Annotated in this window: 80 protein-coding genes; 47 read left to right on the top strand and 33 right to left on the bottom strand. The window is 38.8% G+C overall.

All coding sequences use genetic code 11. The features are described from left to right. Window positions 1-420: 420 nt before the first annotated feature. The gene (locus BLP81_RS11580) at window positions 421-612 is read right to left on the bottom strand and encodes a hypothetical protein (protein WP_093369010.1); all 192 of its coding nucleotides are present in this window, start codon (window positions 610-612) and stop codon (window positions 421-423) included. 336 nt (window positions 613-948) lie between these two features. Here BLP81_RS11580 and BLP81_RS11575 point away from each other — a divergent pair, with 336 nt between their 5' ends. Further along, complete coding sequence (locus BLP81_RS11575) at window positions 949-1,485, top strand: EF-hand domain-containing protein (protein ID WP_093369005.1); 537 nt, start codon at window positions 949-951, stop codon at window positions 1,483-1,485. Between the two features lie 87 nt (window positions 1,486-1,572). On the opposite strand, the gene BLP81_RS11570 is transcribed toward BLP81_RS11575, so the two are convergent. Both BLP81_RS11570 and BLP81_RS11565 read right to left on the bottom strand, forming a co-directional pair. Then, window positions 1,573-3,702 carry a prolyl oligopeptidase family serine peptidase gene (locus BLP81_RS11570; RefSeq protein WP_093369000.1) on the bottom strand — a complete coding sequence of 710 codons (2,130 nt, stop codon included), beginning with the start codon at window positions 3,700-3,702 and terminating at the stop codon, window positions 1,573-1,575. A 212-nt stretch (window positions 3,703-3,914) separates the two neighbouring features. Then, on the bottom strand, window positions 3,915-4,907 hold the full coding sequence (locus BLP81_RS11565; protein ID WP_093368996.1) for an aspartate-semialdehyde dehydrogenase: 993 nt from the start codon (window positions 4,905-4,907) through the stop codon (window positions 3,915-3,917). A gap of 161 nt (window positions 4,908-5,068) precedes the next feature. On the opposite strand from BLP81_RS11565, the gene BLP81_RS11560 reads away from it, so the two are divergent. Continuing rightward, complete coding sequence (locus BLP81_RS11560) at window positions 5,069-6,940, top strand: ABC-F family ATP-binding cassette domain-containing protein (protein ID WP_093368991.1); 1,872 nt, start codon at window positions 5,069-5,071, stop codon at window positions 6,938-6,940. Here BLP81_RS11560 and BLP81_RS13680 read toward each other — a convergent pair. Further along, the gene (locus BLP81_RS13680) at window positions 6,937-7,098 is read right to left on the bottom strand and encodes a FeoB-associated Cys-rich membrane protein (protein WP_176752716.1); all 162 of its coding nucleotides are present in this window, start codon (window positions 7,096-7,098) and stop codon (window positions 6,937-6,939) included. The two genes, BLP81_RS11560 and BLP81_RS13680, sit on opposite strands and share 4 nt — an antisense overlap. 73 nt (window positions 7,099-7,171) lie before the next feature. Here BLP81_RS13680 and BLP81_RS11555 point away from each other — a divergent pair, with 73 nt between their 5' ends. The 3 genes from BLP81_RS11555 (at window position 7,172) to mfd (ending at window position 11,626) form a co-directional block, all read left to right on the top strand. Continuing rightward, complete coding sequence (locus BLP81_RS11555; RefSeq protein WP_093368986.1) at window positions 7,172-7,972, top strand: O-methyltransferase; 801 nt, start codon at window positions 7,172-7,174, stop codon at window positions 7,970-7,972. Window positions 7,973-8,018: 46 nt separating this feature from the next. Continuing rightward, window positions 8,019-8,195: a hypothetical protein gene (locus BLP81_RS13675; RefSeq protein ID WP_176752715.1), complete on the top strand. Its 177-nt coding sequence runs from the start codon at window positions 8,019-8,021 to the stop codon at window positions 8,193-8,195. Between the two features lie 62 nt (window positions 8,196-8,257). Then, on the top strand, window positions 8,258-11,626 hold the full coding sequence (gene mfd / locus BLP81_RS11550; RefSeq protein WP_093368980.1) for a transcription-repair coupling factor: 3,369 nt from the start codon (window positions 8,258-8,260) through the stop codon (window positions 11,624-11,626). Between the two features lie 779 nt (window positions 11,627-12,405). Here the strand turns inward: mfd and rfbD are convergent. Genes rfbD through BLP81_RS11515 form a run of 7 tightly spaced genes read right to left on the bottom strand, consistent with a single transcriptional unit; the run spans window position 12,406 to window position 19,781 of the window. Continuing rightward, the gene (gene rfbD, locus BLP81_RS11545; protein WP_093368976.1) at window positions 12,406-13,257 is read right to left on the bottom strand and encodes a dTDP-4-dehydrorhamnose reductase; all 852 of its coding nucleotides are present in this window, start codon (window positions 13,255-13,257) and stop codon (window positions 12,406-12,408) included. Then, window positions 13,254-13,802, bottom strand: a complete 549-nt coding sequence (rfbC, locus tag BLP81_RS11540; RefSeq protein ID WP_093368972.1) for a dTDP-4-dehydrorhamnose 3,5-epimerase — start codon at window positions 13,800-13,802, stop codon at window positions 13,254-13,256. The genes rfbD and rfbC overlap by 4 nt, the downstream gene beginning before the upstream one ends. Beyond that, complete coding sequence (gene rfbA, locus BLP81_RS11535) at window positions 13,803-14,657, bottom strand: glucose-1-phosphate thymidylyltransferase RfbA (RefSeq protein WP_093368968.1); 855 nt, start codon at window positions 14,655-14,657, stop codon at window positions 13,803-13,805. After that, on the bottom strand, window positions 14,654-15,679 hold the full coding sequence (rfbB, locus tag BLP81_RS11530) for a dTDP-glucose 4,6-dehydratase (protein WP_093368965.1): 1,026 nt from the start codon (window positions 15,677-15,679) through the stop codon (window positions 14,654-14,656). Before rfbB ends, rfbA begins: the two co-directional genes overlap by 4 nt. Before the next feature lie 3 nt (window positions 15,680-15,682). After that, entirely contained in the window at window positions 15,683-17,386 is a 1,704-nt protein-coding gene (locus BLP81_RS11525; protein WP_093368959.1) for a DUF6909 family protein, read from the bottom strand. A gap of 22 nt (window positions 17,387-17,408) precedes the next feature. Then, on the bottom strand, window positions 17,409-18,899 hold the full coding sequence (locus BLP81_RS11520; protein WP_093368955.1) for a GH3 auxin-responsive promoter family protein: 1,491 nt from the start codon (window positions 18,897-18,899) through the stop codon (window positions 17,409-17,411). A 9-nt stretch (window positions 18,900-18,908) separates the two neighbouring features. Beyond that, entirely contained in the window at window positions 18,909-19,781 is an 873-nt protein-coding gene (locus BLP81_RS11515; protein ID WP_093368951.1) for a M23 family metallopeptidase, read from the bottom strand. A gap of 108 nt (window positions 19,782-19,889) precedes the next feature. Between BLP81_RS11515 and BLP81_RS11510 the strand changes: the two genes are divergently transcribed. Next, window positions 19,890-20,090, top strand: coding sequence for a Sec-independent protein translocase subunit TatA/TatB (locus BLP81_RS11510; RefSeq protein WP_093368945.1), 201 nt, complete (start codon window positions 19,890-19,892; stop codon window positions 20,088-20,090). Between the two features lie 42 nt (window positions 20,091-20,132). Here BLP81_RS11510 and BLP81_RS11505 read toward each other — a convergent pair whose 3' ends face one another. Beyond that, entirely contained in the window at window positions 20,133-20,897 is a 765-nt protein-coding gene (locus BLP81_RS11505) for a UDP-2,3-diacylglucosamine diphosphatase (protein WP_093368940.1), read from the bottom strand. A 125-nt stretch (window positions 20,898-21,022) separates the two neighbouring features. Here BLP81_RS11505 and BLP81_RS11500 point away from each other — a divergent pair, with 125 nt between their 5' ends. The 4 genes from BLP81_RS11500 to BLP81_RS11485 all read left to right on the top strand — a co-directional run bounded on the left by BLP81_RS11500 (window position 21,023) and on the right by BLP81_RS11485 (window position 27,392). After that, the gene (locus BLP81_RS11500; protein ID WP_093368936.1) at window positions 21,023-21,709 is read left to right on the top strand and encodes a head GIN domain-containing protein; all 687 of its coding nucleotides are present in this window, start codon (window positions 21,023-21,025) and stop codon (window positions 21,707-21,709) included. Window positions 21,710-21,727: 18 nt separating this feature from the next. Continuing rightward, complete coding sequence (locus BLP81_RS11495) at window positions 21,728-22,729, top strand: ligase-associated DNA damage response exonuclease (protein WP_093368931.1); 1,002 nt, start codon at window positions 21,728-21,730, stop codon at window positions 22,727-22,729. 83 nt (window positions 22,730-22,812) lie between these two features. Continuing rightward, complete coding sequence (locus tag BLP81_RS11490) at window positions 22,813-23,715, top strand: ABC transporter ATP-binding protein (RefSeq protein WP_093368927.1); 903 nt, start codon at window positions 22,813-22,815, stop codon at window positions 23,713-23,715. 5 nt (window positions 23,716-23,720) lie between these two features. Further along, window positions 23,721-27,392: a M1 family aminopeptidase gene (locus BLP81_RS11485; protein ID WP_093368921.1), complete on the top strand. Its 3,672-nt coding sequence runs from the start codon at window positions 23,721-23,723 to the stop codon at window positions 27,390-27,392. 181 nt (window positions 27,393-27,573) lie between these two features. Here the strand turns inward: BLP81_RS11485 and BLP81_RS11480 are convergent, their stop codons facing one another. Both BLP81_RS11480 and BLP81_RS11475 read right to left on the bottom strand, forming a co-directional pair. Beyond that, the gene (locus BLP81_RS11480; RefSeq protein WP_093368917.1) at window positions 27,574-27,774 is read right to left on the bottom strand and encodes a hypothetical protein; all 201 of its coding nucleotides are present in this window, start codon (window positions 27,772-27,774) and stop codon (window positions 27,574-27,576) included. 5 nt (window positions 27,775-27,779) lie between these two features. Then, the gene (locus tag BLP81_RS11475) at window positions 27,780-28,352 is read right to left on the bottom strand and encodes a MarC family protein (RefSeq protein WP_093368913.1); all 573 of its coding nucleotides are present in this window, start codon (window positions 28,350-28,352) and stop codon (window positions 27,780-27,782) included. A gap of 166 nt (window positions 28,353-28,518) precedes the next feature. Between BLP81_RS11475 and BLP81_RS11470 the strand changes: the two genes are divergently transcribed. From BLP81_RS11470 to BLP81_RS11455, 4 genes are all read left to right on the top strand, one after another. Next, on the top strand, window positions 28,519-29,088 hold the full coding sequence (locus tag BLP81_RS11470; RefSeq protein WP_093368908.1) for a DUF3109 family protein: 570 nt from the start codon (window positions 28,519-28,521) through the stop codon (window positions 29,086-29,088). A gap of 212 nt (window positions 29,089-29,300) precedes the next feature. Continuing rightward, window positions 29,301-30,281, top strand: coding sequence for a ribonucleotide-diphosphate reductase subunit beta (locus BLP81_RS11465; protein ID WP_093368904.1), 981 nt, complete (start codon window positions 29,301-29,303; stop codon window positions 30,279-30,281). A 175-nt stretch (window positions 30,282-30,456) separates the two neighbouring features. Beyond that, entirely contained in the window at window positions 30,457-30,828 is a 372-nt protein-coding gene (locus BLP81_RS11460) for a four helix bundle protein (protein WP_093368899.1), read from the top strand. 216 nt (window positions 30,829-31,044) lie between these two features. Further along, on the top strand, window positions 31,045-33,492 hold the full coding sequence (locus tag BLP81_RS11455; protein ID WP_093368895.1) for a ribonucleoside-diphosphate reductase subunit alpha: 2,448 nt from the start codon (window positions 31,045-31,047) through the stop codon (window positions 33,490-33,492). 285 nt (window positions 33,493-33,777) lie between these two features. Here the strand turns inward: BLP81_RS11455 and BLP81_RS11450 are convergent, their stop codons facing one another. Beyond that, window positions 33,778-36,426 (bottom strand): M56 family metallopeptidase, encoded by a 2,649-nt coding sequence (locus BLP81_RS11450; RefSeq protein ID WP_093368889.1) that lies wholly within the window; start codon window positions 36,424-36,426, stop codon window positions 33,778-33,780. After that, window positions 36,426-36,791: a BlaI/MecI/CopY family transcriptional regulator gene (locus BLP81_RS11445; protein WP_093368885.1), complete on the bottom strand. Its 366-nt coding sequence runs from the start codon at window positions 36,789-36,791 to the stop codon at window positions 36,426-36,428. Before BLP81_RS11445 ends, BLP81_RS11450 begins: the two co-directional genes overlap by 1 nt. Before the next feature lie 186 nt (window positions 36,792-36,977). Here BLP81_RS11445 and BLP81_RS11440 point away from each other — a divergent pair, with 186 nt between their 5' ends. The 3 genes from BLP81_RS11440 to dgt all read left to right on the top strand — a co-directional run bounded on the left by BLP81_RS11440 (window position 36,978) and on the right by dgt (window position 38,989). Next, window positions 36,978-37,166 (top strand): type II toxin-antitoxin system HicA family toxin, encoded by a 189-nt coding sequence (locus tag BLP81_RS11440; RefSeq protein WP_093368880.1) that lies wholly within the window; start codon window positions 36,978-36,980, stop codon window positions 37,164-37,166. A 3-nt stretch (window positions 37,167-37,169) separates the two neighbouring features. Further along, window positions 37,170-37,562, top strand: a complete 393-nt coding sequence (locus BLP81_RS11435; protein ID WP_176752714.1) for a helix-turn-helix domain-containing protein — start codon at window positions 37,170-37,172, stop codon at window positions 37,560-37,562. Window positions 37,563-37,642: 80 nt separating this feature from the next. Continuing rightward, window positions 37,643-38,989, top strand: a complete 1,347-nt coding sequence (dgt, locus tag BLP81_RS11430) for a dGTP triphosphohydrolase (RefSeq protein WP_093368871.1) — start codon at window positions 37,643-37,645, stop codon at window positions 38,987-38,989. 540 nt (window positions 38,990-39,529) lie between these two features. Here the strand turns inward: dgt and BLP81_RS11425 are convergent. Continuing rightward, complete coding sequence (locus tag BLP81_RS11425; protein ID WP_093368866.1) at window positions 39,530-40,321, bottom strand: alpha/beta fold hydrolase; 792 nt, start codon at window positions 40,319-40,321, stop codon at window positions 39,530-39,532. A gap of 46 nt (window positions 40,322-40,367) precedes the next feature. After that, window positions 40,368-41,660: an aminopeptidase P family protein gene (locus tag BLP81_RS11420; RefSeq protein WP_093368861.1), complete on the bottom strand. Its 1,293-nt coding sequence runs from the start codon at window positions 41,658-41,660 to the stop codon at window positions 40,368-40,370. 218 nt (window positions 41,661-41,878) lie between these two features. On the opposite strand from BLP81_RS11420, the gene BLP81_RS11415 reads away from it, so the two are divergent. The 3 genes from BLP81_RS11415 to BLP81_RS11405 are packed head-to-tail and all read left to right on the top strand — an operon-like array spanning window position 41,879 to window position 45,346. Beyond that, window positions 41,879-42,577, top strand: coding sequence for a succinate dehydrogenase cytochrome b subunit (locus tag BLP81_RS11415; protein WP_093368858.1), 699 nt, complete (start codon window positions 41,879-41,881; stop codon window positions 42,575-42,577). Between the two features lie 11 nt (window positions 42,578-42,588). Beyond that, window positions 42,589-44,592: a fumarate reductase/succinate dehydrogenase flavoprotein subunit gene (locus BLP81_RS11410; RefSeq protein WP_093368855.1), complete on the top strand. Its 2,004-nt coding sequence runs from the start codon at window positions 42,589-42,591 to the stop codon at window positions 44,590-44,592. A gap of 7 nt (window positions 44,593-44,599) precedes the next feature. Beyond that, the gene (locus BLP81_RS11405) at window positions 44,600-45,346 is read left to right on the top strand and encodes a succinate dehydrogenase/fumarate reductase iron-sulfur subunit (RefSeq protein WP_093368852.1); all 747 of its coding nucleotides are present in this window, start codon (window positions 44,600-44,602) and stop codon (window positions 45,344-45,346) included. 128 nt (window positions 45,347-45,474) lie between these two features. On the opposite strand, the gene BLP81_RS11400 is transcribed toward BLP81_RS11405, so the two are convergent. From BLP81_RS11400 to BLP81_RS11390, 3 genes are all read right to left on the bottom strand, one after another. Beyond that, the gene (locus BLP81_RS11400; RefSeq protein ID WP_093368849.1) at window positions 45,475-46,761 is read right to left on the bottom strand and encodes a M20/M25/M40 family metallo-hydrolase; all 1,287 of its coding nucleotides are present in this window, start codon (window positions 46,759-46,761) and stop codon (window positions 45,475-45,477) included. 144 nt (window positions 46,762-46,905) lie between these two features. Beyond that, entirely contained in the window at window positions 46,906-47,823 is a 918-nt protein-coding gene (locus BLP81_RS11395) for a WYL domain-containing protein (protein ID WP_093368846.1), read from the bottom strand. 185 nt (window positions 47,824-48,008) lie between these two features. Further along, on the bottom strand, window positions 48,009-48,965 hold the full coding sequence (locus BLP81_RS11390; RefSeq protein WP_093368843.1) for an NAD-dependent epimerase/dehydratase family protein: 957 nt from the start codon (window positions 48,963-48,965) through the stop codon (window positions 48,009-48,011). A gap of 195 nt (window positions 48,966-49,160) precedes the next feature. Here BLP81_RS11390 and BLP81_RS11385 point away from each other — a divergent pair, with 195 nt between their 5' ends. The 5 genes from BLP81_RS11385 to BLP81_RS13670 all read left to right on the top strand — a co-directional run bounded on the left by BLP81_RS11385 (window position 49,161) and on the right by BLP81_RS13670 (window position 54,494). After that, window positions 49,161-49,682: a hypothetical protein gene (locus tag BLP81_RS11385; RefSeq protein ID WP_093368841.1), complete on the top strand. Its 522-nt coding sequence runs from the start codon at window positions 49,161-49,163 to the stop codon at window positions 49,680-49,682. 21 nt (window positions 49,683-49,703) lie between these two features. Further along, window positions 49,704-50,195, top strand: a complete 492-nt coding sequence (locus BLP81_RS11380) for a nuclear transport factor 2 family protein (protein WP_093368835.1) — start codon at window positions 49,704-49,706, stop codon at window positions 50,193-50,195. Window positions 50,196-50,248: 53 nt separating this feature from the next. Beyond that, complete coding sequence (locus tag BLP81_RS11375; RefSeq protein ID WP_093368833.1) at window positions 50,249-52,303, top strand: M13 family metallopeptidase; 2,055 nt, start codon at window positions 50,249-50,251, stop codon at window positions 52,301-52,303. 186 nt (window positions 52,304-52,489) lie between these two features. Then, window positions 52,490-54,076 carry a Ppx/GppA phosphatase family protein gene (locus tag BLP81_RS11370; RefSeq protein ID WP_093368831.1) on the top strand — a complete coding sequence of 529 codons (1,587 nt, stop codon included), beginning with the start codon at window positions 52,490-52,492 and terminating at the stop codon, window positions 54,074-54,076. Between the two features lie 271 nt (window positions 54,077-54,347). After that, on the top strand, window positions 54,348-54,494 hold the full coding sequence (locus BLP81_RS13670) for a hypothetical protein (RefSeq protein ID WP_176752713.1): 147 nt from the start codon (window positions 54,348-54,350) through the stop codon (window positions 54,492-54,494). 997 nt (window positions 54,495-55,491) lie between these two features. On the opposite strand, the gene BLP81_RS11365 is transcribed toward BLP81_RS13670, so the two are convergent. After that, window positions 55,492-57,843, bottom strand: a complete 2,352-nt coding sequence (locus BLP81_RS11365; protein ID WP_093368828.1) for a S9 family peptidase — start codon at window positions 57,841-57,843, stop codon at window positions 55,492-55,494. A gap of 206 nt (window positions 57,844-58,049) precedes the next feature. On the opposite strand from BLP81_RS11365, the gene BLP81_RS11360 reads away from it, so the two are divergent. The 3 genes from BLP81_RS11360 (at window position 58,050) to BLP81_RS11350 (ending at window position 61,218) form a co-directional block, all read left to right on the top strand. Then, on the top strand, window positions 58,050-58,448 hold the full coding sequence (locus tag BLP81_RS11360; RefSeq protein WP_093369015.1) for a KilA-N domain-containing protein: 399 nt from the start codon (window positions 58,050-58,052) through the stop codon (window positions 58,446-58,448). After that, the gene (locus tag BLP81_RS11355; protein WP_093368826.1) at window positions 58,445-59,314 is read left to right on the top strand and encodes a ChaN family lipoprotein; all 870 of its coding nucleotides are present in this window, start codon (window positions 58,445-58,447) and stop codon (window positions 59,312-59,314) included. Before BLP81_RS11360 ends, BLP81_RS11355 begins: the two co-directional genes overlap by 4 nt. Window positions 59,315-60,441: 1,127 nt before the next feature. Continuing rightward, window positions 60,442-61,218 (top strand): amidohydrolase, encoded by a 777-nt coding sequence (locus BLP81_RS11350; protein ID WP_093368823.1) that lies wholly within the window; start codon window positions 60,442-60,444, stop codon window positions 61,216-61,218. Here the strand turns inward: BLP81_RS11350 and BLP81_RS11345 are convergent. Together BLP81_RS11345 and BLP81_RS11340 are read right to left on the bottom strand one after the other, a co-directional pair. After that, the gene (locus tag BLP81_RS11345) at window positions 61,205-62,815 is read right to left on the bottom strand and encodes an Ig-like domain-containing domain (protein WP_093368819.1); all 1,611 of its coding nucleotides are present in this window, start codon (window positions 62,813-62,815) and stop codon (window positions 61,205-61,207) included. The two genes, BLP81_RS11350 and BLP81_RS11345, sit on opposite strands and share 14 nt — an antisense overlap. Window positions 62,816-62,861: 46 nt before the next feature. After that, a complete protein-coding gene (locus tag BLP81_RS11340) occupies window positions 62,862-63,563 on the bottom strand; it encodes a ComF family protein (RefSeq protein WP_245686464.1) in 702 nt (233 codons plus the stop codon). Window positions 63,564-63,686: 123 nt separating this feature from the next. Here BLP81_RS11340 and BLP81_RS11335 point away from each other — a divergent pair, with 123 nt between their 5' ends. The 4 genes from BLP81_RS11335 (at window position 63,687) to BLP81_RS11320 (ending at window position 66,335) form a co-directional block, all read left to right on the top strand. Then, complete coding sequence (locus BLP81_RS11335; RefSeq protein ID WP_093368813.1) at window positions 63,687-65,225, top strand: glycine--tRNA ligase; 1,539 nt, start codon at window positions 63,687-63,689, stop codon at window positions 65,223-65,225. 127 nt (window positions 65,226-65,352) lie between these two features. Then, window positions 65,353-65,697, top strand: a complete 345-nt coding sequence (locus BLP81_RS11330; RefSeq protein ID WP_093368810.1) for a YtxH domain-containing protein — start codon at window positions 65,353-65,355, stop codon at window positions 65,695-65,697. 18 nt (window positions 65,698-65,715) lie between these two features. Beyond that, entirely contained in the window at window positions 65,716-66,120 is a 405-nt protein-coding gene (locus tag BLP81_RS11325) for a hypothetical protein (RefSeq protein WP_093368807.1), read from the top strand. After that, window positions 66,117-66,335, top strand: coding sequence for a DUF6327 family protein (locus tag BLP81_RS11320; protein WP_093368803.1), 219 nt, complete (start codon window positions 66,117-66,119; stop codon window positions 66,333-66,335). Before BLP81_RS11325 ends, BLP81_RS11320 begins: the two co-directional genes overlap by 4 nt. A gap of 80 nt (window positions 66,336-66,415) precedes the next feature. Here the strand turns inward: BLP81_RS11320 and BLP81_RS11315 are convergent, their stop codons facing one another. Next, complete coding sequence (locus BLP81_RS11315) at window positions 66,416-67,375, bottom strand: SPFH domain-containing protein (protein WP_093368800.1); 960 nt, start codon at window positions 67,373-67,375, stop codon at window positions 66,416-66,418. A 70-nt stretch (window positions 67,376-67,445) separates the two neighbouring features. Continuing rightward, complete coding sequence (gene gltX / locus BLP81_RS11310) at window positions 67,446-68,963, bottom strand: glutamate--tRNA ligase (protein WP_093368797.1); 1,518 nt, start codon at window positions 68,961-68,963, stop codon at window positions 67,446-67,448. Window positions 68,964-69,118: 155 nt separating this feature from the next. On the opposite strand from gltX, the gene BLP81_RS11305 reads away from it, so the two are divergent. Both BLP81_RS11305 and BLP81_RS11300 read left to right on the top strand, forming a co-directional pair. Continuing rightward, window positions 69,119-69,496, top strand: coding sequence for a hypothetical protein (locus BLP81_RS11305; RefSeq protein WP_093368794.1), 378 nt, complete (start codon window positions 69,119-69,121; stop codon window positions 69,494-69,496). A gap of 205 nt (window positions 69,497-69,701) precedes the next feature. Then, window positions 69,702-70,028 (top strand): helix-turn-helix domain-containing protein, encoded by a 327-nt coding sequence (locus BLP81_RS11300; RefSeq protein ID WP_176752712.1) that lies wholly within the window; start codon window positions 69,702-69,704, stop codon window positions 70,026-70,028. Between the two features lie 579 nt (window positions 70,029-70,607). Here BLP81_RS11300 and BLP81_RS11290 read toward each other — a convergent pair. Beyond that, a complete protein-coding gene (locus BLP81_RS11290; protein ID WP_093368785.1) occupies window positions 70,608-71,270 on the bottom strand; it encodes an ECF transporter S component family protein in 663 nt (220 codons plus the stop codon). Between the two features lie 168 nt (window positions 71,271-71,438). Here BLP81_RS11290 and BLP81_RS13665 point away from each other — a divergent pair, with 168 nt between their 5' ends. The 8 genes from BLP81_RS13665 to BLP81_RS11250 all read left to right on the top strand — a co-directional run bounded on the left by BLP81_RS13665 (window position 71,439) and on the right by BLP81_RS11250 (window position 84,227). Beyond that, complete coding sequence (locus tag BLP81_RS13665; protein ID WP_176752711.1) at window positions 71,439-71,579, top strand: hypothetical protein; 141 nt, start codon at window positions 71,439-71,441, stop codon at window positions 71,577-71,579. A gap of 691 nt (window positions 71,580-72,270) precedes the next feature. Then, window positions 72,271-75,684: an amidohydrolase family protein gene (locus tag BLP81_RS11280; protein ID WP_093368779.1), complete on the top strand. Its 3,414-nt coding sequence runs from the start codon at window positions 72,271-72,273 to the stop codon at window positions 75,682-75,684. A 283-nt stretch (window positions 75,685-75,967) separates the two neighbouring features. Then, window positions 75,968-76,516 carry a hypothetical protein gene (locus BLP81_RS11275; protein ID WP_093368776.1) on the top strand — a complete coding sequence of 183 codons (549 nt, stop codon included), beginning with the start codon at window positions 75,968-75,970 and terminating at the stop codon, window positions 76,514-76,516. A 492-nt stretch (window positions 76,517-77,008) separates the two neighbouring features. After that, on the top strand, window positions 77,009-80,371 hold the full coding sequence (locus tag BLP81_RS11270) for a hypothetical protein (protein ID WP_093368774.1): 3,363 nt from the start codon (window positions 77,009-77,011) through the stop codon (window positions 80,369-80,371). After that, window positions 80,355-80,786, top strand: a complete 432-nt coding sequence (ybeY, locus tag BLP81_RS11265) for an rRNA maturation RNase YbeY (RefSeq protein WP_093368771.1) — start codon at window positions 80,355-80,357, stop codon at window positions 80,784-80,786. Before BLP81_RS11270 ends, ybeY begins: the two co-directional genes overlap by 17 nt. A 5-nt stretch (window positions 80,787-80,791) precedes the next feature. Beyond that, window positions 80,792-82,663 carry a tRNA uridine-5-carboxymethylaminomethyl(34) synthesis enzyme MnmG gene (gene mnmG, locus BLP81_RS11260; protein ID WP_093368769.1) on the top strand — a complete coding sequence of 624 codons (1,872 nt, stop codon included), beginning with the start codon at window positions 80,792-80,794 and terminating at the stop codon, window positions 82,661-82,663. 223 nt (window positions 82,664-82,886) lie between these two features. Further along, entirely contained in the window at window positions 82,887-83,507 is a 621-nt protein-coding gene (locus BLP81_RS11255) for a class I SAM-dependent methyltransferase (RefSeq protein WP_245686462.1), read from the top strand. Window positions 83,508-83,696: 189 nt separating this feature from the next. Beyond that, window positions 83,697-84,227 (top strand): OmpH/Skp family outer membrane protein, encoded by a 531-nt coding sequence (locus BLP81_RS11250; protein ID WP_093368764.1) that lies wholly within the window; start codon window positions 83,697-83,699, stop codon window positions 84,225-84,227. A gap of 49 nt (window positions 84,228-84,276) precedes the next feature. Here the strand turns inward: BLP81_RS11250 and BLP81_RS11245 are convergent, their stop codons facing one another. Further along, a complete protein-coding gene (locus BLP81_RS11245) occupies window positions 84,277-85,416 on the bottom strand; it encodes a DNA polymerase III subunit (protein ID WP_093368762.1) in 1,140 nt (379 codons plus the stop codon). 79 nt (window positions 85,417-85,495) lie between these two features. On the opposite strand from BLP81_RS11245, the gene BLP81_RS11240 reads away from it, so the two are divergent. The 3 genes from BLP81_RS11240 (at window position 85,496) to BLP81_RS11230 (ending at window position 88,720) form a co-directional block, all read left to right on the top strand. Beyond that, complete coding sequence (locus BLP81_RS11240; protein ID WP_093368759.1) at window positions 85,496-86,677, top strand: phosphoglycerate kinase; 1,182 nt, start codon at window positions 85,496-85,498, stop codon at window positions 86,675-86,677. A gap of 67 nt (window positions 86,678-86,744) precedes the next feature. Beyond that, entirely contained in the window at window positions 86,745-87,101 is a 357-nt protein-coding gene (gene rnpA / locus BLP81_RS11235; protein WP_093368756.1) for a ribonuclease P protein component, read from the top strand. Then, window positions 87,098-88,720, top strand: a complete 1,623-nt coding sequence (locus BLP81_RS11230) for a S41 family peptidase (RefSeq protein ID WP_093368753.1) — start codon at window positions 87,098-87,100, stop codon at window positions 88,718-88,720. The genes rnpA and BLP81_RS11230 overlap by 4 nt, the downstream gene beginning before the upstream one ends. A 300-nt stretch (window positions 88,721-89,020) precedes the next feature. Here the strand turns inward: BLP81_RS11230 and BLP81_RS11225 are convergent, their stop codons facing one another. From BLP81_RS11225 to BLP81_RS11210, 4 genes are all read right to left on the bottom strand, one after another. Then, window positions 89,021-89,467 (bottom strand): GNAT family N-acetyltransferase, encoded by a 447-nt coding sequence (locus BLP81_RS11225; RefSeq protein WP_093368750.1) that lies wholly within the window; start codon window positions 89,465-89,467, stop codon window positions 89,021-89,023. Then, entirely contained in the window at window positions 89,467-90,363 is an 897-nt protein-coding gene (locus BLP81_RS11220) for a cation diffusion facilitator family transporter (protein WP_093368747.1), read from the bottom strand. Before BLP81_RS11220 ends, BLP81_RS11225 begins: the two co-directional genes overlap by 1 nt. Window positions 90,364-90,369: 6 nt before the next feature. Then, on the bottom strand, window positions 90,370-90,801 hold the full coding sequence (rpiB, locus tag BLP81_RS11215; RefSeq protein ID WP_093368744.1) for a ribose 5-phosphate isomerase B: 432 nt from the start codon (window positions 90,799-90,801) through the stop codon (window positions 90,370-90,372). 656 nt (window positions 90,802-91,457) lie between these two features. After that, window positions 91,458-91,697 (bottom strand): hypothetical protein, encoded by a 240-nt coding sequence (locus tag BLP81_RS11210; protein ID WP_093368740.1) that lies wholly within the window; start codon window positions 91,695-91,697, stop codon window positions 91,458-91,460. A gap of 412 nt (window positions 91,698-92,109) precedes the next feature. On the opposite strand from BLP81_RS11210, the gene rnr reads away from it, so the two are divergent. Both rnr and BLP81_RS11200 read left to right on the top strand, forming a co-directional pair. After that, window positions 92,110-94,332: a ribonuclease R gene (gene rnr / locus BLP81_RS11205; RefSeq protein ID WP_093368737.1), complete on the top strand. Its 2,223-nt coding sequence runs from the start codon at window positions 92,110-92,112 to the stop codon at window positions 94,330-94,332. Window positions 94,333-94,569: 237 nt separating this feature from the next. After that, entirely contained in the window at window positions 94,570-96,030 is a 1,461-nt protein-coding gene (locus BLP81_RS11200) for a hypothetical protein (RefSeq protein ID WP_093368731.1), read from the top strand. Window positions 96,031-96,122: 92 nt separating this feature from the next. Here the strand turns inward: BLP81_RS11200 and BLP81_RS11195 are convergent. Then, window positions 96,123-96,548 (bottom strand): transposase (locus tag BLP81_RS11195; protein WP_143002835.1); only part of this gene is annotated, 426 nt, incomplete at its 5' end.

The raw sequence follows: 96,548 nt of genomic DNA, 5'->3' as shown, positions 1-96,548 counted from the left end.
TTCTTTCAGATATTATCAACAGAAAATAGACCCTGGTTCTCCCGAAGCATCGGGACTGGAGGCACCACCTTTTAAACCTCAACTTTAAGTAGTTGGGGTTTTTTTATGCGTAAAAATTTGTGTCACTGGTTCTAACGAAGCCTCGGGACTGGAGGCACCCCCTTTTAAACCTCAACTTTAAGTAGTTGGGTTTTTTTATGCGTAAAAATTCCTATCACTGGTTCTCACGCCTCGAAACTTCGGGATCGGGACTGTAGAACCCCTACTGCCAATAGTTCATCATTATAATTTCTAATAAAAGACACCAGAACATGTGTAGGGTTCCGATACTGAGTTAAGTGAACAGGCATAATACTCGATCTGTAACCAGGTTTCTTATAGCTTTACATTCTAAATATCTCCTTTTCTAAGCTGCCATGCCTATCTACGCCTTAGTAAAAGGCCCACAACAAGCACAATAACACTTATGATCACGGGCGTCCAGTTGGCAGAACTTACAGCGACCTCTAAGCCCAAAAGATTGAAGCTTTCTGAGTTTTCTAAGGCCCGAATGCCAAATACAATGGTTCCCAGTATTCCTGCTATCATTAAAATAGTTCCAAGTAATTTCATAGTTTCTAATATTAATGAATTGTTTAAGATAGGCTTAATATAGTGAATAGATAAACGAATTAGAATAAAAAACAACCCCAAAAACCAATATAAAAGAGTTCTTTTTTCACTTCAATGCCAAGTAGAATTAAAAGCACATACTCGACGGCCATTCGTATTTTTCGCTATCCCTAAATCAAAACATCAAATCCATACATCTATGCCATTCGAGGTATTTTAAGAATTATACTTTCTTAACACCTAAGGTTAAGGTCCCGTTAAACGCGAAATCCTGGGAAAGATATACTATCTGTTAAATTAAATTTGAGTATTGTTTAACCATATTAAACTCACATTATGAACACATTAAAAATAGTTTTAAGCGGTTTGCTTATATTAGGTACAACTGCAACGTTTGCACAGGAAAGTTTCGATGAATGGGATAAAGACGATGATTATCTTATTGAAAGAGAAGAATTCACTGAAAAATTTACCGATGAATTTTATTCTGCCTGGTCAGAAGATGCCGATCCACGAGGAATAGTCGAAGAGGGATTTTTTAGAGAATCTTTTGCCGGCTTAGACACCGATAATGATGGTTTTCTATCCGACGAAGAATGGCTAGTAGGATATAACTACTTTTACGATGACTATCTTGTATATGAAGAAGTAGGTTATATAGATATGGACGATGACGGCATGATAGATTACGATGAATATTATGACATCGTTTATGACACCGAATACTTTACAGATATAGATTTAGACGGTGACAATTATATCAGCGAATACGAACTTGCAAACTACGTATTCAATAACTGGGATTTCGATGAAAATGGCGTCTTAAGCAGATATGAATGGAATAGTTTTGAAAACTATTACTACGATATATAAGAATTAAATAAATCTTTAAATATTAAAAAGGGGTAAGCAACTCATTGCTTACCCCTTTTTTAATTAGGACTAGTTTCGCATTGTATTTTATAACTCCTCGTAGCCCATATTGTAAAACGTAAAGGCGAATATATCCGCATATTCCTGGATGATTTTAGACGTTGGCTTTCCAGCCCCATGTCCTGCATCGGTTTCGATACGTATTAAGGTTGGGTTATCTCCAGACTGCTTGCTTTGTAATTCAGCAGCAAATTTGAAACTGTGCGCAGGAACAACCCTGTCGTCATGGTCTCCGGTAGTGACTAAAGTTGCAGGATATTCTGTTCCTTCTTCAATGTTATGTAAAGGGGAGTAGCCTCTTAAGTATTCAAACATTTCAGGGTTATCTTCAGACGTTCCATAATCGTATGCCCAGCCTGCACCTGATGTGAAGGTATGGTAACGCAGCATGTCCAAAACACCCACCGCTGGTAAAGCCACCTGCATCAAGTCGGGTCTTTGGGTCATCGTAGCGCCTACCAAAAGACCACCGTTGGATCCGCCACGGATGGCTAACTTGTCTGATGAGGTATACTTTTCATCGATGAGGTATTCTGCCGCAGCAATAAAGTCATCAAACACATTTTGCTTTTTCATTTTGATTCCTGCATCATGCCATTCTTTTCCATATTCACCACCTCCTCGCAAGTTGGCTACAGCATAAATTCCGCCATTTTCCAGCCAGACCGTATTCGCCGTGCTAAAAGAGGGGGTTAAGGAAATATTGAAGCCTCCGTAACCATAAAGCATGGTCGGATGCGTACCATCCAGTTCTATTCCTTTTTTGTGCGTAATAATCATTGGTATTTGCGTACCGTCTTTGGAGGTGTAGAATACCTGATTGCTTACGTAATCCTCCGTATCAAAATCGATATCAGGCTTTTGATAGACTTCTGAAGTTCCTTTATTAGGCTCAAATTTATAAATGGTGCCAGGGGTTGTATAATTGGTGAAGGAGTAATACAGTACTTCTGCATCTTCCTTACCTCCGAAGCCTCCTACAGAACCTACTCCAGGCAGATCGATATCTCTTACAAGCTCACCTTTATAGTCAAATTGCTTTACCTGTGAAACGGCATCTACCATATATTCAGCAAAGAAGTAACCCGCTCCTGTAGACGGAGATAAAACATGCTCAGTCTCCGGTATAAAGTCTACCCAGTTTTCTGCCTGCGGTGCACCAGCACTCACCGTTACAATTTTCTTATTTGGCGCATCTTTATCGGTGACGATAAAAAGCTTGCTGCCCTCATTTTCTATAACATAGACGTCGCTGTCATACGTATCTATGATGTCAACAAATTCAGAATTTGGCTTTGTCAGATCCTTGATCATCAATCGATTTCCGGAGGTTGATTTGGATGCCGAAACAATCAGGTAACGATTGTCCTCCGTAACACTTCCGGATACATACCTGTGCTTTTCTTCCTCAGTTCCTCCATAGATCAATTGATCTTCACTTTGAGATGTACCCAGTTTATGATAGTAAAGTTTATGCTGATCTGTTTTTGCAGATAACTCGCTTCCTTCCGGCTTGTCGTAACTCGAGTAATAAAAGCCCTCCTTATCCTTCCAGGAAATACCGCTGAATTTCACATCCACAATCGTATCTCCTAGTTGTTCTTTGGTTTCTGCATCCAGAATTATAACCTTTCTCCAGTCGCTTCCCCCTTCAGAGATAGAATAGGCCAGCAGTTCACCATCTTCCGTAAAACTCATGCCTGCCATAGACGTGGTTCCATCCTCACTGAACGTATTAGGGTTCAAAAACACTTCTGCATCTTCAGGACTTTCATCATTCTTATAACGGTAGTAAACCGACTGATTTTGCAATCCGTCGTTTTTGGAAAAATACGTGTAATCCCCTCTTTTGAATGGCGCACTGATTTTTTCATAATTCCAAACCTTCGTTAATCTCTGTTTTAAGGAATCCCGGTAAGGAATGTCTTCGAGGTAACTAAACGTCAGGGCATTTTGTGCCTTCACCCACTCTTCGGTTTCATCACTGCGGTCATCTTCCAGCCAGCGGTAAGGGTCTCTCACTTCGGTGTCGAAATAGGCATCCACACTATCAACTTTTTTGGATTCTGGATATATCAATGTTTCTTGGTTTTTTTCGCCTTCGTTGCAAGAGGCCAGCAGGCAAACGGCAGCAACGGGCATGAGTATGTATTTCATTGGTTTAGATTTTAGACGTAAATATAAAGAAAGATCCTTACAATGTATTCAGATTTGTTTAATTCTGAACCTGCCTTCCAGGGAGGGCAAACAGGTTTAATGCTGCACATTTGAAACTTAGCGACAGGTAATCTTAAGCCCATTTGCCACTCACTAAAAAAACACCTTTTTGGATTCCCAAAAAGGTGTTTTTAAATTATCGACTTTATAACTTAGGCTTTAAAGCGCATGTTTAAAAGGTATTCAGCAATTTGTACCGCATTGGTTGCTGCGCCTTTTCTCAGGTTATCTGATACAATCCACATATTTAGCGCATTTTCTCTGGTGAAATCTCTTCGGATTCTGCCTATGAAGACATCGTTTTTACCCTGAGCATAAATGGGCATCGGGTAAGTATTGACTCCGGGGTTATCCTGAAGGGTTATCCCATCGGTTTCACTTAGGATTTTCTTCACGTCAGAAACTTCAAAGGCTTTTTTGAATTCGATATTAACCGATTCAGAATGTCCCCCGACCACGGGTATTCTCACCGCTGTAGCGGCCACTTTCACGCTATCATCCGATAAAATCTTTTTGGTTTCATTGGTTAGTTTCATCTCTTCCTTGGTGTAATCGTTTTCCAGGAACACATCACAGTGAGGGATTGCATTTTTATGAATCGGATACGGATAGGCCATTTCGCCAGTTTTTCCGGCGTATTCATTTTCCAGTTGCTGAACAGCTTTTACCCCGGTTCCTGTAATCGACTGGTAAGTCGAAATGACCACCCTGTCAATTTGGTAAGCGTTGTGCAGAGGCTGCAAGGCCATCACCAGTTGGATGGTGGAGCAGTTGGGGTTGGCAATGATCAAATCGTCTGCGGTAATTTCAGAAGCATTGATTTCAGGAACTACCAATTTCTTGGTGGAATCCATACGCCACGCCGATGAATTGTCGATGACGGTTGTACCTGCTTCGGCAAATTTTGGTGCCCATTCCAAAGACGTGTCCCCCCCGGCAGAAAACAAAGCGATTTCTGGTTTTCGTTTCACTGCGTCTGCTAAGCTTACCACCTTATACGACTTATCCTTATAAACGATGGACTTCCCTACCGACTTCTCCGAAGCCACAGGAATTAACTCGGTTAAAGGAAAATTACGCTCCCCAAGAATCTGGAGCATCACTTGGCCTACCATTCCGGTAGCGCCGACAACAGCTACTTTCATTTGAATTTGCTTTTAGTACGTTTTACAAGGCGGCAAAAATATGCCTTTTGAATGAAGTGATAGTCTCATTTTGAAATATTTATAGCAAATAGTTGTTCCATTATGATGAATTGAATTAGCTATTTCAAATGGACTTGAGTACTTTTGCAAAAAATATAACATTGAATTATCTATCGGTTGAAGAAGTCTCTAAATCATTTGGGACCCTCGAACTCTTCGAAAACTTATCATTTGGCATTAGCCAGGGTCAAAAAATAGCGCTTATTGCCAAAAACGGGACTGGAAAAACTACCTTACTCGACATTATAGCCGGGAAAGAAGCTCCGGACAGCGGACAGGTGGTATACAGAAAAGGCGTGAAGGTTGGATTTTTACCTCAGGAACCCGATTTGGAACCTACCTTGAGTATTGAAGAAACTATCCTTTCTTCTGATAATGAAATTCTCGGCATCATCAATGCTTACGAAAAGGCATTGCAAAATCCCGATGAAGCTGAAGCTTATCAAAAGGCTTTTGACCAGATGGAAGCCAAACAAGCCTGGGATTTTGAGACCACCTACCGTCAGATTCTTACCAAACTGAAACTGGACGACTTATCCAAGAAAGTAAGTGACTTGTCTGGCGGACAAAAAAAACGTTTGGCACTCGCCAACCTTTTACTCGGAAAACCAGATTTATTGATTCTCGATGAACCTACCAACCACCTGGATCTTGAAATGATTGAATGGCTGGAAGAATTCTTAAAAAGTGAAAACCTTACCTTGTTTATGGTTACTCACGACCGCTATTTTTTGGATAGGGTCTGTAATCATATCATAGAACTGGAAGACAAAACTTTATACAATTACAAAGGAAACTACAGCTACTATGTTGAAAAGCGAGCTGAACGCATTGAGGTAGAACAAACCACCACGGCTAAAGCAAAACAGCTCTACAAGAAAGAACTGGACTGGATGAGGCGTCAACCAAAGGCGAGAACCACCAAGTCCAAATCCAGAATTGAAAGCTTTGGCGACATCAAAGACAGAGCAAGCAAGCGAAGAGATGATCACCAGGTGGAACTGGAAATCAATATGGAGCGTTTGGGCTCCAAAGTTCTAGAAATGCACCATGTTTCTAAAGGTTTTGAAGACAATTACCTTTTCCAGGATTTCGATTACATCTTTAAGAAAAACGAACGCATCGGTATCATTGGGAAAAATGGAACCGGAAAATCTACCTTCCTGAATGTATTGACCGGCGGTTTGATTCCAGACCAGGGAAAAGTGGTTCATGGTGAAACGCTTAAGATTGGCTATTATACGCAGGGTGGTATTCAAGCCAAAGAAGGCCAGAAAGTCATCGAAGTGATTCGGGATTATGGAGACTACATTCCCTTAACCAAAGGGCGGCAAATTTCAGCGTCCCAGTTGCTGGAGAAATTTTTATTCGATCGCAAAAAACAATATGATTTTGTTGAAAAGCTAAGTGGTGGTGAGAAAAAGCGCTTGTATTTATGTACCGTTTTAATCCAAAATCCTAACTTTTTAATTCTCGATGAGCCTACCAACGATCTCGATATTGTAACCCTCAATGTGCTTGAAAATTTCCTTTTAGACTTCCCCGGCTGTCTTATTGTAGTGAGTCACGACCGATATTTTATGGATAAAATCGTGGATCACCTGTTTGTATTTGGTGAAGGTAAAATCACAGATTTCCCCGGAAACTATTCAGATTACAGAGATTTAAAGGCTTTGGAGCTGGAAGCTAAATACGAAGAAAGCAGCCAAACCTCTTCTGAAACCTCGACCAAATCCAAACCAAACACAGAGCCCAAAAACAAACTCAGCTTCAACGAGCAAAAGACCTATAAAAAGCTGGAAAAGGAAATCAATACCCTCGAAAAGAAAAAGGAAAAACTGGAGGCCGAATTCCTTAAAGACTTAAGTCCGGAAGAAATCAAAGAAAAGACCATGGCGCTTCAAAAAATCCAGGCCGAACTGGAAGATAAAACAGAACAGTGGTTTGAATTGTCTATGAAATTGGAGGCTTAAGCTTCCTCGTTTTCTTCTCTCTGCTTACGTTCTTTCTTACTGGCTTTTGAAATATAATAAATCACAAAACCCACCAGACTTACGATGACAAGTCCAAAAATAGCGGTCATGATAAAAGCCCCATTTGACCAATTGACGAAAAGTGTTTGTAGAAACATATCCAGATATTTTATGCAATTTTACAGCTTGAATACTTCTTAAAGAATGATTTTTGTCAGTTAAATATAACTAATGTGGTTTAAGGCTAAAGCATTTCTAAAATTTTTGTGGCATTCCAAAAATCAACATGGAATCCATTCTCCTTTTGTGTATAAGTTGATTACGAAATGTTTTTACAATAAGGAACATTTGGAAGCTTATGAACTTTGGGATAAGGCTAAAAAAACCCTCTCAACGTCCAATAAAGTCCTGGAAGTCCAGGATATTGGCGCCGGATCTAAAATTTTCAAAGGCAATTTAAGACCCGTTTCTAAAATCGCTAAACACGTCTCCATCTCTCGAAAACGCGCCAGACTGATGAGTCGGCTTGTGGATTATCTGTCTGTAAAAAACGCACTCGAACTTGGAACTTCCATAGGTTTGGGAAGCATCAGTATAGCGGGTTCCGGTCGGGCTCGCTTAACAACTATTGAAGCTTGTCCGGCCACTTCAGCCTATGCACAAAGCCTGTTTGAAAAGTTGAAACTTACTAAAATCACTGGCATGAATTCCTCTTTTGATGAAGGTCTTACAGAGTTAAACCCGCCTAGGAGTCTTGCACGGGAAGGATCAGAAGAAAAATTCGATCTGATTTTTATAGATGGACATCACGATGGGGAGGCTACTCTCAGCTATTTTGAAAGTCTGCTCAAACACAAACACAACGATACCCTGTTTATTTTGGATGATATCCACTGGTCCCCAGCCATGGAAATGGCCTGGGAAGCTATAAAAACTCATGAAGAAGTCCGGGTGACGATTGACACCTTTCAATGGGGATTGGTGTTTTTCAGAAAAGAACAGGTCAAACAGGACTTTGTGATTCGGGTTTGATTTTCATAACAATCCAAAACTCATTATGTTTATAAAAATTTAAGTCATGCTCGAGCAATTTTCACCAGACACACAATTCATCATCGTTATAGCCATTATCGCCTTGCTTTTTCTTTTGGTGTTTTTTAATAATAAGCGCAATAAGCAAAAGCACTACGATCGAAAAAACAGGGATTTCAGACGGAATTTCTACGAGAAAAAACAAAACAAAAAGGAAGATTAAAAAATATTCACATCCCAAAGTCTTCCTTACGCATTTGAGTTTTTCTAGTATCTTTGCGCGCGATGACAAAAGCTGATATTACAGAGAAAATCTCGAAAAATCCCGCACTCGCCGAGCTCAAGGAAGCTTTGGCTTCTCAAGCCAATACATCGATATTCTTAAAAGGCCTTGTAGGTTCTGCAGTATCTTTTGTTCAGGCGGAAGCCTTTCTTTCTTCTGAAAGGCCTTTTCTCTTGATTTTCAACGACAAGGAAGAAGCCGCTTACCATCTCAATGATTTGGAACAACTGGTAGATGAAAAAAATGTGCTGTTCTATCCCGGAAGTTACAGAAGACCTTACCAGATTGAAGAAACCGACAATGCCAATGTATTGTTGAGATCTGAAGTGCTTAACCGAATCAACTCCAGGAAAAAACCATCCCTAATCGTTACTTATCCTGAAGCTCTTTTTGAGAAAGTAGTGACCAAAAAGGAGCTGGATCGCACGATTTTAAAAATAAAATTGAACGACGAACTCTCACTGGATTTTGTCAACGAAGTACTTTTTGAATATAGGTTTAAACGCGTAGACTTCGTAACCGAACCCGGCGAATTTTCCGTAAGAGGTGGAATTATTGATGTCTTTTCCTTCAGTAATGACGAGCCTTACCGCATAGAATTCTTTGGGGATGAAGTAGACAGTATTCGGGCATTTGATGTGGAAACGCAATTATCGACTAAGCAGAAAAAGCGAATCGATATCATGCCCAATGTTGAAAAAAAGCAGCTGGATGAGGTAAGAGAAAGCTTTTTGGACTATATCAGCAACTCCACTACCGTATTTGTGAAAAATATGGATGTGCTTTGTCAGACTATAGATGATCTTTTTGGTAAAGCTGAAAAAGCCTTTTCTGGACTTTCTGCCGAAATCAAACACAGCAAACCCAGCGAGCTTTTCTGTGATGGTTCTCTTTTGAAAAAACAACTCCTGAACTTCAGCCTTGTTGAATTTGGAACTCAGGCTTTTTTGAAGCCCGATCAGACTATTAGTTATCCAACGAGCCCACAGCCTTCTTTCAATAAGAAATTCGATTTGCTGATGGAAGACCTGAATGCTAAGCACGAAAAAGGCTACGAAAATTGTATTCTTTGCACAAGCGATCAGCAGGCGAAACGATTCAAGGATATTTTTGAAGATCAGGACCAGGAAGTGCATTATAAAACGCTTGTCCTTTCCATGCATGAGGGGTTTATCGACGAAGTCAATAAGCTGGTTTGCTATACCGATCATCAAATTTTTGACCGTTATCACAAGTTCCATTTGAAAAATGGCTACGCCAAAAAACAAGCCATCACGCTTAAGGAATTAACCAGTCTTGAAATCGGGGATTATGTCACTCACATCGACCACGGTATTGGAAAATTCGGCGGACTCCAAAAAATTGATGTGGAAGGGAAAATGCAGGAAGCCGTAAAATTGATTTACGGGGACAGAGATATTCTTTACCTCAGCATTCATTCTTTGCATAAGATTTCAAAATTCAACGGTAAAGATGGGAAGCCGCCTCAGGTTTATAAATTAGGGAGCAAAGCCTGGAAAAGCCTAAAGAAAAAAACCAAAGCCAGGGTCAAGAAAGTCGCCTTTGACTTGATAAAACTCTATGCTAAGCGAAGACTTGAAAAAGGCTTTCAATACGGCCCCGATTCTTATCTGCAACATGAGCTGGAGGCTTCTTTTATCTATGAAGATACCCCGGACCAGAGCACAGCCACACAGGATGTGAAAAGCGACATGGAAAAAGAACAACCCATGGATCGGCTGGTGTGTGGAGATGTCGGTTTCGGAAAAACGGAAGTTGCCATTCGGGCTGCTTTTAAGGCAGTAGACAACGGAAAACAGGTTGCTGTACTGGTGCCAACTACCATTCTCGCCTTTCAGCATCACAAAACCTTTTCTGAACGTTTATCCGAATTCCCTGTGACTGTGGATTACCTCAACAGATTTCGAACGGCCAAAGAGCGTCGCACGGTTTTGGAAGGCCTGGAAAACGGAAGTGTAGATATCGTGATTGGCACCCATCAACTGGTCAATAAAGCGGTTAAATTTAAGGACCTCGGGCTTTTGATTATCGATGAGGAACAGAAATTTGGGGTTTCTGTAAAAGATAAATTGAAAACCATCAAAGCCAATGTAGATACGCTTACGCTCACGGCCACCCCTATCCCCAGAACGCTTCAGTTTAGCCTGATGGCGGCAAGAGACTTATCGACCATCAAAACGCCACCACCGAACCGTTACCCTATAGAAACGCACGTGATCCGGTTTTCTGAAGATCAGATCAGAGATGCCGTGTCTTACGAAATCCAAAGAGGAGGGCAGGTGTTCTTTATCAACAACAGAATAGAAAACATTCAGGAAGTCGCAGGCTTGATTCAGCGCCTGGTTCCCGATGCCAAAATAGGCATTGGTCATGGACAGATGGAAGGGAAAAAACTGGAGCAGTTAATGTTGAAATTCATGAACAATGAGTTTGACGTTTTGGTCTCTACCACCATTATAGAAAGCGGTCTTGATGTCACTAATGCCAATACGATTTTGATCAATGATGCCAATAATTTCGGCATGTCCGATCTTCATCAGATGCGTGGTCGCGTGGGACGAAGCAATAAGAAAGCCTTTTGTTATTTGATTACCCCTCCTCTCACCATGATGACCGATGATGCCAGAAAACGCCTGACAGCTCTCGAACAGTTTTCCGATTTGGGAAGCGGAATCAACATCGCTATGAAAGATCTCGAAATTCGCGGTGCCGGAGATTTACTAGGGGGTGAACAAAGTGGATTCATCAGCGATATTGGATTTGATACCTATCAAAAAATTCTGAACGAAGCCATTCAGGAATTGAAAGAAAACGAATTCAAATCTGTATATCAGGACCAAGAAAGTGAAGAGGATAAAGTCTTTGTAAAAGATGCTCAAATCGATACTGATTTTGAAATTCTATTCCCGGATGATTATATCAATAGCATCAAAGAACGCCTGAGTTTATATACAAAACTGAACACAATTGAAGACGAAGCGGGTCTTCGAAACTTTGAAAAAGAATTGAAAGACAGGTTTGGTGACTTGCCTAAAGAAGCTCAGGATTTGGTCAATAGCGTTCGCTTAAAATGGATTGCAGCAAGTGCCGGATTGGAAAAATTAGTCTTGAAAAAAGATAAAATGATTGGCTACTTTCTATCCAACCAGGACTCTGGATTTTATAATTCAAGCCGATTTAAAGAAATTCTGCAGTACGTTCAATCCCATCCCAGAAAGTGCCAGATGAAGGAGAAACAAACCAGAAATGGGTTGCGCCTGCTCCTGACCTTCGATCATGTAAAGTCTGTGGATAAAGCTTTGGAATTACTACAACCGCTGGAGCATAAGGAAACAGCTAAAGGCTCCTGAATTCCTCCCCCAGCCCCTCCCAAGGAGGGGAGTTATGCACTCACCCCCAAAAGGGAAATACCAAACACGTAACACTGAATGTTGAATTAAAAATTTATCACTCCTGTAACCTAAAACCTCAATAAATCACTTACTCACAACTACTGAATTTCAAATCTGTCATTCAGAAGGAGCTTTTTCAGCGACTGATGAATCTCTCATTACTTAACAAAAAATTCCCTGCCTTTTAAAGGAAACGCAGGCAGGCTTGTCGAAGCAAAACCCAAAATCAGAGGGGCGTACCTAACGGCACGCTGGATAAGTGACGCATTAGTTTTTACCGATATAGAGTCCCTAACAGGACACAACTCAAAACTTGTGAATACTGAATATCGAATACGAAACACCGTATTTTAAAGTTATTGTGTTATTCCCTACCATCTAAATCCTCAGTAACTCAAAGACTCACCAACTACTGAATATCGAATACAGAACACTGATTTTTGAATCTATCAATCATCCTGCTTGCTTTAGTTAGGAAGGAGCTTTTTCAGCGACTGATGAATCTCTAATTACTTAAACCAAAAGATTCCTCGTCGAAGCAAAAAGGCTTCTCTGTCGGAATGACAGTATAAAATTTATCCCTCCTATACCCTAAAACCTCAATAACTCACTTAATCACAAACTACTGAATTTCAAATCTGTCATGCCCCAAGGTTCTTGACTCCTAGCTTTTTTTCTATTCTCTTTTTTCTATTCTCTTTTTCTCTTTCATACTTCTAATATCTGACTTCTAATATCTACTCCCCTTCCTTCAATAAACCGACGAGGCTTTCTCTCCAATGCGGAATTTTAGTTTGGAATGTAGCTTCAACTTTCGATTTGTCCAAAACGCTAAATTTTGGACGTTTAGCCTTAGTGGGATAAGAAAAGGTGGCTTTTAGACTCACTTCATTCTCAAGCTGTTTTTCTTCCAAAATCAATCTGGCGAAATCATACCAGGTGGCTTCTCCGGTGTTACTAAAATGGTAAAGCCCAAACGCATTAGAATCCGCTGTTATCAAATTCAGAATCATTTCTGCTAAATCATTCGCATTTGTTGGCGTCCCAATTTGTTCAGTAGTGATACGGAGCTCTACCCGGTCATCAGCTTTTTTTAGAATGGTATTGAAGAAATTATGACCAAATTCAGAATACAGCCAGCTAGTTCTAAGGATAAAATAAGCATGCATATGTTCTGAAACCATTTGTTCGCCCTGGAGCTTGGACGCTCCATAAATATTGATGGGTTTTACTGAATCTTTTTCCAGATATGGACTATGTTTTAGGCCGTCGAAGACATAATCCGTAGAGATATGAACGAGTTTGGTATGGTAACTATCGCAAAGTCTGGACAGTGATTTCACCGCTTCAGAATTCACCTGAAATGCCAGGTTTTCTTCATCTTCAGCTGCTTCTACATTGGTATAAGCAGCACAGTTGATACAAAAATCCGGCTGGTGCTCTTTGAAATAAGCCTTTACTGTTTCTTCTGAAGTGATATCCAAAGTCTGGGATGTTTCGAACAAAAACTTGATTTCAGTAAGGGGTTTGGAATGCTTTTGAAGGCATTTTCCCAGTTGACCATTGGCACCGGTGACTAAAACTTTCATAAACTTAAAAAGGTTTCAAGTGTCGGTAAATTTTGATCTTTTTCTGAAACAATTTGATCTTTCTTCGGAATTTTCCAATCTATATTCAAGGTTTCATCCTTGAATAAAATGCCGCTTTCTGAAGCTTTATCGTAGTAATTATCACATTTGTAAACAAAAATAACATCATCTGAAAGGGAAGCAAAACCGTGTGCAAATCCTCTTGGCACAAAGAGTTGATGATTGTTTTCGCCTGTCAATATATAACTGAACTGCTTGAGATATGTAATGGAATCTGGTCTCATATCCACTACCACATCGAGCACTTCTCCTTTTGCAACGCGTATCAATTTGGCCTGAGCAAAGTCTCCCGTTTGAAAATGAAGACCACGAATAGTACCATATTGTGAAATAGACTGATTGTCCTGAACAAATTCAATATCTAAGCCTGTATTTTTTTTAAATGTTTTTTGGTTAAAACTCTCAAAGAAACTTCCACGTTCGTCTTTGAACACTTTGGGTTCAATAACAAAACAGTCTTTGAGTGGCGATTGCTTTACTGTCATTTACTTTGGATTTATATTTTTAGCATAGCCGCTTTTCAAAAAAGGCGCTGTGATTTTTTGAAGTTGCTCCTTTGAAATAAAGCCCATTCTACAAGCTGTTTCTTCAATGGAGCCAATCTTAAGGCCCTGGCGTTCTTCTATGACCTCAACAAATTGAGATGCCTGCATCAGTGAATTGAACGTGCCTGTATCCAACCAGGCTGTGCCTTTGTCTAAAATACTGACACTCAGTTTTCCTTTTTCGAGATAGGCATTATTCACATCGGTAATTTCTAGTTCTCCGCGTTCACTTGGCTTGATGGATTTGGCCATACCTACGACATCATTATCGTAGAAATAAATGCCAGGCACGGCGTAATTCGACTTAGGCTGTTTCGGTTTTTCTTCAATAGAAATCACTTGCCCGTTGCTATCAAAATCTACAACACCATAACGTTCCGGATCGTGAACATGATACGCGTAAATAATACCGCCATCAGGATTGGTATTGTCTTGTAACAATTGATCTAAACCCGTTCCATAGAAGATATTATCACCGAGTATCAAGGCTACCTTGTCGGTTCCTATAAAGTCTTCTCCGATGATAAACGCTTCGGCTAATCCATTGGGTTCGGCCTGAACTGCATATTCAAATCGGCATCCCAAAGCAGAGCCATCTCCAAGAAGCTTTTCAAAAAGCGGTAAATCATTAGGGGTTGAAATGATCAAAATTTCGCGTATTCCGGCTGACATTAGGGTTGACAAAGGATAATAAATCATCGGCTTATCGTAGATAGGCATTAATTGCTTACTTACTGCAAGCGTTAAGGGATGAAGACGGGTGCCTGATCCTCCTGCTAAAACAATTCCTTTCATAAGTATGAATTCTGATATTGGTTATATTTTGCAAGATACCATTTCACTGTTTTTTTAATGCCTGTTTCAAAAGTTTCATCAGCTTTCCACCCCAGTTGGTTTTCTATTTTGGAAGCATCTATCGCATAACGGAAATCATGGCCAGGTCTGTCGGTGACGTATTCTATCAACTCTTTATGAGGCGCTTGATCTGGTTTCAACTCATCTAAAAGTTCACAAATTCTGGTAGCGATATAAATATTTTGCCGCTCGTTTTTACCTCCAATATTATAAGTTCCCCCAAGCTTTCCAGAATGTATAGCGATGTCTATTCCTTTGCAATGATCCTCTACATACAACCAGTCTCTCACATTTTTACCATCACCATAAATAGGTATTGGCTGCTTTTGGATAGCTTTTCGAATGATGGTAGGAATCAGTTTCTCATCATGCTGATGAGGGCCATAATTATTGGAACAGTTGGTTGTAATCACTGGAAAACCATAGGTGTGAAAATAACTCCTGGCAATCATATCTGATGAAGCTTTTGAAGCGCTATATGGACTGTTTGGGGCATAAGGAGTTTCCTCCGTAAATAAGCTTTTATCATCTTCTAAAGTACCATAAACCTCATCGGTGGACACATGGAGAAATCTCGAGTTTTCAAATCCGGTTCTGAATTTAAAAGGCGATCCCATCCAAAGTAAATATGCCTGATGCAACAAGTTGAAAGTTCCGGTGATATTTGTTTTTATAAAGGCATCGGGGTTGGTAATTGAATTATCCACATGCGATTCTGCAGCAAAATGGATCACTTTTTCAAATTTATATTTTGAAAATAAGGCTTTTAAAAGCTCAATATCACAAATATCCCCTTCAACAAAGGTGTAATTCTCATGCGCTGAAATCCGAAGGTTGTCCAAATTTCCAGCATAGGTCAATTTATCTAGATTAACAAAATGATATTTGTTTTCAGGTACATACAGGTTTAAAAAATTGGATCCAATAAATCCGGCTCCTCCTGTAACAAGAATGTTTTTCATGATTTAGGCCTTTAAATTTTGAACAACATCGTTGAAGATTTGTTCTAATATTTTTTCGGTGATTAAATAGGTCGGTTTCACTCCGGCAGTTCCTAATCCGCCCGAAGCCAGGGTACTTCCTGTTTCTAGGGGATTATCGCTGGCGTAATACGCATATCTTAATTTAACTTCTGGAGAAATATTTCCCCTCAATTTGGCTGCAGCCTGTATGGCTTTTTGGTAGTGAGCTCCTTCCATTTCCAGACCGATAACATTCCATGTAGAGTCGTGGAAAAACTTCAGCAAATCTCTGTTCTGTAGTGATGTTCCCAAAACGGTAACCATAGATCCATCATAAACGCGTAAACCTTGATTTTCAAAATCAGATTTTTTTAATTCATTATGAAATGGGTAATTATCTGCTGTTCCTTCAAACAAATGAGCGTTAGGAATCATCAAGTCTCCTTTTCCCCCTTCTAAAATACCCGCTTTCCCCATAATTGAAATCGAGCCTACATTGGTATACACTTTATCCTCTCCTTCCCTGAAAGGCTTAAGCAGCTCATCCATGGTTTCATAAGCTTGTTCTCCAAAAGCATAGTCCATCACAATGATGACTGGTGCATCTTCTTTTCCATAAAGATTACTATCGCCTTTATAATGACTCAATTTAGCAAGATCAAAAATTTGAACGTCTATGTTAGTGCCGCTTGTATCATCAAGAACAATCATTCCCTCTTCTTTGGCTTTTTTGATAACCGTCTGCCTCAGTTCTTCATTTTTGGCACTACTCAGTTGTTCATAAACTTGAAAATTGGATTTTTCTTTGAGTAAATCTTTAAGAGCTATCGGTGAGAAAAGCGTATTCATCACAGAATGCATATTGGCACTGATGATATGTAGTTTTCTGTTTAATAACCCATGCTCGTGTAAGGTTTTTTTGATGTTTGTGGCCCAGACTTCTCCGTGAATATGATGCCCGAGTCGTTCACGAACAATTGGACTAAAGGTAATGGCGCGTTTTTCACCATGAATAGCTTCACGAATAGCTAGTTTCCCTAAACTATAAATAAGGTAAAGAAATTTGTGCGGATTGCTTGGCGTTGCAAACCTGTCATAAACCTGATTGATTTCAGCAAAAGTTCTTCCAAGTATATTCGCGGTATGCGTGATCGCAATTTCCTTTTCTTTTTGATTTAATTCCCCTTCTTTCAAAACTGCCGCTTTCAATTTTTCCCAATCTCTCGACGTTTGCCCACCTTCATTGATCACTACATTCTGCATGATTTTATGAGATTCAATAAACATAAACGTAAGGTGAGTCAGGATGTCATAAATCTCAGATCGGCCTCGTGTAATTTCAATATTCATTTGTTCCTCATCAATCCGGTAACAATTTCTTCTCCGTTTTGGAGGAATGATGGGTTTAAAATGAGAGTTGGAATACCCTTCATCGCTGGTCAGGTTGATAAAACTGCATTCCTCAATGCCTTCCGGAAGCCTTTCAATGATGTACTGAAGTCCGCTGAGTTCGACTTTAGATTCCGCAATCGTACCATAAATTTCTGGTCTTAGCGTCAACAGAGCTTCACGCAAGGTATCCCCAGAAACCCCCATGGGTTTATAAAAGCCTCTTATGAAAAGATGTCTCATGGTAATGTACATGCGCTCTATGGCATTTGTACTTTCCTGTGCTCTATTTCTGCCAATATTTAAAGGTTCTGTCATATCTATTTTGTTAATCGTTAATCTAAATTTGTTTTTCCAGCTCGTCTGCAATTTTCCTGTCATTGGATAATCTTGGAACTTTGTTTTGTCCTCCGAGTTTTCCAACAGATTTCATATAATTTTGAAATCCATTTTTGGGAACTTCAGTGATGACGAGCGATTTAAGCATGTTCCCTTTTTTCAGGTCTTTGTAATATGAATTCTGTTCTTGAAGCAAATCATCAATTCTTTGAGCAAAAGCCTTTAGGTCTTCGGGGTGTTTTTCAAATTCAACAAACCACTCGTGATAGGGTAATCCTTTTGTCGGATTGATTTGGGGAGCTACAGTAAATTCATTGATTTGAACGTCAAACTCTTCTGAAGCCTTTATAATAGACTGCTCTACTTCCTGCGCAATCACGTGTTCCCCAAAAGCTGAAGTAAAGTGCTTAATTCTTCCTGAAACTTTAAGGCGGTAGGGTTTTGTGCTGGTAAACATAACCGTGTCTCCAACATTGTACCGCCATAAACCTGCATTTGTAGATACCACCATGACATAATTGACGCCTAACTCTACCTCTCCAATGGTATGAATTTTTGGATCTTCATCAAAAAATTCATCGGTTTTGATGAACTCGTAAAACATTCCAGAGTTTAATTGTAAAAGCATTCCTTCTTCCTTTTGAGAATCCTGAAAAGCAAAAAACCCTTCTGAAGCGGGGTAAAGTTCAATACTATCTACAGAACCACCAATTAAATTTTCAAATTTTGAGCGGTAAGGCTCGTAGTTGACCCCGCCGTAAATGAAAAGTTGTAAATTAGGGAACATTTCTGAAATGCTTTTACCTGTTTTCTGATGAAGTTTTTCAAAATAAGTCTGAACCCAGGAAGGAATTCCACTTATGATTGTCATATCCTGATTATAAGTCTCTTCTACTATATTTTTAATTTTTTTATCCCAATCCTCTAAAGCATTGGTTTCCCAACTTGGCAACCTGTTTTTCTGAAGATAATTAGGAACAAAGTGCGCCACGATTCCAGAAAGTCTGCCAAAATAAATTCCATGTTTCTCTTTTAATTCTGGACTGCCTTGCAGGAAAATCATTTTACCATCCACGAAACTAGAATGACCCGTTTCTGCAATATAACTAAGAATAGCATTTCTCGCGGCATTGGTATGGTTGGGTAAAGACGCTTTGGTCAATGGAATATATTTTGACCCGCTCGTTGTTCCAGAGGTTTTAGCAAAATATAAAGGTTTCCCTGGCCACAGAACATCTTCCTCACCATCAACCACTCTATCCACATAAGGTTTTAAACTTTCATAATCTCGAAGGGGAACTTTCTCAAAAAAGTCTTTAAAACTTTTAATCGTATCGAATTGATGATCTTGACCAAACTTGGTTTTTTTTCCTTCATCAATAAGCTTTTGAAAAACTTTTAACTGCGTTTCCTCGGGACTAGAAGACCAGCTTTGAATTTGATGTGAGATGTATTTTGCAAATAGTTTTGCTGCAAATGACTTTAATGACATATCTGATAGCTATTCGAAATTTATATAATCTGAGGGGTTTACAGGGTATCCATCTACCCAGAGTTCAAAATGTAAATGGGGACCATAGGAAAACTCCCCCGTATCGCCAACCACAGCTATGGCTTCTCCAGCGGTCACCAAGTCTCCTTGACTTTTTAACAAAGAGGCATTATGTTTATAAACGGAAATCAGTCCAAAATTATGTTCTATTATAATCACATAACCTGTTTCTACTGTCCATTCCGCAAAGATCACAGTACCATCTAGTGTGGCTTTTACAGGCTCGTTCTTTTCTGTAACGATGTCTATGGCATAATGCTTTTCTTCAGCATTATAGACTTCCGAAATGCTACCCGAAACCGGGGGAAACAAGGTGAAATTCGTATTGAAAGTAGCCCTTTCCAATAAGCTGTATTTATCTTCTTGTTCTACTTTGGCTCTTAAAATGGAATCCTGCTGCGAAGCTGATAAATTTACAGTATCAACATCTACAGGAGTTGTTTTCTCGTTAGAATAGACTTGTTCTATATCCAGTGAATCCACTTTCCCGGAAAGTACATTTCTTATGGAGCGAAAATAAGTTGAATTTTGATTGACTACCGCTGTCAAAGAATCCACTTTAAGGGTAAGCCGGGTAGCTTTGTTCTTTAAAGCTGTTGATGAATAGCCGGGGATATATTCTCTAATGGGCGTAAACGCAATCAAAAGCGCAGTTCCAGAGACCAGTAGTAAAGCTGAAATCGTTGATAAAATAATCACGTTAAGTTTTGAGAGCTGAAAAGATAACCTTTCCTCAAATGTATCTTCATTTAAGATCACCAACCGGTACTTATGAAGCAACTTTTGCTTAATTTTTCGCTTGTCTTTTTTAGGTGATTCCATAGAATTATAACTCGTACAAAGATAGAATAAAGTTAATTTATGTAGGTTTTAGTTTCATAAACCTTTGATTTCGATTTTTATCACTAATTTTGTAGCAAATTTAAAGTTATGAATACACTTAATGTAATAATGGGAATGGTAGGTCCATGGCAATGGGTTATCATTGGTATTGCAATTCTTCTATTATTTGGTGGAAAGAAAATACCAGAATTGATGAGAGGTTTGGGAAGTGGTATCAAGGAATTTAAAGATGCTTCTAAGGAAGATGAAACTGACGAAACAAAAAGCGAATCTAAATCTATTAAATAAATTTAGATCGAACCGATAGACTTAACCCTGTTTACTTAGTATTCAGGGTTTTTTATTGTGTTTCTCCAAAAAAAACTCCTCACCATCAAAGACTCCATAGGTATAATGTGCAATCCAGTCGCCCAGATTAATATATCTGGCGTGTTCTCCAACTTGAATTTCCATCGGTAAATGCCTGTGGCCAAAAACAAAATAATCATAATGCTCGGTCTCCAGCTTCCGCTTGGCATATTGTGCGAGCCATTCGTTTTCCTCGCCTAAAAATTTAGCATCCTCATCTCCGGAAATCAGTTTGTTTTTTACAGAAAGATGTCTGGCCAATCTCACGCCAAGATCTGGATGCAGCCATTTAAAAAACCATTTGGAAACGGGATGAACGAAGACTTTTTTCATGCGTTTATATCCTGTGTCTCCAGGACCTAATCCATCGCCATGGCCTAAAAAAAATCGCTTAGAATTGATTTCAAAAACCTGTGGGTTATGAAATACGGGGATGTTAAGCTCTTCCTTGAAATAATCCTTCATCCACAGATCGTGATTCCCTACAAAATAATAAATCTCGATTCCAGAGTCTCTAAGCTCAGCAAGTTTACCCAGGGTTCTTACAAAACCCTTCGGCACAACTTCCCTGTATTCAAACCAGAAGTCAAACAAGTCGCCAAGAAGAAAAATGGCATGCGCATCTGTTTTAATATCATCTAGCCAGGAGATGAATATCTTCTCGCGCTCTAAACTTTGAGAATGGGTTGGAGCACCCAAATGATTATCACTGGAAAAATAAATTTTTTTGCCTTCAGGAAGTTTCATGCCATATAAATCTGGTCCAAATATACTGAAACCTTAAAAATACCTATGTTCAAGTTTTGGGTAAAATTTAATGCCGTTCTAAGTGATATTCTAGTATTTTTGAGTTCCAACCAAAATCAAAACCCATGACATTCAAAATCAATATTATTGCCTGCCTGTTATTATTAGCCTCCACTTCAGTCGTAGCTCAGGTTAAAACTGTTATGCCCGGGAAAGATTTTTCTTCCGTTAAAGTGTCTACAGGACTTTTTGTGGAAATTGTAACCAACTCGGAAGAGAACAAAATTGAAGTCAAAGGATCTGAACGCGATGAAGTCTCTATTGAAATCGAACAAGACGAATTACAGCTTAGCTTGCCTGTTGGTCAGATTTTTTCTGAAACTGAAATTCTGGTCACTGTCTATGCCAAAAAAGTTGAAGAATTAAAATCAAGAGCGGGCTCTGAAGTTGAATTTATTTCACCTGTAAGGCAGGAAAATCTTAATCTTATTGCTTCTGAAGGCAGCTATATCGGCGGTGAACTGCAAGTTGATTATTTAACTGTCAGATCTGTTACCGGAGCAAGTATTAGTTTGATTGGTTCTGCCAACACATCGAATATAGAAGTGAAAACCGGAGCTTCTTTTGATGGTAAAGAATTGAAAACGGAAATCACAGAGGTTAGCCTTAATTTTGGAGGGGAGGCTCTTGTATACGCTACTGAAACCTGTAATGCAAGTGTAAATGCCGGTGGAACTATTATGATTTATGGTAATCCTGATACCTTAAGCCAAAAAGTAAAACTCGGTGGTGAAATCACAGTTATAGAGTAAAAACAGACCTCTTCCCCTATGAAAGAACCTTTACTAGCCTTCAATCCAAATGGAATTTACTGCGCTGCTGCAGACGTATATTTGGACCCTTGGCGAAAGGTGGACAAAGCCATCATTTCTCATGGTCATGCCGATCATTCTCGCTGGGGAAACAAAAAATACATCACGCATCACGACAATATTCCCATCATGAAACACAGGCTGGGAGAGATTGATGTGGAGGGAAAAGCTTACGGCGAATCCTTTACCATCAATAATGTAAAATTCAGCCTTCATCCTGCAGGACATGTCATAGGAAGTTCACAAATTCGCGTAGAGCATAAAGGCGAAGTCTGGGTGTTTACTGGTGATTATAAAGATGAGGCTGATGGCGTTTGCATTCCTTTTGAACCTGTACAATGCGACACCTTTATTACGGAATGCACCTTTGGTTTGCCTGCTTTCAAATGGAAGCCTCAGGCTGAAGTGATGAATGACATCAACCAATGGTGGAGAGAAAATAAAGCCGAGGGGAGAACTTCCGTTTTATTTGGCTATTCTCTTGGTAAGGCACAGCGCCTGTTGAAACACCTCAACCCAGACATCGGAAAAATCTACACCCATGGGGCTATCGAAAATATGACCGAAGTCTTAAGAGAAATGGCCGATTTTCCCGAAACCATTCGCATCACCAAAGATACCACCAAGAAAGAACTGAACGGAAATCTGGTGCTTGCCCCGCCCAGCGCCCATGGAGGAACATGGATTCGTAAAATGGTGCCTTACGTGACTGCTTCAGCCAGTGGCTGGATGACCTTCCGGGGAGCTCGAAGGCGCAGAGCCATTGATAAAGGTTTTGTGATGAGCGATCACTGCGACTGGGACGGCCTGCTCAACAGCATAAAGGCTACAGGATGCGAAAAAGTGATATGCACGCATGGGTATACCGATATTTTCTCAAAATATCTGCGCGAAATTGGCTACGATGCCAGAACTCAGGATACGCAATACGAAGGGGAGTCCGTAGACTCAGATTTGTAGTTTATGCTATGTATTACATTTGATTTTGTAACATTTCTGTGAAATTATTACCAATAGATAGTAATTTCCCAAAATCAAGTCTCATGAATAAGCTTCAATTGCGCAATGTTTCCAAAACCTATAAAAATGGTGTAAAAGCCCTGGATGAGGTCTCCATAGAAATCAACTCTGGAATGTTTGGCTTACTCGGCCCAAATGGTGCCGGGAAATCCACTTTAATGCGAACCATTGCGACCTTACAGCAACCTGATCGTGGAGAAATTTTTCTGGACGACATAGATGTGCTGAATCAAAAGATGGAACTCAGAAAAGTTTTGGGCTATTTACCGCAGTCCTTTGGAGTATATCCAAAACTCTCCGCTGAAAAACTGCTTCATTATTTTGCGGAATTGAAAGGGCTTTCCAGCAAAGCAGAGCGCAAAAAAATGGTGGATTATGCTCTGGAGATTACCAACCTATATGAGGTACGAACAAAGCATGTGGCAGGCTATTCCGGGGGGATGAAGCAAAGATTTGGGATTGCACAATTACTTTTGAATGATCCTAAACTCATCATTGTAGATGAACCAACCGCTGGCCTGGATCCTGCAGAGCGCCATCGTTTTCTGAATGTTCTGAGAGAAATTGGCACCAACCACATCGTCATTTTATCGACGCACATTGTGGATGACGTCAAAGAATTATGTACCGATATGGCTATACTGAATGGCGGAAAATTACTCTGTCATAAAAAACCTATAGATGCCGTTCTGGATCTGGAGAATAAAATCTGGGGTCTCACGATAGACCGCGAAGATATTGAGAAATATGAAACCGGTTTCAGTCTGATTTCGTCAAACTATAATCAAGATAACTCCTTGAATATACGTGTTTACGACGAAGCTAAGCCCGGTGAAGGATTTGTAAAGGTACAGCCGGACTTAAGCGATGTGTATTTTGTTCACTTGAAAGCAGACGAAACGGAAGCCATTAACTCTCAATCTTAAGTCCTATGTTTTCAAAAATCTTCACGTTTGAGATCAAGTCCTGGTTAAGAACTCCTATCACCTACATCTACGCCGTGATCATGTTTGCTTTTGCACTGATAACGATGGCAAGCGCGGGCGGACTCTTTGATAATTTTACGGTCACAACCACGTCTCCAACTTATCAAAACACAGCCTTGGCTCTAAACGATCTCATCAATGGTTTATCCGTTTTTATATACTTTTTATTACCCTCTATTATTGGTGCCTCCATCAGTAAAGACTTTAAGTATGAGATGCACCAGGTCCTGTATGCCTACCCCATTACAAAATCTGGTTATTTATTCGGGAAGTTTATCAGCGCTTTGTGTATTGTCATTGGCATCGTCATCTTTATCTGCATAGGCGTCTATTTGGGAACTGTTTCCCCGGGAACAAATCCTGAGCTTTTTACCGACTTTAATCTTTGGAATTACATACAGCCGCTTTTGATTTTTGTAATACCGAATATGCTTCTGTATGGCGCTGTAGTCTTTGCGGTAGTTGCTTTTTCCAGAAATATCTTTATCGGGTTTATCAGTGTGCTGGCTTTGATTATCATCCAAAGTTTTGCTCAAAGCCTGGCTGGAGATATCGATAATAAAACCCTTGCGGCGCTTATCGATCCCCTGGGGTCACAGGCTTTGAGATTTGAAACTGAATACTGGACCGTTTTTGACAGAAATAACAATGATCTGCCCTTCAAGGGATATATCATTTACAACCGCTTGCTATGGGCAGCCATCAGTATTTTGATTTTCGCTTTTGTATTCTTTAAATTCAAATTCAATCAGCAGGCCATTCAGCTTAGGCTATTCAAAAGAAAAGCTGAGCGGGTTGTCAAAAGAAATTTTGGAAGCCTTATTCGAATCAAACTGCCTGAAGCCACTAAGGCTTACACTTTCAAACACTGGCTGAAAATCGCTTTGAAGCACAGCCGTTTTGAGGCCCGATACATTTTTAAAAACTGGGTGTTCATCTCTTTCGCTTTGGTAACCCTTATAATCACGCTTATAACGCTTGCCGTTCGAAATCCTATTTACGGCACCTCAACCTACCCGGTTACACGGGAAATGATGCAAAACGCATCCGGAACCGTAAGCGGTTTCATGATCATCATCACATTTTTGATTGTAGGTATGTTAATGAACCGGGCACAGGGAGCTCATATGAAACAGCTCATAGATGTCACGACTTTTCCCAACTGGTCGTTTCTCTTAGCCAGGTTCATAGCTGTATTCAAAATGCAGGCTTCTTTTTACATCCTGGCCTTGATTTTAGCCGTGGGAGTTCAGGTGTATAATGATTATTACAAGTTTGAATTAGATTTATACCTGTTTCAGTTTTTTACCATTGATTATTTAAGAGTTCTCGCTTGGACTGTCATGGCGTTCTTTTTCCATACCCTCATCAAAAATCATATTGTTGGATTTATATCCTTACTTGCCTTTCTTATTTTGCTTTCCTTTTTTCCGCAGTTTGGCATCGAGCAGAGCATCTTTAGATTCAATGCCGGTGGAGGCGCCACTTATTCTGATATGGCAGGTTACGGTCCCGGACTAAAGGTGTATTACATCTATAGGATCTATTGGTTTGCTCTGGCAGCGGTCTTGTATATCCTGGCTATTTTATTTTATAGAAGGGGCGTTCACTATTCGGCAAAGCAGCGCATCAAACGCGTTCAGGAAAAAATGACCCCTGTCTACACCTCGGTCATTGCCGTATGCCTGGTTATTTTTATAAGCCTTGGGTCGTGGATTTATTACAATGACAACATCCTGAACGAAAACTATTCAGGTAAGGAGCGGGAGCAGCTTCGCGTGGATTATGAAAACAAATATGGGTATCTGGACCTGCTCAGTCAACCCAGAATCACCAGTGTAAATGTGGATCTGGATTTATTCCCTGAAACACGAGATTTTAGGGCAAAAGGAGTTTTTATTCTGAAAAACAAAACAGCAAAGCCTATGGATTCTGTAGTTGTCGCTTTAAACGGGTATCAACAATCCTATGCTTTTGAAAAAAAGGGAGAAACTGTTTTAAAGGACACCCTTTACGATTTGGAGATCTATAAATTTAAGGACGCTTTGCTGCCTGGCGAGCAAGTCAGGTTCACTTTTGAGATGCAAAACAAACCCAACACCCTTTTGAATTCGAATTCTCCTGTAAGGACCAACGGAACTTTTATTAATAATGGCATTTTTCCGGGTTTCGGTTATAACGAAAGCTATGAAATCCAAAATAATAAGACGCGAGTAAAGTATGGCCTGGACCCAAAAGAACGTATGAAATCACCTTACGATTCAACGGCTTTAAAAAACACCTATATTTCTGATGATGCCGACTGGATAGATTTTGAAACCACGATTTCAACCTCAAAAGATCAGATGGCGATAGCTCCCGGCTATCTTCAGGACGAGTGGATGGAAGGGGACAGAAGGTATTTTCACTATAAGATGGATAAGAAAATATTGAACTTTTACGCCTTCAATTCCGCAGCATATGAAGTCTATGAAGACCAGTGGAATGATGTCGACATCCAGGTGTTATACCATAAGCCCCACGATTACAATATTGAAAGAATGGTAAATGCTACCAAAAAAGCGCTGGACTACTATTCTGAAAATTTCAGTCCTTACCAGTTCAATCAACTGCGTATTCTTGAATTTCCGCTCACCTCGGGCTCATTTGCACAATCCTTTGCCAACACGGTTCCTTATTCTGAAGCGATTGGCTTTATCGCTAAAGTCGATGATAAAGACAACGAAAGCGTGGATTATCCGTTTAGTGTGACTTCTCATGAGGTGGCGCATCAATGGTGGGCGCATCAGGTGATTGGCGCTAATGTTCGCGGTGCCACTCTCCTTTCTGAAAGCATGTCTGAATACAGTTCGCTAAAGGTCTTGGAAAAAGAATATGGGGCTCAGCAAATGCGAGTTTTTCTGAAAGACGCTTTAGATAAATACTTAAGAGGTCGCCGTTTCGAAAGCCAAAAAGAACTGCCGCTGATGTACAATGAAAATCAACAGTACATTCACTACAACAAAGGGTCGCTCGTGCTGTATGCCATGAGTGATTATCTGGGTGAAGAAAAAATGAATGCCATTTTAGCTTCGTATATAGATGAGGTGGCCTTTCAGGAGCCGCCTTATACCACTTCAGTTGAGTTTGTTGGTCTGTTGAAAGAAAACACCCCGGATTCACTGCAGTATCTGATCAAAGATATGTTCGAGACCATTACGTTATATGATAATTCTGTTTCTGAAGCGACCTATAAGGCACTTGAAGATGGACGCTATGAAGTCACTTTTAAGGCGGATGTTCTAAAATATCGATCTACAGAAAAAGGAGAAAAAGAGTTCAGCAATAGCCTGGGTGAAAGCCTGAGTGTAGACACTGAAGAGGGGGAAAAAACCTTAGAATCCCTGCCTCTGAAAGATTATATTGAAGTTGGCGTTTTTGGAAAGAAAAAAGAATCAGAAAATGGAATGCAAAAGGAGAATGTGCTTTATCTGAAAAAGCATTTGATTTCTGACATTCAAAATGAATTCACCATCATTGTCGATGAACTGCCTGATGAAGCAGGTTTTGATCCCTACAATAAGTTAATTGATACGAATTCTGGAGACAATAGAATGGAAGTGAAGGTTGAGGAATAGAGATGGGTTCTGAGTCCGTGAGTTATTGAGTAGTCTTGGAAGAATTAGGTGGTGGAGTACTAAATTTAAAATTCTATGTTCTATAAAAAGTATTCAGGAAAAAAGAGAAAAGAAAATAGAGCAAAGACTGGTCAACTGGTCAAAATTGTATACCCACAACTCACCCCCAAAGACTCAAAAACTACTCCTCGTACTTTTGCTTTAGCTTTCTGGATAACAGAAGGATAAAAAGCAGAATGATGATGCACAGACATACCAATATTCCAAGAACACCGGTGAAACTCTTTTTATCTCCTACCAAATCATCCGGATTCACTAGAGTCCCGCTGAAAATCATAAGGCCGACTGCCGAAAGCATGAGGAAATAAATAAAATACTTCATAATCTTTAATTGAATAAACTCTGAATATTTGTGGCGAACAACTTCACCGCAATGGCTAACAAAATTACACCAAATATCTTCCGTATCACAGAAATTCCCTGTTTTCCGAAAAGTTTTTCAATCTTTTTAGAAGACTTTAAGACGGCATAAACGACAATCACATTCAGAATAATCGCCACAATAATATTGGGGGTGTCAAATTCAGACTTCAGGGACAAAATAGAAGTCATCGTCCCTGCACCTGCGATAAGCGGAAAGGCGAGTGGCACAATAGCGGCCGTTTCTGGTGCGTCATCTTTATAAAGCTGGACGCCTAAAATCATTTCAATAGCTAAAAAGAAAATAATGAACGCCCCTGCCACAGCAAAGGAGTTCACGTCTATCCCAATGAGATTAAGGATTGTTTCTCCTACAAACAGAAAAGCAATCATTAAAATGCAGGCTACAATAGAGGCCTTTTCACTTTGGATATGGCCTACTTTTTTTCGTAAGTCAACAATTATAGGTATGCTTCCCACAATGTCAATAACTGCAAAAAGAATCATTCCGGCCGTAAAAATTTGCTTAAAATCGAACATAATATCAGTCTTAAATCGTTTGCAAAAGTAGTTCTGCTTCATCGATTTACCAGCGAATAAAATGCTGCGCATATCAAATTTATGTTAAATTAAGCTTGCGAAATTCGGGAGATTGAATTGCCCTCCGTTTCCCTGTTCTCATGTAATATTTCGCTAACTTTGCAGTATGATTAAAATAGATAAAACCCTTATCTCTGAATCCATAATCGATACTGAATTTGCCTGCAATCTGTCGGCCTGTAAAGGAGAATGTTGTGTAGCAGGAGATGCTGGTGCTCCCCTGGATGAGCATGAACTCGAAATCTTAAAAACGATTTATCCCAAAGTAAAACCTTACCTGCGCCCTGAAGGCATACAAGCCATAGAGGCGCAGGGCACCCACATTCTCTCCGATTTTAATGAGCCTGAAACGCCCCTGGTCGAAGGCAAAGAATGTGCTTACGTCAACTTTACTGAAAATGGAACGGCCCTTTGCGGCATTGAATCTGCTTACCGCGCGGGAGACATCGACTTCAAAAAACCCGTTTCCTGTGAACTCTACCCCATTCGGGTTCAAAAGCTTTCAGAATTACAGGCGGTGAATTACGATCGCTGGGATATTTGCAGCGATGCCTGCGACCTGGGAAAAAGTCTAAAAATGCCCGTTTATAAATTTACTAAGAATGCTTTAATTAGAAAATTTGGCGAAAACTGGTACTCAGAATTGGAACAAAGAGCAAACGAAATAAATTCTTAGCACTTCTGATTATCTTGATCTTTGGATTAAAATTCAACAAGTCATAAAATTAAAATTAATAAAATCACGAAGGGCTTATCCGGTCTGCATTAAGAAGAATTGTGGATAACTTTGTGGATAACTTTCGTCAAAATCAAGGTTTTTTTCTGTGATTTATTTTCATATTTGTTAGCCGCGATCAGTAATATTAATCCTCTCAAAATCATTATCCTATGGCGCATACAGAACCTATTTTAGAAGAAAACGAAAACAGATTCGTACTTTTTCCTATCAAACACCACGATATATGGGAATGGTATAAAAAGTGTGAGGCTAGTTTCTGGACCGCTGAAGAAATTGACTTACACCAGGATCTTTCCGACTGGAAAAATAAACTGAGTGAAGATGAGCAGTATTTTATAAAACATATCCTTGCCTTTTTTGCTGCATCCGATGGAATCGTAAATGAAAATCTGGCCGAAAACTTCGTCAACGAAGTACAGTATACAGAGGCTAAATTTTTCTACGGTTTCCAGATCATGATGGAAAACATCCATTCTGAAACCTATTCGCTATTGATCGATACCTACGTTGACGATGACAAGGAAAAAGATCAATTGTTTAAAGCTATTGAAAACTTCCCTGCAATAAAGAAAAAAGCAGACTGGGCTCTGAAATGGATCGAATCTGATTCTTTTGCTGAACGCCTGATCGCTTTTGCTGCTGTGGAAGGTATCTTTTTCTCCGGAGCTTTCTGTTCCATATTCTGGCTGAAAAAACGTGGCTTGATGCCAGGCCTTACCTTTTCAAACGAGCTGATTTCAAGAGATGAAGGTGTTCACTGCGACTTTGCCGTACACTTACATAATGAGCACCTGATGAACCAGGTTCCAAAAGAACGCATCAGAGAGATCCTCGTGGATGCACTTACTATTGAAAGAGAATTTGTAACCGAATCCCTTCCTGTAAGTTTGATCGGTATGAATTCCAACCTGATGACTCAGTATCTTGAGTTCGTCACAGACAGACTTCTGTTTGAATTAGGTTGTGATAAGGAATATGGCACGGCCAATCCTTTTGATTTTATGGATATGATTTCACTTCAGGGTAAAACCAACTTCTTCGAGAAGCGTGTTGGCGAATACCAAAAAGCCGGAGTCATGAACAAAAACAAAGAAGAAGACAGTAAAATTAGCTTCGACGCTGATTTCTAAGTGAATCTATGGTAGCTATGGTAGCTATGGAAACTATAGTCACTATAGAAGCTATAGGAACAATAGAAGCAATAGAGACAATAGGAGCCGTAGAAGCGATACTATGGCAGCTATGGTCACTATAGAAGCTATAGGAACAATAGAAGCAATAGTTACACTATAAATTACAGAGTCTATGAGCTATCGTAAACTTGAAATATGGCAGTTAGCTCGAGATTTAACTATAGAGGTTCACAAGATGACCATGCAGTTACCAAGATTTGAAATGTATGAAGAAGCAAGTCAAATTCGAAGGTCCATGAAATCTGTAAGGTCAAATATTGTAGAAGGATATGGAAGAAGACGTTATACTAATGATTATATGCGATTTATAATTTATGCGTTATCCTCCAATGATGAAACGATAGATCATCTTGAAATTCTTTACGAAACAGACTCATTAAAAGATCGAGGGCTTTATGAAAACCTTCATGAGCGCCTTCAGAGATTAGGAATAAAGATTAATAATTTTTTACAAACTGTAGAAAAAAGTAATAAGAAATTTTGAAGTTAGGGATACTATGGTTAGCTATGGATGCTATGGAAACTATGGTTACTATAGTCACTATAGCAGCAATAGAAGCTATAGAAGCTATAGAAGCTATAGAAACAACATAAACGATACTATGGTAGCTATGGAAACTATAGTCGCTATTGTCACTAAAGTCGCTATAGAAACCTGGCAACAACAGAAGCAACAGAAACACAATAAACTCATATCATTATGCACGTCATCAAAAGAAATGGTCAAAAAGAGCCTGTAATGTTCGACAAAATTACAGCACGAATCAGAAAACTATGCTACGGACTCAATCCCCTTGTGGAACCTCCAAAAGTAGCGATGCGTGTGATAGAAGGTCTTTATGATGGCGTGACCACCAGCGAACTCGATAATTTAGCGGCGGAAATCGCGGCTACGATGACGGTAAGCCATCCGGATTATGCCCATCTTGCGGCCCGGATTTCGGTATCCAATCTTCATAAAAACACCAAAAAGACGTTTAGTGAGGTAATGACCGACCTTTACGAATACGTCAACCCGCGTAATAATACAAAATCACCGCTTATCGATGATGAGGTTTACAAAATCATCAACGAGAACAAAGATGAAATCGATTCCAGAATCATTTATAGCAGAGATTTCAACTATGATTATTTCGGATTTAAGACGTTGGAGCGTTCTTATTTGTTGAAAATAAACGGTAAAATCGCAGAACGTCCACAGCATATGTTGATGCGTGTATCCATCGGTATTCACGGCGATGACCTGGAGTCTGCTATGGAGACCTACGAACTGATGTCCAAAAAATACTTTACGCACGCTACCCCAACTTTATTTAATGCGGGTACACCAAAACCGCAGATGTCATCCTGTTTCTTATTGACCATGAAAGACGATAGTATTGATGGGATTTACGACACCTTAAAACAAACGGCTAAGATCTCACAGTCTGCCGGAGGTATTGGTTTATCTATCCATAACATCAGGGCTACCGGCTCTTACATTGCCGGAACCAACGGAACTTCCAATGGGATCGTTCCTATGCTGAAAGTATTTAACGACACCGCCAGATACGTGGACCAGGGAGGCGGGAAACGAAAAGGATCTTTCGCGATGTATGTGGAACCCTGGCATGCTGATATCTTTAGCTTCCTGGATCTGAAGAAAAATCACGGGGCTGAAGAAATGAGAGCACGTGACCTGTTCTATGCCATGTGGATTCCGGATTTGTTCATGAAACGTGTGGAAGAAAATTCTACCTGGACCCTGATGTGTCCAAACGAATGCCCGGACCTTTACAATGTTCACGGGGACGAGTTTGATGAATTGTACCTGAAATACGAAAGTGAAAACAAAGGCCGTAAAACCATCAAGGCGAGAGAGCTTTGGGAGAAAATCCTGGAATCTCAAATTGAAACGGGAACGCCTTATATGCTGTACAAAGACTCCGCTAACCGCAAGTCGAATCAGAAGAACTTAGGAACGATAAGATCTTCCAACCTGTGTACTGAAATCATGGAGTACACCAGTCCGGATGAAATCGCCGTCTGTAATCTGGCATCCATTGCTTTACCGATGTTTGTAAAGAACGACAGTTTCGATCATAAGGAGCTTTACAAAATCACCAAGCAGGTCATCAGAAACCTCAACAAAGTCATTGACAGAAATTACTACCCTGTAAAAGAGGCTGAAAATTCCAATATGAGACACAGACCTGTGGGTCTGGGTATCCAGGGACTGGCCGATGCCTTTATCATGTTGAGAATGCCGTTTACTTCCGATGAAGCTAAAAAACTCAACCAGGATATTTTCGAAACCTTATATTTTGCCGCTGTAGAATCGTCTATGGAAATGGCAAAAGCGGAAGGCCCGTATTCTTCTTATGAAGGCTCACCAATCAGCAAAGGAGAATTCCAGTATAACCTGTGGGGATTGAAAGATAAAGACTTAAGCGGTCGCTGGGACTGGAGCAAACTCAGAGAAAAAGTTATGGAGCACGGTGTGCGTAACTCTTTATTGATGGCGCCTATGCCAACGGCTTCTACTTCTCAAATTTTAGGGAACAACGAAGCTTTTGAGCCATATACGTCTAATATTTATACCAGACGTGTCCTTTCCGGAGAGTTCATCGTTGTGAACAAACACTTACTGAAAGACCTGGTAAGTCTTGGTTTATGGAATGATGATGTGAAGGATGCCATCATGAGAGCCAATGGTTCTGTGCAGAACATCGACATAATTCCAGATGACATCAAGGAACTCTACAAAACGGTCTGGGAACTGTCCATGAAAGACATCATCGACATGTCCAGACACAGAGGTTACTTTATCGATCAGTCTCAGTCGCTGAACCTGTTTATGGAAGGCGCTACCTTCGCTAAACTGACTTCAATGCACTTCTACGCCTGGAAAAGCGGACTTAAGACAGGCATGTATTACCTGAGAACCAAGTCAGCTGTAGATGCAATTAAGTTTACCCTGAAAAACGAAAAGAAAGAAAAGCAGGTTCCAAGTCAGGTGGCCGAAAAAGCGGCCAAGACCTATCAGGAAGCCCAAAGCCAGCAGGTAAAGATTTCTGATGATTCATCCTTGAGTCCGGAAGAACTCAAAGCCCTGATCAAACAGTCCAAAGAATCTGAAGGCGATGATTGCCTGATGTGCGGATCTTAATTAAGAATTGTAGTTAATTACAAAACCCCCGGTAAATCAAGATTTACCGGGGGTTTTTTGTTGGCTGATTTTCGGCTTAAATACTACGAGGTAAAACCATCGGAGTATTTATATTTTGGGTGTCTATTTAATTTCAAATTGCTTTGTGTAAAGTCGAGCCTTTCAATACATCAAGATAAACTCTATTGAGAACCAACTACATCGAAACCCACACTGTTTTGAGCAAAGCCGAAATGCCTGATGCTAAAGCAAATACAACATATATCATTATATAAAAGTGAATGCTTATCTGTTTTTTATCTTATCTGTTTTCTTAGACTTACTTTTTTTGGTGGTAATTAAAATTAGACCGTCAATCTTTTTTGTATCATAACCCGCTTTTTTTAAATCATAGGGAGATTTTACAACTTCCATGGATTGAATTTGCTCAGGTTCAAGTTTGTAGAATTTTTTCTCATCAACTTCTTTCCCGTCAACTTTATAAATTATAGTATTGTTATTTCGGCTCAGAGCTGAGTTGTAAAGCTCATTTGAGTTTGCATATTGAGAAGCATTGATATCGTTGCCTTTCTTTGTTTTGATTTTTATCAGCCTATCCACCTTTTTTGGATCGTAACCCGCATTTTTAATTTCTTTAGCTGATTTTACAACATCTACAGACTTAATATCTTTAGGCATTACCTTATTTATTTTTTTTATGTCTATTACTTTCCCGTCTAGCATATAAATGGCAGATTCAGAATTCTTTAGAGCGAGTTTATTGACTTCTTTAGAACCTTTATTTTTGGATGCGTTTGATGAACTTTCTTTTTTGGTGGTGATTTTAATAACACCTTTAACAAAATTTGAGTTATAACCCTCGGCTTTAAGCTCTTCTGGGGATTTGAGGATTTCTACAGATTCTATCTGGTCTGTATCAATATTGGCGGTTTTACCTTTTTCAACCTTAACCCCATCCACAAACATCACCATATCCTGATTTTGGTATTTGCTGTTGAAATCTAAAAATTTCCTTTCTGTTTTTCCCGCTCCATTCGAAAGGGAAATGTTTTTATCAATTAAAGCATCATTTGGTGTTTCTGAAGTTTTAACATCAGTGACTTTCATAGTAACTACCTTATAATCTGAGGTCAATTTGAAGTAGGTTAATCCCTTCAAAAAGTTATCAGCACGATTACCTTTAATGTCATTCATTAAATCTAAGAATTGTGAATAATAAGGCTCTGAAAATGCTGATGAATTCTTGATTGATAAAGTTTTAGAGTTAGCCTCGTAGCTGTAATCTTCTACAGGAATATAGTTTTCAACAAGCTTTACTTTATCTATCTTCTTACCATTGATTACAAAGTTTTCAGCATTTTTATAATCTCTTTTTGAATCTTCAGGTTTTTCTTTTGCCTCATTATCTTCAAGTGGAGTTTCTTTATTTTCTGAAATTTCAAACTTATCTAATGTTATTAAAACAGGCTCATGGTCTGATGATATATTAATAAAAGTCATCTTCTCAGTAATGTTTTTTCCAAACTTAACAACAAGTTCTTCTGTGATAGCAGATATTTTTGAAAAGTAAGGTTTCGAAAATTCAGATTTAGTAGTTATGCTCAGTGTTTTGGAGCTTTTATCATAACTGTAAGTTTCTACGGGGATGTAAGTTTTTACAAGCTCTTCTTTGTCTATCTGCTTACCATTTATGACGAAGTTTTCAGCATCTTTTAAAGTATTAAAATCAGTTTTGAAATCAGCTTTTGATTTTTCTCTAACCCCTACTCCAAATGGTGTTTTAACTCCTTCGGTATAATCTCTATAAAAATAAACGGGCATTGAGGCGACATCCGGGGAAGCTACCGAGCCCTTAAAGCCATCGTTGGAATTGACTTCCAAAGCGAGGCTTTTGAGCTGGCCATTGGCGCCGAAGCTTGCGTTAGAATACTGCATATCGATATCAAACTCTTCTTTTAGGAATTCAATATCAGATTCCAGTTCTTCTTTGGTGGTGTTTTCATCGTATGTGATTTCAATTCGATTGACTTTGGTTTCCGTAGTTGTTATTGAATTCTTGATTTGTGCTTTCGTCTCCACCTGGAAAAGAAGAAAGAACAGAACTAATAAGGGGGAGACTATAAACAGTTTCCAGAACGATTGATTGTGTTTGTTTTTATTGAGCATAGCGATTCGTTTTTTAATGGGGGATTGATGAAAGGAATGTTGTAACTGAGATCTGAACTGTTGCTGAGTAATGCTGTATAAGGTCATTTGATACTCTTTCTTAGTGGTATTATCAACCACCTTAGCATCGGCTTCATACTCCAGGTTGAGGACCAGACTTTTCTGATACAGCCAGGCAAAGGGATTGAACCAAAACGCACATGTATACAGGTGAGCCAATAAAATATCCAGGCTGTGTTTATGAGCGACATGGGCTTTTTCGTGTGCCAGAATGATTTTCAGTTCAGCTTCAGAATACAGCTTGGGATCGTAAACGATATAATTCAGAAATGAAAAAGCACCTTCAGGAATGGCTTTTTCAACGTGAAAAATGCCATCCGTCTGAAAGGCTTTAGAAGCTTTCAAAAAGCTAAGTAGCCTAAAGAATTTCACAAGTAAATGAACCAGAAACACCAGGGAAATACCGATGTATAATAATTCAAGCAGAGCATGTTCAGTCATGTACGACCATATTAATTCTGAAGTAGTGGGTTTGATTTCAGCAGGGACAAATTCCGAAGAAGATGGCGCCAGGAAAGCTGGACTGAGTGTAATTACTTCTATTTTGGTATAGCTTAGTAAGGGCAATATCAGGCTTAAACCATAACCGACATGAAGATAGATGCGCTTGAACCTGTGGTAGGTTTCTGCTTCCAGAATGACCTTATACACCACCCAAAAGAGGGTCAGAAGTAAAGAAGCTTTGGCGAGATAGATGAGTAAGTCCATTAGCTTTTGTTTTTAATGAGTTCCAGAATTTCTTCCAGTTCCTGCTCCGATATTTTATCCTGCTGGGCGAAAAAAGAGACCATATTTTTATAAGATCCGTCAAAAAAACGAGAGGAATTCTGTTCCATGATCTTTTCGCTATAGCTCTTCTTATCTACGACTGGAAAGTACTGATGACTTTTTCCAAAGGCCTGATGTGCCACAAAACCCTTCTCCTCCAGAAGTCTCACCAGAGTAGAAATGGTGTTGTAATGCTGTTCTCCATCCAGTTCTTCAAGAATTTCTTTTACAAAAGCCTTTTTTAGCTTCCAGAGCACCGCCATGATTTCTTCTTCTTTGGCGGTTAGTTTTTCTAAATTTTTCATGAGATAAAAAATATTTGAATCAAATGTAAACTAAATTTCCAGTTACATAACTAAAAAACCAGTTTTTAACATTTCTAGACGGGTAACATACTAGTATTCAATCTTAAAATTCATTGTGAAAATTAAAACGCTTGTTTAAAAGTAAATTAAAGTTTACCTTTGGGCGGTGGATTAAAGTTTAACTGTATGAAATGCTCTAAGCTTTACAAACTATTGACAGAAAATGGTTGGTATGCAGTATCTCAAAAAGGGTCTCACGTAAAAATGCGACACAAGACGAAAAAGGGCATAATCATATTTCCAAATCACGGAAGCCAGGAAATGGGTAAAGGATTGGAAAAGAAAATTCTTAAAGATGCAGGAATCAAATTATAAATTATGACTGATAAGAAAATAATAATGACTGTTGAGAAAACCAATACTGGTTTTTCAGCATATGCTGTGGATTATCCGATTTTTACGACCGGGCAATCTGTTCCTGAATTAATAAACAGGGCCTATGAAGCCATAGAATTTTACTTTGAAGAAGAAAACCTTGATATAGAGCCGAAATCTGTTGGTTTTGAAATTGACTTTAAGCAGTTTTTTAAATATTATAAGGTGATAAACGCAAAATTTTTAGCAGAAAAGATTGGAATGAACCCTACTTTACTTTCTCAGTATGTCTCCGGTACCAAAAAACCTTCAGCAAAACAAACCGAAAAGATTTTAAGTGGAATTCATCAAATCGGACAAGAATTGTCTGGAATTAACTTATTACAAACTGCATAGAAATACACTCCTAAATTTGCCGGGCCTGGCATTACTCTCTTAGTCCAAGAATTCCTTACATTTGACCTAAAACTGAAAGCATGCCAACTTGGGAAACCCTCTTATCTCTGAAACGCCAGGGCGATAAAAACAAACGCATACGTAAAGAACAGGACGACACCCGACTGGGGTTTGAAGTCGATTACGATCGGGTGATTTTCTCTTCAGAATTTCGGAGCTTACAGGATAAAACTCAGGTGATTCCACTTTCCAAAACCGATTTTGTGCATACCCGACTCACCCATAGTCTGGAGGTTTCGGTAGTTGGAAGATCACTGGGTCGCCTGGTCGGTAAAAAAGTACTGGAAAAACATCCACAGCTGAAGGGAACGCATGGGCATCATTTCAATGATTTCGGTGCCATTGTAGCTGCGGCAGCTTTAGCCCACGATATTGGCAATCCTCCCTTTGGCCATAGCGGTGAACGCGCCATCGGGGATTATTTCAAATTCGGCAACGGAAAGCGATTCAAAAATCAACTCCCCGAAGTCGTGTATCAGGACCTTTCCAGGTTTGAAGGGAACGCCAATGGTTTTAAACTGCTCACCAACGATAATTACGGCTCACCTGGTGGCCTGAGATTATCTTATGCTACTTTGGGAGCGTTTACCAAATATCCCAAAGCCTCGCTTCCTCACAAACCCACAAAGCAGGTTGCCGATAAAAAGTTTGGCTTTTTTAATCAGCAGCAAGAGAAGTTTCAGGATGTGGCCGAAGAACTCGGTCTCGAGAGAAATGCTGACGGCAATGAGGTGCGTTACAAAAGACACCCGCTTGCCTTTTTGGTAGAGGCGGCCGATGACATTTGCTACACCATCATCGATTTTGAGGACGGAATTAATCTGGGCTTGATCCAGGAAGACTATGTTCTGGAATACCTGTCTAAAATCGTCAATAAAAGCATCAATACCGAAAAGTATTCTAAGCTGTCGACCACCAAAAACCGGATAAGCTATCTGCGATCCCTAGCCATTGGAGCTCTCATTGAAGATGCGATTTCCCTGTTTATGGAAAACGAGGATGCCATTTTAAAGGGGGATTATCATCAGGCACTGCTGGACAAGTCAACCTATAAGGTTCAGATTGAAGACATCATCAACATCAGTATCAAAAATATTTACCAGAGTCAGGAAGTGCTGGATAAAGAAATTGCCGGATATACAATCCTGACTAAGATTCTGGATGATTTTACCACGGCGGTGGAACATCAGCACGCGGGGAACGCCTCCAATTTTGACAAGCTGATTCTGAAAAACTTCCTTAAGGATTTTGATTTTTCTGAAAGTAAACTCGAAGACTGGCTCATCGACGTATGCTCGTTTGTCGCCTCGCTTACCGATAGCAATGCGCTGAGAACTTACCGCAAGTTGACGGGTAGCGATTTGTAAAATTCTCCCCCAGCCCCTCCCAGGGAGGGGAGCAAAAGCCCCCTAGCCCCCCAGGGGGGAATTATTTACTCGGGCTCGCTTCTCCATTCTTCAAAATCTTTGCAAACTCTGCGTCTCAGCAGTTCATAAAAATAATGAATAAAGAATTTCAAAATTCAAAATTGCTATTTCAAATTTTGTATTTAATCAACTTCTAAATAGTGAATATAGAACTCAGAATTTTGAATTAAACTCACATACTATTTCCTACTCCCTAATACCTCAAAGACTCACCAACTCAAAAACTCCTGAATACTGAATGTCGAATACAGAACACCGAATTTTGAATTAAACTTTCTTACTATTTCCTACTTCCCTAAAGCCTATTCCCTACAACCTCAACAACTCACCGACTCAAAAACTCCTGAATACTGAATAAAGAATTTCAAATTTCAAAATTGCTATTTCAAATTTTGTATTTAATCATCTGCAAATCAATTTCTAAATATTGAATTTCGAACACAGAATTTTGAATTAAACTCACATACTATTCCCTACTCCCTAATACCTCAAAGACTCACCGACTAAAAACTCCTGAACAGTCTTCAGCAGCAAATCCGGATGCTCTATGTATGACATATGACCCCCAGGCAAAATTTTCAGTTCAACACCCGCCTCTTTTGCCAGGTATTTCGTCTTTTCGAAGTCGATGACTTTATCTTCTTTTCCCAGAAGGATAAGGCTCTTATCGCTCATTTTTTTCAAAACTTCAGTTCTGTCTTTTCGATCTCGCATGCCTTTCAGCGTATTGATAATTCCCTGTTGGGAACATTGCTTAGCTTCCGATATGGCTGTGTCAATTTCCGAAGACAATCGTTTTTGATCTTTTGGCAGGAACAAATGCTTTACCGCCATACGTATAAAAGCTTCAGGATACTTCTGAATCATCGTGATGGCTCGATTTCTTTCCTGTTGCTTGGTTTCAGAATCGGGTAGAGGACTGGAATTTAAAAGGATGAGCTTTTTAATTTTTTCTGGTTGTAATTCAGCTAAAGCTAAGGCCACATAGCCTCCCATGGAGTGGCCTATCAGGCTAAAGCTTTTCAGCTGTTGATCCTCTGCAAAAGCTAAAACCAGGGCCGCATAGTCCTCCATGCTATGGATATACCCAATGGCTTCGGTCCTGCCGTGACCGGGCAAATCTAAGGCGTAAACAGCATGTGTTTTGGAAAGTTCCTTCTGAAGTGGTTTCCACATCGAAGAATTCTCTAAAAATCCATGCAGCAGAATGACAGATTCACCCTTTCCCGATGCGGTGTAGTGAATTTTGGTTTGCTTGTAGGTGAAGGTCATCTATTCAAAAGAAAATTTTGAATTTTGAATTCAGAATTTAAAATTATTAGGAATTCATCAGGTCCTCGATTTCTTCCATCTCGATAGGAATGTTGGCCATCAGGTTTTTCGGACTTCCTTTGTCCTGAATCACCACATCGTCTTCCAGACGAATGCCCATGTTTTCCTCTGGCAGATAAATGCCCGGCTCTACGGTAAACACCTGATTGGCTTTCATCGGCTCGTGCAACAGGCCATAATCGTGAGTGTCGAGGCCAATATTATGCGAGGTCCCGTGCATAAAATATTTTTTATAAGCCGGCCAGTCCGGGTTTTCATTTTGAACATCGGCTTTGTCCAGAAGTTTTAAATCCAGCAATTCGGAGGTCATCAACTTACCGACCTCCACATGAAACTCTTTCCAAATGGTTCCGGGCACCAGCATATCGGTAGCCAGGTTTTTAACCTTGTTGACTGCCGTATACACCTGCTTTTGCCGGTCTGTGTATTTTCCGGACACGGGAATGGTACGCGTCATATCACTGGAATAATTGGCGTATTCTGCACCCACATCAATTAAGATTAAGTCTCCGGCTTTCAGTTGTTCTTTGTTTTCTATATAGTGAAGCACCGTGGCATTCTTACCCCCCGCAATGATGGGCGTGTAGGCGAAACCACGGGATTTATTCCTCAGAAATTCATGCATAAACTCAGCTTCCAGCTCATATTCCCACTTGCCGGGTTTTGTAAATTCTAAAATTCTTCTGAAGCCTTTTTCGGTAATGTTACAGGCTTTCTGCATGACTTCCAGTTCCAGGGGATGCTTAACCGATCGCAGTCGCTGTAAAATCGGATTGCTTTTGGCGACCTGGTGAGCAGGGTAATTTTCTTTTAACCATTTGTTAAAACGATCTTCTCGCGTTTGAGTGGCGTGAGCTGCCCTGTAGTGTTCGTTGGTATTCATATAAACGGTATGGCTTTGAGCCATCAACTCGTTAAAGACTTTTTCAAAGTCCTGCTTCCAGTAGACGGTTGTGATCCCTGAAGTTTCCAGAGCTCGGTCTTTATTGAGTTTCTCTCCTTCCCAGACCGCGATATGCGGATTGGTTTCGGTCAGAAACAAAATTTCGCGATGCTTAGGGTCTGGTGCTTCCGGAAATAAAACCAAAATACTATCTTCCTGATCCACACCAGATAAGTAATAAATATTTCTATCCTGCTGAAAAGGAATCGTGCTGTCCGCACCTATGGGATAAATATCGTTAGAGTTAAACACAGCCAGACTACCCGGCAGCATCTGACTCATAAAATTCTTTCTGTTCTGTATAAATAATTCTTTGGATATAGGCTCGTAACGCATAAAATAGTTTTTTCAAAGGTATAAAATGGACTTTAATAAAATTCGTAAAGGAATAATAAGAGGTGGAATAAATTTAAGAGATCCTGATTTCACGACAAGGTTTTCGTGATTTAGGTTCAAAAGGCTTTAAAACTATTCTAAATTATACGTAAATACTTGACTTCATTTGTTTCAGAGTGCTATGTAGCGTATTTTTGCACAAAATCAAACACAGAATAATGGCTGGAATAAATAAATCAACACTAGCAAGGAAATTTGCTATGGCTCTTTCGGGACTTTTTTTGGTTCTTTTTTTACTTCAACACTTTACAATCAATTTCACCTCGGTAGTTAGCCCTTCCACTTTCAACGAAATCTCCCATTTTATGGGGAACAATTTTGTGGTGCAGGCCATACTTCAGCCCATCTTAATTGCAGGTGTCGTTTTTCACTTCGTTATGGGGTTTGTACTTGAAATTAAGAATAACAAGGCTAGAAAAATAAAGTATGACAAGTTTAACGGGGCAGCCAACTCCACATGGATGTCCAGAAATATGATTATATCCGGAATCGTGGTATTGGCTTTTTTAGGTTTACATTTTTATGACTTCTGGATTCCGGAAATGATTCATAAATATGTAGAGTCTCACCCAGATGATCCCACCAGATATTACGATGAAACCATTGCAAAATTTACAGGAGATCCCATCAGAACGGGTCTATATGCCTTCTCTTTTATCTTCCTGATGTTACATTTACTACACGGCTTCGCTTCTTCCTTTCAGTCTCTGGGAACAAAAAACAAATATCAGGAAGGTTTAGGCGGATACAAAAGCGGCACGTCCAGATTCATTCGTAAATTCACTACAGCCTATGCCGTTGTTATTCCAATGGGTTTTGTATTTATAGCACTCTATCATTATTTTAATAACTTATAAGCGAAAGGATTATGTCAGTTTTAGAATCAAAAATACCAGAAGGTCCAATTGAAAAGAAATGGACTAAACATAAAAACGAAATCAACCTGGTTAATCCCGCCAACAAAAGGAATATCGATATTATTGTCGTGGGAACAGGCCTGGCTGGTGGTAGTGCCGCTGCAACCTTTGCAGAACTGGGATATAATGTAAAAACATTTTGTTATCAGGATTCTCCTCGCCGTGCACACTCTATTGCAGCGCAGGGAGGCATTAATGCATCCAAAAACTACCAGGGGGATGGAGACTCCGACTACAGATTGTTTTACGACACTGTAAAAGGGGGTGATTACAGATCCAGAGAAGCCAATGTGTACAGACTAGCAGAAGTTTCTGGAAACATCATCGACCAGTGCGTGGCTCAGGGGGTTCCTTTTGCCAGAGAATACGGTGGACTTTTAGATAACAGGTCTTTTGGAGGGGTGTTGGTCTCAAGAACGTTTTATGCCAAAGGTCAGACCGGACAGCAATTGCTTCTGGGAGCCTATTCAGCAATGAACAGACAAATCAACAGGGGTAAAATCCAGGCTTTCAACAGACATGAAATGATGGATTTGGTACTTGTGGACGGAAAAGCCAGAGGGATAATTGCCCGTGACCTTATTTCCGGAGAAATTGAAAGACATTCTGCCCATGCTGTGGTTTTAGCTTCAGGGGGTTATGGAAACGTCTTTTACCTGTCTACAAACGCTATGGGTAGTAATGTGATGGCCGCCTGGAGAGCGCACAAAAAAGGTGCTTTCTTTGCCAATCCCTGCTTTACACAAATTCACCCGACCTGTATTCCTGTCTCGGGAGACTTACAGTCCAAACTGACTTTGATGTCAGAATCCCTGAGAAATGACGGCCGTATCTGGGTGCCAAAAAACAAAAAAGACGCTGAAGCGATTCGTGAAGGTAAATTGAAACCTACAGAAATTGATGAAGACGATAGAGATTATTATTTAGAACGCAGGTATCCTGCTTTTGGTAATCTTGTCCCACGAGATGTGGCTTCGAGAGCTGCCAAAGAACGCTGTGACGAAGGTTATGGCGTTAACAAAACTGGACAGGCGGTTTATCTTGACTTTAAGGCCGCTATCGAGCGTTATGGAAAAGAAAAAGCATTTACGTCCGGGCATAAAAACCCAAGTAAAGAAGAAATTATAAAACTGGGAGAAGAAGTTGTCGAGTCCAAGTATGGAAACTTATTTGAAATGTATGAGAAAATTACAGACCAAAATCCATATAAAACACCGATGATGATTTTCCCCGCTGTTCATTATACCATGGGCGGACTTTGGGTAGATTATAACCTGATGACCACTATTCCGGGCTGTTATGCAGCCGGGGAAGCCAACTTCTCCGATCATGGGGCTAACAGGCTTGGTGCTTCAGCATTGATGCAAGGTCTTGCAGATGGGTATTTTGTACTTCCTTATACCATTGGCGATTACCTGGCCGATGATATTAGAACGGGATCTATTCCAACAGATACTGAAGAGTTTGAAACAGCTGAAAAAGAAGTTAAAGAAAGAATTCAAAAGCTGTTTAATGCCAATGGCAAAAACCCTGTGGATTATTACCATAAGAAATTAGGTAAAATCATGTGGAATAAATGCGGTATGTCTCGTAACGAGAAGGAGCTTAAGGAAGCCATGGATGAAATCAAGGAATTAAGGGAGGATTTCTGGGCTAATGTGAAACTGACCGGTAAAGCGGAAGCTAAAAATCAGGAACTCGAGAAAGCAGGTAGGGTTGCAGATTTCCTTGAACTGGGAGAATTGTTTGCTAAAGATGCTTTGGAAAGAAATGAGTCCTGCGGAGGCCACTTTAGAGAAGAGTATCAGACAGAAGACGGCGAGGCTTTAAGAGATGATGAAAATTACAGATTTGTCTCTGCCTGGGAGTATGTTGGAAACCCAAGGGATGCAAAACTTCACAAAGAACAGTTGGAGTTTGAAAATATTGAATTAAAAACAAGAAGCTATAAATAATTGACTTATGAAGCTTAAACTTAAAATATGGCGTCAGGAAGATGCCAGTGCTAAAGGAGGATTTCAAAACTACGATGTAGATGGAATAGATGGCGATATGTCATTTTTGGAAATGCTCGATGTCGTCAATAATGATTTGATAAACGAAGGCGAAGAACCTATCGAGTTTGACCATGACTGTAGAGAAGGAATATGCGGGTCTTGTTCATTACAAATTAACGGGGAGCCTCATGGGCCAGACCGACTTGTAACCACCTGTCAACTCCACATGAGAAAGTTTAACGATGGAGATGAGATTGTCATAGAACCTTTTAGAGCTACCGCCTTTCCTGTGATTAAGGATTTAGTTATCGACCGATCTTCTTTTGACAGAATACAGCATGCCGGGGGATATATTTCTGTAAACACCTCTGGAAATACCCAGGATGCCAACTCCATTCCTATTGAAAAAGAGAACGCAGACGATGCTTTCTATGCAGCAACCTGTATAGGCTGTGGAGCCTGTGTGGCCGCTTGTAAAAATGCAAGTGCCATGTTGTTTACTTCCGCTAAAGTATCTCAGTTTGCCCTGTTACCCCAGGGAGAAATAGAAGCGCATGAGCGGGTCTTAAACATGGTTCATCAGATGGATAAAGAAGGTTTTGGTAACTGTACCAACACGGGGGCCTGTGAAATTGAATGTCCAAAAGGCATTTCCCTGGAAAACATCGCCAGGATGAATAGAGAATATCTGGGCGCAAGCGTTGCCGGATAGATTTTAGTTAAACTGAATAAGATTAAAAAGCGTTTTAGAGGTTATCTAAAACGCTTTTTTTGATTGTATATAATTTCTTTGAAAAGGCGGTAAACAGATTCCTTGTTCAAAAAATCAACTGGCGGAGCCTATTCGCTGCCAAGGCGATGAATCAAGACTGCGGCCCTTTGTGTTAATGGAATAAAAGTTTCAAGATTGACCGTCTCCGATGGGGAGTGAGCACCACTGCCCATGGCTCCCAGACCATCTAAACCATCCACATACTGGGCTATAAATGAAATATCGGCAGCTCCACGCTTCCCCGGGTCGTAAGCCTTTACTTCGCCGTATCCAAGACTCTGACTAACCTCATCCAGGACCTCAAGAAGCTTAGCATTTCCTTCAGTGGGTTCCATAGCCGGGTATGCATCTGAAAAGCTGATAACCGCAGAAGTCTGAGGTAAATTGTTTCTCACAATGTCCCTCATCTTCTCACGCGTTTTTTCTTTCTGCTCCTCAGAAATAAAACGCAAACCTCCATAAACTTCGAGTTCACTTGCGACTACATTGGTTTTTCCAAAAGCGGTTCCTGTGGATGCATTGGTATCGTACCTGACGTTGGTACCTCCTAAAATGACACCAGGATTGAAGCTTAAGAGGTCCTCCCCTTTGACGTCCTCATAAAACGAATGAAGTATTCTCGCGGCTTCAAAAATGGCTCCCGCACCCGTATTTTTGCTAAAGATACCAGAGGAATGCGCCTGCTTACCCTTGACTTTCAAAGTCCATCCACTGGAGCCTCTCCTCGCTACTGTAGCATAATTCATTCCCGATGCGGTTTCAAAACCCAAAGCGATGTCCGCTTTTTTACCAGCTTCTACAAGGTCATACCGACTTACACTTAAGGGATGCCCAGGTTTTTCTTCATCTCCGGTAAAGGCAACGATAATATGTTTGTTCTCCAGTTCACCAGCAGCCTCTAAAGCTTTGAGCGCATAAATGATTATGGCATTCCCGCCCTTCATATCATTTGCCCCCGGGCCTTCTGCAGTGTCACCGGTACGTGAGAAGGATTGAAATTCGTGATCTTCCTCAAAAACGGTATCCAGATGACCTATCAGCAAAATTGTTTTTCCGCTGCCACCATTGATTTCTGCAAATAGATGGCCCGCTCTGTTCAAACTATCCGGCATGCTTATCCAGCGCGTTTCAAAACCTAAATCATCCAGCTCCTTTTTATAGTGCATTCCTACTTCCCGAACCCCTTCCAGGTTAAGTGTCCCGCTATTGATATTGACCGTTTTTTCCAGAAAATTTATCTGATCCCGGGCATTAGCCTCTAGAAAACCAAGCATTAGTTCTTCTTTTGAAGAAGTTTGCTGAGCCAGAGAGGTCATGGACGACAATACGATTAAAAACAGAACCTGATATTTCATAAATTGAGTATTTGAAGTACCCAAATATAATTAAATACAGTTTGGCAAAACAACTGATAAATCTTTGGATGAAAAAGTCAAAAGAAAATATCCCTGTAGTTTTAGCAGTGAATTATTTTGAAACTCAAACTAAAAAGAGTGCATTTAACTCTTAAAAATATTTCGATACACAAAGGGGGTTTCTGCTTTAAGTGTAGACTCACACTCCACTAGTGATTTTTTATAAAGGGATTTCAATATCTCTGGGTGTTTAATTCTTACATTATACATCCAAAGCATCAACCAGCCCATCAATTCTCTGTTAATTCCACACTGCATAGTCATTATATAGATGCCGTTGGTTTTGATGATTTTCTGTGAAGAATGCCAATGATGATCTTCTATAAATCGACCTGTGGAAGAAGTAAACTCAACTTCTATATCATAAATTTGATCATCTATATTTTTGGTGATCCCAAAGCGCTTACTGAGTTCCTGGTCAACTAAACGCTTCATGTGATTAAAATTTGAAAAAGAACTGCCAAGCTCGATCTGTGTCAATTGACGAATTCCGAAAACTTCAACCGTTTTGGTTTTACAATTTAAACAGGCTAGATAGTAAGAAGCCCTATGAAGAAGCAATTTTACGGGGCAAATAATCAATTTGGAAGCGTCCAAATCCAAATTATGCCCTGTCTCATCATCCTTAACGAATTGAATTTCTAGGGTCTTTCTTTGATAAATCGCAGTTTCAATTCTTTCTAAAGTTTTAATTTTTTGTGAGTCGATATTTTGATGAAAAAATCGCGTTGATTCTGTATTGGAAGAATCAAAACCAATAGGCTTTAGGTTAGGCTCCGAGGATATTTTAATGTAGAAGTGCTTCTTCCCCTCAAAAAAATGACTCTTTAACTCCTCATTATGAGCTATGACCTCTCGCAGGGATTTGAGATCTCTTTGCAGTTGTCGCTGTGAAACAGTAAATCCCCGCTCAGTCAAATTTGCCAATAATTGTTCTGAAGTGTATTCATTCTCCTTAAGTGTGTTTATAATAAAAGATAGGCGCTTTAAATATTCGCTCATGAATGGACATTTTATGTCGTTTAGAGAAATAAATATACTAAAAATGACAATTGAATATAAATTTGCACAAGAAAAAGATATTTACTGGAGCTTCATCCTAATCTCTGTAAATAAAGACACCTGCACGATAGGAGGTGTCTTATTTTTAAATCCTAATCTTACAGGGGGGTATTTAAAATCAAATATTAGTTTACTTTTTTCAGTGATTTCACACCTGCAAGCATGGCTTTTACAGTCATTTCAAGGTCATAATCTTTTTTCCATCCCCAGTCTGATTTAGCTTCAGAATCATCAATACTGTCCGGCCAGGAATCTGCTATAGCCTGTCTGAAATCAGATTCGTAACTAATTTCAAAACCAGGAATGTGATTTTTAATTTCAGCATAAAGTTCTTCAGGAGTAAAACTTAGCCCGGACAGGTTATACGAGGATCTTATTTTGATAGATTCAGCGGGAGCATCCATGATGGCTATGGTTGCCTGTATAGCATCATCCATATACATCATAGGCAGAGCAGTATCTTTGGATAAAAAAGAAGTATAGCTAGATGACTTTAAAGCCTCATGAAAGATTTCTATGGCATAATCTGTAGTTCCGCCGCCGGGAGGGGTTTTATAACTTATTAATCCCGGATAACGAATACTCCTAACATCAACCCCATAACGTTTGTAATAATAAGCGCACCAGCGTTCACCGGCTTGTTTGCTTATGCCGTAAACGGTTGTTGGTTCCATGATGGTTTGTTGTGGGGTGTCTACCTTTGGGGTAGTCGGTCCAAAAACGGCAATACTGGAAGGCCAAAATATTTTATTTACCAATTTTTCTTTGCCAAGATTTAGCACATTGAATAAGGAGGTCATGTTGAGATCCCAGCCTTTTTCAGGAAATTTTTCGGCCGTGCCGCTTAGCATAGCCGCCATCATGTAAACCGTGTCTACATCATGTTTAGTAACTACAGTTTTGAAGTTCTCGTAATCCGTGGCATCCAGAATTTCGAAAAATTCACCGGAAAGTTCTGAAGAGGTTGATGGTTTTATATCACTTGCTATCACGGCATCTTTACCGTGAATGTCTCTTAAAGCTTGCGTAAGTTCAGAACCGATTTGTCCACAGGCTCCTACAATTAATATCTTAGAAGGCATATTTTTAAATTTTGTTCAAATTTAAGCTTTGATTCATACTTGAGAATAAAATTTTCGTAATTATGAAAAACTTAAAGATTCAAACTCTACATTTGGGTTGAAATAATTAAATAGGCAACCTGCATACTTAAAATAATCAAAGCTTACACCTTCCCAACTGAGTCATTCAGGCGGGTGGGACTATAAAAAAAACACATGAAATTAAAATCTTTACTTGCTGTCTTCTCATTTCTAGCTCTATGGACTCAGGCGATATCCTGTGCAGATCAAAAAAAAGAAGAACCTAAAAGCGAGACTTCAGCCGTGATTCCAGCAAAACTTCAGGAAAAAATCAATCTGGACAGCATACAAACTGTAAAATTGTCGGAAAAAGCCAAAAGAAAGACTGAAGAATGGATCATGTATATAGCTTTAAATTCTGAAATGGAACGTTTAGAAAATTACACCATCTCCGATGTCATAAACAATTCAGAAACCATAGAAAATGTGGTGGATTCTTTATCCGTTACCGTTCCTCCGGTTTTTGAAACCAATGCTGTTAATGCAAGAATCCTTAGCCTTAAAACACATGTAAATTTACTAAACGAAAACACAAAGCGGATAAAGCCCAATCCCGGGGAAATTAAAGATCTGAGTGCAAAATTGAAACTCGATTTCAATAATCTCAATATCCAGCTGAATGAAGTTTTTATCATTGAAAACAGTCCTGTTGAATAACCTTCTAAAACCGATAAATCCATGAGATTAAAGCCTCTTATTTCAATTCTTTCGCTGGTGTTAGTAAGCACCGGTTTTGCCCAAAAACAAAACATAAACACCACTATAGATGCCTGGCATAAGTCTGCTGAAAATGCAAATTTCGAGTCTTACTTTGGATTGATGACCGAAGATGCGGTTTTCGTAGGCTCCGATGCTTCCGAAGTTTGGAATTATGAAGAATTTAAAGCTTTTTCGAAGCCCTACTTTGATGCTGGAAAAGCCTGGACGTTTAAATCCGTTAGTCGGAATGTCTATATCAATGAAAATGAAAACATGGCCTGGTTTGATGAAGTTTTAAATTCTGACCACATGGGGTTGTGTAGAGGTTCGGGAGTCCTTATTCAGACTAAAAACGGGGCGTGGAAAATCAAACATTACGTGCTTTCTTTGGCCGTGCCCAATCCTTTGGTCGATGAGCTTGTTAAGCAAAAGTCAAAATTAGACCGTAAATACCTAGAGACTCTGCACTAAGTTTTCTTTCATCATAAAAAGCTGTATTTTTAACCCAAATTAAAATTAAAATTATGAATAAATTAAAATTGATGTTTGTAGCCATTGGCGCTTCAACATTGTTTTTTTCGTGTCAGGATTCCAAAAATGAATCTTTGGACGAGAGCCAAGGTATTACCATCCAATACATGGATACCACTGTGAATCCACAAGATGATTTTTACTCTTATGTGAATGGAGGCTGGATGAAAGAGGCAGAAATTCCAGACGACAGGACCTCGTGGGGAGGATTTCAGATTTTAAGAAAATCCACAGACACCGATGTTCTAGACATTTTAAAAACTGCCGAGGAATCTGGCAAGTATCCTAAAACATCAGATCAGGGCAAAGCCATCGCTGTTTTCAATTCAATATTAGACACCGTTTCGAGAAACGTGGCAGGAATTGATCCTATCATGGATAAATTGGATCGTATAGAAGAAATACAAAGCAAAGAGGAAATCCAAAAACTTTTAGCTGAATATCCTACAGCGATTTCTTCGCCGTTTTTTGGGGTTTCTGCTTATTCGGATCCCAACGACAGTAACACCAATATCGCTTACGTAGGCACAGGAAGTTTGGGCTTGCCAGACAGGGATTACTATCTCGATACAGATGAAAAATCTAAAGAGATAAGAGAACAATACAAGGATCATATCGTGAAAATGCTTTCGTATTTCGGCGGCTCAAAAGAAGATGCGAAATTTAAAGCAGAAACGGTTTTAAAATTGGAAACACAACTTGCCGGTCCAAGACTGGATAAAGTTGCCCGAAGAGATTTTAGAAATTTCAATAACCGTTATGCTGTTAATGATCTTGACGAAGTCACTAAAAATATTGACTTAAAGAAGTTTATGACAGATCTTGGAGTTGAAAAATTACCGGATACGGTCCTGGTTATGGAGCCAAAATACATGGAAGCCTTAGATTTTATAGTAGAGGAAACCTCTTTAGATGACCTCAAAACCTTGATGATGTGGTCAACTATCCATGACTCAGCCAATCAATTATCTACTGAAATTGCCAGAACCAACTGGGAATTTTACAGCAAAACCTTAAGTGGTGCTAAAGCCCAGAGACCTTTGGAAGAAAGGGCGCTCTCCGTGGTAAACGGAACAATTGGTGAAGCTGTAGGTAAGCTTTATGTGGATCAAAAGTTTCCGCCGGAAGCCAAGGAAAAAGCGGAAAAAATGGTTGCTAACGTTATTACGGCTTTTCAAAGTAGAATTCAGAATCTGGAATGGATGCAGGATTCGACCAAAACTCAGGCCGTTGAAAAACTGAATAAATTCACAGTGAAAATTGGCTATCCAGACGAGTTTAAAGATTACAGCGATCTGGAAGTAACCTCAGAAAACACCTATTACGAAAACATGCAGGCCGTTGGACTGTGGAATTATAAGGATAACCTAAGTAAAATAGGAAAGCCGGTAGACAAAAAAGAGTGGGGGATGTCGCCACAAACGGTGAATGCTTACTTCAATCCCTTATTTAACGAGATTGTATTCCCTGCAGCTATCTTACAGCCGCCTTTTTACGATTACAGGGCAGATGCTGCTGTCAATTACGGTGGAATTGGCGCCGTTATTGGACATGAAATTTCTCATGCCTTTGATGACAGTGGTGCCAGATTTGATGCCGAAGGAAACCTTAAAAACTGGTGGACGGATGAAGATTTAGAAAAATTCACGGAACGCGGAAACGATTTGGCTGCCCTTTACAGCAGCATTGAGGTCCTGGACAGTGTCTACATCAACGGCAAGTTTACCTTAGGAGAAAACATAGGGGACTTAGGTGGTGTGTTAGGGGCTTACGACGGACTGATGTTGCACTATGAAAACGAAGAAAAGCCAGGGAAAATTGATAGCTTTACACCAGAGCAGCGCTTCTTTGTCTCCTGGGCAACCGTCTGGAGAACCAAAATAAGAGATGAAGCTTTGAGAACTCAGGTCAAAACAGATCCGCACTCTCCTGGACAGTACAGAGCTTACGTGCCCCTACAAAATGTCGATGCCTTCTATGAAGCTTTTGACATACAGGAAGGAGATGACCTTTATATCGCTCCGGAGGAAAGAGTCAGAATTTGGTAAAAACTTAGGCTTTAAACTTGAATATCATAAACCAAAAAGCGGTTACAACAAAAGTTGTAACCGCTTTTTTATTGATTGTGTTCAAAAAAAAATCAAATCATTTCTGAAATATTACATTCCAAACGCTAGTCAAAAATTATTTATATTAGATGATTGACTATTCATTTTCAAACTTAAAATTTAAAAATGAGCGACAATTCTTCTAATTCTGATGCTACCAAGCGCATTGCCGCCATAGACCTGGGCACCAACTCTTTTCATGCCGTTCTGGTAGACATTTATCCCGATGGTAGTTTCCGTACAGTAAATAAGCTTAAAGAAATGGTTATCCTCGCTGAAAAGGGACTGGAAGACAGATTAAGTCGCGAGGCTATGGATCGTGGATTAGAAGCGCTGAAAAGAATAAAGTTTTTGTGCGACAGCCATCATGTCGAGACTATTCTGGCCTATGCCACGAGTGCTATTCGGGAAGCTGAAAATGGAGGTGATTTTATTGAAGAGGCTGAAGAAGAAACAGGGATTAGGATTCGGGCTATTTCTGGAAAGATGGAGGCCGAATTGATCGGTATAGCCATTAGATACAGTATTGATTTAAAAGATGAAATGGTGCTTATGGCCGATATCGGTGGTGGAAGTGTTGAATTTATCATTGGCAATAATCAGAAGTTTATCTATTATAATAGTTTAAAACTGGGGGTAGCTCGTATGGCTGCTGCCTTTGTAAATTCAGACCCAATTGAAGACAAAGATATTGATCACTTACAAAAGCACTATAGAGAGGAACTTGCCGAAGTCTTAAAACTGGCCAAAGAACATCATGTAAAAACCATCATTGGCTCTTCTGGAACAATGGAAAATATAGCCGAAATGGTTGCCCATAAAAACTCCCTTCCAACCAAGATGAGTCTAAATGAACTTGAATTTAGCACTGTTGATTTTAAGGACTTATACACCAACTTTATCAAACTGGATAAAAGCCAACGACTTGATCAAAAAGGCTTAGAAGAGAAAAGAGTTGATATCATTAATCCTGGGATGGTTTTAGTGAATTTTCTTGTGGATGAGCTTAAACTTGAAACATTTAAAATATCAGAAGCCGCCCTCAGGGAAGGGATGATCATGAATTTTATCACTAACAAAAAAGAACAACTTAACCTGGACCTCGTCGCCAATTTCAAAGATCCACGCCGACGAAGTGTTTTTGAATTACTTCGTAAATGCAACTGGGCGGAAGCACATTCCCAGCATGTTGCTCGTTTTGCGCTTCAACTTTTTGATGAATTTAAGCAAGAATTAAAATTAGAGGAATCAGACAGGGAGTTGTTGGAATTTGCGGCTTTACTGCATGATATCGGTTATTATATCTCTTACCGAAAGCACCATAAGCATGCGCTTTATCTCATACGATATTCAGATTTGCTTGGGTTTAAAGAGGATGAAATCAATATAATGGCCAATGTAGCCCGGTATCATAGAAAATCTGCACCGCATAAGCGCCATAAGCGGTACAGAAAACTCAACAAAGCCAACCGAAACCGAGTTAAAAAGCTGTCAGCAATCTTAAGGATCGCCGATGGTCTGGATAGAAGTCATTATCAAAATGTCCAAAAACTGGAAATCGAGCATAAAGATGAAACCGTCCACCTGCGTATCACGACCCAGGCAGACCCTGAACTTGAGATCTGGGGAACTCTACGCAAAGCGGATCTCCTAGAAAAATTAATCGGGAAAACAATAAAAGTTTTTCAGGCGGAAGAAAAAACAACACCATAGACTGAGATAAATATCATCCTAGTTTAGCATTCACTTAAAATATGTTTTAATGTCCAGAATAAGACTATCTATAACTAAAAACAGAAGCCATTTATATAAAGTCCCTGTCGGGACAATTCCCCAGATTAATTAGGCTTAATCTAGCTAACGTCGAGCACAATTTTAAATCTCACAAATCCCGAAAACCAGGAAATTGAAAATTTCCGTAGGTTTTCGAGGATGCTCGAGTTTTGCTCGGCACTTGCTTGGCTTTATCTTAATACTTATGATTATGAAAAATTTAGAATTAACTCAGATGGAGAATATGCATGGAGGACTTGATGGCGGTGACATAATATGTGGCTTAGCAATAGCTAGTTTAGGAGGAATTGCATTATTAGCAATAGAAGCATCGTGCATAATCAATGAAATGGCATGACTCTAATTAAATTTTTAATTCTAGTTTGCATTATTATAATCTCATTAATACTTTACTTGAAATATTTAACGGATTATAATCTTAGCATCTGGTTTACTTATGCCATGTATGCAACTTCTATGATTTTAATTGTTCTTACTGTGAAATTGAAAAAATAATCCAGAATTTTAATTTAAACCGCCTATCAAGACGGTTTTTCTTATTTCTAAAGTCAACATCAAGCCCAATGCTAAGACTTGGACTTAAAAAAAACGTACAACCTGTCCCGTTAGGGACTATCCATTGGTAAAAGCTAAACCTTTACCTAAGCCAGCGTGCCCTTAGGTACGCTATATGTTTGAAGTGTTCATTCAGGTTATTCATATCCTGTACCTAAAGGCACAGTATTGACAGGGTCTTTTTCAAGTTACCGATATAAAGTCTCTAACGAGACAAAAAATCAAACGACCAAAACTACTTTTTAAAAGGCAGTTTTTCTTTTTCTAAAGTCAACGCCAAACCAAAACTAAAACTCAAAGGCTTGGACTAAAAACATAAAACCTGTCCCCTTAGGAACTATCCATTGGTAAAACCTAAAGCGTTACCTGAGCCAGCGTGCCCTTAGGTACGCCATATGCATGTGGGAGTGCCGTTTTGGATTGTACATATCAAGTACCTAAAGGCACTTGATGGTATAGGGTGTTTCCAAAGTTACCGATTTAAAGTCTCTAACGAGACAATTCTAACAATAAAAAAGCTCTTATCATCAAAGCTTGATGAATTAATTCAAGATAAGTTTATCAACAACTCAAGTTCTTAATCTCATTAACTTGTTTAAAAACAGAAACATTTCACCTGTCCCGCTAGGGACTATCCATTGGTAAAAACAAAATGTAACCCAGCCAGTGTGCCATTAGGTACACGATATGATTTGTAAGGTTTATGTTATCCTGTTTCTTGTTTATTGAATCTAAATGTCCTTCTTTACATCTAACTTCTGATATCTAATATCTTCTCTCTATTTTCCAATCGTTCTTTCAAAAAGATCGAGGATACGTCGGTATTCATCGGTCCAGCTGCTGGGCTGCGTGAAACCGTGACCTTCAACCGGGTAAACCGCCAGTTCCCAGTCCTCTTTTTCCAGTTCGATAAGCCGTTGAGAAAGCCTCACCACATCCTGAAAATGAACATTGGTATCCACAATCCCGTGAGCGATCAACAGATGCCCTTCCAGGCCTTCCGCAAAGTAAATTGGGGAAGATTTTCTGTAGGCGATAGGATCCAGATGTGGCTCGTTCAAAATATTGGACGTATACCCATGGTTATAATGCGCCCAGTCGGTCACCGAACGCAAGGCGGCTCCTGCAGCAAAGGTATCTGGCTCGTTGAACATGGCCATCAGGGTAATGAAACCACCGTAACTTCCTCCATAAATGCCTATTTTATCAGGGTTGATCTCAAAGTTTTCTACCAGATATTCGGCGCCATCGACCTGGTCAGATAAGTCTTTACCGCCCATATGTCGGTAGATTCCTGTTCGCCAGTCTCTGCCATATCCCGCACTTCCCCGGTAATCGATATCCAAAACCGTGTAACCCAGGTCTGTTAACAGGTTATGAAACATATATTCTCTAAAGTAACTCGACCACCACTTGTGGGCGTTTTGCAAATAGCCCGCCCCATGTACAAAAATGACTGCTGCATGATTATTGACGCTTTCCTCGGGTCTGTAAAGCCTGGCATAGGGTTTTGCTCCGTCTTCAGCTTCAAACTGTATAAGCTCCGGCATTCTCCAGGTATAGGCACTAAAGGCTTCTGACTGACCCTCGGTGAGTTGTTTTGCCTTGGCGTTTGCTTTGGTGGGCTTTAGGTAAAGCTCTTCCGGCGTGTTTGAACTGGAAAACAAGATGGCCATGTGTTTTTCATCAGGAGAAAGTTCCACCTTATTATTGCCTTCCATAGAGGTCAGCTGAGTTTTATTCCCACCCATGACTGGCATTTTGTAAAAATGACGTTCCCCGGGATGCACCTCCGAAGAGGTAAAAAACCAGGATTTCTTATCCCTGGATAATTGCGGATCAAAGACTTCGTAATTTCCGCTGGTCAGTTGCTTTTGCTTGTTTTTGTCAACATCATGAAGGTAAAGATGGGAGTAACCCGTGGCTTCAGACTGGTAATAGACGTGTTTATCGTCTGCGAGCCATCCCAATGTACCACCTCCGTAATAACTGCCAATACCTGGTCCGGCAATCCAGGCTTCGTCGTGCTGTCTATCTAAATTTTCCAAGCTTCCTGTATCCAGATTCAGCAGAGAAATCCAGCGGTCTTTGTTGTCCTGTGCTCTTATTGCCACCACGGCATGCGCATCCTGGGATGAAAACTTCACATCCGAAAAGCTTACCGCCCTCTGCTTTGCTTCCCATTCCCGGTCCGGATAGTTTTCGGTGTATTCTGGCAAATCGGTGATGCCAGGCAGGGAAGACACATCCACTTTATAGACCGTATCCTTTTGAATATGATAGATATATAAATCTCTTTGTGCGGTTTGGTCGCCGACTTTGCTTCTGGCATTGAGCATTTCGGTGTAGCCTGAAGCATTGATATAATCGGGGACTCCCGTATTATCTCCAGACTCTGGTGTGTAGGTCTGAAAAGTCAAAAAATTACCTGTTTCACTAATGTTGAAGTTGAAAGCTCTTTGTTTATCCAGGTAAAACGTGTAAGAATCTTCTCGTAATAATTCTCTGTTTTTTTCTCTTAACTCTCGGTTTTCTTTTTGAACCCGAACCTCTTCCAAAAGGCTTAAGTTCTCCTCTTCCAGCCATTGATTTTTCTCAGATTTTTTGGAATCTTTGTCTTTGGAACTCCCGGATTGTAGGTTGGTTTTTTTCTGAATTTGCCCCTGATCCGCATTATAAATGTAGAGATTGTTATTAGTGATAAAGGCATATTCAGAATCGGTGATGAACTTTGGACTGCTGATGCGTTCCCCTAAATCCAAAACCAGATGGGTTTGATTTTTCCTGATGTCATAGCGGTATAAATCGCCTGATTTCACATAAAGCTTTGCCGTGTGTTTAGCGTTATAATCGCCCCTAGATGAAACTTTTGTTTTGATTTCATCCATGCTCACTTTTTGTATTTCAGAAGTGTTTTTTAAACTGATTTTATACAGCGAATCCGATACCTCCTGTTCCGGATTATAATCAAAGTAAATCACATCGGATTGTTCGTTCCATGCGACATCAGAGGGAAATGTGCCCATCCAGTTGGGATCTTGCATGATTTTTTGGACAGACAGGTCGGATTGTGCAAATCCGCTAAGGCTTGCCAGAAGTGCCACACTAAGAATTCGTAGAGATAGAGTCATGGGGTATTTTATTTTGAGAATTATTCAAATATAACAGGTTTTCGCAGAAAGCTAAGAGTCGAAATCTTACTAACTTTAAGCCTTGATGCTTTTTATTATGACCAAAAATTTCAACATAGGTTTAATGCTTTTGCTCATGTTCAGCTTTAGCTATGGTTTTTCGCAAGAGAAATAATGCTAAATTGTTTATCATTAAATTAGTGTCTATGGCAAAGAATCAAAAAATAGAGGTTAAAGGCTGGAGCATAAGTCTCTTTAAATATGAAAAAGAAGATTACATCTCCTTAACAGATATTGCTAAATACAAAGACTCTGCACATAGTGATACCATTATTCAAAACTGGTTAAGAAATAGAAACACAATTGAGCTGCTTGGGTTCTGGGAAAGTATATATAATACTAATTTTAAACCCCTCGAATTCGAGGGGTTTAAAAAACAAGCAGGACTTAATAGTTTCGTTTTAACTCCTAAGCGGTGGATTGAAGCAACCAATGCTGTATTCAATAATCAAGACTTGCCTCAATCAGAACGTCTGGAAAAACTCAATCAAATCGCTATCAATCAGATGAAATCTTTGGTAAATAGAAAACAGATAAAACCATGAAACAAACACTCATTTCGAGTTTTACATTATTGTATTTAATAAGCGTTTTCAGTACACAGGCTCAAGAGAAAAAGGCTTTTGAACTCTTTAGCCAGGTCGGGGAACCCATCACGTATCGAAGTGTTTTGGATAGCATCTCACAAACGGATGTGGTTTTGTTTGGTGAATTTCACAACAATCCGATTTCACACTGGCTTCAGTTTGAACTGGTTTCTGACTTGAAAAAAGACAGCATCAATCTTATTCTGGGTGCAGAAATGTTCGAAACTGACACCCAGAAGGCACTCGATCTTTACCTTAGGGATAGTCTGGCAGAAAGCGAATTCAGAAAAAAAGCAAGGGTATGGACGAATTATGCAACCGATTATAAGCCAATTGTGGACTTTGCAAAATCGACCTCAACCCCGTTTATCGCCACCAATATTCCCAGACCTTATGCTACAAAAGTGTACAAAAATGGAGGCTTTTCAGCTTTGGATTCGCTTTCCAAAGTCGAATATGAGTTAATGCCCCCTTTGCCCATTCCGTTTGACATGAGTTTAAGTTCCTACCAAAACATGCTTGACATGATGGGCGGTCATGGTGGTGAAGACCTTGTGAAAGCACAGGCTATAAAAGATGCGACCATGGCACATTTTATCCTGAAGAACTTACAGCCCAATCAGGTGTTCTTTCACCTCAACGGCAGTTACCATTCCAATGATTTCGAGGGGATTTACTGGTATTTGAAAACCTACAACCCAGATGTGAATATTCTTACCATCTCCACCGTAGAACAAAATGAATTGAATAGTTTAGGTGAAGAACACCACAACAAAGCAAATTTTATTATCGTTGTGGATGAGGATATGACAAAAACCTATTGAGTAGATATTGGATCTGTCCCATCAAGAGCAAAATACAAGTAATATAACATATCCTGTACCTAACGGCACAAAGTCGTACGTGTAGTCTTTTCCTTACCGATATGAAGTCTCTAACGAGACAACTCTACCCATAGATCAGATGAAGCAAAACACTTGTAATAAAAGTTCGATTCACCGATTTAAAATGGTAAATCAATCCGAGTCCTAAAATTTACAAAATCACTCAAAACAGTTGTGATTCAACCTGTCCTGCTAGAGACTATAGATTGGTAAAACCTAGAGCGGAACTCAAGTCAGCGTGCTGTCAGGTACGCCATATGTTTTAGACAGGTCTTCACTATTCATATTCTGTACCTAACGGCACAAGATGTCAAAAGGGCTATTTCAAGTTACCGATATAAAGTCTCTAACCAGACAATTCCAACATAAGGTTTTAAAAAAGGTTATGATGTAAAGCCTTGAAGCTATATAGCTAAACTCAATTTTAAATCTATAAATCTTCTTCTTTAAAAAAGTATGTAACCTGTCCCGTTAGGGGCTATAGATTGGTAAAAGCTAACGCGTCAACTGAACCAGCGTGCCTTTAGGTACGCTATATGTTTTGAATATTGCTTTGGGTAATCCATAACTCTAAGTTGATTATCCATATCCTGTACCTAACGGCACAAAGTCGTACGTGTAGTCTTTTCCTTTCCGATATGAAGTCTTTAACGAGACAACTCTACCCATAAAGCAGATGAAGCAAAAGCTAATAATCAGAGTTTGATATTTAATTCAAGAGAAGTAAATCGACAATTCAACTTCTAAGTTTTATCAACTTACTCAAAATCGAAAACATTAATCTGTCCCGTTAGGGACTATAGATTGGTAAAACTTAAAGCGGAACCCAAGTCAGCGTGCCCTTAGGTACGCCATTTGTTTTGAATATGGCTTTGGGTAATTCATAACTCTAAGTTGATTATCCATAACCTGTGCCTTAAGATACAGGCTGGTGCGGGTAGTCTTTAAGTTCCCGATATGAAGTTTCTAAACAGACAAAACCACTTTTAATAGCTTAATTTGATCCAACTGACAAAGAAATAAGGATTGGAATCATCAAATTAGTTTTAATTTTTTAATTTAGTGCTATGAGCGAATCCCTTAAAGTCACTTACATACAAACCGAACTCACCTGGGAAAATCCCAAAGCCAACAAGGCCCATTTTGAGAATAAACTTTCCGAATGCCCGTCAGATACAGATTTGATTATTCTGCCGGAGATGTTCACTACTGGTTTCTCCATGAATGCTGAAACTCATGCTGAAGAAGTAGAGGAGGTTTTAGGATGGATGAAAGCTCAGTCTAAAATGTATCAGGCTGCCATCACCGGTAGTGCGATGATAAAAGAACACGGAAAGTATTTCAACAGGATGTTTTTTGTAGAACCCGGCGGAAACGTTTCAAAATATGATAAAAAACACCTGTTTACTTTGGCCAGGGAGCATGAAACCTACACGCCTGGCAACGAAAGATGTGTTGTGGAGTATAAAGGCTGGAAACTGTGTTTACAGGTTTGTTACGACCTTCGCTTTCCGGTTTGGGCGAGGAATAAGGATGATTATGAGGTCTTAATTTATGTCGCCAACTGGCCCGAAAAGCGCGTTTCTGCCTGGGATATTTTGTTACAGGCCAGAGCAGTTGAAAACATGAGTTATTGCATTGGACTCAACATCATTGGTACCGATGGCAATAGCTTCCCTTACGTTGGCCATTCGTCTGCTTATGACGCCCTTGGCAAATCTCTGAGCGAACACGATCCAGAAAAAGAAGCCATACAAACCATAACCCTTGAAAAGTCTCATCTTTATGAACTTAGAGATAAATTGGGATTTTTAAAAGACAAGGATTCATTTAGTATAGGTTAATGTTCAGCACATCATCCCAGTTGGCTCTTATCTCCACAGGCTGATTTTCATAGAGAACAGGCTCTGGTTGTAAGCCTTTTAGAAAATCTCCTGTATCCCATCTTCCGTTGGCGTTAAGATCATAAATTAGTCTGATGTAATAATATCCTGGTTTCAATAATTTAAAGAAAACGGTAGACTTTTCAGTTTCATACACAGAAGATTCTACCTTCCCTCGTTCATCAAGAAGCTCAACAATAACAGGGTATTCATCAATGTTATTGATCGTCAAAGCTAAATTTCCGAAATCGGCATAAGCTCGGGTCCTGTAATTATAAGTTAAGCTGTCGTTTTGATTTTCAAAAAAATCAGTGATCGCTCCTGGAGAAAGATTGATTTGATAGGTTGTTTTTTCTTGTTTATCAAACTCAAATATCAAATGGTTGTAGAGCGTATCCATCTTTAAGTCAAACGCAACAGGTAAAGTATCCTGGGTCATCACGCGGATAGAATCCTTTTCAAAACTTAAAATTGGCGTATTGGCTTTCAGTTTGAAATTGGCCAAAAGCTTGTTTTTATCTATTTTTACTTCTGAAATAGTCAAAGAATCCTTTTCTATTTGCTTAGGTCGTATTTCAACCGTATCAATTTTGTCCTTATTGCTAAAGGCAAATAGTAAGCTGTCCTTTTCCAAATAAGGCTTGTACCAATAATGTAGGGTATCGGTTTCTTCATCTTTAAAATATACAGATTCAAAATCCTCTGTTGTTTCAGAAATCAAGTCGATTTTGTAATCTTCCAAACGGCCCTGGTAACCAAACTCAAAGTGTTGTCTGGAAATTTGCTTGGGCCGGGAAGCCTCAAAATCCAAGACTTCTTTAAACACCAGAATATCGTACAACTGGTTGGTAGGAATTTTCACTGTATCTTCTACAAAACCAATTTTATCCTGAGCGGGATCAAATTTATAATTGTTGTTTTTATCTGAAATCGCCACCATTTTATAATTTCCAGATTTCAAATTCTCCAGGCTAAACAAAGACGTAGAATCTCTTACATAGGAGATATAACGCGGAGATTGATTATACACCACAGAGTCTGTATAGGTAGAATCTAAAGCATAAAGCATCACAGAAATGTTTTCATCTGAAAGCCGGTTATACGCATCAAAAACGTTTCCTTCCACCTGAAGTGAATCTACATAATCTCCTGTTGAGAAAACATACTTAAAATAGGGAAGTATATTACCTTCATTGTTATCCCGAATACTGGTACCAAAATTCACGGTATAGGTCGTTTTTTCTTCCAAAGAATCTTGCGGGATATCGAGTCTGATGTAACGGCTTGCCGGACCCAGGGGGTAAATGCTTGGACGGGGTTCTATAGGTGGAGAAAACAAAATTTGCTGACGTGGCTCTTTCAAAATTATATACTCATCGAAATTAATGACCACCTCTTCTTTTTTATAGTTGGTCGAATAATTTTCCGGATTAGAGCTCACAAACGCAGGTGGTTCTGTGTCTCTAGGACCTCCGTCTGGTCTCCCACGCTGAGCACATGACGACAGCATAAGCAACAAAACAAGAACAAAAAAAGGTCTAAAAAAATGGATTCTCATGACTGACGATAAGTTTATGCAAAGAAACAATAAAATATAGATTTTTTTATTTGCTTATCGCTATTGTTGCGATGTTAAGCTTTGTAACTCCTGCCTCCTTTAAGGCTAAGCTGCAGGCTTCTAATGTGGCGCCTGTGGTTACCAAATCGTCTACCAATAAAATTTGTTTATCCTTTACATCAGATCTTCCCTCCACATAAAAATGATTTTGAACGACTTCAGTTCTGGCCAGTCTGTTTTTAAACACCTGAGTTGTGGAATTGGATTTCCTTTTAAGAAGGCCATCATTGTAGGAAGCTGAAAGCTTATCAGCAATAGCCTTTCCAAAGCCTTCTACCTGATTATAGCCTCGTTCGCGCATACGCTGTGGATGAAGGGGAACTGGAATTACCACTTCTATTTTATGCTGCCAGCCTGCCTCCTGCAGTATATTTCCTAACCACTCGCCAAGATGAAAACTCAAGTCTTCATTGCCTTTATACTTAAGGTCATGAATTAAATTTTGAATGATTCCTTTCTTCTCAAAGTAGAATAAACTAGCCGCCTGATCTACCAAGACCCGACCGTAAAGAATCTTATGCAAATCGTGGTCCCCGTCAAAAAAGTTGGGGTAGAGCGGAAGTTCGTTCCTGCAAAACGTGCAAATAAGCTGTTCATCCTTTAACAATACGGCATCACAGCAGGCGCATAACTTAGGAAATAAGAAGTTTTTAAAATCCTGAAGCATGTTGTATAAGCTTAAGTTCATTAAATTTAATAAAAAATAGAGCAGCAGGATTAAAATTCTGAAAAGTAATGCTTAGGCTAACATTCCGTCAATAATTTACGTATGAAATCTCCAAATAAAGCCTTGTTTTTATACTTTTGCGGTATGGCACAAGAACAAGACAAATTCAAACAGGTTATCTCCCATGCCAAAGAGTATGGGTATATTTTTTCTTCCAGCGAAATCTACGACGGCTTAAGCGCTGTTTACGATTACGGGCAAAACGGTGTTGAACTCAAAAACAACATCAAAGCCTATTGGTGGAAGAGTATGGTTCAACTCCATGAAGAGATAGTTGGCTTAGATGCCGCCATCTTAATGCATCCCAACACCTGGAAGGCTTCGGGACACGTTGATGCGTTCAACGATCCTATGATTGATAATAGGGATTCAAAGAAACGCTATCGTGCCGATGTCCTGGTCGAAGACTATGTCGAAAAACTGGAGCAAAAGGCTCAAAAGGAAATCGCTAAAGCCAAAAAACGCTTTGGAGATCAGTTTGATGAGCAGGAATTTGTAACGACACATCCTCGGGTAGTCAAATACAGGAGACAGTCCAAGGAAATTCTGTCGCGTCTGGCGAAATCGCTTACCGATGAAGACCTTGCCGATGTGAAGGCACTTATCGAGGAACTCGAGATTGCCTGCCCTGTGAGCGGATCCAGAGACTGGACCAATGTAAAGCAGTTCAACTTGATGTTTGGAACCAAGCTGGGGGCTTCTGCAGAATCGGCATCAGATCTGTATCTAAGACCCGAAACCGCACAGGGGATTTTCGTGAATTTCTCCAATGTGCAAAAAACAGGCCGTATGAAGGTCCCTTTTGGTATCGCTCAGATTGGAAAAGCCTTCAGAAATGAAATTGTAGCCAGACAGTTTATCTTTCGTCAGCGCGAGTTCGAACAGATGGAAATGCAATATTTTGTAAGACCGGGAGAGGAACTCAAATGGTTTGAGCACTGGAAGGAGGTCAGAACCAAATGGCATAAATCTTTAGGTCTTGGCGAAGAAAATTACAGATTTCACGATCACGAAAAAATGGCGCATTATGCCAATGCAGCTACCGATATAGAGTTCAATTTCCCCTTTGGTTTTAAAGAACTGGAAGGCATTCACTCCAGAACAGATTTCGACCTGAAAGCTCACGAAAACCTGTCCGGAAAAAAGCTTCAGTTTTACGATCCGGAATTAGGTGAAAACTATGTGCCCTACGTCATTGAAACCTCTATTGGTTTGGATAGAATGTTTTTGGCTGTTTTTTCCAGTGCTTTACAGGAGGAAACCCTGGAGGATGGAAGTTCCAGAACAGTTCTAAAAATACCTTCCGTACTGGCTCCGGTAAAGGCAGCTATATTTCCTTTACTCAAAAAAGACGGCTTACCGGAAATCGCTCAAAGCATTTTGAAAGATTTACAATGGGATTTCAATGTGATTTATGATGAAAAAGATGCAGTAGGAAGGCGCTACAGAAGGCAGGATGCTGCAGGAACCCCCTTTTGCATTACAGTAGATCACGACACAAAAGAAGACCAGTGTGTAACCATAAGACATCGGGATACCATGGAACAAAAACGCGTTCCCATCACCGAAGTAAAAGCCATTATTCAAAAAGATATCGATTTTAGAACCTGGCTGGATTTTTAAAATTTCTAAATTAATTAGAATATTTGAACCCTATCTTGAGGCTAAACCATTTATTAACCGTGTTTTAACAAGGAAAACCTTGAATTAGCATTAGATTTGTGTTAAATCAAAAAAAATTAATAATAAAATGGCAAATAACACAGGAAATACAATCTTAGCATTGTTAACGGGAACTGCAGTAGGTGTAGGTTTAGGATTATTGTACGCTCCTCAAAGTGGTGACAAAACAAGAAAACAACTCAGAGATGAAGCTGACCATCTACAAGATAACCTAAATAAAAAATACAAGGAGACCTCTTCTCATCTGTCAGAGTTTGCTTCTGAAGCGAAAAAAAACCTTGAGGATAAGTTAGAAAAAACTTTTTCAACTGTGAATAACAAGGCAGATGATATGCTGAATAAGCTTGAAGGTGAATTAGGTGAACTTAGAAGGAAAAATGCTGAGCTTCAGAAAGAATTGAAAAAGAAATAAATCACTTTAATATTCTTCATGAAGAATTCTCTAGGCAATCATTTTGAAAATTTTACTCAGGATACTCAAGAAGCGATAAATCACTCCTTAGACTATTACAAACTAGATCTTCTTAAAAAAACAGCTTTAAGCTTAGTAACAGGAGGTCAGCTTATAATTAAAGTCGGAATACTTATCCTTGTTTTATTTTTTGTATCCATAGGTTTCGCATTTCTAATTGGAAATAAATTAGACCATGTGTCATATGGCTTTTTTATAGTTGGAGGCATTTATATCGTTTTTCTAATTTTCGTTAGTATTTTTGGAAAAAAACTATTAGAGCAACCTGTCCTCAGTTTTTTAAATAAAATTTTGAGTTCAGGTGACAAACTGAATGAAGAATTAAGACAAGAACTCAGTCAAACTGATTCCTCAGATTCATGAAAAAATATAAATCCATAAGAGAAATCGATAAAGATTTAAAAGTCTTAAAGCTTGAAGCTGAAATCAGTAAGCAGAAAGCCAATATAGATCTGGTTTATATCAAAAGAGCTTTATCCTTTTCTAATGTAGCAGCAGAATTGATTGCCTTTTTTGGGCAAAAAGCTATCTATGCTAGAATAGGCACTCAGATCCTGAGGAAATTTGGATTAAAATAATCTGATTATAAACATAAAAAAAGCGGCTTGAAAATCAAATTTTCAAGCCGCTTTTTTTATACTCTTGATGAGCTAATAATTTATTTCTTTCCGGATTTTCCCTCTTCTAGAGTTTTGCGCTCCTTACGCTCGTTCTGCTTTTTCATCTCCTCGCCAATCTGACTAGAGGCGGTAAAAGAAGCAATCATATCATTCAGCATATTGCTGCCGGCTTCAGGGGCATTGGGTAATAAAATCAAATTAGAATTGGTTTGACTACCTACAGACTGTAGCGTATCGTAATGCTGAGTCACCACAATTAAGGCTGAAGCTTCCTGAGAATTGATACCTACATTGTTTAAGACCTCGACACTTTCTTCAAGACCTCTGGCAATTTCTCTTCGCTGATCGGCAATACCCTGGCCCTGTAAGCGTTTGCTCTCGGCTTCTGCTCTGGCCACAGCCACAATCTTGATACGTTCAGCCTCTCCTTCAAACTCAGCAGCCACTTTTTCCCGCTCTGAGGCGTTAATTCTGTTCATAGAGTCTTTTACCTTGTCGTCTGGGTCAATGTCGGTGACAAGCGTTCTTATGATGTCGTAACCATAATCGAGCATCGCATCATTCAACTCCGTCTTCACAGCATTGGCAATATCATCTTTACGCTCAAATACATCGTCCAGTTTCATTTTAGGAACTTCGGCTCTTACCACATCAAAGACATAAGATGTGATCTGCGCACTTGGGCTTTCCAGTTTATAAAAGGCATCATAAATTTTAGCCCGAGTCACTTGGTATTGCACCGACACTTTAAGGTGTACAAATACATCATCTTTCGTCTTAGTTTCCACATTCACATCCAGTTGCTGGATTTTCAAATTGATCCGACCTGCGATCTTGTCTATCACTGGAATTTTGAAATGCAGTCCCGAATTTCTTATGCTTAAAAATTTACCAAAACGTTCTACAAGTGCAGCGGTTTGCTGTTTGACTGTAAAAACACCGCTTATAAGGATGAAAAAAGCAATCACCACTATAAATATACCTACAAATGAACCCATAATTATTAAATTGAATTTTGAATAAAAATAGACTAATATTCCAAGTATAATAGCTGATTATCTTAAAAAGTTATGATAATTCTTCAATGGCAAAATTTAATCTGGAAATCGTTTCAGCTTTTCCAATACAAGAAGCAATATGGAACACATCCGGACCTCGCATGGCACCGACAAGAGCTAAGCGCAAAGGCTGCATAATCTTTCCGAAACCAAGATCCTGAGTGTTAATCCAGTCCTTAACTTCAGACTGCACATGGCTTTGAGAGAAATCTTCCAGGCCTTCCAGTTTCCCAATAAGAGCTCGCATCCATTCCTGTGAATCTTTTTTCCAGGCTTTTTTGGCTGATTTTGGTTCAAACACTGTTGGAGCTTCAAAATAGAAAAAAGATAATTCCCAAAATTCTGAAACAAAGGTTGCCCGTTCTTTTATCGTGTGAACAACTTCTTTGACATAGGAGGTCTCAGTCTTAATCCCTTTTTTATCAAGAATGGGCATGAACTGATTAACGAGTTCTTCAACAGGTCTTTCCTGAAGGTAATGGTGCTGAAACCAGTCTGTTTTTTCTGGATCAAACTTAGCCCCAGATTTATGAACACGGGTTAATTCAAACTTTTGAATCATCTCTTCGACAGAAAAAAATTCCTGATCGGTCCCATCGTTCCAGCCAAGAAGAGCCAGCATATTGGTCAGGGTTTCCGGAAAATAGCCTTCTTCTCGATAACCCGCTGAAATAGTACCTGTTTCCGGGTCTTTCCATTCTATAGGGAACACAGGAAATCCAAGTTGATCGCCATCGCGTTTGCTCAATTTTCCTTTGCCGCTGGGTTTCAAAATCAAGGGTAAATGCGCAAATTTGGGCACGTCCCAGCCAAAAGCTTCATACAAAGATACATGAAGGGGAAGAGAAGGCAGCCATTCTTCACCTCTGATCACGTGGGTGATGCGCATCAAATGATCATCCACAATATTAGCCAGATGGTAGGTGGGCATGCCATCGCTTTTAAACAATATTTTATCATCCAGAACTTCGGTATCGACTTCAATATAACCGCGTATTTCGTCGTGAAGTTCCAGGGTTTTATGCGCTTCCGTTTTGAAACGAATCACGTAATCCTCTTTATTATCCAATTTCTCCTTAAGCTCTTCAGAAGAAAGCTTAAGTGAATTATTCAGGGAATCTCTGTTTTTTGGACCGTAACTAAATTTGGTGCCCTGCTGCTCGGCTTCCTTCCGCTTGGCATCCAGTTCCTCTTCCGTATCAAAAGCATAATACGCACGGCCGTTATCGATAAGTTTATCGACGTACTCCTCGTAGATCGCCTTGCGCTCACTTTGTCTATACGGACCGCAGTCCCCAGACTTTTCCGGACCTTCATCGTAAGAAATTCCACACCAGTCCAGACTTTCTTTGATGTAGTCTTCCGCGCCTTCTACAAATCTGTTTTGGTCGGTATCTTCAATTCTTAACAGGAAATCACCACCATGTTTTTTGGCAAACAGGTAATTATATAAAGCCGTTCTTACGCCACCGATGTGCAGCGGGCCTGTTGGACTTGGTGCAAATCTTACTCTTACGTTCGTATCCATTTGTCTGTTTTTTCACAAAGATAAAATATATTGATGTTTACGACTAAGGAAATCCCGGTTAAGGTCAATTGAACTTGAAAGCATATCCCAGTCAAATAAAAATGTATATTTAGTTCGTCTGAGCTCTTAAGCGCTGACGATCAAAACTATAAGCTATGACAATTCATAAATTAGTCACCACCTTGCTGCTTTGTTGCATGATAAGCCTTTTCAGTAGTGAAAAAGTAGCTGCTCAGGTAGAATTTGAGCTCAAACCTTCCCAGAGCATGAGCATCACCGGCAAAGGCCCGGGCCAGGATGCCGCTATCAATCCTTTTGAAGGCCAGGACTGCATTGTCTTGGTGGAAAACATCGGAAACATAGCCTTTGCCGTAAGAACACAGCAGAAAGGTCAAAAAAACCTCAAAATCAAAACTGTAGAACCCGGCACCTCCCAAAATATTGACTTACCCAAAGGCTACGAGCTATACCTGGATAACACCAGCGAAGGACTGGCTAAAGCTAGGTTAAACTTTAAACAGGATGACGACTAGTGGTCCGGCCTTCAGCCGCCTGTGACTGCTCAAGTTAATTTTTTATTCTAAAAAGTGAGCTGGCTTTGAGGTTATGTATAAATTAAAAAAAGTTCAACAATATAACTTGATGTTTGTTAAATTATAAAGAAAACAGAACAAGTATTAGCATAACTTTAATCAAAATATTTATATTTAGTAAAAATTTAGTAAAGTTTTGAATTTTGTGGGCCAAAATATCAGAAAAATAAGGATTCAGAAAGGCTTCTCTCAGGAATATATGGCAGAAACTTTAGGGATAACTCAGCCGACCTACGCTCGTTTAGAAAAAGACGATCACCGTATCAGTATCGTGCGACTGCTTCAGATTGCCCAGCAACTGGAAACCAATGTCAGTGAATTGATTGGACAAAAGGCTAAGGAACTCAATCTAAAAAATGACAACACGCTTCAGGCCAAATCAAATCCCTATTTAGATAACAAAGAATACATCACTACCTTAAAAGGTGAAGTTGCTTTTTTAAGGGAGCTACTGCAAAAGTTTCGAGGTTGAATTTCGGCTTTACTTTAGTATGATTTTTCAATTCAGTTTAAGGGTTTTTAAAACACAAGTTCTTCAGGATAATTCCTAAGCTTGAGAAACCCGTTCAATCAACAGGCAAGATCTCTTTCCAATATAAACTATAAAAATTAGAAGTCTCTAAAAGCTCCTGATGGGTGCCGGATTTGTGCTCTAAAACCGAAACTCTGTCCGCTATTTTTGGAACAATATTTAACCTGTGGATAATAAAAAACACGGCTGTCTCCTGCTTTATTTTGGGAATGCAGTTTAAAGCAAAATTTTCTGTACGCCTGTCCATAGCAGACCTAAACTCATCTAAAATCAAAAACAAGCTTTGCAATGAAATAAAAGCTACTATTGAATATATACCTCGCTTTATTAACCCAACATTATTACTCCTTCTTACTCTTTTTAATCAATTTCAGAATTAGGGCTATAACAATTATAGCAAGTAATAAATATTGCAATATGAGAAACTCATCATTTTTATCGAAAACTTGTATCAACAAAATAATGGCTAATAAAGTATAAAATAAATATTTTATTTTCATTGTTAATTAATATCATTTTTTACCAGCCCATACATTCTGAATAATCTGCATCTGCATCACTAGCACAAATACCCGCAACAACCCCCGACACAAAAAATCCGACTAGATAGCCTGTACCACCTGTAAATGCACCTACAGCTAATGAAGCACCCATGGATATTGCGGCATTCCTTTTACATCTAGAGAGTGCCTTAACCCAAGTTTCTTTACAACTATCACTGCTTTTATTGCTCAGAAACTGAATCAGTTTTTTGTCTATTTCAACTGTTATCATATTCTCAATTTCATTTTTATTGAGATTTTTTAAATCTGGATTACTATTTATGAAATTAAGGTTATTATAATATATTTTTAAAAATAATTCTGAAATAACATTAGATTGCTGAAAATTTGCATTTACTAAAGTACCTATTATTTCTTCAGGTTTTGAATTTTCCGATATAGATTTTGATTTTTTAGACATCGACTTTAAAAAAGATTCTTTGTCAATATTACGCTCACTTTCTAGCAGAATCATAAGCTCAGTAGTTAGTTGTAAATGTTCTTCAATATAATTTGATAAACTTAGCTTTTCGTTTGTATCAATAATCTCATCATCGTATTGGCTACAAGAGATTAATAAAACTAATGATGCAAGAAACATAGTAAAATATGACTTTCTTAATGTTTTTAGAATATCCATAATTTTTGATTTTTGTAAAGTCATTTATACAGCGACTTTACTTTTTATAATAATTTTTTACTCTTTCGATTTTCAATAACTCGGTCTACTTTTCTTTTACATCGGTTTCAACTTTCACATTTTCCGACTTTGGATGGTCAGTCCATTTTTGACCGTTACGTTGATTAAATGTGGTATAACAGATTTTATAAAGCCTTTATGCTGCTTAATGAGATGGTTTCTGGCATCATAAATCAAAACATGAGGAGTAGTTCCAATACCGTAGTGGAAAGCCATAGTGCTATTGAAGTCATGAGTGATAAGGGTTAAGGGTTAATAAAAAAGGGTCCTGTTCCGTATAGGCTTTTAGTATGTCGAGGGGCTGTTCGGAGATTCCGACAATTTTTTAGATTTTGGAAGGCCTTACTCACCCGTTTTAAGTCTTCCGTTTGATAAGCACAGTAGGTGCATTTCGTATCCATAACTACGAGCCGCTTTATAACTTTTAGCTGATTTAAATGGAAGGTATTCCCATTCAAATCCTGTAAGGGTATTTCCGGTAAGTTCAAAAGCGATTTTTCTCTGGCTTTCTTGCTGTCATGCAGGTTGTAGAACGCGTAAATCATAACTAAAATCAACGCGCTTACCGAAATCAAAATCAGCTTCTTGATATATTTTCTTTGGACCATATCAACTCATGTTTAGGGTAAAGAACATCACGACCAGAATCCATAGCATTGAAAATAATGCCTTAAAACAACCCGGCATAACTCACTTCCCTCTCTGTAAAAAACACGCCAAATTCAAGATCAGTTAAGTATTGATGACATACAAAACTAGCTGAACCTTGAGCATTATCTTATTCAAATAGTGAATAAACTATTTACAAAACCTATAAGTTTATATAAGATTTGAATTTATTATACAAAAAGTTTAATAAAAGATGAATTATAAGCCTCTTCCCATAGCAGGCATTTATCTTAAAATTCATTACTTTTCTGCTTTATAAAACACAGAAGTGATGAAAAAATTTAAATTATGCAGCCTACTGATTGCTGTATTAGCAGTTAACTGCCTTGCTTTTGCTCAGGAAGACAAGGAGAAGGACAGTATTAAAAAGGCTACCAAGGACTTGCCGCTGGAGCCGGAAAGAAGCATCGCATTCAAAACCAACGAGGGCACCTGGCTTTCTCTGGATATCAGCCCGGATGGACAGACCCTTATTTTTGATATGATGGGAGATTTGTACACGATCCCGGTGTCAGGAGGTAAGGCGACCAAAATTACCGAAGGCATGCCTTATGATGTGCATCCAAAATTTAGCCCGGATGGAAAATCCATCGTTTTTATCTCCGATAAAAGCGGTTCTGATAACATCTGGACCATGGATTTGGAGTCTAAAGAGATGAGTCAAATCACTAAGGACAACAATCAAAATTACTTTTCTGCAGACTGGACCCCGGATGGTGAGTACATTGTAGGCGCCAAGGGAAGGAGAAATATAAAGCTGCATATCTTTCATAGAGATGGCGGTTCCGGTGCTCAGCTCATCGACAAGCCGGAGAACCTTAAAACCACCGACCCAGCCGTCAGCCCTGACGGGAAACTGATTTACTTCTCTCAAAGAAAATCGGCCTGGAATTACAATGCTCAGTTTCCCCAGTATCAAATCGGGACTTACGATCTGGAGGACGGTGATATGGCCACTATTACCTCCAGATACGGCTCTGCATTTACACCCACCTTATCCCCGGATGGAAAATGGCTGGTGTATGGAACCCGCTTCGAGACTGAAACCGGCTTGGTGAGAAGAAATCTTCAAACCGGGGACGAAGAATGGCTGGCTTACCCTGTACAAAGAGATGAACAGGAGTCTATTGCTCCGCTGGGTGTTTATCCTGCCATGACCTTCACCCCAGACAGCAGGTATTTAATAGCTTCTTATGGTGGTAAAATTCACAAAATAGATATCACGTCAAAAACAGCTTCAGAGATTCCTTTTGAAGTGGATTTGAAACTGGAATTAGGTCCCAGACTGAAATTCAATTATCCTATCCAGGATGATAAAGAAGCCTTTGCCACTCAAATACGAGATGCTGTGCCTTCGCCTGACGGGAAACAACTCGCTTTTACTGCACTCAATAGATTATACGTCATGGACCTGCCTGATGGCAAACCCAAAAGACTGACTGAAAAGGAGTTTACTGAAGCGATGCCGGTCTGGTCTCCTGATGGCAAACAAATTGTTTTTACGACCTGGGAAGAAACAGAAGGAGGACACTTATACAAAGTGAATTCTAACGGCAGAGGAAAGCTGGTAAAACTTACACAGAATCCGGCTCTTTACCTGGATCCGGCCTGGTCTTATACTCAAGATAGAATTGTATTCAATAGGGGAGCTAATCAGGTCTATAAGGATGCGGTGGACCCGTTTGGTTCTTTGCAGATGGAAGATTTAGCCTGGATTTCGACTGAGGGTGGAGACGTGAATTTGATAGATAAGGCAAAAGGCCGAAATACGCCGCATTTCACAAAAGAAGAAGACCGGATTTATTTGAATCAAGGTTCCAAAGGATTGATTTCAATCCGATGGGACGGGACAGATCAAAAAGAGCATTTACAATTGACAGGGATAACGACCTATGGGTCTTCTGTGGATATGGTCCACGCCCATGATGGTTCTCACAATCTGCTGCCGAATGCCTCGAAAGAGAAAAACAAACCGTCTACACCTTCAGAAATAAGAATTTCTCCGGATGGAACTTCCGCTTTAGCGAAAATTGCAAATGATGTGTATACGGTGACTCTTCCAAAATATGGACAAACCCCTAAGATTTCTGTCGCAAAAGCCGATAAAGCAGCTTTTCCTGCCATGAAACTGACCGTGATGGGAGGTGAATTCCCTGGCTGGTCTGCAGATAGCAAAAAAGTGCACTGGTCTCTGGGTGCCAGTCATTTTATCTATGATTTACAGGAAGGAAAAGCTTATGCCGATAGTCTCGCTACGGCTATAAAAGAAGCTGAGGAAATGAAGAAGAAAGACTCTAAAGAAGAGGATTCTGATGAGGAAGATGAAAAAAAGGATGAGGATAAAAAAGACGAAGAAAAAGAAGATAAAACCTTCACTGCAAAAGAACTTAAAATAAAAGTCGGTTTTGAAAAAGATATTCCTGAAGGCACTATCGTATTGAAAAATGCAAGGGTAATCACCATGACCGATCAGGGAGTTATTGAACATGGAGATATTCTTATCGAGAATAATCGTATTAAAGCGGTGGGAGAGACCGGAACTATATCTATCCCTGGAAGCGCAAAAATTATTGATGCGTCAGGCAAAACTATCACCCCGGGTTTTATCGATACACATGCTCACATGTGGCCTAACTGGGGCTTACATAAAAATCAGGTTTGGATTTATTCTGCAAATCTGGCTTATGGAGTGACTACCACGCGAGATCCACAAACGGCGACTACAGATGTTCTGACCTATTCTGATATGGTGAGTTCAGGAGCAATACACGGACCAAGAGTTTATAGCACCGGACCCGGAGTTGGGTATTGGATGTATAATATAAAATCTTTGGAGCATGCCAAAGAGGTTTTAAAACAATACAGCGAATACTATAATACCAAAAGCATCAAAATGTATTTGGTTGGAAATCGTCAGCAGCGCCAATGGATCCTGATGGCAGCGAAGGAACTGGAATTAATGCCGACCACGGAAGGCGGCCTGGATTACAAATTGAATATGACTCAATTATTGGATGGCTATCCGGGTCATGAGCATAGTTTACCAATCGTAGGCATTTATAAAGATGCTGTTCAAACCATAGCAGAGTCAAAAATTGCCGTAACGCCTACCCTTTTGGTTTCTTACGGTGGTCCCTGGGCAGAAGAGTTCTATTACGCTACAGAAAAGCCTTATCATGATAGAAAACTCCAATATTTCACACCTTACGAGGAACTTGCAAAAAAAGCTCGCCGAAGAGGGGCCTGGTTTATGAAAGAAGAACATGTTTTTCCTAAACATGCCAAATTCATGAAAGACCTTGTGGAAGCAGGTGGTCTCGCAGGAGTAGGGAGTCATGGTCAATTACAGGGACTCGGTTTCCATTGGGAATTATGGTCGATGGCAAGCGGTGGCATGAGCACTATGGATGCTTTAAGAACAGCTACTGTTTTGGGTGCAGAAGCTCTGGGTTTGGAAGGGGATCTTGGGAGTATAGAGGATGGTAAGCTGGCAGATTTACTCATTATGGATAAGAATCCTTTAGAGGAAATACGAAACTCTAACACCCTGACCCATGTGATTAAGAATGGCAGAGTGTATGATGCAGATAATCTGGATGAAATTGCGCCTAACGAGAAAAAAGCGGAAGCTTTTGAATGGCAAACCAAAAGACCGGAAAATCTACCCGGCGTCCAAAAAGACTAGAAAGCAAATTGAGATTAACCTAATGAAAAGGATTCTGATTTGAGATCAGAATCCTTTTTTATGTATAATACAAAACTTTTCTTCTCGTTAAAAAATGACAAGTCTTTAGAAATAAGAAGGTTAATTAGCAGGTCGTAGTAAAGTCAGTGGAAAAGAAGCCAGCTTTAGACTTATGCTTTACGATAGATATTTTTATATATTTAGTTAATTTCAGAATGCCTTAAAGACTAATAAAAAGGACGTTTTTAATTTAAGCAATCCAATAATCATCAAATTTCATCATATGAAAATCTCTCCGCTTAGTTTCTTCTTATCAGTGTTTTTTCTGCTCATCTGTCTTATGAGTTGTCATGTAAGTAGTAAGCATTATGAATTAAATGAAGATGAGAGAATACGCCTTAAAGCAAGCATTGATAGTTTATATGATATTGATCAAAAAAGCAGGGAGCTATTGAGCCGTATTACAAAAAAATATACATCGTCTGATGAACAAAATAAGTTACTATTAAAAAAAAATATGGCCAGTTTTGTTGGACTAATGAGGCTGAATGACTCATTAAATACATTAAAATTATTGGAAATAACTAAGAAATATGGTTTTCCAAATCATAAAAGACTTGGTGTATATAAATCTAAAGCCTATCTAATCTTTGTTCATTCTCCTAGATATTTTTTTAGTGATATAGAGGAATTAATTGAATTTGAATATAAGAATAACCGAATGTCATATTACGAGAGGGCATATATTACGTGGCATATTAAGGGAAGATTAGGATCTCCACCTATCGCCGATGAAAAGGGTAATTTAATAAAAAGAAAAACTATTAAATAAATAAAGTCAACGGATATACTCGCCCTAACCTGTTTTTATTCAGATGTATAGTCGTTTAGATTTGTTACCAATTGTGAAATAAAATGGCAGGGGTTTTATATGAACAATGAATTTAAGAATCAGCAGCCTATCTCATATTCTTTTCCTTCCTTTTCTGCTTTTCTTTATACTCAATTGCGATAATTATCAGGTTTGCCATAATGAGATACCCTAAGGCTAACTGGCTATCTATAAAGAATAACCCCAAACTTGGTAGAATTATAAGCAGTCTTCTTTTAGTTTTGGAATCCATTTGATAAAGCTTAAGACGAAGGTTTTAAATTGCTGTCTACTAATATAAAAATTAAAATTCTCTTTTTAAATTTCAGTATGGATTTTAAATTTTGCCGCATTATATAAATACTGGTATAGCGTTAAAAAATGACAAGTATTTAAAAATAAGCAGGTTAATTGGTAACTTAGCAAGTTATACCAAAGCCAGAGTACAGTAGCATGCAGCATTATAAAATCATAGAAGACAAATTAGAACGTTTTATCAAAAAGTTCTACACCAGCCTTTTGATCAAAGGGACATTGCTCTTTCTAGGATTGAGTCTGTTGCTTTTCATTTTTGGCGCGGCCCTGGAATATTTTCTGTGGTTCGATTCCGGAGTCAGGACGCTTTTATTCTGGACGCTTGTCGCGGCTGAAGTTGTGCTGCTTTTCAAACTGATTTTGATACCGGCCAGTCAGCTGTTCAAATTGTCTAAAGGCATCGATTTCACCGAAGCTTCTTCCCAGATCGGCAGTCACTTTCCGGAAGTGAATGACAAGCTCAAAAACATACTTCAGCTAAAAGCTCAGGGAGGGGATGACGAACTGGTCCTTGCCAGCATTGAGCAAAAATCCAAAACACTTAAATCCGTTCCGTTTCAACTGGCGATCGATTTCCGGCAAAACCTCAAGTATCTGCGGTTTTTGGTAATTCCCGTCCTGGTCCTGCTGGCGATTTGGATTTCAGGCTTTGGCGATTCCTTCTCATACAGCTACAAACGTATCGTGAATTATAATACGGCCTATGAAGCACCGGCCCCTTTCCATTTTTCCATTTTGAATAAAGACCTGGATGCCAAAAAAGGAAAGTCATTTCAGTTGAATGTGCAGACGCTGGGCGAGGTAAAACCGGAAGATGTTTTTATTTCTCTAGATGGGGAAGAGCTGAGGTTACAGGAAAACAACGAGATTTATAGCTACACCTTTAAGAATGTAAGCGAGAATAAAAGCTTTTTGTTGAAAGCAAACAAAGTGACCTCCCAAACTTATGAACTCCATGCCTTGGATATTCCGGTGGTGAAAGACATGAAAATGAATTTGAATTATCCTGACTACATCAACCAAAAGAATACCTCCATTTCGGGCACAGGTAATGTTTCAGTGCCGGAAGGAACACAAATTGAATGGATCATATCTACGGAAACGACAAACCAGGTGGACTTTCTAAGTGAAGAAGACACGCTCAAGTTTGATGTCGAAAACTCTGAGTTTACCCTGAAACAAATTCAGCAGAGAACAAAAAACTACTCGATAGCAACCTCCAATTCCAATTTTAAAAATTATGAAAAATTGAGTTATTCCATAGAGGTCATTAAAGATGAGTTCCCTAGGCTGAAATTGGAGCAGAAAAAAGATAGTTTGTTGACGGACCAGTCTTATTTCTTCGGAAAACTGACGGATGATTACGGGCTAACTAACCTGCGCCTTGTTTATTATAATACTGATAATCAGAATGATAAAACAGTTATAAGACTCCCCATATCTACTAGTAACTATTCTGAATTTTCCTATGCCTTCCCGAATGAAGAACTGGAACTGAAAGCAGGAAATGTTTATCAATATTACTTTGAGGTGTTTGATAATGATCGGATAAACGGTAGAAAATCCTCGACTTCTTACGTCTTTTCTTATCGTCAAAAAACAGATCTGGAAGCCTCTTCTGAAAACTTAAGCCGCCAAAATACATCGGTTGAAAAATTAAGTGAAGTTTTGGAAAAACAGAAAAATACGGAAGATTCAAAAGAGCTTCAAAACAAGCAAAAAAAGAATAATCAGTTAGACTACACTGAAAAACAAAAGCTCAATAAGTTCATCCGACGCCAAAAGCAACAGTTGGAAATGATGAAAAATTATAGCGAGCGCTTGAAGGAGGATTTTAAAAAACTGGAGGACGAAGCCCAAGATCAGGCGAAAGAAAACCTCGAAAATCGACTTGAAAAAAACCAGGAGCAAATAGAAAAAAATCAGAAGTTGCTGGAAGAACTCGAAAAATTGAAAGACCAAATTGACCAGGAACAGCTCAATGAAAAATTAGAAAATTTTGACCGGGAATCTGAAAAGCAGGAAAAAAACCTTGAGCAGCTTTTGGAATTGACCAAGCGTTTTTACGTTGAGAAAAAGGCAGAAAAACTAGCCAAAGAATTGGATAACCTGGCCAAGGAGCAGAAAGCATTATCCGAATCTAAAGAAAATACTTCTGTAAAACAGGAAAAACTGAATGAAAAATTTGATCAACTCCAGGAAGATTTAGAGAAACTCGAAAAGAAAAATAAAGAGCTGAAAGCGCCGATGGAAACCGGAAACGATACAAAATTAACCAAAGAAATAGAGCAGGACCAGGAAAAGGCAAAGGAAAAACTGGAGTCTTCAGAGTCTGAATCTGGAGATGCAAAAGATCAAGAATCCGGAAAAAAAGAGGCACAGCAAAAGCAAAGAGATGCCTCCGAAAAGATGGAAAAGCTCTCTCAAAAAATGATGAACTCCATGAAGTCTTCAAGTATGGAACAGGCCGCTGAAGATGCTGAAATGCTTCGTCAAATTTTGGATAATTTAATTGTATTTTCAGTTGAGCAAGAGGGCTTGATGGAAGAGTTTAAAGGAATCTCCAATTCCAACCCCGCTTATGCCTCTAAGCTAAAAAGACAGGCTGAACTAAGAGAAAACTTCAAATATGTTGACGATAGTTTATACGCCCTTGCGATGCGTACACCAATGATAAAAGAGACGGTGAACAACAGGATTTCCGATATTAATTTCAACATTGAAAAGTCTTTGGAGCGCCTGGCAGAAAATAAAGTTCAACTGGGAACCAGCAATCAGCAGTACAGCATGATGTATGCCAACGAATTATCGAATATATTGGATACTGCACTTGACCAAATGCAAAATCAAAAGAGTGGTGCTGGTCAGCCAAAACCTAAACAGGGAAAACCTGGAGAACAATTGTCTGACATCATCAAATCTCATGAGGAATTAAAAAAGCAGATGCAGAAGGTTCAGCCCAAAGAGGGGCAGGAAGGAGAGCAGACAAAACCTGAAGATAAAGGAAAAGAAGGTCAGCAACAGGGTGAAGAAAACAGCAAAGGTGAAAAAGGCAAACAGGAAGGAGGAAACCGAAGTCAGCAGGAACAAATGAGCGGTGAAATTTATGAAATCTACAAACAACAGCAGAAGCTCAGGAATGAATTGGAAGACAGAATTGAAGCGCTCGGACTGGAGGATAATTCCAGTGAACTCAATAAAAGTTTGGACAAGCTGGAACAAGAATTATTGATGAAGGGCTTTAGCAGCGATTTATTAAAACAGATGGAGGATGTGAATCATCAATTGCTTAAACTCGACAAGGCTGCCAATCAACAAAGTCAGGACAATGAGCGGGAAGCAAAAACACGGAAAAAAGATTTAAAATCATCTTCTTCCAACTGGAAAGAAAAGGCTAAAGAATATTTTAACACAACAGAGATTTTAAACCGACAACAATTACCTTTGCAGCCTGAATATAAAAAGCTTATTAATATCTATTTTAATGGAAACTCCGATTAATTTCTACAGTAAAAACGATTTTGAGTTAACCGATCAAAAAAGGCACGAAGCTTGGTTAAAAGCTGTGATTGAAAGTGAAGAAAAAGAGGTCGGCGATCTGAATTATATTTTTTGCAGTGATGGGGATGTCTTAGAAATTAATCAAAATTATTTAGGTCATGACACTTACACCGATATAATCACTTTTGACTATTCTGTCAATAAAATTATCTCAGCAGAAATTTACATCAGTACAGACCGGGTAAAAGAAAATGCAGAGAAGTTTAATGTTGATTTTGAAAATGAATTGAGAAGAGTCATGGTTCATGGCATTTTACATTGTTGTGGATATGGAGATTCTACAGAAGAATTAAAGGCTAACATGAGAGCCTCGGAAAATAAAAAAATGGAATTGTTCCACGTGGAACAAAATTAGAAGTTATGTTTAAAGATACTTATGATGTTATTGTAGTAGGAGCTGGTCACGCAGGAAGCGAGGCAGCAGCAGCGGCGGCAAACATGGGGAGCAGTACTTTGCTCGTTACCATGAATTTGCAGAACATCGCTCAGATGTCCTGCAATCCGGCCATGGGTGGAATTGCAAAGGGACAAATTTTAAGAGAGATCGATGCGCTTGGCGGATACAGCGGAATGGTGTCTGACACGAGTGCTATTCAGTTTAAAATGTTGAATAAGTCTAAAGGACCTGCGATGTGGAGTCCAAGAGTGCAAAGTGACAGAATGCTTTTTTCTCAGCACTGGAGAGAAAGACTGGAACAAACAAAAAACCTTGATTTCTATCAGGAAATGGTTTCAGGTCTGATTGTAGAAGACAATGTCGTAAGAGGAGTAAAAACCTCTTTAGGTTTAGAAATAAAAGCAAAAACAATTATTCTAACCAATGGAACTTTCTTAAATGGGTTGATACATATCGGAGATAAAAACTTCGGTGGTGGCAGAGCAGGAGAAAGCGCCTCTTTTGGAATAACAAAAGAACTCGAAGACCTGGGCTTTGAAGCCGGACGAATGAAAACAGGAACTCCACCCAGAGTGGACGGAAGGTCACTTGATTTTTCTAAAATGGAAGAACAACCTGGCGATGAAGACCCCTGGAAATTTTCATATTCCAAGGAAACCAAACCTTTAAAGAAACAAAGAAGCTGCTGGATGTCTTACACCAGTCCGGAAGTTCACGAATTGTTGAAAGAAGGATTCGACAGGTCTCCAATGTTTAACGGAGCCATTAAAAGTACAGGGCCGAGATATTGCCCAAGCATAGAAGATAAGATACACCGTTTTGCGGATAAAGACAGGCATCAAATGTTTGTGGAACCTGAAGGCTGGAATACAGTGGAATATTACGTGAACGGATTCTCAACTTCACTGCCAGAAGATATTCAATATAAAGCATTGAAACAATGCGCCGGATTTGAAAACGTCAAATTCTTCAGACCTGGCTATGCCATCGAATACGATTATTTTCCACCGACACAATTAAGACATACGCTTGAAACCAAACTGGTAGAGGGCTTATACTTTGCGGGGCAAATCAATGGAACCACTGGTTATGAAGAAGCCGCTTCTCAGGGGTTGATGGCCGGTATAAACGCCTCACTAAAAGTTCAGGAAAAAGAGGAATTTACACTTTCCCGGAGCGAAGCCTATATCGGGGTATTGATTGATGATTTGATCACTAAGGGAACTGAAGAACCTTACAGAATGTTTACTTCCAGAGCGGAATACCGGACCTTATTAAGACAGGATAATGCGGATTTCAGACTAACTGCAAAGGCATTTGACATTGGATTGGCTAGTGCAGAACGCATGAAACTGATGGAGGATAAGAAAGAAAAGTCGGAGGCCTTCGTTGAATTTTTCAAAAACCAGAGTGTGACCACCGAAGAAATCAACCCTATTCTTGAGGCAAAGGATTCCTCCAAAGTCGATCAGCAGGGCAAATTATTTAAGGTATTTGCCCGACCAAACATCACCATGGACGACATGCGTAAACTGGAAAGCGTAGAAGACTTTATACAAAAGAATGACTTGGACAATGAAGTTTTGGAACAGGTAGAAGTGCAGGTAAAGTATGCAGGCTATATCGAAAAAGAAAAACTCAATGCTGATAAATTAAACAGACTGGAGAATGTGAAAATTCCAGAACACTTTGACTATTCTGTACTGAAGTCAATGTCTTTTGAAGCCAGAGAAAAACTGACAAAAATAAAACCCAGGACTGTATCCCAGGCATCAAGGGTTAGCGGTGTCAACCCAAGTGATGTATCCGTGCTTTTAGTTCATATGGGAAGATAATGTTCCACGTGGAACAATGCGTATGGATATAAGCAAAATAAAGATTAGAGACGAAGCCTTTACCAAGGAACATTTTATACTAAAACCTGATGAAAACGGTGTTTTGGAAACAATGCCCAAACCACAGAATCTTTCAAAGTATTATAATTTTGGAGGTTATATTTCTCATCATTCGGAACAGAAAACTTTACTTCATAGCATTTATAATGCAGTAAAAAACCAAATGTTTAAAACCAAATTAAAATGCTTAATAAATCACTCAGAGAAGATTGAAAGCGTTTTAGACTTTGGATGCGGTACCGGGGAATTTATAACTTATCTTCAAAAAAAGGGAATAAAAGCTGAAGGTGTTGAACCAACCTCTGTAGCTTTTCAAAAAGCTATAGAAAAAGATATTAAGGTTTATAAAGATATATCTGAAATTCAGGGAAATTATGATGCAATTACCTTATTTCATGTTTTAGAACATGTAAAAAATTATGAAGAAACTTTAAATCAGCTTCTGACTAAATTAAATTCAAGGGGACTCTTACTCATAGCGGTTCCAAATTATAATTCGGACGATGCAAAGTATTATAAAGAGAAATGGGCCGCCTGGGATGTCCCCAGACATCTTTGGCACTTCAGCAGGGATAATATAAAAGACTTAGCTGATCGTCATAATTTAGAATTAGTTAAAATAAGACCCATGCCATTCGATGCCTTTTATATTTCGATGGTTTCTGAAACTTATAAAGGGAACTCCAAATTAAAAGGCCTCTGGAGAGGCTTGGTTTCAAACATGAAAGCAATTCAAACAAAAGAGTTCTCATCTAACCTCTTTATACTTCAAAAGAAGGCTTAGAAGGCGGCAAATAAAGATATGCGGTATAAAACATCGTTTTAAATGTAAAATGCGCTTAAATCAAGTAAAAACGAGTTAAAAAAAATAAATTTAAATTATAATTTTCGGTTTTCTAATAGTTTTTTATAATCGAAATAATTTTATGGTCCTCTAACATCTTTTTTTACATTTGTCGAAACAAAATATACCATGAAAAAAATAATTTTAAGTTTAGCTGTAGTTGCTTCATTAATGTCCTGTACACAAGATAAAAGTGCATATGTCGATAATACGGTTTTAATTCAGGAGTACTACAAGATGAAAACGACTGAAGCCAGATTCGAAAAGAAAAGTCAGGCTTTATCTGAGGAATTGGATTCTGTTGCTGGAGAATTTCAACAAGAAGTTTTAGAATTTCAGGAAGGAATGGACAGAATGTCTGCGCAACAGAAAGAACAAAGACAAAATGAGTTGATGCAGAAGCAACAAATGCTTCAGCAGCAACAACAGCAAAAAAGCCAAATGCTGAGACAGGAAAGTGATCAGGCAATCGACTCTATTATTTCAGAAGTCAAAGATTATGTAGCTGAATATGGAAAAGAAAGAAATTATGCTTTCATTTTTGGATCCAACGAATCTGCAAACATTATGTATGCTAAAGAAGGTTTGGATATCACTGAAGATATTTTGGAAATATTAAATGCAGGACAGGAAAGTTCGAAAGAATCTACCGAGGAATAGGCTGCTGTTCTATAAAAATTCATAAAGCCATCGGCCAAAGCTGGTGGCTTTATTTTTTGTGCAAAAAACGGGTTAATTGCAAGGCTAAATCAGAAAAAATTAATTTAGCATTTCCGTTTCTTTCCACATGGAAAATAGCGGTTTCCAAAACTTCAAAAATTTCAGAAATATTTGCCCCTGTGATGAAGTCGGAAAATTTATCAAATTTGAACTGAGTATCATAAGGTGTTAAATACACCAAAGAACTGGCTTTATAATTATTCAAAAGCGCTTGTCGAAAGAAGTGTATACAGTAATTAAGGAAACGTTTTTGTGTTTCTCGGGTTTCAGAGGCCAACTCATCCGACCAGTCTAAAAGGTCAGTAACGACATGCTTGTTTCCTTTAGCTCTAAAAGCGCTCCTTACCCAGGCTATAAACCATTTTTCAAAGTGCTCATCATCAGAATTGTGCTCAGCAAGATGAATAGCTTTAGAGAAGCTTCCGTCGGCTTGTTGGGAGATTTTAATCGCTTCCTGTTTAGACATATCAAATTTGGATAAGAGCCCGTCTATAAGATCAGCTTCACCTAGTGGCGGGAAATCTAAGGTTTGGCATCTGGATCGTATCGTTTGTAAAATGTCTTCAGGAGATTCGGTTATTAAAATGAAATAGGTATTCCTGGGTGGTTCCTCAATCAATTTTAAAAGTTTGTTGGAGGCTGCAGTATTCATTTTATCGGCACACCAAACAATCATGACTTTGGGGCCACCCTCATAAGATTTCAGAGACAAGGATTTGACTACATTGGCAGCTTCATCAACATTTATAGAACCCTGTTTTTTTTCAATACCTATTTGCATATACCAGTCGTATAAGGTCTGGTAAGGATTATCTATTACAAAGCTTCTAAAATCTGAGATAAAATCTTTAGAAACTGGTTTTTTAGGGGAGCTGGCTGTATTAGTAATGGGGTAAACGAAATGTAAATCGGGATGGGTAAGCTTAGCCATATAATTCACAATGGAACTTTCACGATGACCTGGAGACTGCTGAATCATCAATTCTCTTGCAAAGGCGATGGCCATAGGCAAAATACCAGAACCTGTCGAACCTGTGAACAATTGAGCATGTGGAACTCTGTTGTTTATTATACTATTCCTCAGGTGATTTTTGAGGTGATCTAATCCTAAAATGCTTTCAAAAGTCATAGGGCTAAAATAACAAAGCTGTAGGCCTTTTGAAAGATTAATTGATTAAATTTGAAGTTAATTCAGAAAAAAACAAGTGATGAAAACCATTGATGATTTCGACTTTAAAAATAAAAAAGCGCTCGTCAGAGTTGACTTTAACGTGCCCATAAATAAAGAATTTGAAGTGGCCGATAAAAGCCGTATTGAAGGTGCAAAGCCAACTATTATCAAGATTCTAGAAGATGGAGGAAGTGCTATATTAATGTCACATTTGGGCAGACCAGATGGGAAAGAAGAAAAATACTCCTTAAAACATATCCGTTCTGCTGTATCAGATGTGCTTGGCGTGCAGGTCAAGTTTATTGAAGACTGTATAGGCAAAACTGTAGAAGAGACGGCTAAAGCTTTAAAACCTGGTGAAATTCTTCTGCTGGAAAATCTTAGATTTTATCCAGAAGAAAAGAAAGGAGACGAGGAGTTTGCAAAAAAGCTTTCAGGTTTGGGAGACATTTATGTAAACGATGCCTTCGGTACAGCGCACAGAGCTCATGCTTCAACTACGATTGTAGCCAAATTTTTTGAAGATAAAGCCATGGGGCTTCTCCTGCAAAAGGAAATAGAAAGCCTAGATAAAGTCTTGAATTCTTCCGAGAAGCCGGTTACCGCTGTGCTTGGTGGTGCCAAAGTCTCATCAAAGATTACCGTGATTGAAAATATTTTACCGAAAGTAGACCATCTTATCATCGGTGGTGGTATGGCCTTTACCTTTATAAAGGCACAGGGAGGAAATATTGGTGAATCTCTTGTTGAAGAAGATTTACAGGATATGGCACTCGATATTTTGCAAAAAGCCAAAGAGCAAAATGTCCAAATACATTTGCCAGTCGATAGTGTTGTCACCCAGGAATTTGATAATGATTCTGAAACCAAAATAGAAAATATCGAAAATATCTCTAAGGGCTGGATGGGACTGGATGCAGGTCCGCAATCCCGAGAAAATTTTGCAAAGGTGATTAAGAAATCCAAAATTATCCTTTGGAATGGACCTCTGGGTGTTTTTGAAATGGATACGTTTTCAAAAGGGACCATAGCACTTGCTGAGGCTATTGCAGAAGCGACAGAAAGCGGAGCATTTTCTTTAGTTGGTGGCGGAGACAGTGTATCGGCTGCAAAAAAATTTGGGTTTGATACCAAAGTGAGTTATGTATCTACCGGAGGAGGAGCCATGTTAGAAATGCTTGAAGGTAAAAGCCTTCCGGGTATTGATGCTTTAAAATAAAAATATAATTTTTTTAATTTCAAAAGCAATACCTTCAGAAAGAGGTATTGCTTTTTAGTTTACACAAATGAATTTGAAATCCTTCACATATCCTGAAGAGGAAAAACTAAAATCAAAAAAACTGATAAAAAAGGTTTTTGAAGAAGGGAAAACGATAAAATCGTTTCCCATATTGATTCGTTATACCGAACATGAGGAAAATAGGCACAAGGTGGGGGTAAGCGTTCCAAAAAGAAATTTTAAAAACGCTGTGGATCGCAATCAGATCAAAAGACAATTAAGAGAAGCATACCGTTTGAATCAACATGAATTAACAGATTTTGGTAGCAAATTTGCAGTGATGATTACTTATATAGGCAAAAAGAAAGTAGCCTCTGTAAAAATTCACGAAACTCTAAAATCTCTTTTAAAGGAATTGACATGAAAAAAATAAAACTTTTCATACTAACCATCGTAGTGGCTTTAACTAGTTATGGGTTTACAACCTATAAAAATGATTTTTTTGAAATCGCTAAACAGATTGAAATTTTCACCAATCTGTACAAAGAAATCAATATGAATTATGTGGATGAAGTAAATCCAGCAGCATTGATGAACACCGCTATTGAGGCAATGTTAAATGATCTGGACCCTTATACCATTTACTGGAATGAACAGGAAATACAAAATGCCAGAATCCAAAATTCTGGAAATTATACGGGGATAGGAGCAGAAATCATAAGCACTCCAGAGTCTATTTTAATTCGGAATATACAAAAAGGTTCCCCTGCAGATATAGCTGGGCTAAAAATCGGGGATAAAATTATAAGTATAGGCGATATTCAGGTGGAGGATTATAACGAAGATGCAGGAGAATTATTAAAAGGTAGTGCAGATACGGAAGTTATCTTGAAAGTAAATCGTAATTCTGAGGTTGAAACAATGACTTTAGTAAGAGGCATGGTTGAAGAAAAGGCAGTTCCTTTTTTCAAACTTTTAAAAAATAACACCGGTTATATCGTACTCTCACAGTTTTCAAGATCAGCTTCATCTGAAGTTATTGAAGCTTTTCAAAGATTAAAAGAAGAAGGAGCCACCCAAATCATTCTTGACCTTAGAAATAATCCTGGTGGACTGCTTTCTGAAGCAGTAAACGTAAGCAATATATTTATTGAGAAAGGAACTACCATAACCTTTACAAAATCGGCTATAGAAAAGTATAACCAAACTTATGCGACCCAGAACAAAGCCCTGGATACCGAAATTCCTTTAACCATACTCATCAATGAAAATTCAGCTTCAGCCAGTGAAATAGTATCTGGAAGTCTTCAGGATTTGGACAGAGCTGTGGTGATTGGAAGCAGGAGTTTTGGAAAAGGACTGGTACAACGCCCTAAAAAACTGAACTACGGCACTCAGGCCAAAATCACCATATCAAGATATTATACGCCAAGCGGCAGATGTATTCAGGCACTTGATTATATGGACGGAGAAAGCATCAGAAAAGAAAAAAATGAATACACTGAATTTAAAACCAAAAGTGGAAGAAGCGTCTATGATGGAGGTGGTATAAAACCGGATATTGTAGTAGATGTTGAGAAGGAAAGCAAATTGGTAAAGGCTTTGAAAAAAGAAAATGTGATCTTCGATTTTTCTGTGAATTATATCAGTAGAAACAGAGATTTGAAACTTGAAAACTTCAAATTCAATCAAACTATTATCGATGATTTTAAAAAGTTTATCAAGGAAAATAACTTCAAATTTGAAACCGATACGGATAAAAAAATAGATGAACTTAAAGACATTGCAGAATCAGAAGATTACTTAAGCTCCATACAATCGTCCTTAATAGATCTTCAAAAGGAACTAAATAAGGAGAAAGAAGAGGCATTTCAGAAAGAAACCCAGACCTTGAAAAAACTCATCACTGAAAACATATTAAGAATAATTGGATACGATGATGCGGTATATACTTATTATACAGAAAAAGGGGAAGTTATAGATAGAGCTATTTCTCTTTTGAATAACAAAAATAGCTATAAAGAGATATTGGGATATAACTAAGAAAGAGCTTAAGGAACCTCTGTATAAAGACTCGAAAAGCAGGTACTCAATACAAGCAGCTTAGCAAACCCATTTCTCCTCAAAATGGCAAAGAAATGGTTTCCAGAATGCTTGCGATTACCGATAAAAGCGTGTTTGAAAATGCCTTGAGAAAGCATAAGCCAGGCATTATAAACTGAAGTTAAGAAACTATAAAATTGATGATGAACATTTGGTGATTTGTAGGAAATATCATCAAAAAATTCCTTTACAACGCCTTAACCTTAAACCTGAAAACGGACTCCGCGTAAACTCTGTGAATTAGTGACTCACCAACTTCATTCCGATATGAGGAATGCCGTCTTCCAGATAACCTTCACCAGAAATTACAAAACCGTGGCTTTTATAGAAATTTATTAAGTACTGCTGGGCGGAGATTTTGATGATGGATTTTGGATAGGTTTTAAGTGCAAAGGCAATGCTGGCTTTCATCAGTTCATGACCTAATTTCTGACTTCTGTGCGTTTCTTTTACAATGACTCTGCCTATGCTCAGTTCCTTAAAATAGGTACCCGGGGGCAGAATCCTTGAATAAGCGACTAAACTAGCATGGTCATAAAACAACACATGGTAGGCTTTGTCATCATACCCATCAATATCCTGATACACGCAATCTTGTTCTACGACAAAAACCTCTGAGCGCAATTGTAAAATATCATACATCTGTTGAGTGGAAAGTTCTGTAAAAAGTGAAATTGTTGTCTTCATCAGTCTTGTACTATGATGTTCTTATTATCTGATTTATTGAATTCTGGCTGAATATTGATATGATTAATCCCATAGTCCTTAAGCAAAATGTCTTCGATTTCAACCAGAAGCTTATCAAATTTAGATAAGGTAATATCTTCTTTGAAATCAATTTCAGCTTCCAGATGCAATTCTATTTCATTCAATTGCCAAATATGCACATGATGCATGTTTTTAACAAGAGGCAGGGCATTGATTTTGGTAACAATATCTTCAATTTCTATATGAGTTGGCGTATAAAGCATCAATACTTTAAAAGAATCCTTAAAGAGCTTCATGCCCACAAAAATGAGATAAACGGCGATAGCAAAAGTCAGCACACTGTCTATCCAATAAATTCCATAAAATTTCATCAAAAGGCCTCCTATTAGGACAGCTACAGAAGCAAGCATATCGGTAAGCAGATGAAAATAGGCAGAAGAAAGATTCATATTGGTTTTTCTGTCTTTCAATAGAAGCAAAACACTTAAACCATTACCAACAATAGCTAAAGCGGAAAGCCAGATCACCAAATCGGAATTAATAGTCCTTGGATTTATAAAATGAACAATAGACTCCTTAATAAGAATAACAGCAATAATGATCAGACTAGCAGAATTCACAAAAGCAGCCATGATTTCGGCACGCTTATAGCCAAAGGTTTTATCGGAGGTCGCGCTTTTGGCAGAAAATTTTGACGCTACATAACTGATGACTAAAGAAACAACATCTGTAAAATTATGAAGTGCATCTGAAAGCAAAGCAAGACTTCCACTTAAAAATCCACCCACAACCTGGGAAGCTGTAATTATAATATTGAGAACTATAGAAAAAAGTAAATTTTTCTGTGAATTTTGATATGAAGAAGTATAACTCAAAATAGACTATTGAGGAGCAATTTTTTCAACTCGTCTTTCATGACGGCCACCTTCAAAAGAAGTCTTAAGAAAAACTTTTACAAAATCAATAGCTTCCTCCAAGGAAATAAATCTAGCAGGAAGACTCAAAATATTAGCATTATTGTGTTGTCTGGCAAGAGCGACCAGTTCTGTATTCCAACACAAGGCCGATCTGATGCCCTTATGCTTATTTGCAGTCATATTAGCACCATTACCACTACCACAAATGATAATACCAAAATCCGATGTAGCATGTTCAACATCCGCTGCAACAGGATGCACAAAATCAGGATAATCTACACTATCTTCTGAATCTGTTCCGTGATTAATCACTTCTATGGATTGTGAAAGTAAATAATTTTGAATGGCATTTTTGTAGGTCGTGCCCGCGTGATCGTTACCAATAGAAATTGTCATAAGTGTAGTTTTTAAATGGAAAACACAAAGTTAAGGTTTAATTCAGTAATTATGGAATTGTGATGAATTTTATAGGCTCAGCATTGTCTTTCAGGAGTTTAAGATAAAATGAAATATAGTATCCACAGCTGTGGATAACTTTCAAATTGAATCGGTTTTACTGGCTGCAATTTTTAATAAAGTGTGGATAACTTCAGTAAAAAAAAAGAAGAGATAATTTGGTGAATCAAACTTAAAATGGAGATAGATAAAAATCTGATTTAATAAAATTTTTAGAGACTGAATTTCAAAAACTTTTACGTTCACTTTTGAAAGTTATCCACAGAGAACTAAAAAAAAGTTATTCCAAAATAGAGGTTTAAACTCATACTTAAATTGTGGATAACTTTTCCAATTTAGTATGAGAATCAAAGTTTTATATATAAATAAAAGACTCGAAGATTGTGGATAAACTAAGTTATCATTAAATCAAAATGAAAATGAAAAAAGTTTTCCAGTTATACACGAGCAATAGTAATCATCATGTTTAATTTTAAAATTTATAAAAAAAGAATAATAGTATTATAGATTGTGGATAAGTGGAAAAAAGAATGAATTTGAAAATTTATTTTTATAAACCTGGACTGGTATAAATTCTAAAAGTATCCGACTTAACTTTAAACAATATGAAGGTGATTTTCAAAATTGTAATCTTCCAAAATAGCTTTAGCTTCTTTTAGATCTTCCGGGTGTACTTTTAAGAAAATCCCCCCTAAAGCATTAGAATAAAAAGGAATAACACCTATGACGGTTTCATTTTGAAAGAAAAAACGGATATTTTCTTTTTCTAAGAGAAGCTTAAGTACTGTATATTCATGAGGATATGTAAATACTGCCAGCTTGATGAAGTTATTCATTTTTATTTTAAAAATAAGAAATATAATCAGCTTACTGACAGATTTATAGCAGATTTAATCTTTCTTATAGCAAAGTTGAAAAGTAAACTAGAGGTTGATCTAGGCTTGATTCAACTGTAGAAATTTGTTTATTTAAGAAAAAACAGATGTACAGATATATTCCCAGGAACCCTACCAAGAAGATGAGAATGAAGACAAGGTATATTTTGAAAGGCCTCAACATTTAATTTGAATATATATACAAAATTATAAAAATTTTAACAATGGGTATCATTTAAAAGTCAATATAATGAAATTTTAACATCATTAAATTGTTAAATCATTCATACAAAGGACTTAACAAAGATTTAGTTTACCAATTTCGCATTCCAATTATTATATATTACTTTTAGCGAAGATTATTTAACAACTTATGAGTAAAAAGAAAAAAGGCAAAAAACCTTTCCAAGCCCCAGACATTCAGGATGGAGGTTTATCAAAAAAAATCCTGGACCTATTCAAAAAACAATCCGATAAGAGTTTTGATTACCAATATGTCCTGGAAAAATTAAAAATAGAGGATACCAAGACCAGAAATAAAGTCATTCGTCTTCTGGGACAGCTGACCGCCAAAGGTCAATTGAAACATATGGAGGACAAGAAATTTCAATTTGACGGAGAAGAGGATTTTCATACCGGGATCATCGATATGACCTCCCGTGGAGATGCCTATGTGATGGTTGAAGATATGGAGCAGGATATTTATGTCTCCAATAAAAACCTGAATCATGCGCTGGATGGCGACGAAGTGAAAGTCTATGTTTTCAAAAAACGCGAGCGCTCCAAATCGGAAGGTGAAGTCATTTCTGTACTGACGAGAAATAAAACAGATTTTGTAGGTGTACTCCACAAGAAGGAGAAATTCGGTTTTGTAGTGGTAGCCAGTTCAAAAATGTACACTGATATTTTCGTACCCAACGATAAAATGCACGATGCCGAAGACGGATTGCTGGTTAAAGTCAGACTTCTGCAATGGAAAGATAAAGACGATTCACCTAAGGGTGAAATCACTGAAGTTCTTGGCGTGCCCGGAGAGCATGAAACCGAGATGCATGCTATTTTAGCAGGTTACGGTTTACCCGAACAATTTCCACCGGAAGTTGAAGAATTTGCCAATGGCATTGATACCAAAATACACCAGTCGGAAATTAAGAAACGAAGAGATCTTAGAGATACGCTTACGTTTACGATAGATCCTGCCGATGCCAAAGATTTTGATGATGCCTTAAGCTTCAAAAAAATGGAAAATGGCAATTTCGAAATAGGAATTCACATTGCCGATGTGGCGCATTACGTTCAGCCGGGAACTATCCTGGATGAAGAAGCTTATAACCGGGCGACCTCCATTTATCTGGTAGATCGTGTGGTTCCTATGCTTCCTGAAGTTTTATCCAACGGCGCCTGTTCATTGCGGCCAAATGAGGAAAAATATACCTTTTCTGCGTTGTTTGAAGTCACCAAAGACGGTAAAGTAAAAAGCGAATGGTTTGGAAGAACGGTTACGTATTCCGATGCGCGTTTTGCTTATGAAGAAGCACAGTATATCATCGATTCTGAAGACAAGCACATTCCTGCGGATATTTCATTATCTCAAAAGGCTTACGATGTTCAGCCGGAAATTGTAGAAGCTGTATTAACCTTAAACAGCCTGGCTAAAACCATGCGTGACAAACGTATGCAGCAAGGGGCCATTTCATTTGATAAAGTGGAAGTGAAATTCCATCTCGATGAAGAGAACAATCCAACAGGGGTTTATGTGAAAACCAGTGAGGATGCCAATAAACTGATCGAGGAGTTTATGCTTCTTGCCAACAGGAAAGTATCTGAGTTTGTAGGGAAAAAGAAACCTAAAAAAACCTTTGTCTACCGTTGTCACGACGAGCCGCAGGAAGATCGATTGGAAGCCTTAAACACTGTCGTTTCCAAATTTGGTTATACTCTCAACTTCCAGAACAGAAAAGACGTTGCTAAGACGCTCAACAGCCTTCTGGAAGATGTGAAGGGTAAGAAAGAACAGAATTTGGTCGATACCTTGACGATTCGTACCATGAGTAAGGCTTATTATTCAACAGAAAATATTGGACATTACGGTTTAGCCTTCGATTATTACTCGCATTTCACCTCACCGATTAGACGTTATCCGGATGTGATGGCACACCGTTTACTGCAGCGCTACCTGGACCAAGAGCCAAGCGCCAGTGAAACGGAGTACGAAGAAAAATGCAAGCATTCCAGCGAAATGGAAAAACTGGCTACCAATGCAGAGCGGGATTCCATCAAGTACATGCAGGTGAAATATATCCAGGACCAGGAAGAAACCGAGTACAAAGGCGTTATTTCCGGTGTGACTGACTTTGGTGTTTTCATCGAAATTATAGAAAACAAATGCGAAGGTATGGTGAGATTGAAGGATATATCTGACGATCACTACGACTTCAACGAAGAGCATTATGCCATCATTGGCCGAAAAACCAAGAAGATGTATCAGCTTGGTGACGTGGTTTATGTACGCGTCAAAAAAGCGGATCTAGTCAAAAGAACCATCGATTTCGAACTGCTGGGTTCTGTTGAAGAAGTCGCGATCGAAAGCGAATAAATCAATTAAATAGGATTTTAAAGGATCCATATTTATAAAAAGGCGATTTAATGAAGTTCAAACTTCATTAAATCGCCTTTTTTCTATTTTAAAAGCTTGTAAATGGATGTTATAGATTTTTATTAAAATTAATTTTATCAAAAATGGGATAAAGTTTAGACGAACATAGGTTTATCCTGAAACGTTTATCTATAAAAGTGTAGTTTTATAAATATATAACTGGTTAGCCATTATTAGATGAATCCAGAATTAAAAAATATTAAGAGCAGTCTAGTTGTGGATGATTTTCAAATCGACCTACCTGACCGATTTGAGGCAGGGATTTATTTGAATTTTATACGAGTTGACAATTTTGACAAACTATTTCGAGAGGCTCATAAAAAGTTTAATCAGACTGATGATATAGCTGAACAGAAAGTAATTCTTGAAAATGAACTGAAGGTATATAAAGCTCTTTCAAAACATTTAAAATCCTTAATTTCAGGAATAGAGAATGGCACAACTAAAATAAGTTTATCATACAATCCTGAATCAAAAGATTTTATTGACTCTACTCTTTCAGAACTCTTTAAAATAAATCAGGAGTTATCTTTTGAAAAAAAGGTTCAGGTTCAAACACTGAGGAAATTAAATCAACAATTAAATGAAACTAATCAAGCCATCTTTGAATTAAAAAATTATCAATTTTCTACGTATAAACACGAAGAATTTCTAGGTGGCGGTTTTTATTTAAGATTTCCAAAAGAGACCATTATTTACAAAGAAATCAGTATTGGAAACTCTAAATTCGGGAGTAGTATTTTGTACAAGGATGAATCTCAAAATGGAGATAAAATAGATCTCCTAAACATGCTTGCATTTTTTCAAGTTACTCCTAATTTCTTATTGACTAAGAATAAATCTTTTAATGAAAAGCTCTCAAATTTGTATGACCAATTTGATATTCTTGATCTGTTAACATTAACCAGCACAAAGTATTTCAACGATCCCAAAGGAGAATTTAGAAGTCTTTCAAGTCCAATTTTCAAACTTTACCGCAATACCAAATTCATAATTTTCCCAGACATTAATTTTAGGGAATTATTCAATCTATATCATTCTTCATTGAAGCAGATTGAACCTTTACCTAGGTGTGTATTTCTATTCAGAATTGTTGAGTACGCTAAAAACTATCATTATCAGCAGATTTTCCAAACCAGTAATTTGGAGCTAAAGGATGTAATTGAGTATTACTATAACGAAATGTTAGAGCACAGATTTATTCCTATTTATTTCCTGGATTACGGATCTGACCATGATCATAAGACAGGGGAATTGGTCAAAAGAAGAAAAACTCAATATCTAAATCTGATGGTTGAATTAAAAAGGAAGTCAAAACAAATTGTAGAATATTGGAATACGCATCCATACCTTAAATCTAAATCTTTAGGGCAGATCATATATAACACTGGCAGAAACACAGTTGCTCATGGTGGTAACGGCAATCAAAATATCAACTATGATTACGCCAATAAATACAAGCATATAAATGATGTGAATGTTTTTCTAGAATTAATTGCCCGTTACATTATTGAGCTAACTAACCCTGACCTAAAGAGTGTGATTTACAGGAAAAAAGATATGTATGAGAAAAACTGCTCACACCTAAGAATCATGAATGAAAAACAAAATGTTGTAAACCTAAAAAACAATGGCTAACATGGGTAACCGTTGCACAAGCCAATAAAAATCCAAAAAGCAAGTCATTTTAAGCCCTTTTCAGGGCTTTTGTCTTTTTATTTATGTTGGATTTACGCTAAATTTAGAGGGCTTAAATAAGAGTTGATTAAGTATTGCAGAGTTTTTATTTTACAAAGCAAAGACTGCAGAGCTTTTGCTCCACTTTTTGCCCGTTTTTGAGTGAACTTCAGGTACTTCTTCAGGTTATAAGCTATGGCCGAGAGGTGCATTACCTTGTTGGCTTGTTGTAGTCCGATGGTATTGATTTTTCTTAAGCCCATGAATTGTGTTAGTGTGCCGAAGACAGGTTCTACTGTACTTTGGCGTTTGGCTTTCATGTATCTGCCTTGTTTACTCTCTACCCGTTGGATATTTCTATCATACTCTTCTTTGTAGTAGGTTACTGAGAACTTTTTTTCTTTGGCTGTACGTCCTAAACATTCAGCTTGCAAAGGACATCCTTTGCATTGTTTGCTTGAACTTCGGTATTCTTTCTT

The sequence above is a fragment of the Psychroflexus sediminis genome, assembly GCF_900099815.1.
GTDB classification, from domain to species: domain Bacteria; phylum Bacteroidota; class Bacteroidia; order Flavobacteriales; family Flavobacteriaceae; genus Psychroflexus; species Psychroflexus sediminis.
Note: the sequence above shows the minus strand (reverse complement) of the source record. Positions and strands in the feature narration are given on the sequence as shown.

What these genes read in the sequence shown, in the direction of transcription:
- BLP81_RS11580 (WP_093369010.1), bottom strand. Translation starts at nt 612, where the DNA reads ATGAAATTACTTGGAACTATTTTAATGATAGCAGGAATACTGGGAACC.
- BLP81_RS11575 (WP_093369005.1), top strand. Translation starts at nt 949, where the DNA reads ATGAACACATTAAAAATAGTTTTAAGCGGTTTGCTTATATTAGGTACA.
- BLP81_RS11570 (WP_093369000.1), bottom strand. Translation starts at nt 3,702, where the DNA reads ATGAAATACATACTCATGCCCGTTGCTGCCGTTTGCCTGCTGGCCTCT.
- BLP81_RS11565 (WP_093368996.1), bottom strand. Translation starts at nt 4,907, where the DNA reads ATGAAAGTAGCTGTTGTCGGCGCTACCGGAATGGTAGGCCAAGTGATG.
- BLP81_RS13680 (WP_176752716.1), bottom strand. Translation starts at nt 7,098, where the DNA reads ATGTTTCTACAAACACTTTTCGTCAATTGGTCAAATGGGGCTTTTATC.
- BLP81_RS11555 (WP_093368986.1), top strand. Translation starts at nt 7,172, where the DNA reads ATGTGGTTTAAGGCTAAAGCATTTCTAAAATTTTTGTGGCATTCCAAA.
- BLP81_RS13675 (WP_176752715.1), top strand. Translation starts at nt 8,019, where the DNA reads ATGCTCGAGCAATTTTCACCAGACACACAATTCATCATCGTTATAGCC.
- mfd (WP_093368980.1), top strand. Translation starts at nt 8,258, where the DNA reads ATGACAAAAGCTGATATTACAGAGAAAATCTCGAAAAATCCCGCACTC.
- rfbD (WP_093368976.1), bottom strand. Translation starts at nt 13,257, where the DNA reads ATGAAAGTTTTAGTCACCGGTGCCAATGGTCAACTGGGAAAATGCCTT.
- rfbC (WP_093368972.1), bottom strand. Translation starts at nt 13,802, where the DNA reads ATGACAGTAAAGCAATCGCCACTCAAAGACTGTTTTGTTATTGAACCC.
- rfbA (WP_093368968.1), bottom strand. Translation starts at nt 14,657, where the DNA reads ATGAAAGGAATTGTTTTAGCAGGAGGATCAGGCACCCGTCTTCATCCC.
- rfbB (WP_093368965.1), bottom strand. Translation starts at nt 15,679, where the DNA reads ATGAAAAACATTCTTGTTACAGGAGGAGCCGGATTTATTGGATCCAAT.
- BLP81_RS11525 (WP_093368959.1), bottom strand. Translation starts at nt 17,386, where the DNA reads ATGACAGAACCTTTAAATATTGGCAGAAATAGAGCACAGGAAAGTACA.
- BLP81_RS11520 (WP_093368955.1), bottom strand. Translation starts at nt 18,899, where the DNA reads ATGTCATTAAAGTCATTTGCAGCAAAACTATTTGCAAAATACATCTCA.
- BLP81_RS11515 (WP_093368951.1), bottom strand. Translation starts at nt 19,781, where the DNA reads ATGGAATCACCTAAAAAAGACAAGCGAAAAATTAAGCAAAAGTTGCTT.
- BLP81_RS11510 (WP_093368945.1), top strand. Translation starts at nt 19,890, where the DNA reads ATGAATACACTTAATGTAATAATGGGAATGGTAGGTCCATGGCAATGG.
- BLP81_RS11505 (WP_093368940.1), bottom strand. Translation starts at nt 20,897, where the DNA reads ATGAAACTTCCTGAAGGCAAAAAAATTTATTTTTCCAGTGATAATCAT.
- BLP81_RS11500 (WP_093368936.1), top strand. Translation starts at nt 21,023, where the DNA reads ATGACATTCAAAATCAATATTATTGCCTGCCTGTTATTATTAGCCTCC.
- BLP81_RS11495 (WP_093368931.1), top strand. Translation starts at nt 21,728, where the DNA reads ATGAAAGAACCTTTACTAGCCTTCAATCCAAATGGAATTTACTGCGCT.
- BLP81_RS11490 (WP_093368927.1), top strand. Translation starts at nt 22,813, where the DNA reads ATGAATAAGCTTCAATTGCGCAATGTTTCCAAAACCTATAAAAATGGT.
- BLP81_RS11485 (WP_093368921.1), top strand. Translation starts at nt 23,721, where the DNA reads ATGTTTTCAAAAATCTTCACGTTTGAGATCAAGTCCTGGTTAAGAACT.
- BLP81_RS11480 (WP_093368917.1), bottom strand. Translation starts at nt 27,774, where the DNA reads ATGAAGTATTTTATTTATTTCCTCATGCTTTCGGCAGTCGGCCTTATG.
- BLP81_RS11475 (WP_093368913.1), bottom strand. Translation starts at nt 28,352, where the DNA reads ATGTTCGATTTTAAGCAAATTTTTACGGCCGGAATGATTCTTTTTGCA.
- BLP81_RS11470 (WP_093368908.1), top strand. Translation starts at nt 28,519, where the DNA reads ATGATTAAAATAGATAAAACCCTTATCTCTGAATCCATAATCGATACT.
- BLP81_RS11465 (WP_093368904.1), top strand. Translation starts at nt 29,301, where the DNA reads ATGGCGCATACAGAACCTATTTTAGAAGAAAACGAAAACAGATTCGTA.
- BLP81_RS11460 (WP_093368899.1), top strand. Translation starts at nt 30,457, where the DNA reads ATGAGCTATCGTAAACTTGAAATATGGCAGTTAGCTCGAGATTTAACT.
- BLP81_RS11455 (WP_093368895.1), top strand. Translation starts at nt 31,045, where the DNA reads ATGCACGTCATCAAAAGAAATGGTCAAAAAGAGCCTGTAATGTTCGAC.
- BLP81_RS11450 (WP_093368889.1), bottom strand. Translation starts at nt 36,426, where the DNA reads ATGGACTTACTCATCTATCTCGCCAAAGCTTCTTTACTTCTGACCCTC.
- BLP81_RS11445 (WP_093368885.1), bottom strand. Translation starts at nt 36,791, where the DNA reads ATGAAAAATTTAGAAAAACTAACCGCCAAAGAAGAAGAAATCATGGCG.
- BLP81_RS11440 (WP_093368880.1), top strand. Translation starts at nt 36,978, where the DNA reads ATGAAATGCTCTAAGCTTTACAAACTATTGACAGAAAATGGTTGGTAT.
- BLP81_RS11435 (WP_176752714.1), top strand. Translation starts at nt 37,170, where the DNA reads ATGACTGATAAGAAAATAATAATGACTGTTGAGAAAACCAATACTGGT.
- dgt (WP_093368871.1), top strand. Translation starts at nt 37,643, where the DNA reads ATGCCAACTTGGGAAACCCTCTTATCTCTGAAACGCCAGGGCGATAAA.
- BLP81_RS11425 (WP_093368866.1), bottom strand. Translation starts at nt 40,321, where the DNA reads ATGACCTTCACCTACAAGCAAACCAAAATTCACTACACCGCATCGGGA.
- BLP81_RS11420 (WP_093368861.1), bottom strand. Translation starts at nt 41,660, where the DNA reads ATGCGTTACGAGCCTATATCCAAAGAATTATTTATACAGAACAGAAAG.
- BLP81_RS11415 (WP_093368858.1), top strand. Translation starts at nt 41,879, where the DNA reads ATGGCTGGAATAAATAAATCAACACTAGCAAGGAAATTTGCTATGGCT.
- BLP81_RS11410 (WP_093368855.1), top strand. Translation starts at nt 42,589, where the DNA reads ATGTCAGTTTTAGAATCAAAAATACCAGAAGGTCCAATTGAAAAGAAA.
- BLP81_RS11405 (WP_093368852.1), top strand. Translation starts at nt 44,600, where the DNA reads ATGAAGCTTAAACTTAAAATATGGCGTCAGGAAGATGCCAGTGCTAAA.
- BLP81_RS11400 (WP_093368849.1), bottom strand. Translation starts at nt 46,761, where the DNA reads ATGAAATATCAGGTTCTGTTTTTAATCGTATTGTCGTCCATGACCTCT.
- BLP81_RS11395 (WP_093368846.1), bottom strand. Translation starts at nt 47,823, where the DNA reads ATGAGCGAATATTTAAAGCGCCTATCTTTTATTATAAACACACTTAAG.
- BLP81_RS11390 (WP_093368843.1), bottom strand. Translation starts at nt 48,965, where the DNA reads ATGCCTTCTAAGATATTAATTGTAGGAGCCTGTGGACAAATCGGTTCT.
- BLP81_RS11385 (WP_093368841.1), top strand. Translation starts at nt 49,161, where the DNA reads ATGAAATTAAAATCTTTACTTGCTGTCTTCTCATTTCTAGCTCTATGG.
- BLP81_RS11380 (WP_093368835.1), top strand. Translation starts at nt 49,704, where the DNA reads ATGAGATTAAAGCCTCTTATTTCAATTCTTTCGCTGGTGTTAGTAAGC.
- BLP81_RS11375 (WP_093368833.1), top strand. Translation starts at nt 50,249, where the DNA reads ATGAATAAATTAAAATTGATGTTTGTAGCCATTGGCGCTTCAACATTG.
- BLP81_RS11370 (WP_093368831.1), top strand. Translation starts at nt 52,490, where the DNA reads ATGAGCGACAATTCTTCTAATTCTGATGCTACCAAGCGCATTGCCGCC.
- BLP81_RS13670 (WP_176752713.1), top strand. Translation starts at nt 54,348, where the DNA reads ATGAAAAATTTAGAATTAACTCAGATGGAGAATATGCATGGAGGACTT.
- BLP81_RS11365 (WP_093368828.1), bottom strand. Translation starts at nt 57,843, where the DNA reads ATGACTCTATCTCTACGAATTCTTAGTGTGGCACTTCTGGCAAGCCTT.
- BLP81_RS11360 (WP_093369015.1), top strand. Translation starts at nt 58,050, where the DNA reads ATGGCAAAGAATCAAAAAATAGAGGTTAAAGGCTGGAGCATAAGTCTC.
- BLP81_RS11355 (WP_093368826.1), top strand. Translation starts at nt 58,445, where the DNA reads ATGAAACAAACACTCATTTCGAGTTTTACATTATTGTATTTAATAAGC.
- BLP81_RS11350 (WP_093368823.1), top strand. Translation starts at nt 60,442, where the DNA reads ATGAGCGAATCCCTTAAAGTCACTTACATACAAACCGAACTCACCTGG.
- BLP81_RS11345 (WP_093368819.1), bottom strand. Translation starts at nt 62,815, where the DNA reads ATGAGAATCCATTTTTTTAGACCTTTTTTTGTTCTTGTTTTGTTGCTT.
- BLP81_RS11340 (WP_245686464.1), bottom strand. Translation starts at nt 63,563, where the DNA reads ATGAACTTAAGCTTATACAACATGCTTCAGGATTTTAAAAACTTCTTA.
- BLP81_RS11335 (WP_093368813.1), top strand. Translation starts at nt 63,687, where the DNA reads ATGGCACAAGAACAAGACAAATTCAAACAGGTTATCTCCCATGCCAAA.
- BLP81_RS11330 (WP_093368810.1), top strand. Translation starts at nt 65,353, where the DNA reads ATGGCAAATAACACAGGAAATACAATCTTAGCATTGTTAACGGGAACT.
- BLP81_RS11325 (WP_093368807.1), top strand. Translation starts at nt 65,716, where the DNA reads ATGAAGAATTCTCTAGGCAATCATTTTGAAAATTTTACTCAGGATACT.
- BLP81_RS11320 (WP_093368803.1), top strand. Translation starts at nt 66,117, where the DNA reads ATGAAAAAATATAAATCCATAAGAGAAATCGATAAAGATTTAAAAGTC.
- BLP81_RS11315 (WP_093368800.1), bottom strand. Translation starts at nt 67,375, where the DNA reads ATGGGTTCATTTGTAGGTATATTTATAGTGGTGATTGCTTTTTTCATC.
- gltX (WP_093368797.1), bottom strand. Translation starts at nt 68,963, where the DNA reads ATGGATACGAACGTAAGAGTAAGATTTGCACCAAGTCCAACAGGCCCG.
- BLP81_RS11305 (WP_093368794.1), top strand. Translation starts at nt 69,119, where the DNA reads ATGACAATTCATAAATTAGTCACCACCTTGCTGCTTTGTTGCATGATA.
- BLP81_RS11290 (WP_093368785.1), bottom strand. Translation starts at nt 71,270, where the DNA reads ATGGATATTCTAAAAACATTAAGAAAGTCATATTTTACTATGTTTCTT.
- BLP81_RS13665 (WP_176752711.1), top strand. Translation starts at nt 71,439, where the DNA reads ATGTGGTATAACAGATTTTATAAAGCCTTTATGCTGCTTAATGAGATG.
- BLP81_RS11280 (WP_093368779.1), top strand. Translation starts at nt 72,271, where the DNA reads ATGAAAAAATTTAAATTATGCAGCCTACTGATTGCTGTATTAGCAGTT.
- BLP81_RS11275 (WP_093368776.1), top strand. Translation starts at nt 75,968, where the DNA reads ATGAAAATCTCTCCGCTTAGTTTCTTCTTATCAGTGTTTTTTCTGCTC.
- BLP81_RS11270 (WP_093368774.1), top strand. Translation starts at nt 77,009, where the DNA reads ATGCAGCATTATAAAATCATAGAAGACAAATTAGAACGTTTTATCAAA.
- ybeY (WP_093368771.1), top strand. Translation starts at nt 80,355, where the DNA reads ATGGAAACTCCGATTAATTTCTACAGTAAAAACGATTTTGAGTTAACC.
- mnmG (WP_093368769.1), top strand. Translation starts at nt 80,792, where the DNA reads ATGTTTAAAGATACTTATGATGTTATTGTAGTAGGAGCTGGTCACGCA.
- BLP81_RS11255 (WP_245686462.1), top strand. Translation starts at nt 82,887, where the DNA reads ATGTTTAAAACCAAATTAAAATGCTTAATAAATCACTCAGAGAAGATT.
- BLP81_RS11250 (WP_093368764.1), top strand. Translation starts at nt 83,697, where the DNA reads ATGAAAAAAATAATTTTAAGTTTAGCTGTAGTTGCTTCATTAATGTCC.
- BLP81_RS11245 (WP_093368762.1), bottom strand. Translation starts at nt 85,416, where the DNA reads ATGACTTTTGAAAGCATTTTAGGATTAGATCACCTCAAAAATCACCTG.
- BLP81_RS11240 (WP_093368759.1), top strand. Translation starts at nt 85,496, where the DNA reads ATGAAAACCATTGATGATTTCGACTTTAAAAATAAAAAAGCGCTCGTC.
- rnpA (WP_093368756.1), top strand. Translation starts at nt 86,745, where the DNA reads ATGAATTTGAAATCCTTCACATATCCTGAAGAGGAAAAACTAAAATCA.
- BLP81_RS11230 (WP_093368753.1), top strand. Translation starts at nt 87,098, where the DNA reads ATGAAAAAAATAAAACTTTTCATACTAACCATCGTAGTGGCTTTAACT.
- BLP81_RS11225 (WP_093368750.1), bottom strand. Translation starts at nt 89,467, where the DNA reads ATGAAGACAACAATTTCACTTTTTACAGAACTTTCCACTCAACAGATG.
- rpiB (WP_093368744.1), bottom strand. Translation starts at nt 90,801, where the DNA reads ATGACAATTTCTATTGGTAACGATCACGCGGGCACGACCTACAAAAAT.
- BLP81_RS11210 (WP_093368740.1), bottom strand. Translation starts at nt 91,697, where the DNA reads ATGAATAACTTCATCAAGCTGGCAGTATTTACATATCCTCATGAATAT.
- rnr (WP_093368737.1), top strand. Translation starts at nt 92,110, where the DNA reads ATGAGTAAAAAGAAAAAAGGCAAAAAACCTTTCCAAGCCCCAGACATT.
- BLP81_RS11200 (WP_093368731.1), top strand. Translation starts at nt 94,570, where the DNA reads ATGAATCCAGAATTAAAAAATATTAAGAGCAGTCTAGTTGTGGATGAT.